A 94953-nucleotide genomic window follows, 5' to 3' on the forward strand; every position below is an offset into this window, starting at 1 on the left:
AGGTCATTCTCATCGACCGGGCTCGGCCCGCCTGCGCGACCGGTCTCGAGCGCGCTGGAGAGCTGTCCGAAGACGCGGACATGCGGCCCGAGACGGAGATCGCCGTGCAGCGTGTAGCGCTGCAGCCAGACGCCGGCCTCGTCCTGCGGGTCGGCCCCGAAGAGCGGGTTATGCGTGTATTCGTAGCGTTGGCGGATCTCGCCGCCGAGACTGAGGAAGAAGCGCTCATCCTCAGTCAACGGAATGAACTTGATATCGCCGGGAAGATGCTCCCGGTTTTCGGGGTCACGGAAGCAGTCATAATCGTCGTCGAAGCGCAGCTTCGCCGGTTCGAGCGCACAGGCCTCCTCAGCCTTCGCTTGCGCCATGGCGGCAACGAAGACGACAAGGCAGCCTATGCATCGAAGCGCAAGCATGAGTCATTTGAGGTCGAAGAGCAGGATCTCTGCCCGATGATCGGTGTCGAGCTCGATCGCCCGCTCGCCCTCGATCTTCGCGCCGTCGCCCTCGCGCAGCTCGTCTCCGTTGAGGTGCACGATCCCGCGCGCAACATGCAGCCAGCCGCGCCGACCTTGCGCGAACTCATGGGTGAACCGCTCGCCTTCGGAGAGCTCGCCGGCATGGATCGCGACGTCCTGGTGGACCGTGACCGCACCGTCGCCGCCCCTGCGGTCGGCGATGAGACGCAGGCGACCTTCCAGCTCCTCTTGGGGGAAGCGTTTCTGCTCGTAACCCGGCGCGATGCCGCGAGCTTCCGGAACGATCCAGATCTGCAGAAAGTGAACAGGCTCAGTCTTCGACGCGTTGTATTCGCTGTGCGTCACCCCGGTCCCGGCTGACATGCGCTGCACATCGCCTGGCACGATGACCGAACCGTTGCCGAGGCTGTCCTTGTGTTCGAGAGCGCCTTCGAGGACGTAGGAGATGATCTCCATGTCCGCATGGCTGTGCGCGCCGAAGCCCGCGCCCGGCGCAACGCGGTCGTCGTTGATGACGCGCAAGGGACCGAAGCCCATATGATCTGGATCGCGGTACTCGCCAAAAGAGAAACTGTGGCGGCTGTCGAGCCAGCCCATGTCGGTGTGGCCGCGCGTGTGGCGGTCGCGGATAGTGATCATGACGAATGCTCCCGAGGCTGAAGACTGAATGGGCCGGGTCCGACGGCCGCGATGGCGACGAGGCCGCCGATGATGGCGAGATGCTCGAGCGCGGTGGTGAGCTGACGGTGAAAGTCGTCGCCTTCGAAGGCCCAGAAGGGATGGCCGATCAGCGTCGCCGCCACCGTGAAGGCTGCCAGCGCCAGCGCCGCGAGGCTGCTGTGCCAGCCGAGCGACAAGGCCATGCCGGCTCCGATCTGTAGGACGACCGTCGCGGCCAGAGCCAGCGCCGGAATGGGCAGGCCGAGCGCGGCGAACTCCTCGATTCCTGCCGACCAGTAGACGAGCTTCGTCGCGCCGCTATAGAGGAATACGGTCGCGAGGCAGATCCGGGCCGCAAGGAGCGAGGCGCCGGACGCGCCGCTTGACCCCCGGTCGCCGGCGATCGGCATCATTCGTGTCATCAGCCGCTCCCCATTTGCGCGAGGGCGAGGTCGGCGCCGAGGAATCCAAGCGTCATGAAGACGACGAGCAGCGCGCCGACGACCCGGGGCGGCGCCGGGAGCGGCAGGTCGAACCAGCGGCAACCGACGCCGATGAGAAAACCGAGATTGACGCCGATGAGCGAGGCGATCATGACTGCACCTCTTCAGGCTGTCCTGACGGTCCGCCGCAGAGCGGCCTCGAATTCGCCTCCCGATGCGCAGCGAGCCGGTCGGTCACGACGTAGCCAAGGGTCATCGCCAGCACGAGGAGCGCGCCGATGAGCACCGGCGGGGCCGGCAGCGGGATGCCCGCGAGCCGGCAGGCGACGCCGATGGTCAGGGCGAGCAACAATCCAAGCGCGACCTTCATCGGGCGCCTCCTTTTGTCTTCGCGACGATCTGTGTGGAATGGAGCGGCGCCAGGAAGTGGCTCACCTCCGGCGGCTCGGCGCCGAGGTGGAACTCGCGCGCCCGGGCGTGGATATCCTGATCGTGCTTCGTCGCCCGCTCGTGCTGCCTCAGGTGCTCAGCCCAGCTCGGCAGGAAGAACCATTCGATCCATGCTCCGGGCTCAGCCGCGTCTTGATAGACGCCCCAGTCGTGCGCGCCGTCGCGGTAGCGCTCGCCCGCAATCTCATGCATGGCGGCGAGGAAGCCTTCCGTGTCGCCTTCGTCGACTTGGTAGCGGATCGTCACCAGCACCGGCCCCCGGTCGGGAGCGGCGTCGAGGCTCTCCGCTATCACCGGCTCGGGCCAACTCATCGCGGGGGTGAGATCGAGCGCCTCGCCCTGGCCAAGTTTCGCTCGCCAGGTGAGCAGGATGGCGAAGACGGCGCCCGCGGCGGCGATCAGGAGGGCGGTCGGGACCGACGTCGCCGTCGCCACCTGCCCCCAGCCGGCGGAGCCTGCCGACATACAGCCGAAGAACACCATCAGCGTGATTGCGAGGCCGCGTGCGCGCACCCAGTTGGGGAGCGCGGTCTGCGCCGAGACGTTGAGACTGGTGAGCACCGTAATCCAACCCAACCCGCCGAGCACTGAGGCGGGCAAGGCCGTGGCGGCGCTGGTCGCGAGGCCAAGGAGCGCCATCGCGGCGGCGGTGATGAGTGTGCCGGCGGCAACGAGGCGATTGGCGTCGATTCGCTTGCGAATGTAAGGCAGCACTAATGCGCCTGCTACCGCCCCGCCGCCGATCGCGGCGAGCAGCACGCCGTAAATTTCGGCGCCACCGCCTTCGAGCCTACGCGCGACGAGCGGCAACAGCGCCCAATAGGCGCTCCCGAAGGTGAAGAAGCCGAACGAGCGGACCAACGTCGCCTTGAGCGCGCTGTTGCGGCTGGCATGGCGCAGCCCGGTCGCCATCGCGCCGAACAGCGGCTCGGGCGGAAGGGTCTTCGCCGGGCCGGTCTCGGGTTTCCATAGTAGCAGCGCGGCGACGATAGCGAGATAGCTCACTGCATTGACTATGAAGGGCGCGGACAGCGCCACGGCGGAGATTAGGAACCCGGCAAGCGCGGGGCCGATAGCGCGCGCGATGTTAATGCCCATCGAGTTGAGCGCGATCGCGGGCTGGAGGCTCTCGCGCGGCACGAGGCTCGGCGCCACCGCTTGCCAGGCCGGCGCCATCAGCGCCGCTCCGGTTCCGATCGCGAAGGTGAAGGCGAGGAGCAGCGCCGGCGTCATTGCTCCGGCCGCGGTCAGCGTCGCCATCGCAACGGTGACGCCGGTTAGAACCAGATTGACGATCAGCAGGAACCGCCGCTTGTCGACCCGATCGGCGAGCGCGCCCGCAAACAGCGCGAAGAGGAAGATCGGCGCGGTCGTCGCCGCCTGCACCAGCGCGACGATCGCCGGCGACGAGTTCAGCGTCGTCATCAACCAGCCCGCGCCGACATCGTGCATCCAGGTGCCGATGTTGGAGATCAGCGTCGCCGTCCACAGCAACGCGAAAGCGCGATGACGAAACGGTGACCAGGCCGATCCCGCAGATGATGCGGGCGGGTAGCTGGCGGGGGTCGGCGAAGCGATTGTCATGAGCGCCTCACGCCGCAAAGCAGGAGCAGCCGAGCGCGCCCCAGAAGGACTTCAGGTCGCGCACGGGGAGCGGGTTGGTCCAGGCGATCCGGTGATCGTGGCCGTGGAGGCCGCAGGCGCTGGCGCAGCCGTCATGGCAGCTCCGCGCGTGTTGGACGGGCGGCTCCACAGAAGCCATCCGCATACCCGGGCTAGCGAACGCCCCAACCGGAGTCCAGGACGGGCTAGCCGGCGGCAGCGGTGGTGCGAGGTCGGCGAAGTCCTCCTCGCCATAGACCAACTTGCCGCCGACCATGGTCATGACGGCATTGATCCGCCGGATCTCTTCCGACGGGACCGACATCAGATCCGCCGAAAGGATTGCGAGATCGGCATACTGGCCGGGCGCAAGCGTGCCCTTAACCTCCTGCTCGCCGGAGAACCAGGCCGACCCCTGCGTCCACAGCCGCAGCGCCGTCTCACGGTCGAGGACGTTCTCCTCGCCGTAGAGCGGCATGCCGCCGAGCGTCTTGCCGGTGGTCAGCCAATAGAGGCTGACCCACGGGTCGTAGGACGCGACGCGGGTCGCGTCGGTTCCGGCGCCGACCGGCACCTCCATCTCGAGCATTTTGGCGATCGGCGGTGTGAGCCGCGCCGCCTCGGCGCCGTAGCGCTCGACGAAATATTCGCCCTGGAAGGCCATGCGGTGCTGGGTGGCGATACCGCCGCCGAGCGCCTTCACCCGCTCGATATTGCGTTCCGAGATCGTCTCGGCATGGTCGATGATGAAGCGGGCTTTGAACGGCTGCTTCTGGTTGACGCGCTCGAAGACGGTCAGGAAACGATCGATCGACTCGTCATAGGTCGCATGAATGCGGAACGGCCACTCGTTCGTCGCGAGCAACTCGACGATCTTCTCGAGGTCGCGCTCCATTGTCGGTGCGAGATCGGGGCGCGGCTCGAGGAAGTTCTCGAAATCCGCCGCCGACCAGGTGAGGTTCTCGCCCGCGCCGTTCATCCGGAAGAAGGCGGAGCCCGCACCGGGCTCGGTCATCTCCACCCAGCGCTCGTAGTCCGACAACTCCTCCCCCGCCTTCTGCGCGAAAAGATTGTAGGCAATCCTTACGGTGAGTTCGTCTGCGTCGTGCAGGCGCTGGATGACCTGATAGTCTTCCGGATAGTTCTGCCCGCCGCCGCCAGCGTCGATGACGCTGGTGATGCCGAGGCGGTTGAGTTCGCGCATGAAATGGCGGGTCGAGTTGATCTGGTCTTCGAGCGGCAGCTTCGGACCCTGCGTCAGCGTCGAGTAGAGGATCAGCGCCGAGGGCTTGGCGATCAGCATGCCGGTCGGATTGCCCCGTGCGTCCTTCTCAATCACGCCGCCGGGCGGGCTGGGCGTGTCCCTGGTGATCCCGAGCGCGGCGAGTGCGGCGCGATTGAGGAGCGCGCGGGCGTAGAGGTGCAGGATGAAAACCGGCGTTTCGGGGGCGGCGGCGTTGATCTCGTCCAGCGTCGGCATGCGCTGTTCGGCGAACTGGAACTCCGACCAGCCGCCGACCACGCGCACCCATTGCGGCGCCGGGGTACGTTCGGCCTGCTCCTTCAGCATGCGGAGCGCGACGGCGACCGAGGGCACGCCCTCCCACCGTAGCTCCATATTGTAGTTGAGGCCGCCACGGATGAGATGGGTATGGCTGTCATTGAGGCCCGGGATCACGCGCCGCCCGCCCGCGTCGATCACGTGGGTCTTGGCGTCGGCGAGCCGCATGATTTCGTTACGCGGCCCGACGGCCTGGACCAGCCCGTCCCTGACTGCCAGCGCCTGGCCTTCGGGATTGGCGCGGTCGAGCGTCGTCACGCGCGCATTGGTGATGATCGTGTCGGCCATGCCGTCCTCCTCGTTGGGTTGCGCGCGCGCCCAGCCAGGCGCGAAAAGGGCAAGTGCGCTAAGCGCGGCGCCAGACTTCGTCACCTGCCGGCGAGTGACGCTCGCGGCGTCTGCCAAGGAGTTCCATCGGGTCTCGCGCATGTCTCGCGTCCTCGCTGTGTTTGTCTCTCCGGTTTCAAGAAGGGGGCGGGCCTGCTGGGCGACGCAGGCCCGCCAGTTGCGCCGGACGGGGCGAGACGGCTGGGGGAGGATCGGGCCGTCAGGGCCGGCGCATTGGATGGCTACTCGGCAGCGGCGGCCGCCGATCCGGCCGCCACGGGATCGAGCCGGGCGCCGTGCTTCACGCGCTCCTCCGCCTTGTGGACCATGGTGTATGCGTAATCGACGCCCATGCCGTAGGCTCCGGAATGCTCGCGCACGATGTCCATGACGCCGTCATAGGTGTCGCGGCGCGCCCAATCGCGCTGCCATTCGAGGAGAACCTGCTGCCAAGTGACCGGCACGACTCCCGCCTGGATCATCCGCTGCATCGAGTAGTCGTGCGCTTCCTTCGTCGTTCCGCCGGAGGCGTCGGCGACCATGTAGATCTCGTAACCGCCCTCGCTCATCGCGGAAATGGCGAATGTGTTGTTGCAAACCTCGGTCCAGAGGCCGGAGACGACCACCTTCTTCTGTCCGTTCTTCTTGAGTGCGTCGCGCACCTTCTGGTCATCCCAGGAGTTCATCGAGGTGCGCTCGAGCAGCGGATGCTCGGGGAAGACAGCCAGCAGTTCTGGATAGGTGTGGCCGGAGAAACTCTCCGTCTCGACTGTGGTGATTGTCACCGGGATGCCGAACACCTTCGCGGCCTTGGCGAGACCTACGACGTTGTTCTTCAGAACCTGACGATCGATCGACTGGACGCCGAACGCCATCTGCGGCTGGTGATCGATGAAGATGATCTGGCTGTTCTGCGGGTTCAGAACTTCAAGTTTACCGGACACCTTTGCTCTCCTTTTGAGTTGGGACAGACTGGATTCGATGCTCTTCAAGCCGCATCGAATTTCTTCGCGGCGTCATCCCGGGCGGAGAACGCGAAGTAGTTTTTTGCAGGACCGACTGCACAATGTTGACGTGACCTCTCAGCCACTAAACCGCGGCTTCTCCTGTAAGCATGCCTCGGAGTCCGAGCAGTGCGATGATCGGCGGCCCGGCGAACGGACTGACACAAGGCCATAGATCATGCCGATCCGAGACCGACGAACAGCGAACGACATAGGGTTGAAGGGGCTTATTATTTGGTGTCTCGCGAAAAGTCAGGGTGAGTGAACTTTAGCGAGCGCTTTTTTGCCCTGCGGCGCTGAAGCTGCCGCGCTGGTGCCGATCTTGCGGTGATAGTACTGGGCCGGCTGGCGCGAGCGCTGACCAATCACTATGTCATCGCTGAACTCACGTAGCGAAGCCCACAGATCGTGCCGATGAGTCGCGAAGATGCGTACCCGCGTGGTTGCCCATAAAGTATTGTGGGAGCTACCGCAGGGCTAGATGAGCTGGCGCGCTCAGGTGGCCAACCGTTGGGCCGCGCCCGCAGATCGAGACGACGGCCATGTCATAGGAGTGACCGCAATTACGGTACCGGCCTATTCATCTTCCTCTGAATGGTACTGCGAAGGGCGGCAGGCGTCCTATCTGCGGGCGCGAAAATCGCCTGGCGGAGTCCTTGACCTGCTTGAGGTGGCGCGACCGGCCGGGGACATGTCCCGCCCGGGTCTGCCGGATATCGTCCTCTATCAGGACTTGCTCGGCGGAAGTCGAGTCAGCGGCGACCTTGGAGGGGGACGCTTCGATGTTACGGGTAAGCGAGGCGACTTTTGTCTCGCCGCGCCGAACTTCGCCACCACGGCGATTATGGAAACGAGCCATCGGCTTCGCAGCTTGGCTTTCCCGATGGCGCAGTGGGAAAGCGTGCTCGACGAAGCCGCCGACAGTCAGTTCTCGTTCGACAGTTCCTGTATCTACGGTCGGATGTTCGACTCGCCGGCGATCCGATCTGCATTTCGGAACCTTTGGGCTCTTTGTGAGGATCAGGGAGCGCCATCGCGTCTGCTGGCGCGGGCTGCCGGCTGCGAGATCCTCGCCGAGCTGTGCCGCTTGGGCGGGGCGCCGCTCCCGACGGCAAAGGGCGGCCTTGCCCCATGGGCAGAGCGGCGCTGTCTGGAGCTGATGCACGCGCGGCTTTCGGAAGACATCAGCCTCGACGAACTGGCGGCCGAGGCGCGGCTCTCGCCGTTCCATTTCGCCCGCATGTTCAAGCAGAGCTTGGGTGTTCCGCCACGCGTCTACCTGACGCGACTGAGGGTCGAGAAAGCCTGCGAATTCCTCGAACAGACAGACCTTCCGATTACGGAAATCGCCCTGGAGGTCGGGTACACGTCGAACCAGGTGCTTGCTCGGGTCTTCCTCAAGCATCAGCGCATGAGTCCGTCCGACTATCGTCGCGCGGTCCGCGATCCGGTGCGCAAACTCTCTTTTAACGCACAAGGAACTGTGCTTGCGGTGGCAGAGGCAGATCAATGACGCCGCGCTATTCCTCCTTCACCCAGTGGTTCCGTGAAGGCCCCTTTGCGACCTATGTACGCACGGTGAAATCCCCCGGTGGTTTCCTCAATTTGATGGAGACCGCCATGCCCGCGGTCGACATGTCAGACCCCGCGGTACCTGAGATCGTCTTGCATTACGATGTGATCGGCGGCTTTGGCATTAACGCTGACCTTGGCGCGGGACGTTTCAGTGCGACAAGCCGGCCAGGCGACTTCTTGCTGACCGCGCCGAACTTCACTAACTCGGTCAGAGTCGACAGCTATCACCAAATTCGCTCCCTAGCGTTTCCGGTCGCGTACTGGAGGCAATTTTTTGAGGACACCGCGGATCGGACGCACTCCCTCGATTTCGGTGTATTGCACCGCGGAACGTTCACTTCGCCCACAATTCGATCCGCGCAGCGCCAGCTTTGGCGCCTTTGCGACGAAGAGGGCGCGCCGTCGCGACTTTTGGCGCAAGCAGCCGGTTGCGAGATACTGGCCGAGCTTTGCCGCTTGGCCGGCTCGCCGCTCGCTTCGGCGCGCGGGGGGCTCGCGCCGTGGGCTGAACGACGCTGTCTGGAACTGATGCGGGAGCGGCTTTCGGACGACATCAGCCTCGATGAACTGGCAGCCGAGGCGCGGCTGTCGCCGTTCCATTTCGCCCGCATGTTCAAGCAGAGCCTCGGCGTTCCGCCACGTGTCTACCTGACGAGACTAAGAGTGGAAAAGGCGTGCGAACTCCTCGAACATACCGATATCCCGGTCACCGAGATTGCGCTGGAGGTTGGGTACTCGTCGAACCAAGTCCTCGCCCGGGTTTTCCTCAAGCACATGCGCTTGAGCCCGTCCGACTATCGTCGGGCAGTTCACGATCCGGTGCGCTCCATCGCACTGCAGTGACGCCCAAGGGTGCCGCTTGCCAGCGGGAAACCTTGCTCGGCACGTCTATGCCACCTCAGTGCCGGTCGCCGGATCCGATGAGAAGCTAACCCGCAAGCCGCCCCGACGCATGCCGCCAGAAAGCCAATTGCTGCTCCGACTTTGTCTAGCCGTCGGCTCGCGCGACTCTCGTGATGACCTCGGCAACGGCCTCGGTGCTTATCTGGATGGTTAGGCGCGACAGCCCGCCGAGCACTGCGCTGGCACGATGCATCTCGGCGGCGGCCGTCTCCGGATCACCAATCGGGAATGCGGGCGATGACCTTGATCTCGAAGTCGAATCCGGCGAGCCAGTTGACGCCGATCGCTGTCCAGTTCGGATAAGGCGGCTCCGAGAAGATCCGGCCCTTTACGGCCATGACTGTTTCGAACTGGTTTTCGGGATCGGTGTGGAATGTCGTGACGTCAACGATGTCGTCGAGCGTGCAGCCGCCTGCAGCCAGCGTCGCCTCGAGATTGGAGAAGGCTAGGCAAACTTGCTCGGCGAAGTCCGGTTCCGGCGAGCCATCGGAACGACTACCCACCTGGCCTGAAACGAACAACAGGTCGCCCGACGCAATAGCGGCCGAGTAACCGTGCGTCTCGTAGAGGGCATGGCGGTTGGTAGGAAATACAGCATTGCGACTGTTCATACTTTCAGCCTCTCACCTTGAAGCTCGGATAGGACATCCATTTCCAGGTCGATTGGGAAAAGATCGATAGCCATTTCTTGGTTGCTCCTTCGAGGTGGCTGAAAGCCCGGTCGAGTTCGTTGCCGACGCTCACTTTGGTGCGAAAGTAGTGGTTCGCTGTATTGCGGAGTCTCACGTGGCGGTCAGGGCTGACCAGAGCATCACCGCGCCGAAAAGCATGAAGAGGATGCCGGTCAGCATCCTTCCGCGCCTTGCATGCTCTGGCTTGTGAAGCAGTCGGACGACGTGTCGTGCTCCGAGCGCGTAGCCGCCGAGAACGACGAACTTCACGACCACGAAGGTTAAGACGAGAAAGGCGAGAACAGCCGGTCCGCTGTCCACAGGGAGGAATTGCGGGAACAGAGCGGCAAAGAACAGGACGGCCTTAGGGTTGCTGATACCCACGCCGAACGAGTGAACCCAAAGCACCAGCCCACTTTGCGAGAGTGGCGTCTCGGTAGCTATCGAACCAGCATGCTGCCGGGCGGGGCGAAGAAAGCTCCAACCGAGCCAAATGATGTAGCAAGCGCCCGCAAGGCGGAGGGCGAGGAAGGCCGCGGGGTAGGTTTCGAGCAGAGCGCCCAATCCTACGACGGAAAGTGTGGCCAGCATCGCGATGGCGACCAGATCGCCGCTCAGGGCGCCCAGTGCGCGCCGCCACCCATAGGCGATGGCGTTGTTCACGATGAACAAGGTTGATGGCCCGGGCGTTGCAGATTGGGCCGCGCTCACGATCACGAAGGTGAGATAGGCAGGGACTTCCATCGTCCACCATGGGCTAAGAGTTGATAGAGGAATTTGGCGGCTTGAACGTGGCGTATCGGCTTTCGACCATGCCCCAAGGCAAGCAGGACCACTGGTCGCCAATCGAAGGTCGGAGCGGCCCCTAATAGGTCACGGCCTATGATGCGCGACATTTGTCGGGCGGCCGCGAGAGGGGATGACGAGGGTCGATCAACAGCTTGCTTTCGGAGCGGATCGCCTGCCATCCCCACCGAGATCAGGCCGCGATGCCCGGCACCGGCGTGTTGAGCAGCTGCTGCTCCCACAGATAGGCGATGGCGCTGCCGCCGAGATGGTTCCTGAGGGCGTCGTTCAGGGTGGTCGCCGTCTCGGCGCGGGCCCAGTCACGTTGCCATTCGGACGCCAGAGCCAGCCAGGTCATCATGTTTATGCCACCCGCGATCATGCGCTGGATCGCGACCTCGTGCGCCTCGAGCGACGTGCCGCCCGAGGCATCGGTGATTACGGTCACGTCCCAGCCTTCGCCGGCGGCCTGGAGCGCCGGCATCGCGACGCAGATCTCGGTCCAGAGACCGGCGATGATCAGCTGCTTGCGGCCGGTCGCCTTGACCGCGTCCACGACCTTCGGATCCTCCCAGGTGTTGATCGTCGTGCGGTCGATAACCTCCTGGTCGGGGAACACTTCGGTGACATGCGGGAAGAGGTCGCCGCCCCGGGCGGCGATGACGGTAGTCAGGATCGTGGGCACGCCGAACACCTTGGCGCACTTGGCCAGCGCGGTCGTGTTGTTCACCACCATGTGCGGGTCATGGCTGTTCAGGTTCGCGAGCTGGTAGGGCTGATGGTCGATCAGAACGAGGACCGAATCTTCGGGACGAAGAAGCGAGTCAAGGCCGTTGCGGAAGGTCATTGTGTCATCCTTTGCATCTGAGAAAGAGTCGAGCTCTGGTGGCTGAACCTAGAGAACATGCCTGAGCAGCGCGGCGCGGAAGCTGCCGCGAAAGTGCCAGTCTTGCGGTAAAGGGACCGGGGCGGCGGTCACGCGAGCGCTGACCGTGTTATCGCTGAACCCACGTAGCGGAACGCCACCGATCGTGCCGACAGCCGCGAAATTGTGCGCCCGTCTGGTTGCCGATCAAGTATTGTGGGGCTACCACGGAGCCAGATGAGCTGGCGCGCTCGGGTGGCGGCCCCGTCGGGCCGCGCGCGCAGATCGCCATTTCAATAGGAGGCGCAGCAATGACGGTGCCTGCCTATTCGTCTTTCACCCAATGGTACAGTGAAGGCCGCCTCGCGTCCTATGTGCGCACGATGAAATCCCCTGGCGGAATCCTCAATCTGCTTGAGGCGGAGCAACCGGCCGGGGACATGTCCGACCCTGCCGTGCCGGATCTCATCCTGTATCAGGACCTGCTCGGCGGCAGCCGTGTCAGCGGCGACATGGGAGGTGGGCGTTTCGATGTGACGAGCGAAAAAGGCGGCTTCTTTCTTGCTGCGCCGAACTTCGCCAATACGGTCATGGTCGACGCCAGGCATCAGCTTCGCAGCTTGTCGTTTCCTACGGCGCAGTGGCAGAAAGTGCTCGATGAAGCCGCCGACGGCCGGTTGTCGTTGGAACGCCTGCAAGTCAACCGAGGGTTATTTCACTCACCGTCCATTCAGTCGGCGCTCCGGAACTTATGGGTTTTGTGTGAGGAGGAAGGGGCGCCGTCGCGTCTGCTGGCGCGGGCCGCAGGCTGCGAGATCATGGCCGAGTTGTGTCGGTTGAGCGGAGCACCGTTCGCGCCGGCGAGGGGCGGCCTTGCTTCTTGGGCAGAGCGGCGCTGTCTGGAGCTTATCCGGGCGCGGCTTTCGGAAGACATCGGCCTCGACGAGCTGGCAGCCGAAGCGCAACTCTCACCTTTTCATTTCGCACGCATGTTCAAGCAGAGCGTCGGCGTTCCGCCACGGGTCTACCTGACGCGACTGAGATTGGAGAAAGCCTGCGAACTTCTCGAACTGACGGACCTTCCGGTCACGGAGATCGCCCAGGAGGTCGGGTACTCGTCGAACCAGGTACTCGCCAGGGTATTCATCAAGCATCGGCACATGAGCCCGACCGACTATCGCCGGGCAGTTCGCGATCCGGTGCGCTCTATCGCGACGCAGTGACTTTCAGTGGCGCCACCTGCCGCCAAAAGCCCCGGTTCCGGATCGGGCATCCTTAAGCGGACCTGGTTTCGCCTCAGCCGGAAGGCGTGATCTGATCGTCGTCTGCCTGCGCGATGTCCAGCCCCGTCCAGTGGGCCGCGAACGCCAACATGTCGGCGTGGAGGCCAATGACCTTGTCGAGCGGCACCCCTGCGCCGTGGCCGGCGCGCGTCGGCAGCGGAATTACCGACAACCCGCAATGGGGAACGGCCATTGCGATCTGGGAGCGGAGCATCGTGCGCCCCGGAAACGTTACTGCTCGCCCGAAAGCACATTGGCCAATGCGCTGCCGATCGCAGCGATGGCCTCATTGCGCTGTTCCATCGTCGCCTCGGTCTGTGTGATGTATATTGCAGCAACTATGGGCGCTCGCTCCGGCGGCCAAATAACGGCAACGACGCCACGCGAGCCGTGACCGCCCGCACCCGTCCGGTCGCCTATGCGCCAGTCTCCGGGGATGCCCGCCCGCAGCAGCGGACCGCCGACCTCGTTGCCTACCAGCCATCCTGTCAGTTCCTCGCGCGAAGATAACGACAGTGTGTCGCCCAGGACGAGCTTTTCGAGCGAAGCTGCCATGGCTGCCGGAGACGACGTGTCACGTGGATCGCCGGGCGTTCCTTCGTTGAGAGCGGTTTCCCAGCGATCCAGCCGCGTCGTTTGATCGCCGAGGGACCGCATGAACGCGGTGAGCGCCTCTGGCCCACCGATTGCTTCCAACACCTTGTTGGCAGCCGTATTGTCGCTTGTCCGCATCGTTGCCGCGCACAGCGCGCCGAGACTGACCTCCTGTCCCACCCAACCCTCGGTGACGGGGGAGTAGGTGACAATGTCTTCCTGGGCGACGCCCACGCGCCGATCGAGGCTCTCGTCGCCCGCATCCTGGCGCGCAAGAAGCGCCGCGCAGGCCAGGACCTTGAACGTGCTGGCTATGGGGAATCGTTCATCGGCCTTGTAGAGCCAGCTTTCGCCGCTTCCGGTATCGCGGATAGCCAGGCCTACGCGCGCGTCGAGCCGAGACTCTGCCTGTCGGGCCGCATCGATAACCGGGTTATCGGCCGCCGTCGCCAATTGCGGACCGATGGCGCAGAGAAGAAAGGATAGCAACACCAGAGGTTTCTTCATCGACGTGTTTCCTTTGCCGGTTTGTGAAGATGGATTTCGCGCTCATCCGGAATGCGAACCTGTCAGCCACCGGGCAGGTGGCAGGCGCTGCTCGACCGATATCCGGTTTAGTTTTGCTGAGATCTTTGGCTCAAGCAGGCTCTCAATTGAGCGGCCGAGTTGCCTGACCCGCTCTTAAAGATACTGACCAAGGAAACTACGGATGAATCGAGCAACTTCACTTGCGTGTGTTTCAAGTGCGAAATGACCGGTATCGAGCAGATGAACCTGGGCATTGGGAAGGTCGCGCTTATAAGCCTCCGCACCTGCGGGGATGAAAGCCGGATCGTGACGCCCCCAAACCGCGAGCAGCGGTGGCTGATGATTGCGGAAGTAAGCCTGAAATTCGGGATAACGCTCCAGATTGCTGCGATAGTCCAGGATCAGGTCCAACTGAATCTCTTCTGCGCCCGGTCGAGACATCAAAGCGATGTCAAGCAAGTAACCGTCGGGGGCAAGCCGGTTCGGGTCCGTACCAGTGCGATACTGCCAGTTCTCGATCACGCCGGCCGAAAGCGATGCGCGACAGGCCTCCCGGTTTTCGGGATTGGGGTCGCGCCAGTACGCTTGCCAAGGTCCCCACTCGTCACTGAAGCCATCAAGGTAGGCGTTGCCATTCTGGCTGATCAGAGCCGTTACGCGCTCGGGATGCGTAGTCGCCAGCCGGAATCCGACTGGGGCTCCATAGTCGAAGACATAGAGGGCATAGCGGTCGAGGCGAAGAGCCTGCGTAAACCCATCGATGACCTGAGCGAGGTTGTCGAATGTGTACTCGAAAACGCCACGTTCCGGGGCCTCGGTTTGGCCGAAGTCCGGCAGATCCGGAGCAATCACGCGATATCGATCGGCGAGCAGTGGAATAAGCTCGCGAAACATGTGGCTCGATGAGGGGAAGCCGTGGAGCAGAAGGAGGACAGGAGCGTTCTTTGCGCCCGCCTCTCTGTAGAACACCTTCACATCTCCGACCTGTTGAGTTCTGTAGTTCACAGACATCGCATTCTTCCTGGATGGATTCGGATAACCTCGGGGCGGCTCGGGCACCGGGATGCCACTCATCATGAACCGCCGAAACTGGTGGTTGACGACCAGATTCTGCCTGCGGCCACGCCCCCGAATGGCCGATCCCGCGGATCCGCCGATCTTGGGCCTCTTGCCCAGTATCTTCTCGTCAGTGGCGAACGAAGGCCAGCAGGTCAGGGTTCACCACCTCGGGGTGCGTGGCGAACAAGCCGTGTGAAAGACCCGGATAGGTCTTCAGCGTTCCGTCCCGCACCAGCCTGACTGCCTTGTGTGCCGAGTTTTCGATCGGGACGATCTGGTCGTCTTCGCCGTGCAGAAAGAGGATTGGAACGGTGATCGCTTCCAGATCGTCAGTGAAATCAGTCTCGGAAAATGCCTTGATGCAGTCGTAGTGTGCCTTCGCGCCGCCGGCCATACCCTGACGCCACCAGTTGTCGATCAGGCCTTGGCTCACCTCCGTACCCTTGCGGTTAAAGCCATAGAACGGGCCATTCGGAATACTCTTGTAAAACTCCGCGCGGTTCCGGGACAGTGCCTCGCGAAATCCGTCGAAGACCTCCATCGGAATACCGTTCGGGTTCTTGTCGGACTTGACCATCACCGGGGGGACAGCGCCGATCAGCACGGCCTTGGCGACACGGCCCGGCTCGGCCTGGGCGGCATAGCGAACGACCTCGCCCCCGCCGGTCGAATGGCCGATATGGATGACATCTTGAAGATCCAGCGCCTTCACTATTGCCGCGACATCCGCGGCGTAGGTGTCCATTTCGTTGCCGGTGTCGGTCTGGTCCGATCGGCCATGGCCGCGCCTGTCAGCTGCGATTACGCGATAGCCTTGAGACAGGAAGAACAGCATCTGGCTGTCCCAGTCGTCGGCGCTCAGCGGCCAGCCATGGTGAAACATCACCGGCTGCGCGCCTTTCAGGCCCCAGTCTTTGTAAAAGAGGTTGGTGCCGTCGGATGTGGTGATTGTGGCCATGACAGATTCCCTTCCGGTTGAGCTTGAGCAAATTCCTGGAAACGGCAGCGTCAGGATGGCGCCATGGCGCCTGTCGCGAGCGGTGTCGACGGTTGGGCCGTGCCGTCCTCTTGCAAACAGGTTCCATTCCGAACGAACGCGCTCGGTGGTTCCAGTCCGATGACCGTAGCAAGCGTTTGAACAAAGCGCGGCGCGGAAGCTGCGGTCCAGTTGCCGATCTTGCGGGCTAAGCGCGGCGCGGTTCATTTCAGCGCATTCGCATGACCTGCCATTGGTGACGGCGGTACGTGACGCTCCATCTTTTCACCGAGGCTGACTGCCTCGAATTTCACGAAACATCGAACTCTCGTTCGGACCTCGGCGAGTGAGCGGCCGCAGTTTCGCCGGTAGGCGGGAAAAAGCGCAATATTGGCACCTGCGCAGCAGCCCCCGCACCGCATCGTCGCGGCGTTTCGGTAAGATCGATTCAACGCCGCGATCAACTGCCCTGCGATCCTCGGCGGCGCGAGTCTCGGAGGACCAGAGGGAGCGTAGGCGGATCACCCGCCCGCTTCGGCTCTAACGCATCGACGTATTTCGATACAACGAAAGGAAGACAGCATGTCCGACACAATGAAGGCCGTCGTCCTGACCCGGTTCGGCGGTCCCGACGCGTTCGAAATTCAGACCCTTCCCGTCCCTTCGGTCGGCTCGCGGCAGGTTCGCGTTCGCGTCCACGCCACGGCGATCAACCCGCTCGACTATCAGATCCGTCGTGGCGACTACGCCGATTACGTGCCGCTGCCGGCCGTGATCGGTCACGACGTCTCCGGCGTCGTCGAGGCCGTCGGTGCGGATGTCACCGAGTTCGCCCCCGGCGACGAGGTGTACTACACGCCGAAGATCTTCGGCGGCGCCGGGTCGTACGCCGAGGTCCATGTCGCCGACGTCGATCTCGTCGGCCGCAAGCCCCGCAACCTGTCGCATGTCGAAGCAGCGAGCCTGACGCTCGTGGGCGGGACCGTCTGGGAGGCCATCGTCAGTCGCGCTGGCCTGCGCGTCGGCGAGACGATCCTCATCCATGGCGGTGCCGGCGGCGTCGGAACGATCGCGATCCAGATCGCGAAGGCCATCGGAGCACGGGTCATCACGACTGCACGCGCCGACAATTATGATTTCGTCCATGCGCTCGGCGCGGACGATGTAGTCGACTACTCCTCTACCGACTACGTCGATGCCGTGGGCGCGCTTACCGGCGGGCGCGGAGTCGACGTCGTTTTCGACACGATCGGCGGCGATACTCTGACGAGAAGCCCGCTCGTGCTTGCGCCGTTTGGGCGCGTCGTCTCGATCGTCGATATCGCGGCGCCGCAAAACCTCATCGAGGCCTGGGGGCGGAACGCCTCCTATCACTTTGTCTTCACCCGCCAGAATCGCGGCAAGCTCGACGAACTGACGAACCTTGTCGAACGCGGGCTCGTGCGGCCGGTGATCGGCGCCGTCCTCCCCCTCGAACGCCTCGCGGAGGGGCACGAGGTTCTGGAGACAGGCGCTCGCCGCGGGCTGCGAGGGAAGGTCGCGATCGATGTCTCGGGCGAGGCAGAGACGATTGTGCCGCCGCTCGCAGCCGCAGCGTGATCTGTTCGGACGGCCCGAGGCGTGCTCGGGCCGTCCCCCCTCCAGAGAGCCAGCATGGTCATCGAACTCGCGATACTGCGCGTCCTGCCGGGCAACGGGCCCGCCCTTGAGGACGCCTTCGACGCGGTCCGTCCGCTTCTCGCCGCCGCGGACGGCCACCTTCGCCACCGTCTCGTCCAAGCGATGGACGAACGGGACACCTTTCTCCTCGAAGTGGCGTGGCGCGATCTCGAGGCGCATGTGAATGGCTTCGAGCCGAGCGAGGCGCACGCCCACTTCATGGCGGCGCTGGAGCCGCTACTTCGCGAACAGCCGGTCGTGATCCACGTCCCGCACGGAGCCGCGCCATGACCGTCAGAACGCTATTATTGGAGGTCAAATGAGTTGGAACCCAGCAATCGAACCGGGCTGTCCCGACGAGGGCGGGATCGACGCGATCGAAACCCTCATCGTCCCGCGTTCCCGCGACCTTGGCGGCTTCGAGGTCCGGCGCGCCTTGCCGGCGCCCAAGCGGCAGATGGTCGGGCCGTTCATCTTCTTCGATCAGGCCGGACCGGCCGAGTTGCTGACCGGACAGGGCATCGATGTCCGTCCGCACCCGCATATCGGTCTCGGAACTGTCACCTACCTTTATCGCGGTGACTTTCATCACCGGGACAGCACCGGCGCCGACCAGATCATCAGCCCCGGCGCGCTGAACTGGATGGTTGCAGGCCGCGGCGTCACCCATTCCGAGCGTACCTCCGAGGCCGCCCGGAAAGGTCCGAACGGCCTTTTCGGCATCCAGACGTGGCTGGCCCTGCCAGACGCGCACGAGGACGTCGCGCCGAGCTTCGAGCATCACGGCAAGGACAAGCTGCCGATGATCGAGGACGAGGGCATCTCGGTCCGGCTCATCCTAGGCACCGCTTATGGCGAGGTCGCGCCCGCCAAGATGTTCTCCGAGACCTTCTACGCCGACGTGACGCTCGAGCCCGGGCGCCGGCTGCCGATGCCAGACGATCATGAGGACCGCGGCATCTACATCGTCGAGGGCTCCATCTCGATCGCAGGCCAGACGTTCGAGGCGTCACGGATGATGGTCTTCCGCCCCGGCGACAGGATCACGGTCGCGGCCGGCGACCGGGGAGCACGGCTGATGATCCTCGGCGGCGCCACGCTCAGCGGACCGCGCTACATCTGGTGGAACTTCGTCGCCTCGTCCCGCGAGCGGATCGAGGCGGCCAAGGCCGAATGGCGCGCCGAGGACTGGGGGCAGGGTCGCTTCGATCTGCCCATCGACGACCGGGCGGAGCACATACCACTGCCGGACTGAACGGCGCCACGGAAACTGAAGGAAGGAACCGCGATGACCCGCAACTGGCCCGAACTCGACTACCTCGGCTGGCGCGAGACCTGCTCCGCCCTGCATCTCTATCTGCAGATCGCCGGCAAGTATCGCCTGGCGCACACCCCCTGGCTCAACCATTCATGGAACGCGACCTTCTACGTCACGCCGATCGGCCTCGCCTCCTCGCCCATCCCGGACGGTCCCGGCATCGAGATCCTGTTTGACCTCCGGGAGCACAGGGTCGTCGGCACCTGCGGCCACGGGAGCCGGGCGTACTTCGATCTCGGGCCGACCACCGTCGCGAAATTCCACGCGAGCTTCGTGCAGCTGATTTCGGAACTCGGCGGTACGCCGACCTTCAATGGGCAGCCGAACGAGGTACCCTATCCGATTCCGTTCGCCGAGGATGATCGCGACCGACCCTATGACCGTGAAGCCGTTCAGCGCTTCCATCAGGCATTGATGGCGGTCGACAGGGTTCTCAACCGGTTCCGCACCTCGTTTCTCGGCAAGTCCAGCCCCGTTCATCTGTTCTGGGGTGCTCTCGACCTGGCGGTCACCCGCTTCTCGGGCCGGCGCGCGCCGCTACACCCGGCGGGCATTCCCGCCTTGCCCGACGACGTGGCGCAGGAGGCCTATGACCGCGAAGTGTCCTCGGCGGGCTTCTGGCCGGGCGGCAACGGTATCGACTATCCCGCCTTCTACGCATACGCCTATCCGGCGCCGAGCGGCTACCGGGCCGCGACCGTCCGACCCGATGCCGCGTTCTGGCACGAGGGTTTGTCGGAGTTCGTCTTGCCTTACGACGCCGTCCGGTCGGCGGCCGACCCCGACGCAGACCTCATGGCGTTTCTCGTTTCGACCTATGAAGCGGCTGCCGACCTAGGCGGATGGGACCGCGCTCTTCTGGAATGTGCGCATGGACAGCCACGTCAGGTACGCCCGCCGGATGCGGCGTTGGCGAATGATGCGCCTTCAGTTGGCGGCGAAAAGGTCGAGCGGGAAGACGGCGCATCCAAAGGGCGCTACCGGATCGTCGTCGATGACGTGGAAGCCGAAATGACCTACAGCCGAGCCGGTGACGGGCTGATTATCATCGACCATACCGAAGTTCCAGCGGCCTTACGTGGCCGAAAGATTGGCGAGCAACTGGTGCGACAGGCGGTCGAAGATGCCCGGCGCGAAAGAATCGCCATCGTTCCGCTTTGCCCTTTCGCAAAAGCGCAGATCGACCGCCATCCAGAGTGGCAAGATGTGCTGCAACAGTCATCGCTTGATCCGAAGACGGTGGGCACGAGCGATACAGCCTCGACAAGCGCAACAACGTCGCCGCGTCGGCCGAGCTGATTGAACACGGCCACGCCCCGCTCAGGCCGCGCCGGATCAATAGACGAAGTAAGAACGTCGACAGTGCATCAGTCGATTTTGTACGACCTTATCGTAGCGCAATAGCGAAGGAATAGTTCGCAGATTCGACTTGCGTGGCCCACCGGATGGTAGTCGAACTGCGAGCGACTGCAGCGCGCTCCCGAGCGCTCCGTCGCGCGGCCGCGAACCATTTCGCAGGCGGCGGACCACGCGGGATTCGAACCTCTTGAGCAACTGAGGAGTCGGCAACACGCCTCGTGCCGAAACATTCCGCGCCCTGTCTTTGCACTACTACGCCCCGTTTCATCTTCCTTCGCGGACGATCCGCTGCATTCTTTGGAAGGCAGTCAGGAGATCGCGATGCCCAGCCAAAGATCAAAAGACTTGCCGCGGACCATCCGACGGCATGAACTCAAGCAGATCGTACCGCTCGCGGACACCACTATTTACGAAATGGAGCAGCGCGGTGAGTTTCCACGCCGCTTTGCTCTTGGCCCACGCTGCGTCGTTTGGGACCTCGCCGAGGTCGAAGCCTGGCTCGCCTCCCGAAGAGGCAAGCAGGTTTCTCCCACGAACCACCCTGACGTCCGGCTTCGCAAGACCCGTCCCGTCAGAGGCACGGATCGAGCAGCGGGGTCGCCATCGCCGGAGGCGTGATGACCGGAGCCCGCTGGCGGCCCTGAACCCAAGCGTCTACCAGATCAGCCCATTCCTGCATCATGTGGCGGCGCTGATGTTCGTATTCGGCCTTGTTATAGACGCCACGTGACGACCTTCCGTCCTCATGAGCTAAACACTTCTCGATCCAGTCACTGTTGAAGCCAAGCTCGTTCAGGATTGTGGACCCAGTCCGCCGCAAATCATGAACTGTGAAATGCTCCAGTGGCAGGCCTTCATTCTGCGCGCGCTCGATGACAGCTTGCGTTACGCGATTGAAAGTTGCGCGCGACATCGGCGCATCCGCGTCGTACCGAGACGGTAGGAGGTAGCGAGAATTGCCGGCACACGTCTTCAATGCGATCATTATGTCGAGCGCCTGCCGCGCCAAGTAGACGTTGTGCGGTCGCGACCGCTTCATTCGCTCCTTCGGAATCGTCCAGACCGCATTCTCGAAATCAACCTCATCCCATGTGGCGTCCTGCAGCTCGCTCTTACGCACCATCGTCAGAAGAAAAAGATGAACGCCGAGCCGGATCGTCGGCAGTGTCGCGACGTGTTCAATCTGTTTGAGCAGTATGCGGATCTCAGCTGCGGACAGTGATCGATCGCGCGGCTTGAACGTCGCAATCGATGCTGGGCCGACTTCGTCGGCTGGGTTCTTCACTTTCTCCCCGTGCAGAATCGCGAAGCCGTAGATTTGCTTCACAATGTCCCGAACGTGTATGGCCGTGGCCGGCGCACCGCGGTCGACGATCCTCCCGCAGAGATCGCGCAGATCGTCCGGCAGTATCTCAGTCAGCAGTCGCTTCTGCCAGACGGAGCGAAGCTCGCGCTCGAAGATGGAGCGACGCATCGCTCGCGTGCTGTCGGCCATCGGCGCTTTCTGAAACCAGCGCTCCCCGAACTCGCCGAAGCTCTTCGCCTCTTTCAGGCGCCGCTTCAGGCGTTGCTTCTCCTGTGCAGGAGAAAGACCCTCCCCGACCATTCGTCGGGCGTCGATGCATTTCTCGCGCGCACGGGCCAGCGAGAGATCGGCAGGTCCGTAGCGACCGAGAAGCACGGTCTCTCTTCGCCCGTTGAGGCGGTAATCGAGCCGGAACGTGATCCGGCCGGATGGAGCGACGTGGACGTACATCCCGTCGCGGTCGCTGACTTTATAGGGCTTTCCCTTGGGCTTGAGATTTTTGAGGGCAACATCGGTGAGCATGGCGGTTCCTTTCGCGAATACCGTCAGCTCAGTCCGGTGCCTCCACCTCCTCGTCTTTCTAGCTTTATCAAAGTGATAGGCCAGAAAAACTACCGTCAACTGGGCTTGTGACGATGACGGTATCCCCGAAATGCGAATATGGCAAGCCCATCGCGACCCGTCACCCAGTCCGTCGACCGACTTCTTTGCAGGATGATAGTGAGTGAATGTGTCTGAAGGTATTTCTAATTCATATCAACGGATTATAGGAAGTTTTCCGATAGCTGCCGATCGTCTCCGGCGGTTCGGAATCATTCCCATTCAATCGTCCCTGGCGGTTTTGACGTAATGTCATAGGTGACTCTATTTATCCCCTTGACCTCGTTTATGATCCGGGTCGCCACACGGCCGAGGAAGTCGTGGGGGAAGGGGTAGTAGTCGGCGGTCATGCCGTCGGTGGAGGTGACGGCGCGCAGCGCGCAGGCCCAGTCGTAGGAGCGGCTGTCGCCCATCACGCCGACGGTGCGCACGGGCAGCAGCACGGCGAAGGCCTGCCAGATGGCGTCGTAGAGGCCTGCGCGCTCGATCTCATCCAGATAAATCAGGTCGGCCTTGCGCAGGATCGTCAGCTTCTCCTCCGTGATCTCGCCGGGTACGCGCACTGCCAGGCCCGGTCCGGGGAACGGGTGGCGGCGGATGAATTTCTCCGGCAGGCCCAATTCCCGGCCGAGCGCCCTCACCTCGTCCTTGAACAGTTCGCGTAGCGGCTCCACCAGCTTCAGCTTCATCCGCGCGGGCAGGCCGCCGACATTGTGGTGGGACTTGATGGTGACGCTGGGGCCACCGGCGAACGACACGCTCTCGATCACGTCGGGATAGAGTGTTCCCTGGGCCAGGAAATCCGCGCCGCCCAGCTTGCGCGCCTCCTCGTCGAACACGTCGATGAACAGCGAACCGATGGTCTTGCGCTTGATTTCCGGGTCGGTCACGCCGGCCAGGGCCCCGAGGAACCTGTCGCCGGCGTTCACCCGGATCAGCGGCAGGTTGTAATGTTCCCGGAACATGGCGACCACCTGATCGCCCTCGCTCTCGCGCAGGAGGCCGGTATCGACGAAGATGCAGGTGAGCTGGTCGCCGATCGCCTCATGCAGCAAGACGGCGGCGACGGCGCTGTCCACACCGCCGGACAGGCCGCAGATCACCCGCCGGTCGCCCACCTGCTCCCGCACCTTGGCCGCCGCCTCCTCGCGGAAGGCCGCCATGGTCCAGTCGCCCTCGCAGCCGGCGACCCGGCGCACGAAATTCTCCAGAAGCTCCTTGCCGCTGGGGGTGTGGATCACCTCGGGATGGAACTGCACGCCGTAGAACCGGCGGCTGTCGTCGGCGATGGCCGCGAAGGGCGCGCCGTCGCTGGTTGCCACCACGCGGAAGCCGTCGGGCAGCCGGTTCACCCGGTCGCCATGGCTCATCCAGACCTGCTCCCGCTGGCCCGTCTCCCACAGCCCGTCGAAGAGGGTGCAGGGTTCCTTCACGTCAAGGAAGGCGCGCCCGAATTCCCGATGGTCGCCGGCCTCCACCGCGCCGCCGAGTTGCGCGCACATCGCCTGCTGACCGTAGCAGATGCCCAGCACCGGCACGCCGAGAGCGAACACGATCTCCGGCGCGCGGGGCGTCGTTTCCTCGGTTACGGAGGCCGGTCCGCCGGAAAGGATCACGGCCTTCGGCGCGAAGGCCCGGACCCGGTCGTCGGCCGCGTTGTTGAACGGCCAGATCTCGCAATAAACGCCACATTCCCGCACCCGGCGGGCGATGAGCTGCGTCACCTGGCTGCCGAAATCGACGATCAGAACGCGGTCATGATGCTGGGGAAGGTCGGAGATATCGGACATCGTGTCAGCGGTCCCTGCTGTCGGAAGGGCCGCAAGCTATAGCGGCCCAACCGCCGGCACAAGCGGCGGGCGGCGCAATACTGCCATCACGCGCCCGACGGCCGTCCAATCGGTGGCGAGGCCGGCCGCGCGAGGATCGAAACATCCCGCCAGCCATAGCCGATTTCACGATAGCTTTCGCCCTGTAGAGTGAAGGGCTGGTCGAAACATTCCACGCCGCCCAGCCTTTCATAGAACCGGCGGGCCGGATGGTTCTCCTTCAGCGCCAGCACGAAGGCCGAGGAAAGCTCACGCGAGACGAACCATTCGGCCATATGGGCCATCAGCCGCCGTCCCAGCCCCTGCCCCTTCGCGCGGTCCAGCAAATAGAGTGCGTAGAACTCGCCTTCGAAATCCGGCGGTCCCGAGCGGCGCGGGCCGCAGACGCCGAAGCCTACGACGCCCCGTCCCGGCTCGATCGCCACATAGGTCGCGCTGTCGTCGAGCGGCCGTCCGATGCGCTCCGCATGCTGGAGCGCCCGCCGTTCCACCGACAGCCGGTCCAGCGCCGCATCCGACACGATGCCCCGATAGCTCTCCCGCCACGCCCGGACATGGATGTCGGCCAGCGTCGGCACGTCGACAAGCAGCGCCCGGCGGACCAGATATTCGATCCGGGTGGGCGCGTCGCTCATTCCGCCTTGTCCCCTGTCGCTTTCTCCAGGACGGCGAGGAAGAAGCCGTCGGTCTGGTGGGTCGCCGGGGTCAGCCTCAGCATCGGTTCCGCCGTCGGACACGGGCCGTCAGAGATAGCGGCCCATGCCTGCGGCACGGGGATCAGCCGGAAGGACGGGTCGGCCGCAAGGAAGGCTTCCACCCGCTTCTCGTTCTCCTCCGGCAGAAGGGAGCAGGTGGCGTAGATCACGCGCCCGCCCGGCTTCGCCAGCCGCGCCGCGCTTTCAAGGATGCGCCCCTGAAGCGCCGTCAGTTCCGCCAGATCGACCTGCCGCCACCGCGCATCGGGATTGCGCCGCCAGGCCCCGACGCCGCTGCAGGGCGCATCGATCAGCACGCGGTCGAACTTGCCCTTCTGGCGCTTCACCCATTTGTCGCGTTCCGAAGCCAGAACCCTGGGCTCGACATTGTCGATCCCGGCGCGCCGGATGCGTTCCTTGGAGCGAAGAAGCCGGCCTTCGGACACGTCGCAGGCGACGATGCGCCCCTTGCCGCCCATCCGCGCGGCCATGGCCAGCGCCTTGCCGCCGGCCCCGGCGCAGAAATCAACCACCTGCATCCCCGGCCTGGCGTCGGCCAGCAGGGCGACGAGCTGCGATCCTTCATCCTGGATCTCGATCGCGCCGGACTTGAACAGCGGATGGCCGGCCAGCGGCGGCCGTCCTTCGACCCGCAGCGCCAGCGGCGACCACCGGGTGGCGCTGCCGTGGATGCCGCTCTTCTTCAGACCTGCCCGCGCCTCCTCCCGCGTACCCCGCGCCTCATTGATCCGGATGTCGACCGGCGCGGAGACCAGAAGCGCCCGCATCTCTTCCTCGAATCGGCCGTCGAAGGCGACGCGCAACGACGCCTCCGCCCAGTCCGGGCATTCCAGCCGAACGGCGTCGGGCATCTCCTCCGGCTCAAGCGGTTTCCGGCTCAGGGATTTGAGCAGCGCCCGTTCGGCCGCCGACAACTCGTCGGGTCCATAGCGCCCGCCGGTGAACAGCGGCTCGACTTCCTCGAACGGCTTCTCCTCGCCCAGCATCAGCCAGGCGATCACCCGCGCGCGGGCATCGTCGCGCTGCGCCCCGGCGCGCTCCAGCCACCAGCCCAGCCGCGCATGATGGCGCAGGATGGCGTAGACCCGCGCGGAGACGTCGCCCCGATCGCCCGACCCCATATAGCGGCGCGCCCGGAAGAAGGCGGTCGCCACGCCATCAGCCGGGCGTGGCGTGGTCAGGATCGCATCCAGGAGTTCGATGCTGGCTTTGATTCGGGAATCGGGTGTCATGGGGATGATATAAGGTGACGAAGGGTGAAGGAGAGGAGCCCCTACCCCACCCCCACCGGATTGTCATGGGAAAACGGAGCCGGTCAGGCCGGCGCCGCCTTCAGCAGAACGATTCCGCCCAGGACGAGGAGGACGCCCAGAACGCGCATGGCGTTCAGCGCCTCTCCGAACAGAACGACGCCCATCAGCACCGTCCCCGCCGCGCCGATACCGGTCCAGACCGCATAGGCCGTTCCGACCGGTAGAGTCTCCAGCGCCCGGCCCAGCAGGAAGACGAAGGCGGCCAGAAGCGCCAGCGACAGGAGGCTCCAGCCAAGGCGAGTGTAGCCGTCGGCATATTTCATCGACACGGCCCAGGCCACGTCCAATAGCCCTGCGGCGACGAGCGCCGTCCAGGCGAGAGTGGGAGACATCGGCATCTCCTCACGCCGCCAGTTTCAGGAGGTGGGCGTCGTGACGCCGCAGGAAGGCGAACAGCAAGTCGGGATAGTCCGCCCCGACAGCAGCTTTCACGCTCGGCCGCGCTGACACCGCCTGCCGCCATGCGCGCACTTTCGGCGCGCCCTCGAATACCCGGAGGTCGGCCAGCCCGTCGAACAGGTCGAAATAGCGGAAGACCGGCGCGAACGCCGCGTCGACCAGCCGGAACCAGTCGCCGGAGAAGTATGGACCCTCACCCAGCGCCGCCTCGATGCGGATGAATTTCGCTGCCAACGCCTGCCGGGCGGCCGCGAACGGCTCGGCCTCCGACGCGGTCTCCAGCCGCCAGATGTCACCCAGAGCCGCCGAGGTGAATTCCATCCATGCCCGATGTCGGGCCCGCTCCAGCGGGTCATCCGGATGCAGCGATGGCCCTGCCTGCGTCTCCTCGATGTACTCGCAGATGACGCTGCTCTCGAACAGCACGGCCTCGGTTTCGTTCTCCCGCCGGACGCGCAGCAGCGGCACTTTGCCGAGAGGCGAGATATCCTCGAACCAGCCGGGCTTGTCCGAAAGGTCGATCGTAACCCGCTCGAACGCCGCCCCCTTCTCCAGAAGCGCGATGGCCGCTCGCTGGACGTAGGGGCAAAGCGCGTGGCTGACGAGGGTGAGTTTGACGGAGGCGGTCATGCCGCCACCTTCATGCCTTCGACCCGCACCGCCTCTCGCGCAACGATATGGGCGGCGAGGGAGCATGTGCCGGTCGTGTAGTAAAGTTTCATGATGGTTCTCCTGAACAAAAAGGACCCGTACAGATTCTCCCTTTCCTGCCGGCAAGGCACGTTGCATGTTCGTCAGCGATGCTTGCGTTCACGCAAGCGCGTGCCGTGCTAGATCTATCGCCATGGACGATTGGAACGACCTTCGCCTGATCCTCGCTATCGCGCGAGCCGGCAGCCTGACAGGCGCGGCACACGCGCTCGGCATCGACCATTCCACCGTATTCCGGCGATTGCAGGCGCTGGAGGGGCGTCTGGGTGTCCGGCTATTCGAACGGCTGTCGGGCGGCCAATACGAACCCACCGACGCTGGCGGACGCGCAGCCGCGGCGGCGGAGCGGATGGAGGATGAGGCGCAGGCGCTCGACCGCGACATAGCGGGTCGGGATCACAGGCTGACGGGCCACCTCCGCGTCGCTTCGTCGGAGACGCTGGCCCATCGCCTGCTGACCGATCACCTGGCTGCCTTCCGCCGCGCCCATCCCGGGATCGTGGTCGAGCTGGCGATCGACAATCGCGTCCTCAGCCTGTCCCGGCGGGAGGCCGATGTGGCGCTTCGCCCCCTGCGGCCGAAGGAGGGCGACCTATGGGGCCGGAAGCTGTGCGATGTCGCATGGGCGGTCTACGGTTCCCGTGCGGCGATAGGGGCACTTGCGGCAGAGGGAGAAATCCCGTCTTCGAAGGAAGGGCTGGCCCATCTTCCGCTTGTCGGCTGGAGCGTCGGAATCGCCGGGATCGGCGCGGCGGACTGGCTGCGCGACGGCGTGCGGGAGGATGCGGTCGTCTACCGCTCCTCCAGCCTCGTCAACCAGATGGCCGCAACCAGGGCGGGTCTCGGGTTCTCGATTCTGCCCTGCTATCTCGGCGATCCGGAAACCGACCTGTCACGGCTGTGGCCGGACCCGATCCCCGACCTCTCCCGCGAACTCTGGATCGTCACCCATGCCGACCTGAAACGGACGGCGCGGGTCCGGGCGTTCTTCGACATCGTGGGCGACGCGCTTGTCCGCCAGCGCCCGCTGTTCGAGGGTGAGCAATCGCCGGGGCAACTCCTCCCTTAATCAGGCTCTTCTTCATGTCGCCGGCTGCCCTCCGGGATGATCACGCCCGGCAGTTTTCGGGAGGTCCAGATATGGATGGCGTCGCTGAGATCGACCGGCTCGTCCAGAGACCCTCCCTTGATGCTGATCTCCTCCGCCTGCTCCGGATCGCCATGCCACACGCGCGAGCCGCATTCGGCACAGAAGAAGCAGGCGAGCGTCCGGCCTGAGTCGGTCGGGCGCGACCAGCGACGGAGGGTCCCCTGAAGCAGCCTGAGATCGACGCTCCGCACCATGACGGAAATGCCGAAGGCCGAGGCTGACTGCTTCCGGCACTCTCGGCAGTGGCACACGTAAATTTCCTGCGGCGGCCGGTCCAGGGCGTACCGGATGGCGCCGCACTGGCACCCGCCCGTAAGAACTGATTCGGGTTCCGAACGTGTCATTTCGGCCTCCAGAAGCGACCGATCGCGCTGGTGCGGGCGGGGGGACTTGAACCCCCACTCCCTTCCGGGATGCGGATTTTAAGTCCGCTGCGTCTACCGTTTCGCCACGCCCGCCTGTCCGGATCGGACGCCGGCGACCGTATCGCCCGCCGGGGCCGAGGGCAAGAAGATGACCGAGCCACAGCCTTGCACGACGGGAAGCGGCCGGCCAGAGTGCCGCCCCATGATAGACGGCTACTCTTGGGCCACCACCTTCGCGCTGGTCACGATTCTCCTGCTGATCGCGCCGGGCATGATCCGGATGCAGCGCGGACGGAACTGGCTGCTCTCGATCGCCGTGTGGCTGGCGGTCGCTGCGGCGCTGGCGCTCGCCTACCGGCTGATCGGGCCGATGCTGGGCTAAAGGGGATTGACGATGGGCACCTGCGATATCCGCGAGTTCGCCGAGGATGACTGGCCCGCCGTCTGGGCGATCGTCAGATCCGTCTCGGCGGCCGCGGAAACCTACTGCTATCCTCCACACCTCACCGAAATGGAGGGCCGGGATATCTGGATCGAGCATCCGCCGGGGCTGACTGTCATCGCCGCCGACGCGGCCGGAAGCATCGTCGGCACCGCGAAAATGGGGCCGAACCGGCCGGGTCCCGGCAGTCATGTGGCGACCGCCAGCTTCATGGTCGCAGAGGGCGCGCGGGGATTTGGTGTCGGGCGCGCTCTCGGCCTCTACGCGCTGGATTGGGGACACCGGCTGGGATACCGGGCGATGCAGTTCAACGCGGTGGTGGAGACCAATCGTCCGGCGGTTCGCCTATGGCAAGATTTGGGGTTTGAGATCGTCGGCACCGTGCCGGAGGCTTTCTCCCATCCGACGGCCGGCTATGTCGGGCTGCATGTCATGCACCGGCGACTCTAGGAGCCGTTCGGTCGCTCAGTTGAGGTTGATCTGCCGGGAGACGCCAAGCGGCCTGGGCAATCTCTCCCGCTCATCCCTCCTCCACCGGCTCCGCATCCAGCGAGCGCATCAGGGCGCGCACCTCCGCGATGGCGGCGTCGACCTGCGCGCCGTCCGGGCCGCGCGCGACGATGGCCACGCCATATCCGGCGGCGCTGTAGCGGGGATAGCTGCCGAGGTCGATGGCGGGGTAGCGTTCCTGGATCGCCGCCAGCCCCGCCGCGATCGAACCCTCGGCCAATGCGGCGGAAACGGAGCGGGAGATCATGGTCGCGCCGCCGGCCAGAGTCGGGGCGACGCTTTCGAACATCGCCTGCATGATCGCCGGCACCCCCGCGAAGACGAACACGTTCTCCAGCCGGAAACCCGGCGCGGCAGAAATCGGATTGTCCACCAGTTCGGCCCCGACCGGGATGTGCGCCATCCGCAGCCGGGCCTCGTTCAGCTTCGACGGATCATCGTAATGCGCCTCCAGCCGCCGCCGCGCTTCGGCGTTCAGTTCCAGCGCCGTGCCGAGAGCGCTGGCGACGGCGGCGGCGGTGATGTCGTCATGGGTCGGGCCGATGCCGCCGGTGGTGAAGACATAGTCGTGCTTCGCCCTGCATTCGTTGACCGCCGCGACGATCTCGCCCTCCACATCCGGCACCACCCGCGCCTCGCGAAGCTGGATGCCGAGCGTGTTCAGCCGCCCCGCCAGGAACGACAGATTAGCGTCCTTCGTCCGGCCGGAGAGGATTTCGTTGCCGATGATGACCAAAGCCGCGCTGACCATGGGCTCGTCCCGCTCCCGCTGATGTTCGTTGTCCCCATGTTTAGGCCGATTCACCTCTCGCACGCGAGCGGATCAGGCTTTAGGGTCCCGCCGCCATGCGTTTCATCCTTCCTCTCGTCGAGACCCACCTCATCCGGCGCTACAAGCGCTTCCTCGCCGATGTCGAGATGCCGGACGGCGCGGTCGAAACTATCCATTGCCCCAATCCGGGCGCGATGATGGGTCTCGACATGCCGGGCCTGCCGACCTTCATCTCCGACAGCGCCAACCCTCGCCGGAAGCTCCGCTATACGATGGAGATGGTGCGGCTGGCCGACGGGCTGGTGGGGATCAACACCGGCCATCCCAACAGGCTGGCGGAGGAAGCGCTGGTTGCCGGCGTGGTGCCTGAGCTTCTGGGCTATTCCAACGTCAGGCGGGAGGTCCGCTATGGCGGCCGGAACAGCCGTATCGATCTCCTGCTGACCGAAGAGGGACGGCCGGACTGCTATGTGGAGGTCAAGAACGTCCATCTCCGTCGTCCGGACGGCGCATTCCCGACGGCGGCTGAATTTCCCGATTGCGTCACCGCGCGGGGCGCCAAGCATCTTCTGGAATTGGCTGACATGGTCGCGGCCGGTCATCGGGCCGTGATGCTCTATATCGTTCAGCGGGACGATTGCGACCGGTTCCGGGTGGCGGCGGATCTCGATCCCATTTATGCGAAGGGGCTGACGGTCGCGATGGCGGCGGGGGTTGAGGTTCTCTGCTACACTTGCCACCTGACGGAACGGACCATCGAAGTGGATCGTCCGCTGCCCGTGATGCTATGAGATTGTCCTATGGTGACGAGATGGAGAAAGAGAGCATTTTGGTGAACGAAGCCGTTGAGGAAGTCGTCGAGTCAGGACGCATTCCGCTGCACGGTCCGTCGGACTTCGAGGGCATGCGCCGTGCCGGAGGCCTGGCCGCCGCGGCGCTCGACTACATCACCCCCTTCGTCCAGCCGGGCGTGACGACGGCGGAGCTGGACGAAAAGTCCGAGGCCTTCATCCGCGACCATGGCGCGACGCCTGCGCCGCTGAATTATCGCGGCTATCCGAAGGCGACCTGCATCTCACTGAACCACGTCGTCTGCCACGGCATTCCGGGTGATCGGAAGCTGGCGAACGGCGACATCCTCAACATCGACATCACCGTCATCCTGGATGGCTGGCACGGCGACACCAGCCGCATGTTCTATGCCGGCGACAAGGTCAGCGTGAAGGCCCGCCGGCTGTGCGACGTGACCTATGACTCGCTGATGCTGGGAATCGCGGCGGTGAAGCCCGGCGCGACGCTGGGCGATATCGGGTATGCCATCCAGAGCCATGTGGAAGCGCAGCGTTTCTCCGTCGTCCGCGATTTCTGCGGCCACGGCCTCGGCCGCGTCTTCCATGCCGCGCCCAGCGTCCTGCATTATGGCCGGCCCGGTGAGGGGGCGGTCCTGAAGCCGGGGATGTTCTTCACGATCGAGCCGATGGTGAACGCCGGACGCTACGACGTGAAGATCCTGGCCGACGGCTGGACGGCAGTAACCCGCGACCGCAGCCTCTCCGCCCAGTTCGAACATTCGATCGGGGTGACGGAGGATGGGTGCGAGATCTTCACCCTGTCGCCGGCCGGCTACGAACGCCCGCCCTACGGCGCCAGTGGCGCCTGATTCCGCGCCGCTCCACGCCGGCCATCGGGACCGGTTGCGCGACCGCTTCCTGAGCCAGGGGGCGGACAGCCTCGCGGATTACGAGCTTCTGGAACTGCTGCTGTTCTCCGCGATCCCGCGCCGGGACACCAAGCCGCTCGCCAAGACGCTGATCGCCACCTTCGGCAGCCTGGGCGCCGTCCTGAACGCATCGGCGGAACAGTTGGCCACACGCGGCGGCCTGAAGCCGACGGCGGCGGCGCTTCTGAAGGTGGTCGGGGCGGCGGCGGTGCGGATGCTGCGGGAGGAAGCGGTTCAACGGCCCCTCCTCTCCTCCTGGGATCGGGTGATCGATTATCTCTCCGCGGCGATGAAGTACGAGGCGACGGAGCAGTTCCGCATCCTCTTCCTCGACCGCAAGAACGCGCTGATCGCCGACGAGGTGCAGCAGCGCGGCACCGTCGACCATACGCCGGTCTATCCGCGTGAGGTCGCGAAACGGGCGCTGGAGACGGCCGCCTCGGCGGTCATCCTGGTCCACAACCACCCATCCGGCGACACAACGCCCTCGCGCGCCGATATCGACATGACCGGCGAGATCGCCCGCGCCCTCTCCGCCGTCGGCGTCGCCTTGCATGACCACGTCATCGTCGGCAAACGCGGCCACGCCAGCTTCAGGACGCTGGGATTGCTGTAGCAGATCATGCCGGACAGGAGTTTACCTCAACGCCGTCGCCACGATGATGGCGGCGGCCAGAAGGGTGTCCAGGACGAAGCAAAACTCCGCCAGCGATCGTGATACGACCCTGTTCGCCCGATGGTGATGGACATCCCATGCCGCATGGGCCAGCAGGCCCGCCGCGACCAGATAGGCGCCGGCCGGCCCGTTGACGACCAGGGCGACCGCCGCCACCGCCCCGAAGCCGGCCATCGCGATCGTCTGAAGCGGCAGGCCAGCGCGCCGCCGCACCATACCGCGCCATAGCCCATAGCCGAAGAATGCAGCCGCAAGGCCGATGAGGCCCCATGTCGGGTCGAATTGGATCCACCCTATTTCAGCCGCGGTGATGACGAGCACGGATAGAAAGAACAGCGGCCACGCAGCGGAGGGCTTCCCCAAGGCGGCCGCGGCCAGATAAACGAGGCCGGATGCGGCGACGATCGGCGCAAAATCCGCGCCGTTCTGGTTATCGCGAAACAGGTCGAACGCCACGAACGCCGCGAAGCCGACGCCAGCCAGGCTTGGCCACCATTTCACGGACCTCCACCCGCTCGAAACCGTCCGAGCACCTGCGTCGTCGGAGCTTCCCAAGCAGGCATTCTCCGTAGCTGATTCCATGGGTACCCCCTCCTGCCGAGAATGATCGACATCCAGGCTAGTCACCGGCTGCTCTGGCGGAAATGACAAAGAACCTGTATTTTCCGCCAATGCCGCATACCGTCGCCTTTCTCGTCTATCCGGGATTCCAACTGCTCGACGCCTCGGGCCCGGCGTCGGTGTTCACCGAAGCGAACCATGCGCTGAAAGAGCGCCGCCGTGACGCCTTCTATGCGATCGAGATGGTTTCGTCGCTCGGAGGGCTGGTGACCAGCGGCGGTGGCATCGCGCTCCAGACGCGGGCGCTTTCCGACATGCCGGCCGCCGGAATCGGCACGCTTCTGGTCTCGGGAGGCGATGCCGAAAGCCTGCGGGCCGCGATCGCCGATCCCGCGGTGCGCCACTGGACGCCGCGTTGCGCGGAGATGGCGGAGCGGTTCGGCTCGGTCTGTTCCGGCACATTCCTGCTCGCCGCGCTCGGACTCCTGAACGGCAGGCGGGTCGCGACCCATTGGGAGGCTTGCACACAGCTCGCCAAGCTATATCCGTCCGTCACCGTCGATCCCGACACACTCTATGTGGCGGACGGCAAGGTCTGGACGTCCGCGGGCGTGACCACGGGCATCGACATGGCCCTGGCCATGGTCGGCCAGGATATCGATGCCACCATAGCCGGCAGTGTCGCGAAACGGCTGGTGCTCTATGCGCGCCGTCCTGGATACCAGTCCCAGTTCAGCGCGCTTCTCAATGCTCAGGTAAAAGCGGACAGCCCGTTTGCCGACCTGATCGGCTGGATGCAGGAGAATCTGGATCGCCCACTGGATGTGCCAAGCCTCGCGGCGCGCGCCGGTCTTAGCGAACGAAGCTTCTATCGAAGGTTCCTTGCAGAGATCGGACAGTCGCCGGCCCGGTTTGTCGAAGCCATCCGGCTGGACGCGGCCCGCATGCTGCTCTCCCGGAAACTTCCGCTGAAGACGATCGCAGCGCAGGTCGGGCTGTCCCCGGCCTCCCGCTTGACCGAGGCTTTCGAACGCCGGTTCGGCGTCACGCCAAGGCTTTTCCGGGAAATGCATTCCGGCCTGTGACGCCTCTTCCAATGCCGAGAGGCATGGTTCGATCCATATCGAAACATCCGGGTGAGCTGCGCCCTATCGTGCCTTCGGAACATCACCCGAAGGATTTATGCATGCCTCCCCAGACGCTCTCTGCCGCCGACCATGTCACCATCCAGCCGAGCGTCCTCTACTTCGGAACGCCGGTCGTCCTCCTCACCACGCTGAGCGAAGATGAGAGCGCCAACATCAGCCCACTCTCTTCCGCCTGGGCGCTAGGCGACCATGTGGTGCTGGGGCTAAGCCCGGCGGGCCAGGGCGCAGTCAATCTCCGGCGCGAAGGAGGGTGTGGAGGGTGTGTACTCAATTTCCCTTCCGCCGATCTTTGGCCGAAGGTGGAGAAGATCGCCCGTTCGACCGGCCGCCGTCCGGTCCCGGACTACAAGGCGCGGATCGGCTATGAATATGTGGCCGACAAGTTCGGGCTGGGCGGCTTCACGGAGATTCCGTCCGAAACGGTGCGGCCGCCCCGGATCGCCGAATGCCCGATCCAGTTTGAGGCCAGGGTGAACGCGATGCACGGCGACGGGACCTCCGCTCACCTGATCGTCGAGGCGCGGGTCACGCGCATCCATGCCCATCGCGAAATCGTGGTGCCCGGGACCCATCACATCGACACCGCGCGGTGGAGTCCTCTTTTCTACGTCTTCCGCCACTATTTCGGCCTCGGCCCTGATCTGGGCCGGAATTTCAGAGCTGAATGCTGACTATTCGCGCATGGCGGAGGAGCTCTCATCATAGATTCCGATGTCGCGCCGGCCGACCGCGATGCTCTTGAGCACGGCGAAGATCTGCTGCCCCGGCGCAATGTTGAGCGCGTGGAGCGAGCGGCGGGTGATCCGGGCCAGGATCAGATCCGTCCCGCAGGCGAGTTGCAGGTCGACGATCGGTGCATCCGTCGCACCGATCCTCACGACCGTCGCGGGAAGTACGTTGAGGGCGCTGATCCCCTCTGGCGGCTTGAGCGCCAGGATGACGTCACGGGCACGGATATGCACCCTCAGATGAGCGCCCGGCGGAGCATCGACTCTGGGGACGATCAGCCGGCCGCCCTGGACATCCAGATAGGTCAGCCCGTCGACCGCATCGTGGCCGGCGATGACGGCCGGCAGGACGGCGCCCGCCTCGTGGCGCCCCAGCACCGGGAACAAAGTCGGATCGGCCATGATCTCCGCGGGAGACCCCACCCTCTCGACCTTCCCCTCCGACAGGACGACAACAGTCGTCGCCAAGCGCGCCACCTCCGGGATCGAGTGGCTGACATAGATGATCGGAATCCGGATTTCGTCCCGCAGCCGTTCGATATAGGGCAGGATCTCCGCCTTCCGCGCCTCGTCCAGGGACGCCAGCGGCTCGTCCATCAACAGTGCCCCCGGATCGGCCAGCAGCGCCCGGCCTATGGCGACGCGCTGCTTCTCCCCGCCGGATAGCCGCCCCGGCCGCCGCTCCAGCAGGTTGCCGAGGCCCAGTAGCTCGACCACATGATCGAAATCCTCCCGCCCTCCCTGCTTGCGGGAGAACCAGCGACCGAACAGCAGGTTCTGCCGAACGCTCAGATGCGGGAACAGGCGGCCGTCTTGAAACACGTAGCCAACGCGCCGCCGGTGCGGCGGCACGAAAATGCCGCGCTCGGTGTCGACCAGCACCACGCCGCCCATGCTGACCCACCCGTGGCGGGGTCGGATCAGTCCGCTAATCGTGTTGACGATCGTCGTCTTGCCCGCGCCGGAGCGGCCGAACAGCGCCGTCACCCCGCCCTCGCTCTCGAAGGTCGCGTCGATGTCGAACGCGCCGAAATTGTGACGTATCGAGACGGCGACGCTCACGTGCCGCGTATCCGTCTGGCGACCCGACGGGCCAACATCTCCGAAGCCAGCAAGGCAGTCATGGAGATGACGATGGAGACGATGGTCAGCCGGATCGCGCCCGCATCGCCGCCCGGTATCTGGGTGAAGGTGTAGATCGCCGACGGCAATGTCTGGGTCTGGCCGGGGATATTGGAGACAAAGGTGATGGTCGCTCCGAACTCCCCCATCGCCCGGGCGAAACTCAGGATCGCGCCGGCGATGATCCCGGGCAGGATCAGCGGCAGAGTGACGATGGCGAAGGTCCAGGCCCGGTTGGCGCCCAGGGTGCCGGCCGCCTCCTCCAATCCTCGGTCGACCGCCTCAATCGACAGCCGGATGGCGCGAACCATCAGCGGAAAGCCCATGATGGCGCAGGCCAGCGCCGCGCCGGTCCATCGGAATGCCAGCACGATGTCGAACTGCTCTGCCAGGAACGCGCCGATCGGCCCTCGTCGCCCGAAGAGCAGCAGCAGCAGGTAGCCCGTGACTACGGGCGGCAGGATCAGGGGCAGGTGGACGATCCCGTCCAGGATCGCCTTCCCCCGAAACCGCCCGCGCGCCAGCGCCACGGCGACCAGAATCCCGAAGGGCAGGCTGCACGCCATGGCCCAGATGGATATCCGCAGCGACAGGCGGACGGCCGTCCATTCCTCCGGCGACAGGGTAAGCCAATCCGGCACTTATCGATCCGTGTCGAGCACGTCGAATCCCTCCGCCTCGAAGAAGGGCGCGGCGTCTTCCGATGTCAGAAAATCCAGCAGGTGAGCGGCTTCGCCCTCAGCGCTTTTCGTCAGGGCGATCGGATAGATTATCGGCTCGTGCGTGTCTTCCGGAAAGGTATCGACGATCCAGATGTTCGGATCGGCCGCCGCGTCGGTCCGGTAGACGACGCCCAGCGGCGCTTCTCCCCGTGAAACGAGCGTCAGCGCCGCCCGCACGTCCCGCGCCTGGGCGATCCGGCCCTGCACTGCACCCCAGACGCCGAGCGAGGTCAGCGCGGTGCGGCCGTAAATTCCGGCGGGAACGGCCTCTGTATTGGCCATGGCGAGATAGCCCCCGTTCAACGCGCCGGCAAGATCGAAGCCCGGCGCTATCTCCAGCGTCACGTCGCTTGGCGACGGGGCGATCAGGACCAGCCGGTTGCCCAGCAGGTCGGACCGCGTCGCCGGGTCGACCAGCCCGCGCTCCTGGAGGTAATCCATCCAGCCGACATTGGCGGAGATGAAGATATCGGCTGGCGCCCCCTGCTCGACCTGCCGCGCCAACGCTGAGCTGCCGGCGTAGGAGATTGTCGCCTCGCCCCCCTGCTCCTCCCACGCCGTCACTGCGGCATCCATCGCGTTTTTCAGGCTCGCCGCCGCGAACACGACGACCTCCTCTGCCCGCGCGGGCAACGCCGCGATGACGATAGCGGCGATGAAGGAGATAGCAGACAGCCTTCGCACGGTTCATTCGCTCCACATGCCAGGGGATCGACAATTCCGTCATGCCACCTCCCGCCGCGTGAGGGAAGACTGTCCGGCAAAGCCCCTTCCATCTCAGGTCGTAGCGATAGGGCTTGTTTCGTGGCTATTCTTCAAAATCGCAATTCTCATTATAGAATTCATTCCGTATACGAGATAGAAATTATAATTCCTATTTTTGCCCATTGTAATCAAAGCCACCGTCTCCATTTTTAGTAAGCCGAATATTCGGTTAATGTTTTAAAGGATTCTAAAATGGCCGACGCCCCCAAGACTTCTCCGGCTGGCACGCCCCCGGTGGAAACGCCGTCCAAGGATCCCGCCAAGCCGAACCAGGACACGCCTTCTCAAGCCTCCAAGTCCTGATTGTGGCGTGCCGGCGGCAAGGGATGTTCCTTGTCGTCGGCGCGATCTTCATTTGGGGCAATCTCCGACGATGAATGGAGCGCCTCCCTTGCCAATGCAAACCAACTATCGATTGAGACTGCTTGAATTGACTGAACCCTTGCATCTGTATGCCAACGCCCTGCAACCCGACCGCAACGCGGCGTCGTTACTGGTGCATCAAGCCTTGTCAGCGGCGTTCTCTACGCCGTTAACACCGTGTTCGGATTTATTGATGGAGAGGTCACTTCGCGACACCGTTGATCGCGAGTTCGCGCTGTATGAACCTGGGCGAGCCGCTCTGGCACAGACTGACCTTCAGTTACCCTAAAGCGCCTTCCCCGTCTCCGGGTCGAACAGGTGCATCTTGGTCATGTCGCAGGTGATCGGCGTCGGCTGGTCGGGTTCGCAGACATAATGGGCATCCACCTGCGCGGTCACCGCCGCCCCTTCCGAACGTCCGATCAGCAGCGTGTGCGGTCCCAGCGGTTCGATGGTGCGGGGCGTGAGCGTGATGACCGCCGCCCCTGTCTGCCCCCCCGCCATATGTTCCGGACGCAGCCCGAATGTGATCCGTCGGCCGGAGAGGCTGGAGAAGGTAGCCGCCCGCTCCGCCGGGATCGGCAGCATGGCGCCGTCGGCAAGACGAAGCGCCGGCTCGCCCCTCTCTTCCGTCACCGTCGCGTCCAGGAAATTCATGCTGGGGGCGCCGATGAAGGCGGCGACGAAGGTATTGGCCGGCTTCTCGTAAAGCGTGATCGGGTCGGCCATCTGTTCGATGACGCCGTTGTTCATCACCACTACCCGGTCGGCCAACGTCATCGCCTCCACCTGGTCATGGGTGACGTAGACGACCGTGTTGCGCAGCCGGCGGTGCAGCCCCTTGATCTCCGTCCGCATCTCGATCCGCAGCTTGGCGTCCAGGTTGGATAGCGGCTCGTCGAACAGGAAGACATCCGGATCGCGGACGATAGCCCGGCCGATGGCTACCCGCTGCCGCTGCCCGCCAGAAAGCTGCTTCGGCCGCCGGTCCAGATAGGGCTCCAGGTCCAGGATGCGCGCAGCTTCCTCGATCTTCCGCGCTATCTCGCCCTTCGCCTCGCCCCGCACTTTCATGCCGTAGCCGATATTCTCCCGCACCGTCATGTGTGGGTAGAGCGCGTAGTTCTGGAAGACCATGGAACAGTTGCGCAGGCCCGGCCGAAACTGCGTCACATCGCGATCGCCGATCCGCACCACGCCGTCGCTCACCCTTTCCAGCCCCGCGATCATCCGCAGCGTTGTGGTCTTCCCGCAACCCGACGGCCCGACCAGCACCACGAACTCCTTGTCCTCGATCTCGAGGTTGAGGTCCGGGATCACCGTGAGCTGGTCATACCTCTTGACGACGTTCGTGAGCGTGACGCGGGCCATCTGGTCTTCCCGTAATCTCGGCGCGTTAGGAAAGGTCGACCGGGCGGCTTCGTCTCTCGGGAAGGCGCGCCCGGTCTTGTCAGGTCGTCAGAGCGGCGGCAAGCCCATCGACGACCGGTAGGCCGCCAGTTGGTTCTCGCGGCCGAACTCGTCGGTCAGACGGTTCCATTCCTCGGCGATGGCATCCAGCGCCTCCTGGGCGGTGACCTGTCCGGCGAGCGCCTTGGAAAGCTCGATCTCCAGCACCTCGGTATAGGAGAAATAGCCCGGAAGCCGCATGTCGAGCGCGATGTTCGGCGCCTCCAGGCTGTTCCGCTGGGCGTCGAGATACATCTGCGCCTCCTCTTCGGAGAAGACGGTGAGCCACGGCTCCAGATTCTCGAAATGGCTGGTGCGATAGGGGTTCACGCCCGACCCGCCGGTGACGCAGGCCTGCATGCTGTTCTCCGGGTTGGACAGGAACTCGATGAAGTTCCAGGCCGCCTCGATGTTGGGGGAGGCCGCGGGCACCGCCGCCTGCCATCCGCCGAACGCCATGAAGGGTGATTTCACGGGCTCGTCGAATGAATCCCATTCGCCGGTCACATGGTTCCAGATCTCGGTTGCGCCGGGAGTCATGGCCGAGCCGACATTGCCGCTCACCTGGCTCTGCTCGGGGTCGGCGGCGATCACGCCGGTGTCGCCCCAGTCGAAATTCATCGCCACCTGGCCGCCGGCGAAGGCTGTGCGGATATCGCCCGACGTGAAATTGAGCGCGCCGGGCGGAGCGTACTCGACGGATTTGATGTAATCCTCCAGCGCCCTGACCCAGCCCTCATTGTTGACCTGCGCGTCCATCGTCTCCGGATCGAAGAACATCGCGCCCGGATTATCCGGATGGTTTGTGTAGCTGGCGGCGTGGGTGAAGAAGAACCAGAATTGCTGGCCGCCGCGCCGGAATGCCTCAGCCGTCCCCCACAGCCCTTCGTCGGGCCGGGTGAAGAATTCGGCGATGTCGTAGTACTGCTCCCACGTCTCCGGCGCAGCCAACGGGTAGCCATACTGCTCCTCGAACGCCGCCATCTCCTCGGGATCTTCGAACAGGTCGGTCCGATAGCTGATCGTGTGCAGGTCGCCGTCGATCGTCTGGGACATGTGGACGCCGTCCCAGACCATCAGCCGGTCGCGGTAGACCTCCGCGATGTCCGTCCAGGCGTCGGTCTGGCGGATCGCTTCGGGCATCGGCGACAGGTAGGGCGCGAAGTCCGGCGTCCAGGCCGGCGCGAAGGTGATGACATCGAAGGCCGCCTCTCCGGCGACCATGGCGGTCAGGTATTTCGGGTAAAGCTCACCGAACGGGAATTCCACGACATTGACCGCGCCGCAGGTCTTTTCCGCCCATTTCTCGCCCGCTGCCTGGACCGCGCTGGCGATGAACGGGCCGGTCTGCGCCCCGGCGGTGAGCGTGACGCCGGTAAAGTCGGGTTCGCATTGGGCGACCGCGGGACCGGTGAAGGCGACCCCGAGCACGGCGGCGCCGGCGGTTGCCATGAACAGCTTTCTCATGCGCTTCCTCCCATGTTTGGCGATCATCTAATGCCGCCCAGCATCAGGCCCGATCGCATGAGCCTGGCCAGCAGGACAGCCATCACCATCATCGGCGTGATGGCCACCATGGCAGCGACGGAGATGGCCCACCATTCGTCGCCGCGGTAGGAATTCTGACCGGAAAGGAGAATGGGCAGGGTCTGCCAGTCCGCCGTCGTCAGCATCAGCGCGAACAGGAACTCGTTCCAGACGAAGCTGAGTGTGATCATGGCGGTGGCGATCAGCCCCGGCCGCGCCATGGGCAGCACGATTTCGAAGAAGATGCGTATGCGCGGCACGTCGTCCACCAGCGCCGCCTCCTCGATCTCAACCGGCAGCGCCTGGATGAAATCGCGCATCAGCCAGACCACGATCGGCAGAGAGAAAGCGGTGTAACAGAGCGTCATGCCCCAATAGGTGTCCAGCGCCGGCAGCCCCTCCTTCCCCAGTTCCGAATAGAGCAGGTAGAGCGCGAAGGCGGTCACGATCGGCGGGAACATGCGCTGGGACAAGAACCAGAACACCACGTCGTTGTTGCCCAGAACCGGCCCCGGCAGGGGCAGTCTGTTGGCCAGGACCGACAACGTCAGCGCGACTATGAAGGACGCGCCCATCGCTTGCGCACGGCTGAGGCCCAGATGGTCGAACAGCAGGAATCCACCGATCCCGATCGCGGCGAACAGAACGCCCGCCATCAGCCGCACCCGGAACGGGAAGCGAACCAGCGCATAGGCGGCCATCGTCCCGAACAGGACGGAAAAGAAGGTCGCCGACAGACCGATCAGGGTGGAGTTCACGAACGGCCGGACATAGTCCCCCCGAATGCCCGAGATCGCGTCCAGATAGGCCTGGACCGTCGGCTGGAAGTCGATCCACGGCAGGTATGTCGGCCCGCCATTGACCGCCGTCGGTGGCTTGAAGGAGGTGATCAGCGTCCAGTAGATCGGAAACAGCGTGATCAGCAGCCAACCGAAGCAGAGTGAGAAGACGACTGCGCGCTTCATGGGCTCAGATCCGCTTTTCGATCTGCGGGCGCAGGATGGTCAGGTAGATCACGCCGAAGATCATGATGACCAGGAGGAAGAGGAAGCTGAGCGCCGACGTGTAGCCCAGGTTGAACTTCTTGAAGCCCTCCTGATAGGCGTAGAGCGTCAGTGTCTCCGTGGAGATGCCGGGGCCGCCGCCCGTGAGCACGAACACGGTGTCGATGATCTTGAAGCTCTCGATGATCCGCACGAAGACCACGGCGGCGGAGATCGGCAGCAGCATCGGGAAGGTGATGCCCCAGAACTGTCGCCAGCCGCTGGCATTCTCCAGCTCCGCCGCCTCGTAGACCTCCGGCGGCAGCGTCTGCAGCCCCGCCAACATCAGCAGGATGACGAAGGGCGTCCACTGCCATATCTCAACCGCGATGATCGACCCAAGCGCCCAGGTGGCGTCGGTCAGAAAGGGCAGGTTGGGCATCCCCAGCAGCGTGAAGAAGTCGTTGATCGGGCCGACGGTCGAATGGAACAGCATCCGCCCGACCAGTGCGACGGCGATCGGCGCCATCAGCATCGGGAACAGGAACGCCGCCCGGAACAGCCTCTCACCCGGCACCCTGGCATGCAGCGCAAGCGCGATGGCGAAGCCGATCACATACTGGATCGTGACAGAACAGAAGACGATGACGCTGGTCGTCCAGACCACGTTCCAGAACCGGGCCTGGGTCAAAAGGTCGGTATAGTTGCCCAGTCCGACGAACCGCGGCGGCGTTGGCGGCACCAGCCGCATGCTCTGGAAGCTGATCGTCAGCGAATAGATGAGAGGGAACAGGCTGACCAGCAGGACAACCAGGAATGCCGGCCAGATGAAAACGTGCTTGATCGGGTCACGCACGGATCCTGAGCCCTCCCCCTCTCCACCTGGTTCGCCCAGGTGCATGATTGGTATGACCAGTAGAACTCTATTGTAGGATGAAACACTCGGCAACCGGCCATGCGATCGAAGCTAAGCCGTTGCTGTGCCCTCCAGAAGCGCCATCACCTCCTCACGCATCGGCATTGATGGGGCGGTGCCCTGCCGTGTCACCGACAGGCCGGCGACCGCGCAGCCGAACCGGACAGCCTCGGCCACGGGCTTCCTCTCCGCCAGCGCCACCGCAAGCCCGCCATTGAACGCATCACCCGCCCCGGTCGTGTCCACCAGCCTGCCGGCCCGATAGGGCGGCACATGCACTCCCTCTCCATCGACGCTGGATTTCAGGAAAGCTCCCTTTCCGCCCAGCGTGACGATGACGGCTCCGACGCCGCGCGCCAGGAACCAGTCGGCCGCCCGTTCCGCGTCCGCGACGTTCGCGACCTCGATGCCACAAAGCGCGGCCGCTTCGGATTCATTGGGCGTCAGATAGTCGACTAGCGGATAGATATCGTCGGGGAGGGGCGCGGCCGGGGCGGGGTTGAGGATGGTCGCCACCCCTGCCTCCCGCGCCAGTTCCAGCCCTCGCCGGGCCACCTGCACGGGCAGTTCCAGATTGGTCGCCAGCACGTCTGCGGCGATAACAGCCTTCGCCGCCGCCTCGACATCGCGCGGCGTGAGTCCGGAGACGGCGCCGGGCGCCACCACGATCGCGTTCTCCCGGCTCTCCTCCTCAAGGAAAATGAAAGCCGCGCCGGTATAGGATCCAGGATCGGTGGAAAGATATGCGTCGGAAATGCCTTCCCGGCGATAGGTCTCCCGCGCCAGGGCGCCGAACGCGTCGTCACCCAGCCGGCTGATGAAGGTGACTTCCGCGCCGGCCCGCCGGGCGGCGATCGCCTGGTTGGAGCCTTTTCCGCCGGGGCCCAGTCGAAAGACCTCGGTCATCACCGTTTCGCCCATCCGGGGCAGCCGCTCGCCCCGAAAGGACAGATCCGCCACGAATACCCCCAGCACCGCGACCCGCCCCATGGCGTTCCCTCCCCGTTCGTTCTCAGTCGGCCGCCAGGATCACGCCCTTCTTGAGCAGAAAGCACCCATAGCCTCGCTGTTCGGAGGTCGCGACCACCGCATAGGCCTTCTTCGCTTCCTCATAGAAAGCGAAGCGCTCGATCGATCCCATCGGACACGCCGCGCCCTCGGCCCGGTCTATCGCCTGTTGCATCTGTTCCTGGACCGGCGGCCGGTAATCGGGGCGTCCCACCACCTCCATCCGTCGCACCGGATAGTCGACGAAGCCATCGAGAGGAAGGACCGACAGGATGGCCTCCGCCGCCCTCGGCACATCGACCCCGTCCAGCCTTATCAGCTTGCCGGTGACGGTCGCCCGCGCGATCGAATCGGCCGGGAAATTCGCGTCCGCCAGCACCAGATCGTCGCCATGGCCCATGGCGCGCAGCACCTGAAGCAGGTCGGCGTTCAGCAGCGGGTCGAGGTTCTTCAGCACCGGTCACTCCCTTGATGCGGTCCGGATTGGCGGCAAGATGATGCGGGAGCATCCGGCACGGATGCAAGCGGCCTACTCCGCCGGACCGCGCGGCCTCCGCAGCCGGGTGACCTTGCCCGACGGGCCGGACTGCTGACGCAGATAGTCCATGGCGTCCTCCGCTGGCAGCGCCCGTTTGTAGAAAAAGCCCTGGCAGTACTCGCACCCCGCCTTCCTCAACGCCTCCACGTCGCCGGCCGTCTCGGCCCCTTCCGCGACCACATCCAGTCCCAGCGCGTGCGCCAGGTCGACAATCGCCTCGACGATCACCGCACCGCGCTCCGCCAGAACGTCCATGACGAACGACCGGTCGATCTTCAGCGTATCGAAGGGCAGCCGGTGCAAATGATTCAAAGAAGAATAACCGGTGCCGAAATCGTCGATCGACAGCTTGATCCCCAGATCCTTCAGCGCGTTCAGGACGCTGGCGCCGTGGTCGGGCCGGTCCAGGAAGACGCTCTCGGTGATCTCCAGCTTCAGACTGCCGGCAGGCGCGCCGCTCTCCCTCAGCGCCTCGCGCAGCCGATCGACAAGATGCGGATCGTCCAGCTGCCGTTTGGAGACGTTGACCGATATGAAGGGCGCCGCGCCGTCCTCCATTGCCGCCCATTCGGCCAGTTGCCGGCAGGTTTCCTTCAGCGCCCAGGCCCCGATCGGCACGATCAACCCTGTCTCCTCCGCCAACGGGATGAACATGTCCGGCGGCACGAAAGTACCGTCATCCAGGCGCCAACGGGTCAGCGCCTCGAACCCGGCGACGCCGCCACTGCTCAACGACACCACCGGCTGGTAGTGCAGGCGCAGCTGCCGCCTCTCCAGCGCGCGGCGAAGGTCGCCCTCCAGCGCCAGCGTCGCCGTTCCCTGGTTTCGCATCGCATGATCGTAAAGGACGACCAGCCCCCGGCCCCGCTGCTTGGCGTCCTCCATCGCCAGAGCGGCATCGGTCAATATGTCCTCCGCCCGGCCATAGCCGGGGTCGCAGAAGGCGATGCCGACACAGGCGAAGGGGAAGACCTCCAGCCCCGCCAGCCGGATCGGCTGGGCCAGCGAATCACGGATCCATTCTCCTGTCCGGCGCGCGTCCTCGGTCTCCCGCACCTCGGGCATGAGCACGGCGAAATGATCGCTGCCGATCCGCGCGACAAGGTGGCCGCCGGCGATCCGTCTCAGCCGCCGGGCGGTCGCGACCAGCAGATCGTCGCCGGCTCCCTGCCCCAGCGTGTCGTTGACCTGCCGAAACCGGTCCAGATCGATATAGAAGATCGTCGCCCCGCGTGCGACCTCCCGCTTCACGTCGGACAGCACGATCTCCAGCCGGTCCATGAAGGCGGTCCGGTTGGGCAGTTGGGTCAGCGTGTCGACCAGCGCGTGCTCCAGCACCTTCGCCTCCGCGGCCTTCTGGTCGGTGATATCGCTGACCGAACCGACGACACGCGTCGCCCTCCCGCTCATGTCGCGGACGGCCGTCCCTCTGGCATGGACCCAGCGATAGCCGCTGGTGGCGTGGCGGACCCGGTACTGCAGATTCATGATGTCGCCGCCAGGATTCAGGAAATCCCTGAACTTCACCTCTGTCGGCGCCTTGTCCTCGGGATGGATTCGCTCCAGCCAGGCATCCAGCGTTTCGCCGAGCCCGCCCTCGGGCAGTCCCACGATCATCTCCGCGCGGGGCGAATAGTAGGTTCGCTTGGTGGCCATATCGAGGTCGAACAGCCCCTCATTGCCCCCCGTGGCCGCCAGCACATAGCGCTCCTCCCGCAGCCTCAGGGCCCGCCGCTCGGCCTCTATGCTTTCCGCCAGCCGAACAGTCTCCCGGAATGGCCCGGCCGCGGCGACGGCCGCGCCTGGTTTCTCGATCGATCTCATCGGGCCGACCAACCTCCGCCCGACCCAGGCCGCGGCTCCAACGCAGATGAGCGCCACTCCGGTGGCGAGCAGGAGTTGGAGCGGCAAGGCCGTAACGATCGGCAAGCTTTCCGACGCGACGATGATCACCGACCACGGCCAAGGGACGGCGGCGAGACCGATGACCGCGGCACGGTAGCTTTCGCCCTGGTAGTCGAATGCGACATCCAGGGGAAGTGGCTCCAGCACCGTCTCCAGCGGATGCCCGATCGCCGTCAGGACTGCATCGATAACCGGATCGTGCAGCGCCTCCTCAACATCGATATCCGGGGTTGCCTCCTCGCTGAGGATGGCGCGCGGGCGGTAGAATTGCCCGCCGCCCGGGTAGGCGAGCATCCGTCCGCGATCGTCGATCACGACCGCCTTCGCACCCACCTCCTTCGACACCCGCCGCAGCATTCGGGAGAAGGAGGCGATGTCGAAATCAATGACCAGCGCGCTTGCCGACGGCCTTGCAGTCTGGAAGACGGGCGACGCCACGGTGACGCCGGTTCCGGAAGCTTCGCCGAACCGGGGGTCCGACCACACGGTCCGACGTTCCTCCATCGCGCGGGCATAGAGCGGATCGCTTCCGAAATTGGATGGGATGTCGTCGCTGGTTTCCCGCGCGATCAATTGCCGGTCATGATCCAGCCACAGAGCTTCAGTGACCGTGTCGCCGCCGTCATCCATCCGGCGCTGGATGCGATACCCGCCGGCGCCGCGTCCGCTGACCTTGTTCACCGCGACATAGCCGCCATTGCGGGCGACGAAACGCACGGCGTCGATCGCGTCGCTCTCCTCCACGATGTCCAGAAGAAGATTCTCGTGATGGAAGGATTCCCCCCCATCCAGCGGCCCCAGATCGGCCACGCGCCTCGCCAGATCGGGAAGCGCCTCGATAACGCCCAGTTCGGCGTCGATGAGATGGGCCACCCTGTCGGCCGTCTGCTCCAGCAGCCGTTCCGTCGTCTCATGGACGGCCTTTCGGCCCAAGAGACCACCGATTCCGATAAACAGCACCGCCACCGACATCGCCAGGATGCCGACGCTGACGATCAGGAAAGGCACCAACGGGAGACGCGTTCTCATAATCCCGACCGGCCCAAAGGGCATCCGCCTGTCCCATGCTGGCGGCCGATCAGTGACGATCAGCGCCGGCATTTATTCAAATGCAACGCATTGAGTCTGACACAGATCGACATGGAAATGAAAAGTAAAAGGCCTTCCTCCACTATGGGATAGGAAGCGGGAACGATGGGGGATTCTTATGCCGGCTTCGATCGCCACGGCGACCAGCCGAGGTTCATCCCGGCGGCCGCGATCAGGATCGCCGCCGCGCCTGCCAACTGCGCCGCATGCAGCCGCTGGCCGAAAACCAGAAAGTCGACCAGGATCGCCACCACCGGGTAGATGAAGGATAACGACCCTTGCAGGTGCGTCGGCAGTTTCTGGATCGCGCTATACATCAGGATGTACATGATGCCGGTATGCACGACGCCGATTACGATCAGCGCACACCACGCGCCGGCATCGTCAGGAAGCGCCGTCAGGTCGGCGAAAGGCGCCAGCATGGCCATTCCGACGCCGACCTGGATCAGGGCGATCAGATGCGGCGGCGTACCCGCCAGCTTCTTCGTCACGATGGCGGCGACGGCCCAGAAGAAGGCAGCCCCCAGCGCCATCAGGATACCGGTGAAATAATCGGTCCCGACATAAGCAGCGTATTGGCCTGTGTCCGGCTTCTCCTGCACGATCAGAAGCATCCCGGAGAACGCGATTCCCAGCCAGATCAGCTTCGCCGCCGTCAGCCGTTCGGAGAAGAAGACCGCGCCGAAACAGACCAGCATGAAGGGCTGGGTATTGTAGACCGCCGTGGCGATGGAGATCGACGCCAGCGAATATGATTTGAACAGCAGCAGCCAGTTAACGACGATCGCCACGCCGCCCAACGCCGCGAGAGCCGCCAGCCGTAGGGTGATGGCCCTGCGCAACAATCCCATGGCGGCGCAGATGATCAGTAGAGTGACCCCGCCGAAGACGCAGCGCCAGAACACCACATCCATCGCCGGCTGCCCGGACAGCACCACGAACCATCCGATGGTGCCCAGGATTACCATTGCGGCGGTCATCTCGACCGTTCCGCGCGTCTTTTCGTCCATCATATCCCCCTGAGAACATGTCAGGGGTTCAGTATCCGATGGAGGAACTCCATCTTCTATGATGAGACAAAGGCCATATCGTCCATCTTCCTTACAATATAAACTGATAGCGCCAAATCGGTCGCTTGATGGAAAAACACATGCTAGACGATACGGACCGTCGCATCCTGGAGGTCCTGCTGAAGGATTCCCGGATTTCCCTGAAAGACCTGGCCGGCCAGATCGGCCTCTCCTCTCCCAGCATATCCGAACGGGTGCGCCGGCTGGAGGAACGGGGCGTCATCCGCGCCTTCACCGTGGAGATCGACCCCAAGGCGCTGGGCTACCAGCTTCAGGCCATCGTCCGCATTCGCCCCCTGCCGGGCAAGCTGCACATCGTCCGGAAGCTGATCGAGGAAATCCCGGAGTTCTGCGAATGCGACAAGGTTACGGGCGATGATTGCTATGTCGCTCGTCTTCATCTTCGCTCCATCGATCAGTTGGATCCCGTTCTCGACCGCATCGCCGATCACGCGGAAACGAACACCTCAATCATCAAGTCCAGACCCATCGAAAGGCGACCGCCGCCATTGCAGCGGGAATAGAGCGTCACCCGACGGTCTCGCCCGCCGTTTCCCGCTGATACCAACGATAGGTTTCCTCCACCCCCTGGCGCAGTGACCTGCCAGCGTGCCACCCCAGCGCCGTCAACCGGCTGATGTCGAGCCGTTTGATGGGCGTGCCGTCGGGTCGGCTCGTATCGAATCGGAACGCGCCGCGATAACCCACGATCTTGGCCAGGAGCAGCGCGAGATCGGCTATCGCGATATCTTCTCCGCAGCCGACATTGATCGGCGTCTCGCCGGAATAGTTTTTCATGAGATGGACCAGCGCGTCGGCCGCGTCATCGACATGAAGAAACTCGCGCCTCGGCGTGCCTGATCCCCAGATATCGACGCTGGGAAGATCGCGCCTGACCGCATCGTCCAGCCGCCCCATCAGCGCCGGCAGCACGTGGGCGGTCTCAGGATCGAAATTGTCGCCGGGCCCGTAGAGGTTGGTTGGCATCGCCGCGATGAAGTCGCAGCCATGCTGCCGCCGATAGGCCTGGCACATCGCCACGCCAGCGATCTTCGCGACGGCGTAGGCTTCATTCGTCGGTTCCAGGGGGCCGGTCATCAGCGCCGACTCCGCTATCGGCTGCCGGGCGTCGCGCGGATAGATGCAGGATGAGCCGAGGAACAGCAGCTTCTCCACCCCCTGCCGCCGGGCACATTCCATGACATTGGTCTGGATTGCCAGGTTGTCGTGCAGGAAATCCGCCGGATAAAGGCTGTTCGCCAAAATGCCGCCGACCCGCGCGGCCGCGAGCATGATCGCGTCCGGCCTGTTGTCCGCCATCCATCGCGCCACCGCCGCACCATCCCGGAGATCGAGTTGGTCGCGGCCGACCGCCAGGATTTCGCAACCCTCGCGGCCCAGCCGCCGGACCAGAGCCGATCCGACCATCCCGCGATGCCCCGCGACCCATAGGCGCTTACCGGCAAGGCCGTAGGGGACCCTCATTGGTCTCAGACCGGCAACGCCTGCGGCATCGCCATGGCAGGGCCGCGGTTTGCGGTTCGCATGTCGGCCAGCACCATCTCCTCCACGAGTTCTTCGAACCTGACCGTATGGCGCCAGTTCAGACGCTTCCGGGCCTTCGCCGGATCGCCCTCCAGAAGGTCGACTTCCGCGGGACGGAAATAGCGCGGATCGATTTGGATAAGACACGTTCCGTCGGAATCATCCACGCCGGTTTCCTCCAGCCCCTCTCCTTCCCAGACGATGGTGCGGCCGATCACCCGGAAGGCTTCCGTCACGAACTCCCGGACGGTTCGGCTTTCTCCGGTCGCCAGCACATAATCATCCGGCGCCGACTGCTGAAGGATGCGCCACATCCCGTCGGCATAGTCCCGCGCATGACCCCAATCGCGCCGCGCGTTGAGGTTGCCCAGACTGATGGGACGCATATCGCCCAGATGAATCGCGACGACGCCTCGTGTGATCTTGCGGGTGACGAAAGTCTCCCCCCTGATAGGACTGTCATGGTTGAACAGGATGCCGTTCGAGGCGTGAAAGCCATAGGCCTCGCGATAATTGACCGTCGTCCAGAAGGCGTGGAGCTTGGCGATGCCATATGGGCTTCGCGGCCTGAACGGAGTCTCTTCGTTCTGAGGGCATTCCGCCGCCTGACCGTAGAGCTCAGAGGTCGACGCCTGATAGAAGCGCACCCTGTCGCCCATCCCCAGCAGCTGGATCGCCTCCAGCAGCCGCAGCGCGCCGAGCGCGTTTATATCGGCGGTATATTCCGGAAGTTCAAAACTGACCTTCACATGGCTCTGCGCCGCCAGATTGTATATCTCGGTCGGCCGAACCCGGTCGATCAGCCGTAGCAGCCCTCCGCCATCGGCCATGTCGCCGTAATGCAGGAAGAAGCGGTCGCACCCATCGTAAAGATGGTCGATGCGGGCGGTGTTCATGGAGGATGACCGGCGCTTAAGCCCGTGGACCTCATACCCCTTGCCAAGCAGAAGGTCCGACAGGTACGCGCCGTCCTGCCCGGTGACGCCGGTTATCAGGGCGATCTTCTCCCGGCCGCGCTCGTTCTTCCTCTCCATTCGCCACCCGATTCGCGATCCTGCCGGCGCGAAGAGTGCCACATGAGGTTGTAGGGCAAAAAGATAAAATTGACGCGATCGGCCGCCCGGCCTTCACGCCCTCGGCGCGCGCCGCACACCCTCCCTCAACCGGGCGAACGGAAGGGCGAAGGTATCCGCGGTATTCGGTCCCGGCGCTTCCACGATCAGCACTTCCTCGGCGATCGGCTCGAAGTCCGCGCGGAAATGGACGGAGCTCTTCAGCGCCAGGATCTTCTGCCCCGCCGGTTCGACGCCCAGATGACGGAACATCTCCCGGTCGGCCGCCTGCTGCTTCCGCGACGACACGGCGACCCGGACGCCTCCGATCCGCAAGAGCGCCATCGGCCCGAGGTCCATCCGCGCATTGAGGTAGAAAGGGCCGGTACCCGTGAACCGGCCGTCGCCCAGCCGCTCGACCGTGAAGCGCCCCTCGAAAGGCACCGCGCCGCCATATCGGCTGCCGGCGCCGACCGCCATGTCGATTTCCGCGCCGACGCCCGCCTGATGAGCCTTCAGCGCCGCGTCGGAATCGTTCAGCAGGCCGACAACCGCACCTTCCGCCTTACGCCGGACCAGCGCCTCCAGGATCGCCACCCCGTCGCCCTCCGCGCCGCCGCCGGGATTGTCCTGCGTATCGGCGAGGATGACCGGGCGGTTCGCGGTTCGCGATCTTTCCATCGCCCTTGCCACCGCCTCGTCGGGCGACAGGAGCGATATCCGAAAGCGCGGTTCGGCCTCCTCGAACATCCGCGCAAGGCCGGAGACCGCCGTCTCCACCGCCTCGGCATCGGTTCCGTAGCCCATGATGGAGGGGCCGCAATCGGCGACGTCGGCCGCCGGGAAACCCATGGCGACGGAGAGCGAGACGATTCCCGGCCTCTCCTCCAGCCGCGCCAGCCGCTCATATATCTCCCGCGCCGGCGTCGCCAGCGTCGACTGGGCGACCAGCGAGACCAGATAGCCGCCCTGCGCGAAACCCCTGTGCAGCGGCCGTTCCAGCCACAGAAGACGATCCATCCCCTGGGCCGCCCGCGCGCCTGTCTCCGCCATGTCCACGTGAGGGTATGTGCGATAGGCGACCAGCAGGTCCGAGAGGTCGACCATCCGCCGGCTGACATTGGCATGCAGGTCCAGGCTGACGACGATCGGCAGATCCGGTTCCGTGACCTGCCGGATGCGGGAGAGAAGCTCCCCCTCCCCGTCCTCATGGGCCTCCGTCACCATCGCGCCGTGCAGATCCAGATAGAGGGCGTCGAGCGGCAGGCTCTTTCTCAAAGCGGAGCAGATCTCGCCGGCGATCGTCTCGAACGCCTCCGTCTCGACCGGGGCCGAGGGGCTTGCCGAACACCAGAGCAGCGGCACGATCTCATGATGCCGCGACGCCGCCAGGAACCCAGCCACCGGAAGGTTCATGCCGGCGACCGCGGCCGGCAGGTCCGTTCCCCGCACCATCGCCGGCCAGGCGTCCGCTTCCCGGAAATCCGCAAGCGTCGCCTTCAGGGAGGCGAACGTGTTTGTTTCATGCTGGAAACCCGCTACGGCGATCCGCGCCATCAGGAGACATCTCCGGCGACCGCCCTCCGGAATATCGCGGAGAGATCGGCGGCGGTGACGGGAACCGCGTTGGTCGGCGTTGACGGATCATTCTCCGCCAGCCGTCCGATCTCCTCCGCCCGGTCGGCCTTGATGCCGATGGCCGACAGCGTCTCGGGGATTCCCAGCCGACGCCGCAGGCCCAGCAGCCAGGCCAGTACGGCATCGAACCCCTGCCCTTCCAGCCCCAGATAGCGCGCCAACCGGTCCATCCTCCCTTCGATCGCCGGACGATTGCGGATCATGACATAGGGCATCAGGATTGCGTTCAGCAGGCCGTGATGGGCGTCGTAGAGCGCACCCAGCGGGTGGGCCAGCGAATGAACGGCACCCAGCCCCTTCTGGAAGGCCGTCGCCCCCATGCTGGCGGCCGCCATCATATGACCCCGCGCCTCGACATTCTCCGGACTCTCATAGGCGACCGGCAGCCACTCCGCGATAAGTCGCAGCCCCTCCATGGCGATGCCGTCGGCCATCGGATGATAGCCGGGGGCACAATAGGCTTCCATGCAATGGGCGAAGGCGTCCATGCCCGTCGCGGCCGTGACAGGCTTCGGCAGCCCGACCGTCAGCAGCGGGTCGGCGATCACCACCCCCGGCAGCATCTTCGGATGGAAGATGATCTTCTTCATGTGCGCCGCCTCGTCCGTGACGACGGCCGCGCGCCCGACCTCCGATCCCGTGCCCGCGGTGGTCGGAACGGCGACGATGGGTGCGATCGTGTCGGCATTGGCGCGGCTCCACCAATCCCCGATATCCTCGAAATCCCAGATCGGCCGCGTCTGCCCCGCCATGAAGGCGACCAGCTTGCCCGCGTCCAGACCGCTGCCGCCGCCGAAGGCGATCACGCCGTCATGTCCGCCGTCGCGGAAGGCCGCCACCCCCGCCTCGACATTAGCGGCGATGGGGTTCGGCTTGATGTCGGAGAAGAGCTTCGCCGGCACCCCTTCCTTCGCCAGCAGGGCCATCGTCTCCGCCACCATCGGCAGCTTCGCAAGTCCGGCATCGGTGACCAGGAGAGGTCTGGAGATGCCCGTTTCCCTACAAGCCGCCGCCAACTCTGCGATACGGCCGGCGCCGAACAGGATCTTGGTCGGGTAGTTCCACTTTGCGGCGGAGGCGCTCATCGGGGGAAGACCTCGGATGTCGGGAGATGTACGGAACGCGGGCTTAGATGATTTCGAAGTAGCGGGCCAGTTCCCAGTCGGTGACGTGCTTCCGGAACTCCCGCTCCTCCCATTCCCGCGTCGCAGCGTAATGGTCGACGAAGGCGTCGCCGAACAGGGCGCGGGCCGGCTTGGATTTCCGCAACCGCCGGGCCGCCTCGAACAGGGTGCGCGGAAGCTGCAGGCGCGGCGGGAAGGTCCGGTCGTAGGCGGACCCCTTGCATGCCGCCTCCGGCTCCACCTCGTTCTCGATGCCCCACAAGCCGGACGCCAGCGCCGCCGCCATCACCAGGTAGGGATTCCCGTCCGCCGCCGCGACGCGATACTCCACACGCTGGGATTTCGCCGATCCCGGAATCGCCCGCAGCGCCGTCGTTCGGTTCTCCACCCCCCAGCTTGCGGAGGTCGGGGCCCAGAAGCCGGGAATCAGCCGCGTATAAGCGTTGACGGACGGCGCCACCATCGCCAGCAGCTCCGGCATCAGCTTCTGCTGGCCGCCGATGAAATGACGCATCGTCCGGCTGATCGCGTGCTCTTCCCCCTTGTCGTGAAAGGCGGGTTTCCCGTCGGTCCCCTTCAGCGACAGATGCAGGTGGCCGGATTGTCCGGGCCAGTCCGGCGACCATTTCGCCATGAAGGTCGCCATGAGGTTGTTCCTCTGAGCGACGATCTTGGTGAAGCTCTTGAACAGGGTCGCCTTGTCCGCTGCCTCCAGCGCCTTGTCGACGGTTATCGCCGCCTCCAGCACGCCCGGCCCCGTCTCCGTGTGCAGGCCCTCGATGGGGAAATCCATCCGCTCCGCCACGTCCAGCAGTTCGCGATAGAACTCCGCCCATACGGAGGATCGCAGCATCGAATAGCCGAAGAATCCCGGCGTGATCGGGCGCAGGTCGCGATAGCCCTTCTCACGGATCGAATGCGGCGTCTCATCGAACAGGAAGAATTCGTATTCGAAGGCCGCGGAGGGCTCGTATCCCATGCCGCGCGCCCGCTCGATCACCCGCTTCAACAGGCCGCGCGGACAGATCGCCTCCGCCGGTCCGGCGAAGTCGCCGAGGAAGAGCAGCATGTCGCCTTCCATCGGCACGTCGCGGCAGGTTTCCACCGCCACCGTTACCGGCGCGTCGGGATAAGCCGTATGCCAGCCGGTATAGTCGACATTGTCGTAGAGCTGATCGTTGCTGTCCCAGCCCAGCACCACGTCACAGAAGCCGAAACCGCCATCCAGTGCGGAGAAGAATTTCTCGCGCGACATGTATTTGCCGCGCAATACCCCGTCGATGTCGGTGACCGCGACCTTGACGTGAGCCAGGCCCCGCTCCTCGACAAGCGCCCGCGCGTCAGCCGCCGTCGCGACCTTCCTGGCTGCCATCTTGTTCTTCCTTTCGCGGCCGACTCCCTGGACAGCGACGATAGAAAGGGCCGCGAAGGATGGTCAATCTGTAATCCGAACGGCGGTAATCCGGACGGTGGTGATCAGGAGGCGATCTGCTGCATCGGCGTGATGCCGGACCGCGTCGCCCAGATCGCCGCCTGGGTGCGGTTCGCCGCCCCGATCTTCCGCAGGACGCGGCGGACATGGACCTTCACCGTCGCCTCGGACACGCCCAGATGACGCGCGATCAGCTTGTTCTGCTTGCCCTCCGCCAGGAGGCTCAGGACCCGCCTTTCGCCGCTGGTCAGCGTCCGCTGCCCTGCGGGCTGGAACGGCGACCCTATCGCCGTCTCCTCGGCCATCGTCCGGTGGGCGAAGCGCATCGGCAGGATGCTCTGTCCCATGACCACCAGCCTGAGGGATTGCAGCAATACCTCGATGGAAGTGTCCTTGAGCAGGACGGCGTCCACACCGGCCTCGACGCTCCTGGAGAGCGCCAGTCCTTCGCCCCCGCTGCCCAACGCCACAATGCGGATCGCCGGCCACCTCTCATGCAGCCGCCGAACGTCGGCAGCATCGACGGGAAGGCTCAACATCACCGCCAGGTCGGGCTTCTGGTCGATGGAATCAGGGGCCAATGCGGCTACCGAGCCGAAATCGCCGACGATCCTGAAGTCGCCCAAGGCCAGCACGTGCCTCAGCGCCTCCCGGAAGATGTCCGCTTCGCCGATCAGTACGATATTGCTCGACAAGATACTCATGATGGTGCTCCCCACATTTCGTGGCCGCTTGCCTTGGGGGCTTTCCGAAAGACGCCGGCGCGGACATTTTTTGTCCTGCGGAGTGCGGCATGTCGTTCTTTCGGTCCCGGTTTTACGCCCTTTGCCCAAGAACTTCGGCCAGCATCCGCGTGGGGATAGATAAAATCCATTCCTCTTAGGGTGTAATTCCCTCAGAGCGGAACTATCATGTCATATATAAGATTAGCCTGCGGGATTAATGAACTGGAATCGGGAGATTAATGTACTGTTGCCCATCTGCAACAAGCGCGGCGAAAAAGTCAAAACAGGGCGGAAGACGGGTCAGGAAGCGAGGCGAAGTATGGCCTTGCGCTCCCGTGCGCGGCGCACGATGTGGATCAGCGGCGCTCCCGGCCGGATCTCCCGCGCCAACTCCTCCGCCAGCCGGTCGGCCAGCAGCCGGAACTGCTGACGCTCCGAGCGAGAGAAGAGAGCGCTTTCCGAGGCGCGGAGGCACCATTGGCGATGACGCTGGAGGATGGCCGGCATGGTCATGGGAAAGACCATAGAGCGGCTTGGTTAGCGGATCGTTAAGCCGGACGAAAAGCCGTAAGCGCCGTTGTAGGAACAGCCCATATGCCCTAATCAGAAGGCTTCCTTCGGCCTGGACAGAGATCATGACCTTCCGCCTTCTTCCGATCGTCCTCCTGCTATCGGGATGCGCCGTCGCCGACGCCTTCAACACCGGCGTCGCCGCGATCGCCGATGGCACGAAGTATGTCGTCGATCGCGTAAGCGGGGAACCGGCGCCCGCCGATGGATCACCCGGCGCGCCTCCGCCGGCCCAGGGAACGGCGACGGGCGCATCCGGCCCGACCGGAGGCCCGACCATCCAGCCGGCCCCGGCCGGAACGGTGGAAACCGCTCCGCTTAACTGAGCGCCCGCAGCCTCTCCAGCAGCGCCGACGTCGGATAGCCGTCCTCGGGCAGCCCCAACTCCTCCTGGAACCGGCGGATGCCGTCCCGCGTCATCGGCCCGATTATCCCGTCGACCCCGCCCGTGTCATATCCCCTGGCGGTCAGCAGCTGCTGAAGGTCCATCCGGTCGTCGCGGCTCAGCGGTGAATCGCCTCTCGGCCAATCGCCGACGAAGGGTTCTCCGCCCCTGAGGCGGTCCGCCAGATGCCCGATCGCCAGCGCATAGCTAGTCGCGTTGTTGTAGCGCAGGATCGCGCGAAAATTGTCCAGCACCAGAAAGGCCGGTCCGCGATGGCCGGCAGGCACGATGATCGACCCCTCGCCCGTGGCGGTCAGCGGCGCGCCGTCGGCCCGGGTGACGCCCATCGCCCGCCACCGGTCTATCGGCAGGCTTTCGGAAAGCTCGGCAAGGCCATAGTCGAAACCGGCGGGTAGCCGGACCTCCGTCCCCCAGCTCTCCCCGCGCTGCCAGCCGGATTCGGCCAGGTAGTTGGCGGTCGAGCTGAAGACGTCGGGCAGGCTGCCCCAGATGTCGCGCCGCCCGTCGCCATCGCCATCGACGGCGTGGCCCAGATAGGTCGTGGGAATGAACTGCGTCTGGCCCATCGCCCCGGCCCAGGACCCGACCATCCGGTCGGGCGCGATGTCCCCCGCCTCGATGATCCTGAGCGCCGCCATCAACTGATCCCGACCGTAGCCTTCCCGGCTGCCGTCATAGGCCAGAGTGGAGAGGGCGGAGATGACGGGGTAGTTGCCGAAATTCGCGCCATAGGCGCTCTCCAGCCCCCAGATGGCGACCAGATATTCCGGCGCCACCCCATAACGTTGCTCGACCGCATCCAGCAGGGCGGCATGTTCAGCCAGGAGCGCCCTTCCCCGAGCCACCCGCTGGTCGGAGACGGCGCTGTCCAGATAATCCCAGATCGGCCGGGCGAATTCAGGCTGGCGGCTGTCCGCCTCGATCACCGCCGGCAGCCGGCTCACCCCGGCGAAGGCCCGATCGATCGCCGCCGGCGAGATGCCCTCCTGCCGCGCCTGCCGCTTGAAAGACGCCACCCATTCCTCGAAGCTCTGCTGCGGAGCCTCGGCGGCCGCTACGGGGGCATCGGAGGTTCCGGCGCCGCCCGCGCCCTGCGCGGCCGGCGTCGACGCACAGGCCGACAAGGCCAGCGCCAGCGCGGCCGAGCCCCATATCCTGCAGTTCCCCAAGATCAGCCTCATCAATCGCCTCGTCCTCTTCGGTCCAACCGGTCCCGCTCATTAACATGTCCGGGGGGTAACGCCGCAACAGACGCGAACGCTCCTCCCTTCCGCCCGAAAAAACCCATAAATTGAAGCCTCTCTAGCCGCCGGCCACCAGCCTTTCACGACCGGAGACCATGTCCATGCCATCTGAGAGACCCGCCTCGCCACGGATCCTGCCCGTGATCCTCTCCGGCGGCATCGGCTCGCGCCTGTGGCCCCTCTCCCGGCCGGAACGGCCCAAGCAGCTCCTGAGCCTGCTGGGAGAAGAGACGCTTCTCCAGCAGACCGCGCGCAGGGTTTCCGATCCGGCACTCTTTGAACCACCCATCGTCATCTGCGCCACCGCGCACCGGTTCATGGTCGCCGAGCAGATGACCCAGACCGGCATCGCGCCCCGGCGAATCGTGCTGGAGCCGATGGGCCGCAGCACCGCCCCCGCCGCCGCGGTCGCCGCCCATCTGGCTGAGAGCCCCGACACGGTGCTGGCCATCCTGCCGTCGGACGCGGCGATCTCAGGTCTCGACATCTTCCTCGACACGATGCGCACCGCCGCCGGGGCCGCCGCCGAAGGATACATGACGACGCTCGGCATCCAGCCGGACCGGCCGGCCACCGGCTACGGCTATATCCGCTCGGGCCGCCCCCTTGGGACGCCCGGCGGAGCTTGCCATGTCGACCGGTTCGTGGAGAAGCCGGACCTGGAGACCGCCGAACGGTTCCTCTCCGAAGGCGGATACTACTGGAACAGCGGTATCTTCCTGCTGCCCGCCGGACGGTTCCTGGAAGAGCTGGAGCGTCACGAGCCGGGTATCGTCGAGCCCGCCCGGGACGCCATCGACCGCGGCCGGGCCGACGAGGACTTCCTCCGGCTGGACGAGGCCTCGTTCGCGGCCGCGACCTCTATCTCGATCGACCATGCGGTCATGGAGCGCACCGACCGGGCGGCCGTAGTGCCCGCCCTCTTCGAATGGAGCGACCTCGGCTCCTGGGCTGCCCTCTGGGCGGTCGGCGACAAGGACGATCTGGGCAACGTCGTCATCGGCGACGTCCGCGTCGAGGATTCTTCGGCCAGCTACCTTCGGGCCTCGGAAGGCCACACGCTGGGCGTCGTCGGGGTACGGGATCTGGTCATCGTCGCCACGCCCACCGCCACGCTTGTCCTGCCCCGGGACCGCGCGGAGGAGGTGAAGAAGGTGCTGGGCAAGTGAGTTCCCATCTCTCGTCATGGTGAGCCCGTCGCACAATCGGGGCGTGCATCCTTCGACTGGCTTGGGATGAGGCGGTGGTGGGACCGCGTCCGGTCCCTTCCCGCCAGTGATGCGGTTAGGGCCTATGGATTCCGGCTCGGGGGCCGGAATGACCAATTAGCGGGGGCTTACCCCTGCTCCTCATGGTGAGCCTGTCGAACCATGGGGCACAGACCCTATGACAAGCTCAGTGTGAGGGATTATTTCCTAGAACATCCCGAGAAGTCAAGCTTGGCGACCCGGCACGCCTCTGCGAAGGTGGCCGGACGTTCCGCGTTCTCGAAGCTCCCCGATGCCCAACCCCTATCTTGCCGTCGCCGCCATCATCCTGGGCGTTGCCCTGCTTCAGCTCGCCAACGGCGCGCTGCTGACCTTCCTGCCGGTCCGGCTGACGCTCGATTCCTACAGCGCCGGGTCGATCGGCCTGATCGCCACCGGCCATGCGGCAGGGTTCCTGGTCGGCTGCCTGATGACCACGCGGATCATCCGGCAGGTCGGCCATATCCGCGCCTTCGCGGTCTTCGCGGCGATGATGTCGGCAACCGCCATCGCCTTCTCGCTGTGGATCGACCCGGTCTACTGGATGGGCTTGAGGATCATCACGGGCTTCTGTTCGGCCGGCCTCTTCACCGTGGCGGAAAGCTGGCTGGCCGAACGTACGCCCGCCGCGCTGCGCGGCCGGGTCTTGAGCGTCTACATGATCTTCAACAAGGTCGGGTTCGCCGGAGGGCAGTTGATGCTGGCGGTCGGCGACGTGGCGGGGCTGGCCTTCTACATGGGCGGGGCGGCGCTCTACGCGCTGTGCCTCATTCCGGTCGCGCTCACCACCTCGACCAGCCCGTCGGTGCCGGACATCGCGCCGCTGAGGCTGAGGGAGCTCTACCGCATCGCGCCGGCCGGCGTGGTCGGCTGCTTCGCCACGGGGCTCATCAACTCCGCCGTCATAAGCCTGTCGCCGGTCTATGGCGCGCGGCTCGGCCTCTCGACCACCGCCATCGCGATCCTGATGGCGATCACCCAGGCGGGCAGCCTCGCCTTCCAGTGGCCGCTCGGCTGGCTGTCGGACCGGATCGACCGCCGGAACGTCATCGTCGGCTCGACGGCGGCGGTGGCGCTCGTCTCGCTGCTGCTGGGATTCGTTCCGGCCGACTGGCTGTGGGCGATCTACCTTCTGTTCGCGCTGTGGGGCGGCTTCGCGCTGTCGGTCTATGCCGTCTGCGTCGCCCACGCCAACGATTTCAGCGAGAGCGGCCGCACGGTTCAGCTTTCCTCCAGCCTGCTTCTCTGCTGGGCGCTGGGGTCGGCAGTCGGCCCGACGCTGGCGACGCTGATGATGGACCGGTTCGGCCCCGGCGGCCTGTTCCAGTACGCAGCCCTGGTCGCGGCCGGCCTCGCCCTCTTCGTCCTGTGGCGGACGACCAAGCGGGCGTCGATACCGGCGGCCGAGAGGGAGCCCTTCGTCAACGTCCCGGCGACCAGCCCGATCGCCATGGACATGGAGGGCGTTGACGAAGCTGTGGACAGAGGGACGCCCGCCGACGAGGTCCGCTAGTCGCTGGCCCTGCGCTTCACGATGAAGCGGTAGATCACCAGGATGATGATCGCGCCGATCACGGCGCCGATGAAGCCGGCCGCCTCCCCCTGCTCATAGAAGCCGACCGCCTGGCCCAGCCAGGTGGCGACGAAGGCGCCGGCGATGCCCAGGAGGATGGTGATGATGAACCCGCCGGGATCGCGCCCCGGCATCAGCAGTTTTGCCACCAGCCCCGCCAGCAGTCCGATGATGATTGTCCACAAGATCGACATGACGCCCCCTTACATTAGCTCGGACTCAGTAACGTCGGATCGAGGCGTCAGGTTTCACCTTGTTTCACGAAGGCGTTACGGGAGCTTGGCAGCCCCTCCCCGTCGGCCTAAGTGCTGGCCCAGGGTTGGTGATGACGGGAAATGGAGGAGGCACTCCCATGCTGAAGAAGACGATGATTTCGCTGGCGGTCGCGCTGATGGCGGTTCCGGCCGCGCTGGCGCAACAGGCACCGGCCGACGACGGAATGGAATCGGCGGTCTTCGCCGGCGGCTGCTTCTGGTGCGTGGAGGAAGCGTTCGACAAGGTCGAGGGCGTTACGGAGACGGTATCCGGGTTCTCCGGCGGCACGGTCCCCGACCCCAGCTATGAGCAGGTGACTCAGGGCGGCACCGGCCACGCCGAGGCGGTGCGGGTCACCTACGATCCGGCGGAAGTCGACTACGCCGCCCTGCTGGACGTGTTCTGGCGCAATGTCGATCCGTTCGACGGCGGCGGCCAGTTCTGCGACCGCGGGCCGTCGTACCGCAGCGTCGTCTTCGTGGAGAACCCGGAGGAGCGCCGGCTAGCGGAGGAGACCAAGCAATCCATCGCCGAGCGGTTCGACCGCCCGGTGGAGACGGAGATCACGGAGGCCAGCGAGTTCTATCCGGCGGAGGATTACCACCAGAACTACCACCAGGAAAATCCGCTCCGCTACAAATACTACAAATGGGCGTGCGGCCGCGAACAGCGGCTGGAGGAGATATGGGGTCCGCCGGAGGCGTAAGACCCCGCTCCGCCTCAGGCCGCGCGGATCCGCTCCAGGAATTCCGCGACGCCGGCCTTCAGCCGCTCGCCGGTCTGCCCCAGTTCCCGCGCGTTGGACAGGACCTGGCTGGCGGCTGTCCCGCTTTCCGCCGCGGCCTGGCTGACCTGCGAGATCGCGCCCGAGACCTCCTCGGTGCCCTGGGCGGCCTGCTGGACGTTGCGGGCGATTTCTCCCGTCGCCGCGCCCTGCTCCTCCACCGCGGCGGCGATGCTGGCGGCGATGTCCCGGCTTTCGCCGATGATCCGTCCGATCTCCCGAATGGCGTCGACCGTCTCTCCGGTGATTCCCTGGATGCCCTGGATCTGGCTCGCGATCTCCTCGGTCGCCCTGGCGGTCTGGTTGGCGAGGTTCTTGACCTCGCTCGCGACCACTGCGAAGCCCTTGCCGGCCTCCCCGGCCCGCGCGGCCTCGATCGTCGCGTTGAGCGCCAGGAGGTTGGTCTGCGCGGCGATGTCCTGGATCAGTTCCACGACCTTGCCGATCGCCTGGGCGGCGTCGGCCAGCCCCTGGACGGTCATGGTGGTCTGGCCGGCGGAATCCACGGCCCGCTCCGCCGCCTGGGTGGAGGTGGCGACCTGGCCGCCGATCTCCCGCACCGAGGCGGTCAGCTCCTCCGTCGCCGTCGCCACGGTCTGAACGTTGGCCGCGGCCTGGGTCGAGGCTGCGGAAACCATCCCCGCCTGGGCATTGGTCTCGTCGGCCGTGGAGGTCATCGTCTGCGCCGCCGCCTCAAGCTGGGCCGACGCGGCCGCGATATTCTCGACCAGCGCGCCGACCGTCTCCTCGAAGCTGTCGGCCGTGGCCCGCATCAGCCGCCGCTGTTCTTCCCGTGCCCGGCCTTCCTGGGCCTTCGCCTCCTCCTCCATCTCCCGGTTGCGGCGAAGGTTGTCCTTGAACACCGCGACCGACTGGGCCATCCGGCCGATCTCGTCCCGACGCCCGATCGCGGGAACGGCGACGTCCAGATCGCCGTCCGCCAGGCGGTCCATGGCCGCCGTCATGGCGTTGACCGGCTTCGTGATCGCGCGGGAGATCGACCAGGCGATCGCGATCCCGAGGCCGAGCGCGCCGAGCGACAGGGTGAGCGACAGCGCCTTCGACGCCTCCGCCGCCTCGGCCGCCTCGACGCCCAGCGACCGCTGCAGGCCGACCGCCGCGTTGCGGATGCCGGCCGATGCTTCCGCCAGCAGGATACCGTAGCGTTCGAGGGAGGTTGCGATCACCTCGTCGCCCTCAACGACCACTGCGGCGATTTCCTCGAAACCAGAGACATAGGTCGCGACCAAACCTTCGATTTCCACCAGCCGATCCTGCTGTCCCGGCGCGGCCGCGACGCCGGTCAGACGCTCGATATCCGCCTGGACGTTCGCCAGCGCGTCCACGACCTTGACGCGGTCCTCCTCCTTGTGGCCGGCCACGAAGCGGGACGCGATGGTCCGCGCCATGACGAAATCGCCATGGATCCTGGCGGCGATGATCTGGCCGTCCAGATTCCCCGCCTCGCCCTCAGAATCGCGGACTTCCGCGATCAGCCGGCGGGCCGCGATACCGGTATCGACCAGGATGGCCTGGTTGAGCTCGTCCTGGCGGGCGCGCAGGGCGACGTATTGCCCGAAGCCGGCGGCATATTGGTCCAGGAGTCCCATGATCTGATCGACGGCGATGCGGGTCTGCTCCAGCACCATCAGCTCTTTGGCCTCCGCGAAAAGCCGGCGCATCTCCGCCTGCTGGGCCTCGAAGCGCGCCGCCTCCTCGGGCGATCCCAGCGCGATGAAGCGGGCGACCGCCAGACGGGATTCGACCAGCGCGGTATCCGCCTGGGCGCTGAGAAGGGCGATTTCGGCCTCCCCCGAATAGGAATCCAGATTCGCCTGGGACTGCCGGCTTCCGATCCATGCCAGCCCGCCGAGCGTCAGCAGCAGCGCCAGCATCGCGCCGAACCCCGCATAGATCTTTACGCTGGTCTTCAGATTGTTGAAGAAGCCGATTCCCTTATCGATAGCTTTCGCCATTGCCGGACTGCCTGTCTTTGGGGGTTGCGCGTCTCCGAGGTGGTCTATGCGCCAATAGTTAAGAGAATGCTGATGTCGGCGGGATATCGCTCCTCCTATCCATTCTCTTTCCGGCGCCGGCCGATCCGACGGGATGAAAGCTGGGGTTTGCGACCCCATATATAGAGGCCTCTCCGGTTTCGAAGGATCGCATATTGCGCTTCATGCCCGCCCTCCCCGCCGTCGACAGAGCATTCGACGTAGTGAGCCCGATCGTCGTCTTCCAACCGGTCGGCCGCCGCCCCAGTGAGGTCTATCTGGACGAGAGCCGGCAAATCGTCCCGGCGGCCGACGGGCGGCACCGCCTGAGCGACATCGTCTACCGCGAGGCCGAGGCCCGGCCGGGCGACCAGATCCAGGATTGCTCGGGCGGCATGCTTCTGGTGACGGAAGCGGGGGCGTGCCATCCCGTCCGGCTTTCCCCGCCCCAGCCGCTGGAGGCGCAGACGGCGTTCCGTCATGCGCAGATCGCGGCGGAGGCGGACCGCGCAACGGCTCGACAATTGCTCGCGGACGGCCGGTTAGCGGAAGCGCCGAAGCCCCGCCGGCCGAAAAGCGCGGTGGCCCACCCGGACAGAAACGGCGCGGCTTTGCCGGAGGACCATCCGCTGGTGATTGCCGAGGCCGGCTGACGGCGGGGCCTTTCCTTCCCCATTCTTCCGCGCTCGCATTCGTCGGTCGTTCCCCTCACCCAACCCTCTCCCCTGAGGGGCGAGGGCTACCAATTTCACCCTCGCCCCTCTGGGGAGAGGGAGGGACCCGACCGCGAAGCGGGCGGGAGGGTGAGGGGAAAATCCTGCGGCCTCGCGCCGGCCTGACGAACAAACCAACGCCCCCTCACCCAACCCTCTCCCACGAGGGGGCGAGGGCTTTTTTCTTGTGTGGGCTTTTGTCGGCTTTTGTGGGCTTTCGGGGGTTCAGACCCATACGCTCATGCCCGGATCGTGGCGGTAGCGGCGGACGGGGGCCGGCGCCTGGTAGGCTTCGGAGCCGTCAGGATCGATGAGGTCGGCGCGGCCGGCGCGGCGGGCGGCGGCGCGCTGGCGGGCGGCGTACTGCTCCGAGACGAGCAGGAAGCTTTGATTGCCGGGCGTGATGTCGAGGAAGGCGGGGTCCTCCTCGCGAGGGTGCGGGCCGAGCCCGTCCCAGGCGACGCCGTCGGCGTAGCGCGGCGGCGCGGACAGGAGGGGGTCGCCGGGGATATCGGTCCCGATCGCCAACACCTTCTTCATCACCGGCCGGTCCTCGGGATAGCAGCCCTCGGCGTCGGGCTCGTCTGACATAAGACGGCTCTGCCCTTCCCCGCCGCCACCCTCGCCGCCTTCATCATCACCGGCGTCGTCATCCCTATTCTCGTCGTCCAGCTCGTACTCCGTCATCTCGCCGCCCTCCAGCAGCCCATCGGCGGGCTGGAGGGCGGCGTGGGCGATCTCGGGCAACTGGCGGGCGAAAAGGCCGTTCAGCTTCGCGATCAGCTCGACGGCGCGGAGCATCGCGCCGAGCTTCCCTTCCTCCCGCGCCTTGTCCAGCGTCTCCCGGGCGACGGCGACGAGCTCCGCGACCTCCCTGTTGCGCGCCGCCAGAAGCCCGTCGCGCAGTTCCTCGATCCGCCGCCGGACATAGGGCCGGGCGAGCAGCCGCGTGGCCTGGCCGCGGGCATTGTCGACCGAGTAGCCGGCCGCCCGCGCCGCTGCGGCGGCCGACGCGCCGTGGGCAACCGAGCGGCAGAACGCCTCCTGCCGGGGCGGCATGTCGGGGATGGGAGAGGCGGCGAAGGGGGAAGAAGCGGTGTGGGCCATGGTTCCTGTTCCTGTGCCGATGACGGAAATAGGAAAAATAGCCTATTGTAGGGAGAATTCAAGAGGCGGACACCGTCCAGACCCGATCTGGAATCGATGCGGCATCGAAGAAAGGCCATCCGCCGGTGATCGCCGAGGCCGGCTGACTGCGAGGCCGAGACACCGCTCCCCCTCACCCAACCCTCTCCCCGGTGGGGAGAGGGCTACCCGTTTCACCCTTGCCCCTTGTGGGAGAGGGAGGGACCCGTCCGCTTAGCGGACGGGAGGGTGAGGGGGACAATCCTGCGGGCTTGCGCCGGACCGGACGAACAAACCAACGCCCCCTCACCCAACCCTCTCCCACGAGGAGAGAGGGCTTTTTTGATGCATTCACCGGAGCCGCCGGCCGTTCAGCCGAGTCCCAGATGCGCCTTCACCGCCGGGAGGCCTTCCGCGCCGTCGATGGTGGTGACGCCCTGCAGCCAGGGTTCCAGCACCTCCGGGTGCTGTTCCAGCCAGGCCGCGGCGGCGTCCATGGGCTCCATGCCTTCGTCCAGGATCATGGCCATGATCTCGTTCTCCATCTCCACCGTGAACTGAAGCTGTTCGAGAAGCTTTCCGATGTTCGGGCATTCCTCCACATAGCCTGTGCGGGTCACGGTGTTGACGGTCGCGCTGCCGTAGTTCGGCCCGAAATATTCGTCGCCGCCGCTGAGATAGGTGATGTCGTACTTCATGTTCATCGGGTGCGGTTCCCAGGCGAGGAACACCACCCATTCGTCCCGCCGCTCCGCCCGGTCCACCTGGCTCAGCATCCCCTGCTCGCTCGATTCGACGAGCGTCCAGTCGCCGAGGCCGAAATCGCCGGTGTCGATCATCCGCTGGATGTGCCGGTTGGCCGGGGCGCCGGGTTCGATCCCGTAGATCGTGCTTTCGAACTCCTCGGCATGGTCGGCGAGGTCGGCGAAGTCCGTGACGCCCGCTTCCGAGACATGGTCGGGCACGGCCAGCGTGAACCGGATGCCCTGGAGGTTGGGGGCGATCACCTCGATGGCGCCTTCGGCCGTCAAGGGTTCGATGAAGGTGGTCTGGGAAGGCATCCAGTTGCCCAGGAAGACGTCGATGTCCCCGTTCTTGAGGGCCTGGAAGGTGATCGACACCGCGATCGATTCGACCTGCCGCTCATAGCCCAGGCCGGCCAGCAAATTGCCGAAGACCGCATTCGTGGAGGTGATGTCCGTCCAGCCGGGATCGGACATGCGGACCACGCGGCATTCCGGGTTGGCGGCAAGGGCCGGCTGGGCGAAGGCGGCGATGCCGGCGACGGGCAGAAGCGCGGCGAGAAGGCGGCGGGATCGGGTCATGGTGTCTTTCTCCCTGTTCTGTTCGGCCTGTTGTCGGCCTGTTGTCGGCTTGTTCCGGGGATTTATCCCGTGGGCGGAGTGGCGGGACGCACGCGGGGGTAACGCGCCATGGCCTCCAGATCGTCGAGATCCATGGTGTTCCGCATGTACTGCCGGCTGGCGTCCTGGAACGGCTGATAGTCCCAGGGGCTCTGCCCGCCGTCGCGCGCGATGTCCCAGATCAGGCGGCGGCGGCGCTGGCTGGACAGCACCTCCCCGTGAAGCCGCTGGAGATCCCAGCGCCGGGCCACCTCCGCCTTGAAATCGCGCACGATATCGGCCGCCGTCGGGTCGGCCGCCAGGTTGGTCAGTTCGTCCGGGTCGGCGGCCAGATCGTAGAGCTGGTCGGGATCGGCCGGGCAGTGGACGAATTTATGCCGGCCGCGCCGGATCATCACGACCGGGGCTATGGCCCCTTCGGCGAGATATTCGCCGATGGCCTCGTCATGGCCGCCACGGCGCTCCAGGTGCGGCAGCAGGCTTCGCCCGTCGATCGGTTCCTCGAAGGCGGGAGCGGCGCCGTCATGAGCAAAATCGACCAGCGTCGGCAGGAGGTCCGCCAGCGACACCGCCGCCGACACCCGATGCGCGCCGAACCGCTCCGGCATATGGACGATCAGCGGCACGCGGGCCGATCCTTCGAAGAAGGTCATCTTGAACCAGAGGCCGCGCTCCCCCAGCATCTCCCCATGGTCGGCCAGGACGATCACGATGGTGTTCCGGTCCAGGCCCGTCTCTGCCAGCGTCCGGCGGATCGCGCCCACCTGTTCGTCGACATAGGAGATCGCGCCGTAATAGGCGCGGCGCGCGTTGCGGATCTGTTGCTCGCCGATCTCCGCGTTGTCCATGTCCGAGACCTGGCGCACCCGCCGCGAATGCGGGTCCATCTCCTTCGGCGACAGGGTCACGCGCGGCAGGTCGATATCCTCGTCGCGATAGAGGTTCCAGTACTGCTCCGGGATCGCGAAGGGATCGTGCGGATGGGTCATGGAGACGGTCATGCAGAACGGCCGGTCGCCGCCGCCGCGCGCCATGTCGAACAGCTTGCGCCGGGCGGAGAAGACGACCTCGTCGTCGAAATCGAGCTGGTTGGTGCGCACGCAGGGGCCGGCCTCGATGACCGAACTCATATTGTGGTACCAGCTTGGCCGGTCCTCCGGGCGTTCCCAATCCGGCGTCCAGCCGAAATCGGCGGGGTAGATGTCGGTCGTCAGCCGCTCCTCGAACCCGTGAAGCTGGTCGGGCCCGCAGAAATGCATCTTGCCGGAGAGGATCGTCCGGTACCCGGCGCGGCGCAGATGATGCGCGAAGGTCGGGATGTCCGCCCGGAACTCCGCCGCGTTGTCATAGCCGCCGATCGCCGACGGCAGGCGCCCGGACATGAAGACGTAGCGCGACGGGGCGCAGAGCGGGCTGTTGCAATAGGCCGCGTCGAATACCACGCCCTCGGCGGCGAGCGCCTCGATGTTCGGGGCCTTCGTCAGTTTGTGGCCGTAGACCGGCAGCGCGCCCGGCGTCAACTGGTCGGCCATGATGAGAAGGATGTTGGGTCGCCTCATAGGGGCAACCGGGAGGCGGTGGGCAAGGCTGGCGCTCCGCTTCATGTCCATGGAAGTTCGCGAATGGGTGAAATGAAGGATCGCACCGGCTATCCTCGTTTGTGAACCGGAAGTCTCCTCATGCTGCCATAAGGTGACATCATGCCAGATCGAAGCGCGCGGCTGCCGCCCGTCCAGACGCTGGTGATATTCGAGGCGGCGGCGCGACGCCTGAATTTCAGCGCCGCGGCCCGCGCGCTCGGGACGACGCAGCCGGCGGTCAGCCACCGCATCGGCGCGCTGGAGGCGGAGCTGGGCGTCAATCTCTTCCGCAGGCTGCGCCGGGGCGTGGCGCTGACGCCGGAAGGCGCGCGGCTGTCGGAAGCGGTCCGCCAGGGGCTGGCCACGATCGCGTCGGCCACCGAGGATATCCGCCGGGGCCGGAGCCGCCGCCGGTTCAACATCGCGACCGATTTCGGCTTCGCCGCCTATTGGCTGATGCCCCGCCTGGCGTCGCTGCGCGCGGCCCTGCCGGGGCGGGAGGTGCGCATCATCACCCTGCAGGACGAGATCGACTGGCGGGACGAGCCGGCGGACGCGGCGATCGTGTGCGGGCCCGAACGGGTCAAGGGAATCCGGGCGACGCCGCTTTTCCCGGAGATCGTGACCCCGGTGTGCAGCCCGGCCTTCGCCGCCGACCGGCCGGCGGTCGGGCAGCCCTCCGACCTCTTGGGACTACCGCTCCTTCACCTGGAAAGCGCGCGGGCCGGCCGCTGGCTCACCTGGGCGGAATGGTTCGGGGCGCACGGGCTGGCCGGGCCGGCGGAAGATGGCGGGCCGGCCTTCAACAACTACACCATGGTCGTCCAGGCGGCGGCGGCCGGACAGGGCGTCGCGCTGGGATGGCGGCCGTTGGTCGACGAACTCGTCCGGGCGGGGCAGCTCGTCAGCCTGGGGCTGCCGGTGCGGACCGGGCGGGGGTATGTGCTGCTACAGCCGAAGACGCGGACGCCGGATGCGGCCGCTGCGGCGTTCGAGGGCTGGCTGACGCGGGGGCGGGTTGGGGATGGGGATGTGCAAGTCAGCGAGACTTGACGCTTTATGCGATACGTATTACGCATTACGTTATGATCCGGACGTTTCGAGACGCCGATACGGAGTCACTGTTCAACGATCGGCTGGTCCGGAAATGGCAGGCGATCGAGCGTCAGGCCCGCCGGAAGCTGGTGATGCTGGACGCGGCGCCCTCACTGGAGAGCCTGAGGGTTCCGCCGGGCAACCGCCTGGAGGCCCTGAAAGGCGACCGCAAGGGGCAATACAGCATCCGGATCAATGACCAGTGGCGGGTCTGTTTCCGGTGGAACGACGGCAATGCCGACGATGTCGAGATCGTCGACTATCATTGACCCACGCCCAAGGAGGGACATGATGAGGGATAGCGATCTTCTTGCGCCGATCACTCCGGGCGAAATCCTGCACGAGGAGTTCATGAAGCCGCACGGGCTGAGCGCCAATCGGCTGGCCCGCGATATCGACGTTCCGGCCAACCGGATCACCGCGATCATCGCCGGCGATCGGGCGATCTCGGCCGACACGGCGTTGCGCCTGGGCGCTTACTTCGGGATCGAGCCGGAGTTCTGGATCAATCTCCAGGGACATTACGAGTTGCGGCAAGCGGAGCATCAGGCAGGCGACGCCATCAGAAACCGGGTTCGTCCGCTACACGCTGCCTGATGTGGGTTGCGCCAAGGTTGGCGCGTAATTACCGCTACCGGACTCCGGCCTTCGGCAGACCATCGCGCCGGGAACGTAAGGAGGGGCATGCAGCGCATCATTGCCGAAACGGTCGTCAGCATCGCGGAACTGAAGAGGAATCCGATGGGCGTGATGGCCCGTTCGGAAGGTGCGCCGGTCGCCATTCTCAACCACAATCGGGTGATGGCTACATGATCCAGGCCGAGGCGTTCGAAGAGATCGTGGATCGGCTGGAAGATTTTGAGTTGAACGCCACAGCCGATGCAAGGCGGCCGGAACCGTAAGCGAAGTCGCCTGTCGATTATAAACCGCGCTCTCTGTTTGCGAACAATCATTGACTTAAGGAGAACGAACCACTAGATATATGGCGCGACCGGGAAGGCACCACGCACATGCGGCGTCTCATGACGCTTGGAGACGGTGGTCTCTTCTTCTTATTGGCGCGGCGGCGTCGTCCCTCGATATCGGGCGGCACGGCGACGAGGCCCGGTAAGGATCGCCCGCGTGAGCAGGCGATCACGGTAGCTTGGAGGTGCTTCGCCTGAGCCTGTCTCAGAGAGCGTGACGCCAGACAATCTCGTCTGGTGCTCTGAGACGAAAGGACTCAGATATGTCGAAAGACAATGATCCCCCGGTCGCCGGGCGAAGCGTTCTCGAAGAACCTGCGGTGCGCTCAACATGGAGCCGCCGTGGACGCAGGATGCGACGCATTCTGCTCCTGGTGTTGAAAGCGGTCGCGATCTTCGTCGCCACTTTCCGCACCGTCCGTGGGGTGGTCGAGAACCTTTAAGCTACCAATGTGCAGGATATAAGTATGCTGAATGAAGCACTAAGATTGGTTCGAGTTTATCACGATATGAGCAAGGCGGAACTTGCCCGTGAACTTGGGTTCTCACGCTCTTTCATTACGGAACTTGAATCTGGAAATAAGAAAGTTACGCTCCAAACCCTCGAACGCTATTCTGACTATTTCAGTATTCCAGTTTCATCGTTGATGCTTTTTGCAGAGCGGACGAGCGATGCTGATTTTTCGGAGCGCGCCCGTACGTTTGTCGCTGACAAAGCATTGAAGATGCTTGACTGGGTATCGACAATCTCACCCAAAAATGAGCGGCGGTGAGAACTAATCATGAGGCGCCATCCTCTGCATCAATCACGACTATTCAAGGTTACATCCCCGGCGGAATTGGCGAAGCGATTGGGGATCGAATTAGCGGAATTGGAAAATCTCGCTAACCGCGATAACAACTACAAAAAATTTAAGGTTGGGAAACAAAAGAAGCGGGATGTACAAGAACCAAAAGATCGACTCAAACAGGCGCATATAAAGGTAGCGCGGTGGTTAAGCCGCGTTGAAACACCAGATTATCTCCACTCAGCAATACGCGGAAGATCCTACATTACGAACGCTAAGGTTCACAGTGTTAATACTAACTTAGTAAAAGTTGATATCAGAGCTTTTTTTCAGAATGTCAGCGCACACGCAGTTTATTTGTTTTTTTCAGAAATAATGAAATGCAGAAGCGATGTAGCGATGCTTCTTGCGAAGTTGCTGACGGTCGATGGACATCTACCAACCGGAAGCTCTGTTAGTCCAATCCTGTCATACTTTGCTCACAAGCGAATGTTCGATGAGATCGCTCAACTCGCAGATTATCTGAACTTACGCTTCACCGTATACGTCGATGATATGTGTCTCAGCGGCGAGAAGGCGGTGCGTGCAACTTTGTTTCGCATTCGCGGCATCATCACGAAGCATGGACTGCATTCGCACAAGTGCCGCTATTTTCCGGCGGGTGTCCCTCGCATCGTCACTGGCACAGCGCTTACGAACGCTGGTGTCCGCCTTCCACATAGGCGGCACCTCAAGATTAAGAAAGCATTCGAGGCTTTGGAGGATATGCCGGATGGTGAAGCGCGCGATAAAGCCCTTAATGCTCTACGTAGCCGGCTCTATGAAGCCGCGCAGTTGGAGCCGGTTTGGGGCGAACGTGCGAGGTCGCTTCTTCCGCGAAAGGTCTGACGCGCTCCCGTTTCTAACTGTCAATTTTAAGCAGAAATGGCGTCCCCTAGGGGATTCGAACCCCTGTTGCCGCCGTGAGAGGGCGGTGTCCTAGGCCTCTAGACGAAGGGGACGCTGGACGTCGCGCGCGTGGCGCGAAGTGGGGGCTTTCTATAAGGGTGGGCTGGAAAGATCAAGCGGGAATTCGTCGCCCTGTCACGCCCCTTCCCCGCCCTGTCATCCGCGCCAGTCGGGAGAGGCGTCCTCGATGTGGAGCTGGCAGCGGACCTGGCCGTTCCATTCGTCGCGACGGACGATGCCGACCAGCGTCCAGGGCGTTCCCTGGGCGGTCAGCAGGCCGTGGCCGAGATCGTCGTCCATGGCGCGGAAGGCGATGGCGCGGAGGCGGGCGCCGTCGGCGCCCTGGAGAAAGCAGCTTACATGGCGTTCGCCGACGATGCGCGGCTGGATGATGCGCGCGCCCTTGATGAGGAAGCGCGGCTCCGGATTGCCGGCGCCGAAGGGGCCGAGCCGGCCGATCCAGTTCGCGAGATCCGGCGTCGCGCCGGCGACGGAGAGCGTGCCGTCCAAATCCATGTCCGGCGCGGCGATCGGACCGCCGCCGGCGGCTGTGGCGATTCGGTCGCGGAGGAAGGCGCGCAGATCGGCCAGCCTTTCTTCGGCCACGGTGAAGCCGGCCGCCATCGGGTGGCCGCCGCCGGTGAGCAGGAGGCCCGAGCGCCGCGCTTCGATCACCGCGCCGCCGAGGTCGATGCCGGGCATCGAACGGCCGGAGCCCTTGCCGATTCCGTTCTCCATCGCGACGACGCAGGCCGGGCGGTTGAACCGCTCCTTCAACCGGCCGGCGACGATGCCGATGACGCCGGGATGCCAGTTCGCGCCCGCGACCAGGAGGATTGGGTCGTCCTTCGGCGCGGCTTCGGCCTGGAGGATGGCGTCGGCGAGGACGGCGGCCTCTACCTCCTTGCGGTCCTGGTTGTGGGCGTCGAGCCGGCCCGCGATCTCCGCCGCCTCGAGCGGATCGTCGGTCGAGAGCAGGAGCGCGCCCAGATCGGCGCGGCCGATGCGGCCGCCGGCATTGATCCGGGGGCCGAGCAGGAAGGCGGCGTGGTAGGCGTCCATCTTCCGGTCGATGCGGCAGCAATCGGCCAGCGCCGCCAGCCCGGCGTTGGAGCGGCGGGCCATCATTTTCAGCCCCTGGGCGACCAGTGCGCGGTTGAGGCCGACGAGCGGCACCACGTCGCAGATCGTGCCGAGCGCGACGAGGTCGAGCAGGGCCAGAAGGTCGGGTTCCGCCCTACCCGTTCCGTCGTAGAAGCCGAGGCGGCGCAGGGCGCGGTTGAGCGCCACCAGCAACAGGAAGGTGACGCCGCAGGCGGCGAGCTGGCGGAGCGCGCCTGTCTCGTCCAGCCGGTTGGGGTTGACCAGCGCCAGAGCCGGCGGCAGGCGGGCCTCGGCCGTGTGATGGTCGATCACCACGGCGTCGAGCCCCATCGCGGCGGCGGCTTCCAGCGGCTCGTGGGCGGTGGTGCCGCAATCGACCAGCACGACGAGGCGCGCGCCCTCCTCCTTCAGCAGGCGCAGCGCGTCGGAGTTCGGGCCGTAGCCTTCGGCCAGCCGGTCGGGGATGTAGATGCGGGCGTCGCTGCCGACCGCTTTCAGGAAACGGCGGAGGAGTGCCGCCGAGGTCGCGCCGTCGACGTCATAGTCGCCGAAGATGGCGATCGGCTCCCCCTCAATCACCGCGCGAGCGATGCGATCGGCCGCCTTGTCCATGTCGCGGAGGGAGGACGGGTCCGGCATCGCCGTGCGGAGCGAAGGGTTGAGGTGGGCTTCCGCCTCCTCAAGCCCCACGCCGCGGGCGGCCAGGATGCGGGCGACCACTTCCGGCAGGCCGTGCCGCTGGCCGAGCGCACGGGAAACCCGTTCATCGGCGGGCAGGAGCCGCCAGCGCCGGCCGCGGACGGAGAGGGTCGCGGCCGGCTCGGCGGTGAGAAGGTCGTCTTCTGTCACGAGGTCGGGCACGGGACCGGTCATCGGTCCGCCGGCGTGAACCCCGTCTTGCGGTTGAAATTGTGCCGGGCCTCGATGGTCCGGACGGTGCCGGATTTCGAGCGCATGACGATCGAATGGGTGACCGCCCCGCCGGCGAAGCGCCGGACGCCGCGCAGCATCGGCCCCGTGGTGACGCCGGTGGCGGCGAACATCACGTCGCCATGGGCCATGTCGTAGAGGCCGTAGATGCGGGAGAGGTCGGTCAGGCCGTGGCGCTTGGCGCGCGCCTTCTCGTCATCGTTGCGGAAGACCAGTCGGCCCTGCATCTGGCCGCCAATGCAGCGCAGGGCCGCAGCCGCCAGAACGCCCTCAGGCGCGCCGCCGGTGCCGATATACATGTCCACGCCGGCATCCGGCTGGGAGGTGGCGATGACGCCCGACACGTCGCCGTCGGAGATCAGCATGATGCGCGCGCCGGCCTCCCGCACCCGGGCGATCAGCTCCGCATGGCGGGGGCGGTCGAGGATGCAGACCACCAGGTCGGAGATCTCCGCCTGCTTGGCCAGCGCCAGGTCCTTCAGGTTCTGGGCCGGGCTGGCGTCGATGTCGACTAGGCCATCCGGCAGGCCGGCGCCGACGGCGATCTTCTCCATATAGACGTCGGGGGCCTTCAGGAAGCCGCCCTTGTTGGCCATGGCGATGACGGCCAGCGCGTTGGGGCCGCCCTTAGCGGTGATGGTGGTGCCCTCCAGCGGGTCTAACGCGATGTCGATCTCCGTCCCGCCGGCGCCGACCTTCTCCCCGATATAGAGCATCGGGGCCTCGTCGCGCTCGCCCTCGCCGATCACGACCTCGCCATCGATCGACAGGCTGTTGAGCGCCTGACGCATGGCGTCGACCGCCGCCTGGTCGGCCTCCCGCTCGTCGCCCCTGCCCATCTGGAGGGACGCCGACAGCGCCGCGGCTTCGGTCACCCGCACAACCTCGAGCGCCAGGTTGCGGTCCATCACCTTGATGTCGCCCATTGCTTCCTCTTTTCCTTTTTCGCCGTCCGGGACGGCGGCTTCTTCTAGAACGGTTCTATGCGGATCACATGCGGCGGCTCCAGGACCGCGTCGAGCGCCGCTATGCCGTCCAGCACCCGCATCATCGCATCCTCGTCCGTCTCATGGGTCGTGATGACGACCGGCACCGCGTCGCCGGGGGACCGGCCGCGTTGCAGGAAACTCTCGACCGAGACGTTTTGATCCCGCATCGTCGCGGTGATGTCGGCGATCACCCCCGGCCGGTCGACGACCATCAGGCGCACATAATAGGCGCCGTGCCGCCGTTCGACCGGCAGCGTCGGCAGGACCGAGAGCGAGCTTGTCGAGACGCCGAAGGCCGGGGCGCGGCAGCCACGCGCGATATCCACCAGATCCGCGACGACGGCCGAGGCGGTGGGGCCCGCCCCCGCCCCGCGCCCGACCATCATCACCCGGTCGACGAAATCGCCCTCCGTCACCACGGCGTTGAACACGCCTTCGACCGACGCGATCGGCGCGGCGGCCGGCACCATGCAGGGATGGACGCGGAGATCGAGGCCCGAGGGCTGGCGGCGGGCGAGGCCCAAAAGCTTGATGCGGAAGCCCAACTCGTCGGCATAGGCGATGTCGATCGCCGAGACGTTGCGGATGCCCTCGACATGCACGGCGTCGAAATCGACCTGGGCGTTGAAGGCCAGCGCGGCGAGGATCGCCAGCTTGTGCGCGGCGTCCACGCCGTCGATGTCGAAAGAGGGATCGGCTTCGGCGTAGCCCAGCTTCTGCGCTTCGGCCAGCACCTCCGCGAACTCCCGCCCGGTGTCCCGCATCTCCGACAGGATGTAGTTGCAGGTGCCGTTGAGGATGCCGACGACGGTGGAGAATTTGTTGGCGGCCAGCCCCTCCCTGATGCCCTTCAGCACGGGGATGCCGCCGGCGACCGCCGCCTCGAAGGCGAGCGCGACACCGGCCTCGTCGGCCTTGCGCGCCAGTTCCGCCCCGTGATGGGCGATCAGGGCCTTGTTGGCGGTGACGATGTGGCGGCCATTGGCGATCGCGGCTTCGCACAGATCCTTGGCCGGGCCGTCGGAGCCGCCGATCAGTTCGACCACCACGTCCACGTCCGGGTCGGCGGCCATGGCGACGGCGTCGCGGTACCAGCGCACGGCGGAGAGGTCGACGCCGCGATCCTTCGCCTTCTCCCGCGCCGAGACGGCGGTGACGACGAAGCGCCGGCCGCTGCGCTGGGACAATGCCTCCGACTGATCGCGCAACAGCTTCAGCACGCCGGCGCCGACCGTGCCGAGGCCGGCGACGGCTACCCTGACCGGCGGGATCACGACTGAACCGCCTGGGCGGCGGCGCTCCGGTCCAGGATGTTGTCCAGCTCGTTCGGGGGATGGTTGAGGAAATGCTTGATGTTCTTCACGGCCTGCCTGATGCGGTGCTTGTTCTCAACGAGCGCGATGCGCACGAAACCTTCGCCATATTCGCCGAAGCCGACGCCCGGCGACACCGCCACGCGCGCATGCTTCAGCAGCAGCTTGGAAAACTCCAGGCTGCCCAGCGCCTCATATTCCTTCGGGATGGCGGCCCAGGCGAACATGGAGGCGTCCGGCCGGGCGATCGGCCAAGAGGTCTGGGCCAGCCCGTCGACCAGCACGTCCCGCCTTTCGCGATAGAGCGCGCGCATGCTTTCGATGCAGTCCTGCGGGCCGTTGAGCGCGGCGGTCGCGGCGACCTGGACGGGCGTGAAGGCGCCATAGTCCAGATAGGATTTCATCCGCGCCAGCGCGGCGATCAGCCTGTCGTTGCCGACCGCGAAGCCGATGCGCCAGCCGGCCATGGCGTAGGTCTTGGAGAGCGAGGTGAACTCCACCGCCACATCGCGCGCCTCCGGTATCTGGAGGATCGAGGGCGGGGGCTTTCCGTCGAAATAGATCTCCGCATAGGCCAGGTCGGAGAGGATGATGATGTCGTGCCGGCGGCAGAACTCCACGATCGGGCGGTAGAAATCGAGATCGACCACCTGCGCCGTGGGGTTGGCCGGGTAGTTCAGCACCAGCGCGGTCGGCTTCGGCACCGAATGGCGGACCGAGCGTTCGAGCTGGTCCAGGAGGTCGAAGCCCGGCCCCGTCGGCAGCGAGCGGATCGCCGCGCCGGCGATGATGAAGCCGAACATGTGGATCGGGTAGGACGGGTTGGGCGCCAGGATGATGTCGCCGGGGCTGGTGATCGCCTGGGCGAGGTTGGCCAGCCCCTCCTTCGATCCGATGGTGACGATGATTTCGCGTTCGGGGTCCAGCTCCACCCCGAAGCGCCGCGCGTAATAGGCCGCCTGCGCGCGGCGGAGGCCCGGAATGCCGCGAGAGTTGGAATAGCCGTGGGTGCGCGGGTTCTGGACCGTCTGGACCAGCTTGTCGACGATGTGCTGCGGCGTGGCTGAGTCGGGATTGCCCATGCCGAGGTCGATGATGTCCTCGCCGGCCGCGCGGGCCTTCGCCTTCATCGCGTTCACTTCCGCGAACACGTAGGGCGGCAGACGCTTTATCCGATGGAATTCCTGCTCGATCATCCCTGCCCCAACCCCGATGGCGGCCGGCCTTAACGGAGCCGGCGGCGCGCCCCGTTTCCAGGCTCCGTTTCTAGACGGGGGGCCGCTAATAATCGAGGTAAATCTGGACCCGGCGCGCCTCCGCGGGGCCGGAGGCGGGCTGCGTGTCGGCGGCCCCGGAAACCCAGATCGAGGAGCGATCGACGCCGCGCTGGACCAGCGCGTCGGCGACCGACTGAGCCCGCTGGCGCGACAGTTCGGCCGGGACCGTCTCCGTCCCCACCGCGTCGGCCGCGCCGGAGGCGGCATGGCCGACGACCCTGATCTCGCCGCCCTGGGCCGCGTGGGCTTCGGCGATCCGGTCGAGGACCGCCAGTTCCTCCACCCCCAGATCGGCCTGGCCGGATTCGAAATAGACCGTTCCGGCTTCCTCGCCGGAGGCCGAATCCGGCGTGAAGCGCGGCTCCGGCGTCGGCTGGTCGGGAACGGGCGCGGGCTCCGTCGTTTCCTCCCCCTCCCCGTCGGGAGCCGCCTGTTCGGCCGCCGCGCCGAAGGAGAGGCCTGAGGCGGCGCGGTCGGATTGCAGCTCCTCCAGCAGCCGTTCCCGCTCCTCGGGCGACGGGATGTCGGTCGGCCGCTCCGGCACGTCGGCCAGATTGGGATAGGTCTGCTCGCTGGGCGGGCGCGGCAGGCTGGGCGGCAGCGGCGCAGGAGTGGGCGCCTCGGCCGCCTCTGCGTCCGGAGCCGGTTCGGCCTCGTCCATGGGTTGCGGCGGGGGCGCGGGTTCGGCCACGGATTCGGGCGGCTCGGCCGGCTTGGGTTCAGGTTCCGGCGGGCGCGGCGGCGGCTCCGATGCGGTCGCGACCGTCGGCTGGTCGGGGAGCACCGAACCGGAATCCGGCCCCGGCCCGGTCAGCGCGGTGCGCGGCTGCGCCGGCGGCGGCAGAATGTCCTCGGCGGGGTTGTTGCCGGCGGGAGACCGTTGCGGCATGGGCGGGGCGACCTCCTGCAGCGGCACCGGCACCACGGATTCCACGGAAGTCGACATCGGCGCTTCCCGCGGTTCGGACGGAGTCTCGGGAGCCGGCGCGGATGCGCCCTCGCCTTCCTCGCCCTCCGGAGCGGGCGGCGGCTCCACCCTCGCGACGGAGGTCGGCTGGATTTCGCCGGTATAGGGGGTGCCGTCGAAGAAACCGGTCGGGCGGTCCGAGCAGCCGGCCAGGATCGGGGCGGCTATCAGCGCCGTCAGGATCCAGGAGGCGGGGGACGCGGTGAGGCGCGAGCGGCGTTCGGCGGAGCGGTTCATGGACTTCTTTTGTTTCCTCGGCTGGGAGAGGCCGCTATCCAGCAAGCCCTGGCATTCAGGCGAGATCGTGTCGCAAACGTCCGGCCGGCGCAACCATCCAGCCGGACGGTGCACAGGAAGGCCGCTTCTGGTGTATGAAGGGGGACGGCAGCGGAACGAACGAGGACATCGCCCATGGCCAGCCCCTCCGGCGCCCCTAATCCCGATCAGCCGCACCCGGATCCGGTCGAGATGGCCCGCGCCATGTCGGAGATCGCGGAGCGCAGCCGGAAGCTGGTGGGCGACTTCATGCGCCGGCAGGCCGACGAGCGGGCGTTCCGGACGGCGGACCCGTTCAATGTCGGCCAGGCCTTCATGGACATGACAGCCCGGATGATGGCCGATCCGGCGAAGCTGGCGCAGGCGCAGATGGCGCTGTGGCGGGATTATGCGGAGCTGTGGCAGCGATCGGCCCAGCGGATGATGACCGGAGAGGCGGCGGAGCCGGTGATCGAGCCTGCGCGATCCGACAAGCGGTTCAAGGATGCGGCGTGGGACGAGAACGCCGTCTTCGACTACATCAAGCAATCCTACCTGCTGTCCGCCCGCTGGATGCAGTCCACCGTGCGGGAGGTGGACGGGCTGGACGACAAGACGGCCCGCAAGCTCGATTTCTATACAAGGCAGTTCGTGGACGCGATGGCGCCCTCCAACTTCGCCATGACCAACCCGGAGGTGGTCCGCGCGACGATGGAGAGCGGCGGGGAAAATCTGGTCCGGGGGCTAGAGAACCTGCTGGACGATCTGGAGCGCGGCAAGGGCAAGCTCGCGATCCGCATGACAGACACCGACGCCTTCCGCGTCGGCGACAATATCGCGGTGACGCCGGGGAAGGTGGTCTACGAGAACGACCTGATGCAGCTCATCCAGTATGCGCCGGCGACCGAGACGGTGGCGCGGCGGCCGCTGCTCATCATCCCGCCCTGGATCAACAAATATTACATCCTCGACCTCAAGCCGAAGAACAGCTTCATCAAATGGGCGGTCGAACAGGGGCTGACGGTGTTCGTCGTCTCCTGGGTCAATCCGGGGGAGGAATTGGCCGCCAAGACCTTCGAGGATTACATGATCGAAGGGCTGCTGGCGGCGCTGGACGCGGTGGAGAAGGCGACCGGGGAGAGCGAGATCAACGTCATCGGCTACTGCCTGGGCGGCACGCTGCTTTCCGCCACGCTGGCCTGGATGACGGCCAGGGGCGACGACCGGATCAAGAGCGCCACCTATTTCACCACCATGGTCGATTTCGCGGAGGCCGGGGAGCTTGGCGTCTTTATCGACGAGGAGCAGCTCGACGCGCTGGAATCCAAAATGCGGAAGAAGGGCTATCTGGAGGGCGACGCCATGGCGACGACCTTCAACATGCTGCGCGCCAACGATCTGATCTGGTCCTTCGTCATCAACAACTATCTGCTGGGTAAGGACCCCTTCCCGTTCGACCTCCTCTACTGGAACAGCGATTCCACGCGGATGCCGGCGGCGATGCACAGCTTCTACCTGCGCAACATGTACCAAAGAAACCTGCTGGCCCGGCCGGGCGGGATCACGCTTGGCGGCGTGCCGATCGATTTGACCACGGTGAAAGTCCCGGCCTTCATCCTGTCGACCCGGGAGGACCATATCGCCCCCTGGAAATCGACCTATGCGGCGACCCAGCTTTATGCCGGACCGGTGAAGTTCTGCCTGGCGGGATCGGGCCACATCGCCGGCGTGGTCAACCCGCCGGCGGCCGGCAAATACGCCTACTGGACCAACGCCCGGAAGCCGAAGAGCCCCGACGCATGGCTGAAGGCGGCGAAGGAGGCTTCCGGCTCCTGGTGGCCGGAATGGCGGAAATGGCTGTCGAAATTCGACGGGGGGAGCGTTCCGGCGAGGGTGCCGGGGGATGGCGGGCTGAAGGTGATCGAGGATGCGCCGGGGCGGTATGTGGCGGTGCGGGGGGTGTAGCCCGTTAACCCCAACAAGAATTGTCACAACCGTCACGATATTTGTGAAACGCATCGCAGCGGTGGGACCATCGGTCATGGTTGATCTTCGCGTGACCTATATGGAGATGACGCAACCGCCTGTAGGCCCGGAAGTTGCCAGACCGGTCGCCGGGGCGCGTGTCGAGCGGGAGAGTCTGGTCCAGGAAACCTATCTCAGGCTCTATCGCGCCGTTGGCGAACCGGTGCAGTGGGACCAGCGGTTGCGGTTGACGCCGGAGGAATTGGAAAACTTCCTCTGCAGTACGACCACCAGCCTCCATGTCCTCCGGCTCCAGGGCCAACCCGTTGGTTTCTGCGAGTTCGACGGAATCGGGCGACCAGACATCGAACTCACCAACTTCGGACTGATCCCGGAGGCTCAGGGACGAAAGCTTGGCCCCTATCTCCTGGATCGGGCGCTGCGCGCGATCTGGTCGTACAACCCAGGCAGGATCTGGCTGCATACCGATACGAACGACCATCCGAAAGCACAAGCGACCTACCACCGGGCGGGTTTCCGGATATATCGAGAGCACGTCGAAAACTTCCCCGATTGAGCCGCCCTTCCACAATGAGCGGCCAGCGCAGAGCTACCCTGATCTTGCGGCCGAAAGGCCTGTGCCCGCATGGTTCGACGGGCTCACCATGAAGGATGCAAGGAAAGCCTTCCCGGAATCTACATTCCGGCTCCCGAGCCGGAAATCCATGCAGTCTCGCCGCGTCACCGGCGGCGAGAGACCGGGCGCGGCGCCATCCTTGCAATTCCGGACATGGCGCGCCGGGAATGCAAGGATGGTTGGGGTTGCATGAGGCGCGCTCCGGCGGCCGACCCGGCCTCCCGTCAGGCAGGCCAATCGAGCGGCAGCGTCTTTAGGAAGTCTTTCGCATCGAAGAGCGCGCCGGGGGCGTTCGCGCCGGTGTCCAGCGCCTTCCCTTCCAGGGCGCGCTGGGCGGCCTCGCAGACGAGGGGCGCGGAGAAGGCGTAGATGTCCTGTCCGCCGGCGGCGATGCGTCGCGTGTCGTTCCCCCGGCGCAAAGTGACCTCAACGAGAAAGCGTTGGGCGGAGCGGCCGGTTTCGTCGGACGCCTCGGGTGGGGGCGTCTTCGGGTCGCGGATGTCCTGGAGGGCGTTGACGGTGATGAAATTGTGCAGTTCGGCGGTCTTCACGTGGCGGTCGATCACCATGATTTCCGCCAGCGGCAGCTCCACGAACTTCCGCCGCCCGAACGGTTCGGGCAGGTCCGATTCCAGCTCCACCGCCGGAACCGGCAACGGCGCGAGGCGGCCGTTGGAGACGATCTGGCGGCGCGCGGTGTTCCGCTCACCGGTGATCCGGGTGCCCTGGGTGGGGCGCCAGCTATCGAGCGCGATCATGATCCTGATCTCATCGGCGGCGTCCCAGCCATCCATGGCCGCCGTAACCAGCAGATCGGAGAAACCGCCGAAGAAGCCCATCGCCGGGACCGCGACCACCCCGGCGTCCCGCGCCGGCCGGTCGAACCGCTCATAGGTCGCGCTGGCGCTGGGCTGTTCGGCCGTCACGTCGAAATAATGGGCGCCGGCCCGGATCGCCGCCGCGGCCACGATATCGGCCGTGTCGAGGAAAGGGCCGGCGCAGTTGATGACGGCCCCGGCGCGCGAGAACGCCCGGTCCAGCGTCTCTGGCGCGTCGATGGAGGCGACGCACACCGCAACGCCCGTGCCGGCGAATTCGGCCAGCTTCGCCCCGTCGCGCGCGACCGCGATGGGTTCGACGCCCCGCCGCAGCAGTTCGGCGACGACAAACCGCCCCGTGTGTCCCGTCGCCCCATAGACCGCAACGGCGCGGCCCTTTTCCGAACCATGTCCAACCCTGTTTGTCATCGCTTTCTCCTTTGCGCTACAGACCTGTTCGTTTTCTAGATACCTACAGGTCTGTAGCGCGTCAAGCCAGATCGTGCTATGACTTGCCGCCAAGGAGGTTTGCCGATGCCCAGAATCGCCAAGAGAGCCGACGCACCGGATGCCGGGGGCGGCCCCGATGTCAGGGACCGGATCCTGGAGACGGCGTCTTCGCTGTTCTACCGCCGGGGGGTGCGCGCCGTCGGCGTCGACCTTGTGGTCGAACAGGCGGGCGTCGCCAAGACGAGCCTCTATCGCCATTTCCGCACCAAGGACGACCTCATCGCGGCCTTTCTGGAGCGCGAGGACCTGGATTTCTGGGGAACGTGGGACGGTGTCGCGCAGCGGCACGGGGACGACCCGGACGCGGAGCTTGGCGCCCATCTGGGATGGATCGGCGAACGGGTCGGCCGGCCGAACTATCGTGGCTGCCCGCAGATCAATGTCGCGGCGGAGTTTCCCGAGGCCGACCACCCGGCGCGAAAGGTCGCGGCGGCCCACAAGCTGGAGTTGAGGCGGCGGCTGCGCGGGATCGCCGTGGGGCTGGGCGCGCGCCGGCCGGACGAGCTCGCGGGGCAGCTCGCGGTGCTCATCAACGGCGCCTTCGTCAGCGCGCAACTGCTGACCGCCGAGGAGGCGACGCCGCTGCTGCGCAACGCCGCCCGGGGGCTCATCGAGGCCGGCCGAAACTGAATCCGGCCGGCGCCGCCGCGAGCGCCCTACTTCGCGAAAAGCTGGTTCATGTCGCGGAAGGATTTCAGTTCGATGGCGTTGCCGGCCGGGTCGGTGAAGAACATGGTGGCCTGTTCGCCGGGCTGGTCCTTGAAGCGGACATAGGGTTCGATCACGAACTTGATGCCGGCTTCGGTCAGCCGGTCGGCGGTTCCCTGCCAATCGTCCATCGCCATCACGAGGCCGAAATGGCGCACCGGCACGCCATGCCCGTCGACGGCGCTGGTCGCGGCGCCGCCGCATTCCTGCGGGGCGAGATGGGCGACGATCTGGTGGCCGTGAAAGTCGAAATCCACCCAGTCGGGCGAGGAACGCCCTTCGCCGCAGCCGAGGACGCCTTTGTAGAAGCCGCGCGCGGCCTCCAGGTCGTCGACCGGGAAGGCGAGGTGGAAGGGGCGAATGGTCCGGTCGGTCACTGCTCAAATCTCCGCGATTGAATGGGTCGATATCCGGGACATAGCGATGGCCGAGCAGGAAGGAAAGCTATATATCCTTGGCCTTAGCTACATGAAAACTTATGAATCATGATCGCCGAACTGAAGACCCTTGTCGCCGTCGCGCGCTACGGCACCTTCGCGGCCGCCGGTGACCGCGTCGGGCTGACCCAGGCCGCCGTCAGCGGACAGATGAAGCGGCTTGAGGAAAGGCTGGGCCGGCGCCTGTTCGACCGGACAGGCCGGTCCGCCAGGCTGAACGATACGGGGCGCACGGTCCTGGCGCGGGCGGGGGAGTTGCTTGCCCTCGCCGATAGCCTTGCCGATCCCTTCGACCCGTCGCGGCAGACGGGGCTGCTGCGGATCGGGGCCATCGCCTCGGTGCAGCCGACGATCCTGCGCCGGGCGATGCCGGGATTCCACGGGGGGCTGCCGGGGGTTCAGGTGCGGGTGGTTCCCGGAACCTCGATGGAGCTTCTGGACCGGCTTGATTCCGGCGACCTGGACCTCGCGATGATCATCCGGCCGGCCTTCGAGACGCCGCAGGGCCTCGGTTGGGAGACGCTCGTCCGGGAGCCGTTCGTGCTGGCCGCACCCCGATCCTGGGAGTGCGGGGACTGGCGGACGAGCCTGAACGACCGCCCGTTCCTGCGATATAACCGCAGCTCCTTCGGCGGCCGGCAGGTGGAGAGGTTTCTCGACCGACGGGGCATTCTCGTCCGGGATTGGGCCGAACTGGACGACATCCCGACGATCCTCGCCATGGTGTCCGACGGGCTGGGCGTCGCGCTGGTCCCGAAAGCCCGCGCCTATGAGGAGGGGTTCGACCAGGTGAGCGTGGTTCCGCTGGACGATGCGGCGTTCGTCCGGGAGGTCGGGATCATCCATCCCTCCCCGGGAACCGACGCCGCCGCCCGGTTCATCGCGGAATGTAGGGCGGCGGCGGGGTGACGGGGGCGTCAGATGCCGGCGGCCTGCCGGTAGCGGCGCACGGTCTCCCGTAGGCGGTCATTCACGGGCCGTGGATTGATCAAGGCGTCGACGAAGGCCTCGCTGTCGCGCGCGATCAGGTCGAGGCGCTGGCTCTCCTCGATCGTGCGGCGGGCGGCTTCCTGAACGCTGGTCAGCACGAAATCGCTCATACTTCGCTCTTGTTGCTCATCTCATAGAGAACTGATACAACTTAAGATAGTATACATTCAACTATGAGGATTGAAATATGATGACACCATATAAAGGCTGGAAAAAGCGTCGTATGACAACAGCCTTTCTACTGCACCAAACCCTTCACCTTCCGCCACCCCCTAATTATAAAGAAAATTCTGATTGTCATCTTAAATACAAGAAGGACAAATTTGGCATAGTGGATCGTCTAATATACTATTACTCAGAAGGATTTGGTAATGGTTCGAGATCAGGACGTAAAAAATATATATACGTTCCTTTGTGGTCAGTGAAAGCGTATGAAAAATATCATGAAATGAATGCTTCCTATAAAAAATCGAAATGGCAATAGAATACTTTTATTTTAGAGCATCCGTTTGAAAGATCCACATTAAAAAAATATCTTTGCAATAATGTAGAAAAATATACTAATTGTAAAATTCTACAGAACGATCTTAATTTATATGCTAATGCCGTTGTTGTTACACGTTGTGAAGATGAAAAACTTAAAAATAAAAAAAGCATAGACATCGAACAGCCCTGGGGTCATTACGCCGAAAAAATAAAAATAGTTGGTCACAAAGAAATCCCCGTTGAAGTGCATAAGAATATACCTTCAGAAATGCTAACTCCTCTGGAATCAATCAATATTTAAAATATTGCTCAACGGGCCTTCCGGGCCTGCTCCCGATATTCCGCCGCCAGCTTAACGTATTTTTCCGCCAGCACCGGGAGGTAGGCGATTTCCTCCGCCGTCATGGCGCGCATGAAGCGGGCCGGGCTGCCGGCCCAGAGCTGGCCGGCGGGGACGCGCTTGCCCGGCGTCACCAGAGCGCCGCCGGCGACCATCGCGCCGCCTTCGACCACCGCGCCGTCCATGACGCAGGCGCGCATGCCGACGAAGGCGCCGCTTTCCAGCGTGCAGGCGTGGAGGAGCGCCAGATGGCCGACCGTCACCCCGTCGCCGATATGGGTGGCGTCGCCGCCGCCGGTGACGTGGATGATCGTGCCGTCCTGGAGGTTCGTGCCCTTCCCGATGCGGATGTGGTTGACGTCGCCGCGCGCGACCACACCGAACCACAGGCTGCTGCCCTCCCCCACCGTCACGTCGCCGGTCAGGGTCGCGGTGGGGGCGATATAGGCGGTGGCGGCGATCCGGGGCGCGGTGTCGCGATAAGGGAGGATGATGCCGGTCATGGGAAGAGCGCCACCTGTTCGAGCCCTTCGGTTTCGGGCAGGCCGAACATCACGTTCATGTTCTGGATGGCCTGGCCCGAGGAGCCCTTGACCAGATTGTCGATCACCGACAGCACGATGGCGTGGCCGGCCCGCCGGTCGGGGAAGACCGACAGGATGCAGAGGTTGGAGCCGCGAACGTGCCGGGTGGCGGGCGATCCGCCCTCCCCCAGCACGCGGACGAAGGGTTCGCCCTCATAGCGGCGGCGAAGCGCGTCGCGGAGGTCGTCCACGCCGGCCCCGTCCGCCAGTTTGACGTAGGCGGTGACGAATTCCCCCCGGTTCATCGGGACGAGATGGGGGGTGAAGGACATCTCGATCGGCTCCCCGGCCAGCCGGGAAAGCTCCTGCTCCATCTCCGGCATGTGGCGATGGCGGCCGACGCCATAGGCGTGCATCGCCTCGCTGACCTCCGTGAACAGGTTCGCCTCCTTCACCGAGCGGCCGGCCCCGCTGACGCCGGATTTGGCGTCGACGATGATCGAGGAATTGTCGATCAGCCGGCCGCCGACCAGCGGCAGCAGCGCCAGCAGGACCGCCGTGGGGTAGCAGCCGGGATTGGCGACCAACCGCGCGTCGCGCACCTGGTCCCGCGTCCATTCGGTGAGGCCGTAGACGGCTTGCCTCTGGAGGTCCGGCGCGCGGTGGGGGTGGCCGTACCATTCGGCGTAGGTTTCGGTGTCGGTCAGCCGGAAATCCGCAGAAAGGTCGACGACCCGCACGGAGGGCGGCAGGGCGGCGATGATCTCCTGCGTCGTGCCGTGGGGCAGGCCGCAGAAGGCGAGATCCACGTCCGTCCAGCCGGCATCCTCCACCTTCACCAGATCGGGCAGGCCGAAGCCGGCGAGATGGGGAAAGACCTCGCCTATCGGCTTCCCGGCGGAACGCTCGGCCGTCATGACCCGGATGTCGGCATGGGGATGGCGGAGCAGCAGGCGCACGAGATCCGCGCCCGTATAGCCGCTGGCCCCGAGGATCCCGACCCTGACTTTCCGGTCCGCCATCGCGAAACTCCTTCAGCGGCGCCCGAGGAGCGCCTTTCCGATGTAAGGCTTCTAGCTAATCGACGCACGCGGAGGGCGCAAGGAAGAGTGAGTTTCCGCGCCGTCTCCGCCCCGTCCTTGTGTCGCCGATCACAGCGGCGGCGCGGCGCGGACGGGAGAGTCGGTTTAAAGACGCCCTCCCCGACCCGATATCAGGCGGAGCCCCCGTCTGCTGGAGACCGCGCCCAATGATTCCCTTCTCCGTTCTGGACCTTTCGCCCATCGTGGAGGGATCGACGGCCGGCGACGCGTTGCGCAACTCGCTGGATCTCGCGCGACACGCCGAGAAGCTGGGCTATCACCGGTTCTGGCTGGCCGAGCACCACAACATGACGGGCATCGCCAGCGCGGCGACGGCGGTGGTCATCGGCCATGTCGCCGGGGGCACGAAGACGATCCGCGTCGGCTCCGGCGGCATCATGCTGCCCAACCATTCGCCGCTGGTGGTGGCGGAGCAGTTCGGGACGCTGGAGACGCTGCATCCCGGCCGCATCGATCTTGGGCTGGGCCGCGCGCCCGGGACCGACATGATGACGGCCCGCGCGCTGCGCCGCGATATGGCGGACAGCGCCAACCGCTTCCCGCAGGACGTGCTGGAGCTGCGCGCCTATTTCGAGGAGCCGGCGCCGGGCCAGAAGATTCGCGCCGTGCCGGGGGCCGGCCTCCGGGTGCCGCTCTGGCTGCTGGGGTCCAGCCTGTTCAGCGCGGAGCTGGCGGCCATGCTGGGCCTGCCCTTCGCCTTCGCCTCCCATTTCGCGCCGGACGCGATGATGGAGGCGCTGGAGATCTATCGCAGCCGGTTCGAACCGTCCGACAGGCTGCGCAAGCCTTATGCGATGCTGGGGGTGAACGTGATCGCCGCCGACAGCGACGAGCAGGCGCGACGGCTGTTCACCTCGCTCCAGCAATCCTTCGTCAATCTGCGGCGCGGCATGCCCGGACGCCTGCCGCCGCCAATCGACGATATCGACGGTTATTGCTCGCCAGTTGAGAAGGCCGGCGTGGACCGGGCGCTCGCCTGCTCCTTCGTCGGGACTGATCTGACCGTCCGGCATGGGCTGGAGGAGTTCGTCGCAAGGACGGGCGCGGACGAACTGATCGTCAGCGGCCACATCTTCGACCATTCCGCGAGGCTGCGGTCGTTCGAGATCGCGGCGGGCGCGCGGGAGAAGCTGGCGGCTTAACCCCTCACCCTCCCGCTTCGCGGGTCCCTCCCTCTCCCCGGAGGGGCGAGGGTAAGTTGGTAGCCCTCGCCCCGCCGGGGAGAGGGTTGGGTGAGGGGCGTTTCTAAGCCGGGAACAGCGTCTCGAACTCTCGTTGGCCGGCTTGGGTGAAGCGGACGATGCGGGAGGCGGGCTCCCTTTTTGCCCAGCCCAGCGCGTAGAGCCGGTCCAGGATGGCGGCGCCGAGGGCGCCGGCGAGGTGGCTGCGGCGGGCGCTCCAGTCCAGGCAGGTCTTGCAGAGCGGGCGGGCGCCGCCGGAGAGCGGAGCCAGTTCGACGCCGAATTCCGCGAGGAAATCCTTTCCGCCTGGCGTCAGGTCGATCTCCGCTTCTCCTTCCCGGATCAGCTTGCGCCCGACCATGCTGTCGAACATGCGGACGCCGAGATCGCCGGCCAGATGGTCGTAGCAGACCCGCGCCTGCCTTAGCGCCGGGTCCTTCGGGCCGGTGCGGACGCGCCGGAGGCCGGCGCGTTCGGCCAGTCCCATCAGCCCTTCCAGAACCAGCGCGACGTCCGGGCCGGTAAGGCGGTAGTAGCGGTGACGCCCCTGCTTCGCCACCTCCACCAGCCCGCCATCATGCAGTTTGGCGAGATGGGAGCTGGCGGTCTGGACGGTGACGCCTGCTTCCTGGGAGAGTTCGGTCGCCGTCAGCGCCTGTCCGTTCATCAGCGCCGTCAGCATGTTCGCCCGCGCCGGGTCGCCGACCAGCGACGCGACGAGGGCAATGTCGGGGCCTGTTTTCATAGTTCGATGTTAATCGAAGCATCCTGCCCGCGCAACGGGGCATGATCCTTCCCGTCATCAAGCAGGAGATTGAAAGATGTCGGTCACGGTTTTCATCCGATATGAAATCGACCCGTTCAAGAAGGCGCAGTTCGAGCGATACGCGCGGAACTGGGGGCAGGCGATCCCGCGCTGCGGGGCCGATCTGATCGGCTATTTCGCGCCCCACGAGGGGTCCAGCACCACCGCCTACGGCGTCTACACTGTCGAGAGCCTGGCGGCCTATGAGGCCTATCGCGCGCGACTGGCGGCCGACCCGCTGGGCCGGGAGAATTACGAGTTCGCGCAAGCGGAGAAGTTCCTGTTGCGGGAGGACAGGCTGTTCCTCAAGCTGGCCTCCGCACCCCATTCGGAGCTTGTCCGCCCATGATCGCCGTCATTTTCGAAGTCTGGCCGAACGGCGACCGCAAGGGCGACTATCTGGACATCGCGGCGGAGCTTCGCCCGCATCTGGAGGCCATCGACGGGTTCATCTCCGTCGAGCGGTTCGAGAGCATCAGCGAGCCCGGCAAGATGCTGTCCCTCTCCTTCTTCCGCGACGAGGAGGCGGTGAAAGCCTGGCGGACAACCGGCCTGCACCGGGCGGCGCAGGCCAGGGGGCGCAGCGAGGTCTTCGGGAACTATCGGCTGAGGCTCGCAGGCGTGATGCGGGATTACGGCATGGATGAGCGGGCCGAGGCGCCGGACGACAGCCGCAAGGCGCACGGGTAGGCCCCTCCCCTCATGCATGAAATCGAAACGCTGGCGCTGGTCGGGGCGACCTTCTTCCTGGCCGGCGCGGTCAAGGGCGTGGTCGGCCTTGGCCTGCCGACGGTCAGCCTCGCCGTGCTGACGGCGACTATCGGCCTGCCGCAGGCCATGGCGCTGCTTCTGGCGCCGTCGCTGGCGACTAATCTGTGGCAGGCGCTGGCGGGAGGCCATGGGCGCGCCGTGCTGCGGCGGACATGGCCGTTCCTGGCGCTGGCGACCGGGACGGTGTGGATCGGCGCTCTGGCGCTGACGCGTATCGATGTGGCGCTGCTGTCGGCGATGCTGGGGGCGCTGCTCATCCTCTATGCGGCCATGAGCCTGACCGGCGTTAAGATCGTGGTCCCGCCGGGGCGTGAGGTCTGGGCCGGCCCGGCGCTGGGGACGATCAACGGCCTGCTGACGGGAATGACGGGATCGTTCGTCGTGCCGGGAGTGCTCTACCTCCAGGCGATCGGGCTGGGGCGGGACATGCTGATCCAGGCGATGGGGATGCTCTTCGCCGCCTCCGCGCTGGCGCTGGCCGTCGCGCTGGGCGGCAACGGGCTGCTGACGGCGGAGCTGGGGTTGGCCTCGATCCTCGCCATCCTGCCGGCCGTCGCCGGGATGATCGCCGGCCAGCACCTGCGGAAACGGATGCCCGACGCGCTGTTCCGGCGCGTCTTCTTCCTCTCCCTGCTGGCGCTGGGGGGCTACATCGTGCTGCGGTCGATGATGTAGGGTTCGTGGACCCTGCCCCGCCGATGGAGACAGCCCGATGCCCTCCCCTTCGACAGCCCTTCTGCCAGCTCTCGGCCTGCTCGCCGCTCTCGTCGCCTGCGCGGCCCCGCCGAAGCCCTCGCCCGGCATGGCGACGGCAGCCGCCACGATGATCGAGCTTCCAGACGGCACGGCGTGCCGGGCGGATGAGGCCTGCACGCTGGACGGGCGGGCGGTACGGCGGCTGGATATCGGGGAACTGGAGGTGACGGTCGAACTGGCCGACCGGGACGGCGGGACGGAAACGCTGTCCTTCCCGATCGAGCGCGTGGAGCTGGCGGACGGCGCGCAGTGCCCTTCCGCCGGCCAAGGCGCGACCCTGGCGTTCGAGGGCAAGCGGCTGAACTACACCTGCCTCAGCGCCCCCGTCGCCGGGCTGATCGGCGGGTTCGACGTGACCGACGGCGTGGCGACGGCGGAAGGCGTGGTGCTCGGCCATTCCGACGGCGAAGGCTTCACGGCGGAGGAGATCATGATGTTTACGGTTGGGCGGGTGGTGACGGCGGCTGAGTAGGTGCAAGTCGCCGGGTCCCGGCGCGCGGGCATGCCGACCGCAAGCGTGTTATCCGCCGATAATAACCGGTCGCCTGCACAACCCTCATTGCCTATGCTGCGTCGGAGTCCCAATGCGTTCCGCAAACCGCCGCACCTGACGGCCGACAGAAGCAACCACGGCGATGATCCCTGATTATCAAACCCTCATGCGCCCCGTCCTTGAGTGTTCACGCGACGGTGAAATACGCATTGGCGATCTGATCGACGTGCTGGCCGATCAGTTCGACCTGACCGACGAAGAGCGAATCGAGCTGCTGCCAAGCGGCAAGCAGACCCGTTTCGCCAACCGGGTTCACTGGGCGAAAAGCTACCTGAAACAAGGAGGCCTCGTGAAACCAACGCGACGAGGCTTTTTCACGATCACCGACCGGGGAAAAGCGGCGCTGGCCGATGCCGGCAACCAGATCAACAAGACATTTCTTGAACAATTCGATGAGTTCAAAGCGTTCCAGAATCGCACACGAGAGACTGATCTGGAGGATATCGCGCCGACCGAGGAACTAGCCAGCGCCGCCACGCCGGATGAAGTTCTCCGCGAAGCTCATCAGCGGATAAACACAGCTTTATCCGAGGAGCTTCTGGATCGGGTCCGGGAGGCATCTCCGGCATTCTTCGAGTACCTGATCGTCCAACTCCTCCTCGCGATGGATTATGGCGGGACGTCGGAAGATGCCGGCCGCGCGTTAGGCAGGAGCGGTGATGGCGGAATAGACGGCGTTATCGACCAGGACCCGCTGGGCATTGACCAAATATATCTTCAAGCCAAGCGCTACGCCGACGGCAACGTGATCGGCGCGGGCGCGATCCGCGACTTCTTCGGGGCGTTGAGCTTGAAGAAAGCCCATAAGGGAATTTTCGTCACGACCTCCCTATTCAGCCCTTCGGCCATTCAGACGGCGAGAGATTTGGGCTCTCGCATCGTGCTGATCGACGGGCCTCAACTCAGTCGTTTGATGATCCGATACAATGTCGGGTGCCGTGACGAAGAGATTCTGCACCTCAAGAAGGTTGATGAGGATTTCTTCGGATAGCGGCAATGGCCGGTAGCTTCCGCCAACACAAACAAAAAGGGCGTCCCGCGAGGGACGCCCTTTCTCGTGTCGGCCGGAGCCGGAAGGCAGGTCAGCGCTTGGAGAACTGGAAGCTCCGGCGGGCCTTGCGCTTGCCGTACTTCTTGCGCTCCACCTGGCGGCTGTCGCGGGTCAGGAACCCGCCGGCCTTCAGCGTGGTGTGCAGCATGGGTTCGAAATTCACCAGCGCGCGGCTGATGCCGTGGCGCACCGCGCCGGCCTGGCCCGAAAGCCCGCCGCCGGTGACCGTGGCGTAGACGTCGTACTGGTTCAGCCGCTCAACGATCTCGAAGGGCTGGCTGATCATCATGCGCAGCACGGGGCGGGCGAAATAGACCTCCTGCTCCCGGCCGTTGACGACGACCTTGCCGGAGCCCGGCTTCACCCAGACGCGGGCGATGGCGTCCTTGCGGCGGCCCGTGGCGTAGGCGCGGCCCTGGGCGTCCAGCTTCTGCTCACGCGGTTCGACGGCTTCCGGCGCAATGTCGGAGGCCTGACCGAGGTCCTTGAGATCGGACAGAGTCTGCGTCTCGGCCATGATTACCTCTTGTTCTTCGGATTCATCGACGCGACGTCCAGCACCTCGGGCTTCTGGGCCTCGTGGGGGTGCGCCGAACCGGCGTAGACTTTCAGGTTGCGCATCACGTCGCGGCCGAGCGGGCCGCGCGGGACCATGCGCTCCACGGCCTTCTGGATCACCCGCTCGGGATATTTCCCGTCCAGGATCTCACCCTTCGACCGGCCCTTGATGCCGCCGGCATAGCCGGTGTGCCAGTAGAAGATGTCGTCTTCCCGCTTGCGGCCGGTCAGGTGGACCTTCTCGGCGTTGATGACGACGATGTGGTCGCCGCAATCGATGTGCGGGGTGTACATGGCCTTGTGCTTGCCGCGCAGGCGCATGGCGACCAGGCTGGCGAGGCGGCCAAGGACGACGCCTTCGGCGTCGACCACGAACCACTTCTTCTCAACCTCGGCCGGTTTGGCGGAATAGGTCTTCATCACTGCCCTCTTGGGATCACCCCTTCGGGGTCGAAAACGAAGGACCGGCCAAACCCCTACCAGGGCGCCGATCCGAGGGCGTGGGTGTACCGACGCCAGACCGCGCCGTCAAGCGGAAAAGCGCCTTAAAACCGGAGACTTAGGGTTGAGGTATTGAGATACCCCATATAACGGAACTTTCGGTCTCTCCCTCGCGGGGGAACTCCTGATCCGGCTGGGCTGTTCCGGTTCAAGGGCGCAAGGATACGGGTTCGACCCTTGATACTGCCCGACCCGTGAACTGGAGGAGCCCGATGGTCAGCCCACCCGACAGATCACGAAAGCCCAACCCGCCCGACGACGCTGTCGACGAGGCGTCGAAGGAGAGTTTTCCCGCCAGCGACCCGCCGGCCTGGATATCTTCGCGCGGAGCCAGCGATGGTAAAGGAAGGCGGAAGAAGGAAGCCGGCGAACCGCCGCCGCGGGAATCCGGGCGCGACCGGAAGGGCTGAGCGGCGCAGGCGTCGTCATACCGGCGGCGGCATGAGCGTTCGGCATGGATCGTCTCTCCTGTCTTGCGAAAATCAGGTCATTGCGCTCTGCCGGGGGACGTAGCCTGGATCGCCACCTCATCAATTGTCGTCATGCTGGACTTGGTTCAGCATCCATGGGGCGTCGAGGCTGCCCGCATCGCATCTGTTCCTTCGCCGCCGGTGAAGCGGCAAGGATCCATGGATTCCTGTGTGTTGGATGGTTGCTATGATGGGAGCGGGAAGGAGGCCGTTGGATTCGAGGTCGCCCGATCGGTAGACCGTATGCTGGCCTGGCCCCTTCCCGCTCGTCTTGCACCAACC

The 94953-nt window shown here is 65.3% G+C and carries 98 protein-coding genes, 2 tRNA genes and 2 pseudogenes (1 of these 102 cut by a window edge); 39 read left to right on the plus strand and 63 right to left on the minus strand.

All coding sequences use genetic code 11. The features are described from left to right. The 8 genes from AAFN89_RS01895 to AAFN89_RS01930 form a co-directional block, all read right to left on the minus strand. A protein-coding gene (locus AAFN89_RS01895) for an alginate export family protein (RefSeq protein WP_347535313.1) crosses the window boundary here: on the minus strand, positions 1-368 show its 5' portion. Its footprint begins 982 nt before the window's first position; 368 of the gene's 1350 nt are visible here — the first part of the coding sequence; its start codon is at positions 366-368; the stop codon falls past the left edge of the window. Positions 369-419: 51 nt separating this feature from the next. Continuing rightward, positions 420-1118, minus strand: coding sequence for a pirin family protein (locus tag AAFN89_RS01900; RefSeq protein ID WP_347535315.1), 699 nt, complete (start codon positions 1116-1118; stop codon positions 420-422). Continuing rightward, the gene (locus AAFN89_RS01905; RefSeq protein ID WP_347535317.1) at positions 1115-1561 is read right to left on the minus strand and encodes a DoxX family protein; all 447 of its coding nucleotides are present in this window, start codon (positions 1559-1561) and stop codon (positions 1115-1117) included. The genes AAFN89_RS01900 and AAFN89_RS01905 overlap by 4 nt, the downstream gene beginning before the upstream one ends. Next, complete coding sequence (locus AAFN89_RS01910; protein WP_347535319.1) at positions 1561-1734, minus strand: DUF1427 family protein; 174 nt, start codon at positions 1732-1734, stop codon at positions 1561-1563. The genes AAFN89_RS01905 and AAFN89_RS01910 overlap by 1 nt, the downstream gene beginning before the upstream one ends. Further along, positions 1731-1952, minus strand: coding sequence for a DUF1427 family protein (locus AAFN89_RS01915; RefSeq protein WP_347535321.1), 222 nt, complete (start codon positions 1950-1952; stop codon positions 1731-1733). The genes AAFN89_RS01910 and AAFN89_RS01915 overlap by 4 nt, the downstream gene beginning before the upstream one ends. After that, the gene (locus AAFN89_RS01920) at positions 1949-3616 is read right to left on the minus strand and encodes an MFS transporter (protein ID WP_347535323.1); all 1668 of its coding nucleotides are present in this window, start codon (positions 3614-3616) and stop codon (positions 1949-1951) included. Before AAFN89_RS01920 ends, AAFN89_RS01915 begins: the two co-directional genes overlap by 4 nt. Before the next feature lie 7 nt (positions 3617-3623). Beyond that, the gene (locus tag AAFN89_RS01925) at positions 3624-5483 is read right to left on the minus strand and encodes an amidohydrolase (protein WP_347535325.1); all 1860 of its coding nucleotides are present in this window, start codon (positions 5481-5483) and stop codon (positions 3624-3626) included. Between the two features lie 281 nt (positions 5484-5764). Next, positions 5765-6514 (minus strand): hydrolase, encoded by a 750-nt coding sequence (locus AAFN89_RS01930; RefSeq protein ID WP_347535327.1) that lies wholly within the window; start codon positions 6512-6514, stop codon positions 5765-5767. 493 nt (positions 6515-7007) lie between these two features. On the opposite strand from AAFN89_RS01930, the gene AAFN89_RS01935 reads away from it, so the two are divergent. Continuing rightward, positions 7008-8039, plus strand: a complete 1032-nt coding sequence (locus AAFN89_RS01935) for an AraC family transcriptional regulator (RefSeq protein WP_347535329.1) — start codon at positions 7008-7010, stop codon at positions 8037-8039. Further along, a complete protein-coding gene (locus AAFN89_RS01940; RefSeq protein ID WP_347535331.1) occupies positions 8036-8944 on the plus strand; it encodes an AraC family transcriptional regulator in 909 nt (302 codons plus the stop codon). The genes AAFN89_RS01935 and AAFN89_RS01940 overlap by 4 nt, the downstream gene beginning before the upstream one ends. 275 nt (positions 8945-9219) lie before the next feature. On the opposite strand, the gene AAFN89_RS01945 is transcribed toward AAFN89_RS01940, so the two are convergent. The 3 genes from AAFN89_RS01945 to AAFN89_RS01955 all read right to left on the minus strand — a co-directional run bounded on the left by AAFN89_RS01945 (position 9220) and on the right by AAFN89_RS01955 (position 11308). Then, positions 9220-9615, minus strand: coding sequence for a RidA family protein (locus AAFN89_RS01945; protein WP_347535333.1), 396 nt, complete (start codon positions 9613-9615; stop codon positions 9220-9222). A gap of 171 nt (positions 9616-9786) precedes the next feature. Next, positions 9787-10419 (minus strand): LysE family translocator, encoded by a 633-nt coding sequence (locus tag AAFN89_RS01950; protein WP_347535334.1) that lies wholly within the window; start codon positions 10417-10419, stop codon positions 9787-9789. Between the two features lie 235 nt (positions 10420-10654). Continuing rightward, on the minus strand, positions 10655-11308 hold the full coding sequence (locus tag AAFN89_RS01955) for a hydrolase (protein WP_347535336.1): 654 nt from the start codon (positions 11306-11308) through the stop codon (positions 10655-10657). A 329-nt stretch (positions 11309-11637) separates the two neighbouring features. Here AAFN89_RS01955 and AAFN89_RS01960 point away from each other — a divergent pair, with 329 nt between their 5' ends. Then, positions 11638-12549, plus strand: coding sequence for an AraC family transcriptional regulator (locus AAFN89_RS01960; protein ID WP_347535338.1), 912 nt, complete (start codon positions 11638-11640; stop codon positions 12547-12549). A 73-nt stretch (positions 12550-12622) separates the two neighbouring features. On the opposite strand, the gene AAFN89_RS01965 is transcribed toward AAFN89_RS01960, so the two are convergent. The 4 genes and pseudogenes from AAFN89_RS01965 to AAFN89_RS01980 form a co-directional block, all read right to left on the minus strand. Continuing rightward, positions 12623-12823 carry a hypothetical protein gene (locus AAFN89_RS01965; RefSeq protein ID WP_347535340.1) on the minus strand — a complete coding sequence of 67 codons (201 nt, stop codon included), beginning with the start codon at positions 12821-12823 and terminating at the stop codon, positions 12623-12625. A 17-nt stretch (positions 12824-12840) separates the two neighbouring features. After that, positions 12841-13617, minus strand: a pseudogene (bla, locus tag AAFN89_RS01970) (class A beta-lactamase); the annotation flags it as partial. Positions 13618-13884: 267 nt separating this feature from the next. After that, the gene (locus tag AAFN89_RS01975) at positions 13885-14742 is read right to left on the minus strand and encodes an alpha/beta hydrolase (RefSeq protein WP_347535342.1); all 858 of its coding nucleotides are present in this window, start codon (positions 14740-14742) and stop codon (positions 13885-13887) included. Between the two features lie 175 nt (positions 14743-14917). Then, positions 14918-15748, minus strand: coding sequence for an alpha/beta hydrolase (locus AAFN89_RS01980; RefSeq protein WP_347535344.1), 831 nt, complete (start codon positions 15746-15748; stop codon positions 14918-14920). Positions 15749-16348: 600 nt separating this feature from the next. Between AAFN89_RS01980 and AAFN89_RS01985 the strand changes: the two genes are divergently transcribed. The 5 genes from AAFN89_RS01985 to AAFN89_RS02005 all read left to right on the plus strand — a co-directional run bounded on the left by AAFN89_RS01985 (position 16349) and on the right by AAFN89_RS02005 (position 20720). Then, entirely contained in the window at positions 16349-17365 is a 1017-nt protein-coding gene (locus AAFN89_RS01985) for a zinc-dependent alcohol dehydrogenase family protein (protein ID WP_347535346.1), read from the plus strand. Positions 17366-17419: 54 nt separating this feature from the next. After that, on the plus strand, positions 17420-17716 hold the full coding sequence (locus tag AAFN89_RS01990; protein WP_347535348.1) for an antibiotic biosynthesis monooxygenase: 297 nt from the start codon (positions 17420-17422) through the stop codon (positions 17714-17716). A 28-nt stretch (positions 17717-17744) separates the two neighbouring features. Further along, positions 17745-18680 carry a pirin family protein gene (locus AAFN89_RS01995; RefSeq protein ID WP_347535350.1) on the plus strand — a complete coding sequence of 312 codons (936 nt, stop codon included), beginning with the start codon at positions 17745-17747 and terminating at the stop codon, positions 18678-18680. Positions 18681-18713: 33 nt separating this feature from the next. Beyond that, positions 18714-20042, plus strand: coding sequence for a DUF5996 family protein (locus AAFN89_RS02000; RefSeq protein WP_347535352.1), 1329 nt, complete (start codon positions 18714-18716; stop codon positions 20040-20042). Between the two features lie 381 nt (positions 20043-20423). Then, positions 20424-20720, plus strand: coding sequence for an AlpA family phage regulatory protein (locus AAFN89_RS02005; protein ID WP_347535354.1), 297 nt, complete (start codon positions 20424-20426; stop codon positions 20718-20720). Here AAFN89_RS02005 and AAFN89_RS02010 read toward each other — a convergent pair. The 6 genes from AAFN89_RS02010 to AAFN89_RS02035 form a co-directional block, all read right to left on the minus strand. Next, positions 20674-21930: a tyrosine-type recombinase/integrase gene (locus AAFN89_RS02010; RefSeq protein WP_347535356.1), complete on the minus strand. Its 1257-nt coding sequence runs from the start codon at positions 21928-21930 to the stop codon at positions 20674-20676. The two genes, AAFN89_RS02005 and AAFN89_RS02010, sit on opposite strands and share 47 nt — an antisense overlap. Before the next feature lie 290 nt (positions 21931-22220). Further along, on the minus strand, positions 22221-23798 hold the full coding sequence (gene guaA, locus AAFN89_RS02015; protein ID WP_347535358.1) for a glutamine-hydrolyzing GMP synthase: 1578 nt from the start codon (positions 23796-23798) through the stop codon (positions 22221-22223). Positions 23799-23884: 86 nt separating this feature from the next. Beyond that, the gene (locus AAFN89_RS02020) at positions 23885-24472 is read right to left on the minus strand and encodes a GNAT family N-acetyltransferase (protein ID WP_347535360.1); all 588 of its coding nucleotides are present in this window, start codon (positions 24470-24472) and stop codon (positions 23885-23887) included. Beyond that, positions 24469-25785 (minus strand): RsmB/NOP family class I SAM-dependent RNA methyltransferase, encoded by a 1317-nt coding sequence (locus AAFN89_RS02025; RefSeq protein ID WP_347535362.1) that lies wholly within the window; start codon positions 25783-25785, stop codon positions 24469-24471. The genes AAFN89_RS02020 and AAFN89_RS02025 overlap by 4 nt, the downstream gene beginning before the upstream one ends. 83 nt (positions 25786-25868) lie before the next feature. Then, the gene (locus AAFN89_RS02030; protein ID WP_347535364.1) at positions 25869-26198 is read right to left on the minus strand and encodes a multidrug efflux SMR transporter; all 330 of its coding nucleotides are present in this window, start codon (positions 26196-26198) and stop codon (positions 25869-25871) included. A 10-nt stretch (positions 26199-26208) separates the two neighbouring features. Further along, positions 26209-26895: a glutathione S-transferase family protein gene (locus AAFN89_RS02035; RefSeq protein WP_347535366.1), complete on the minus strand. Its 687-nt coding sequence runs from the start codon at positions 26893-26895 to the stop codon at positions 26209-26211. A gap of 214 nt (positions 26896-27109) precedes the next feature. Between AAFN89_RS02035 and AAFN89_RS02040 the strand changes: the two genes are divergently transcribed. Beyond that, positions 27110-28045, plus strand: coding sequence for a LysR family transcriptional regulator (locus AAFN89_RS02040; RefSeq protein WP_347535368.1), 936 nt, complete (start codon positions 27110-27112; stop codon positions 28043-28045). Here AAFN89_RS02040 and AAFN89_RS02045 read toward each other — a convergent pair. Together AAFN89_RS02045 and AAFN89_RS02050 are read right to left on the minus strand one after the other, a co-directional pair. Beyond that, complete coding sequence (locus AAFN89_RS02045) at positions 28042-28470, minus strand: GFA family protein (protein ID WP_347535370.1); 429 nt, start codon at positions 28468-28470, stop codon at positions 28042-28044. The genes AAFN89_RS02040 and AAFN89_RS02045 overlap by 4 nt on opposite strands. Positions 28471-28498: 28 nt before the next feature. Further along, a tRNA-Leu gene (locus AAFN89_RS02050) sits at positions 28499-28584 on the minus strand. A gap of 109 nt (positions 28585-28693) precedes the next feature. On the opposite strand from AAFN89_RS02050, the gene AAFN89_RS02055 reads away from it, so the two are divergent. Together AAFN89_RS02055 and AAFN89_RS02060 are read left to right on the plus strand one after the other, a co-directional pair. After that, the gene (locus AAFN89_RS02055) at positions 28694-28873 is read left to right on the plus strand and encodes a hypothetical protein (protein WP_347535372.1); all 180 of its coding nucleotides are present in this window, start codon (positions 28694-28696) and stop codon (positions 28871-28873) included. Between the two features lie 12 nt (positions 28874-28885). Beyond that, positions 28886-29383 (plus strand): GNAT family N-acetyltransferase, encoded by a 498-nt coding sequence (locus AAFN89_RS02060; protein ID WP_347535374.1) that lies wholly within the window; start codon positions 28886-28888, stop codon positions 29381-29383. Between the two features lie 70 nt (positions 29384-29453). Here the strand turns inward: AAFN89_RS02060 and AAFN89_RS02065 are convergent, their stop codons facing one another. Further along, the gene (locus tag AAFN89_RS02065) at positions 29454-30194 is read right to left on the minus strand and encodes a molybdopterin-binding protein (RefSeq protein WP_347535376.1); all 741 of its coding nucleotides are present in this window, start codon (positions 30192-30194) and stop codon (positions 29454-29456) included. A gap of 95 nt (positions 30195-30289) precedes the next feature. Between AAFN89_RS02065 and sfsA the strand changes: the two genes are divergently transcribed. The 3 genes from sfsA (at position 30290) to radC (ending at position 32551) form a co-directional block, all read left to right on the plus strand. Further along, positions 30290-31006: a DNA/RNA nuclease SfsA gene (gene sfsA / locus AAFN89_RS02070; protein ID WP_347535378.1), complete on the plus strand. Its 717-nt coding sequence runs from the start codon at positions 30290-30292 to the stop codon at positions 31004-31006. Between the two features lie 113 nt (positions 31007-31119). Continuing rightward, the gene (gene map, locus AAFN89_RS02075; protein ID WP_347535380.1) at positions 31120-31875 is read left to right on the plus strand and encodes a type I methionyl aminopeptidase; all 756 of its coding nucleotides are present in this window, start codon (positions 31120-31122) and stop codon (positions 31873-31875) included. Continuing rightward, complete coding sequence (gene radC, locus AAFN89_RS02080; protein ID WP_347535382.1) at positions 31865-32551, plus strand: DNA repair protein RadC; 687 nt, start codon at positions 31865-31867, stop codon at positions 32549-32551. The genes map and radC overlap by 11 nt, the downstream gene beginning before the upstream one ends. 21 nt (positions 32552-32572) lie before the next feature. On the opposite strand, the gene AAFN89_RS02085 is transcribed toward radC, so the two are convergent. Continuing rightward, positions 32573-33112 carry a hypothetical protein gene (locus AAFN89_RS02085; RefSeq protein ID WP_347535384.1) on the minus strand — a complete coding sequence of 180 codons (540 nt, stop codon included), beginning with the start codon at positions 33110-33112 and terminating at the stop codon, positions 32573-32575. Between the two features lie 170 nt (positions 33113-33282). Between AAFN89_RS02085 and AAFN89_RS02090 the strand changes: the two genes are divergently transcribed. Then, a complete protein-coding gene (locus AAFN89_RS02090; protein WP_347535386.1) occupies positions 33283-34257 on the plus strand; it encodes a helix-turn-helix domain-containing protein in 975 nt (324 codons plus the stop codon). A gap of 101 nt (positions 34258-34358) precedes the next feature. Then, positions 34359-34991, plus strand: coding sequence for a flavin reductase family protein (locus AAFN89_RS02095; RefSeq protein WP_347535388.1), 633 nt, complete (start codon positions 34359-34361; stop codon positions 34989-34991). Here the strand turns inward: AAFN89_RS02095 and modC are convergent, their stop codons facing one another. From modC to AAFN89_RS02150, 11 genes are all read right to left on the minus strand, one after another. Next, positions 34992-36110, minus strand: coding sequence for a molybdenum ABC transporter ATP-binding protein (gene modC / locus AAFN89_RS02100; RefSeq protein ID WP_347535390.1), 1119 nt, complete (start codon positions 36108-36110; stop codon positions 34992-34994). Further along, the gene (modB, locus tag AAFN89_RS02105) at positions 36107-36811 is read right to left on the minus strand and encodes a molybdate ABC transporter permease subunit (RefSeq protein ID WP_347535392.1); all 705 of its coding nucleotides are present in this window, start codon (positions 36809-36811) and stop codon (positions 36107-36109) included. The genes modC and modB overlap by 4 nt, the downstream gene beginning before the upstream one ends. Further along, on the minus strand, positions 36812-37576 hold the full coding sequence (modA, locus tag AAFN89_RS02110; RefSeq protein ID WP_347535394.1) for a molybdate ABC transporter substrate-binding protein: 765 nt from the start codon (positions 37574-37576) through the stop codon (positions 36812-36814). Between the two features lie 729 nt (positions 37577-38305). Continuing rightward, a complete protein-coding gene (gene ugpC, locus AAFN89_RS02115; protein WP_347535396.1) occupies positions 38306-39391 on the minus strand; it encodes a sn-glycerol-3-phosphate ABC transporter ATP-binding protein UgpC in 1086 nt (361 codons plus the stop codon). Positions 39392-39478: 87 nt separating this feature from the next. After that, positions 39479-40936, minus strand: coding sequence for an extracellular solute-binding protein (locus tag AAFN89_RS02120; RefSeq protein WP_347535399.1), 1458 nt, complete (start codon positions 40934-40936; stop codon positions 39479-39481). Between the two features lie 23 nt (positions 40937-40959). Then, the gene (locus AAFN89_RS02125) at positions 40960-41961 is read right to left on the minus strand and encodes a carbohydrate ABC transporter permease (RefSeq protein ID WP_347535401.1); all 1002 of its coding nucleotides are present in this window, start codon (positions 41959-41961) and stop codon (positions 40960-40962) included. 4 nt (positions 41962-41965) lie between these two features. Next, positions 41966-42835 carry a sugar ABC transporter permease gene (locus AAFN89_RS02130; RefSeq protein WP_347535403.1) on the minus strand — a complete coding sequence of 290 codons (870 nt, stop codon included), beginning with the start codon at positions 42833-42835 and terminating at the stop codon, positions 41966-41968. Positions 42836-42946: 111 nt separating this feature from the next. Further along, positions 42947-43885, minus strand: a complete 939-nt coding sequence (rbsK, locus tag AAFN89_RS02135) for a ribokinase (RefSeq protein ID WP_347535405.1) — start codon at positions 43883-43885, stop codon at positions 42947-42949. Positions 43886-43907: 22 nt separating this feature from the next. Further along, positions 43908-44360 (minus strand): RbsD/FucU family protein, encoded by a 453-nt coding sequence (locus tag AAFN89_RS02140; protein WP_347535407.1) that lies wholly within the window; start codon positions 44358-44360, stop codon positions 43908-43910. A 72-nt stretch (positions 44361-44432) separates the two neighbouring features. Then, a complete protein-coding gene (locus AAFN89_RS02145) occupies positions 44433-47375 on the minus strand; it encodes an EAL domain-containing protein (protein ID WP_347535408.1) in 2943 nt (980 codons plus the stop codon). 176 nt (positions 47376-47551) lie between these two features. After that, positions 47552-48415 (minus strand): DMT family transporter, encoded by an 864-nt coding sequence (locus AAFN89_RS02150; RefSeq protein ID WP_347535410.1) that lies wholly within the window; start codon positions 48413-48415, stop codon positions 47552-47554. 170 nt (positions 48416-48585) lie between these two features. On the opposite strand from AAFN89_RS02150, the gene AAFN89_RS02155 reads away from it, so the two are divergent. Further along, positions 48586-49029 (plus strand): Lrp/AsnC family transcriptional regulator, encoded by a 444-nt coding sequence (locus AAFN89_RS02155; protein ID WP_347535412.1) that lies wholly within the window; start codon positions 48586-48588, stop codon positions 49027-49029. A gap of 4 nt (positions 49030-49033) precedes the next feature. Here the strand turns inward: AAFN89_RS02155 and AAFN89_RS02160 are convergent, their stop codons facing one another. The 7 genes from AAFN89_RS02160 to AAFN89_RS02190 form a co-directional block, all read right to left on the minus strand. Beyond that, positions 49034-49990, minus strand: coding sequence for a GDP-L-fucose synthase (locus AAFN89_RS02160; protein WP_347535414.1), 957 nt, complete (start codon positions 49988-49990; stop codon positions 49034-49036). Between the two features lie 5 nt (positions 49991-49995). Continuing rightward, entirely contained in the window at positions 49996-51084 is a 1089-nt protein-coding gene (gene gmd / locus AAFN89_RS02165; RefSeq protein WP_347535416.1) for a GDP-mannose 4,6-dehydratase, read from the minus strand. Positions 51085-51177: 93 nt separating this feature from the next. Further along, the gene (locus AAFN89_RS02170; RefSeq protein WP_347535418.1) at positions 51178-52659 is read right to left on the minus strand and encodes a M81 family metallopeptidase; all 1482 of its coding nucleotides are present in this window, start codon (positions 52657-52659) and stop codon (positions 51178-51180) included. Next, positions 52659-53825: an iron-containing alcohol dehydrogenase gene (locus AAFN89_RS02175; protein WP_347535420.1), complete on the minus strand. Its 1167-nt coding sequence runs from the start codon at positions 53823-53825 to the stop codon at positions 52659-52661. The genes AAFN89_RS02170 and AAFN89_RS02175 overlap by 1 nt, the downstream gene beginning before the upstream one ends. Positions 53826-53868: 43 nt before the next feature. Then, positions 53869-55236, minus strand: coding sequence for a glutamine synthetase (locus AAFN89_RS02180; protein ID WP_347535422.1), 1368 nt, complete (start codon positions 55234-55236; stop codon positions 53869-53871). Between the two features lie 104 nt (positions 55237-55340). Then, positions 55341-56000, minus strand: a complete 660-nt coding sequence (locus AAFN89_RS02185; RefSeq protein ID WP_347535424.1) for a response regulator transcription factor — start codon at positions 55998-56000, stop codon at positions 55341-55343. 321 nt (positions 56001-56321) lie between these two features. Next, entirely contained in the window at positions 56322-56534 is a 213-nt protein-coding gene (locus AAFN89_RS02190) for a hypothetical protein (RefSeq protein WP_347535426.1), read from the minus strand. 122 nt (positions 56535-56656) lie between these two features. Between AAFN89_RS02190 and AAFN89_RS02195 the strand changes: the two genes are divergently transcribed. Continuing rightward, positions 56657-56917, plus strand: coding sequence for a hypothetical protein (locus tag AAFN89_RS02195; protein ID WP_347535428.1), 261 nt, complete (start codon positions 56657-56659; stop codon positions 56915-56917). On the opposite strand, the gene AAFN89_RS02200 is transcribed toward AAFN89_RS02195, so the two are convergent. Next, on the minus strand, positions 56910-58178 hold the full coding sequence (locus AAFN89_RS02200; RefSeq protein WP_347535430.1) for a lytic murein transglycosylase: 1269 nt from the start codon (positions 58176-58178) through the stop codon (positions 56910-56912). The genes AAFN89_RS02195 and AAFN89_RS02200 overlap by 8 nt on opposite strands. A gap of 164 nt (positions 58179-58342) precedes the next feature. Between AAFN89_RS02200 and AAFN89_RS02205 the strand changes: the two genes are divergently transcribed. Together AAFN89_RS02205 and AAFN89_RS02210 are read left to right on the plus strand one after the other, a co-directional pair. Next, entirely contained in the window at positions 58343-59410 is a 1068-nt protein-coding gene (locus tag AAFN89_RS02205; protein WP_347535432.1) for a mannose-1-phosphate guanylyltransferase/mannose-6-phosphate isomerase, read from the plus strand. Between the two features lie 331 nt (positions 59411-59741). After that, on the plus strand, positions 59742-61001 hold the full coding sequence (locus tag AAFN89_RS02210) for an MFS transporter (protein ID WP_347535434.1): 1260 nt from the start codon (positions 59742-59744) through the stop codon (positions 60999-61001). Here the strand turns inward: AAFN89_RS02210 and AAFN89_RS02215 are convergent. Next, positions 60998-61255, minus strand: coding sequence for a GlsB/YeaQ/YmgE family stress response membrane protein (locus tag AAFN89_RS02215; RefSeq protein ID WP_347535436.1), 258 nt, complete (start codon positions 61253-61255; stop codon positions 60998-61000). The two genes, AAFN89_RS02210 and AAFN89_RS02215, sit on opposite strands and share 4 nt — an antisense overlap. A 158-nt stretch (positions 61256-61413) precedes the next feature. Here AAFN89_RS02215 and msrA point away from each other — a divergent pair, with 158 nt between their 5' ends. Then, on the plus strand, positions 61414-62022 hold the full coding sequence (msrA, locus tag AAFN89_RS02220) for a peptide-methionine (S)-S-oxide reductase MsrA (protein WP_347535438.1): 609 nt from the start codon (positions 61414-61416) through the stop codon (positions 62020-62022). A 14-nt stretch (positions 62023-62036) separates the two neighbouring features. On the opposite strand, the gene AAFN89_RS02225 is transcribed toward msrA, so the two are convergent. Continuing rightward, positions 62037-64076 carry a HAMP domain-containing methyl-accepting chemotaxis protein gene (locus tag AAFN89_RS02225; RefSeq protein WP_347535440.1) on the minus strand — a complete coding sequence of 680 codons (2040 nt, stop codon included), beginning with the start codon at positions 64074-64076 and terminating at the stop codon, positions 62037-62039. Between the two features lie 203 nt (positions 64077-64279). Between AAFN89_RS02225 and AAFN89_RS02230 the strand changes: the two genes are divergently transcribed. Then, positions 64280-64747 carry a hypothetical protein gene (locus tag AAFN89_RS02230; protein ID WP_347535442.1) on the plus strand — a complete coding sequence of 156 codons (468 nt, stop codon included), beginning with the start codon at positions 64280-64282 and terminating at the stop codon, positions 64745-64747. 285 nt (positions 64748-65032) lie between these two features. On the opposite strand, the gene AAFN89_RS02235 is transcribed toward AAFN89_RS02230, so the two are convergent. From AAFN89_RS02235 to betC, 3 genes are all read right to left on the minus strand, one after another. Then, the gene (locus tag AAFN89_RS02235) at positions 65033-65914 is read right to left on the minus strand and encodes a terminase small subunit (protein WP_347535444.1); all 882 of its coding nucleotides are present in this window, start codon (positions 65912-65914) and stop codon (positions 65033-65035) included. A gap of 389 nt (positions 65915-66303) precedes the next feature. Then, on the minus strand, positions 66304-67257 hold the full coding sequence (locus tag AAFN89_RS02240; protein WP_347535446.1) for a choline ABC transporter substrate-binding protein: 954 nt from the start codon (positions 67255-67257) through the stop codon (positions 66304-66306). 62 nt (positions 67258-67319) lie between these two features. Then, positions 67320-68855, minus strand: a complete 1536-nt coding sequence (gene betC, locus AAFN89_RS02245) for a choline-sulfatase (protein WP_347535448.1) — start codon at positions 68853-68855, stop codon at positions 67320-67322. 141 nt (positions 68856-68996) lie between these two features. On the opposite strand from betC, the gene AAFN89_RS02250 reads away from it, so the two are divergent. From AAFN89_RS02250 to AAFN89_RS02275, 6 genes and pseudogenes are all read left to right on the plus strand, one after another. Continuing rightward, complete coding sequence (locus tag AAFN89_RS02250; protein ID WP_347535450.1) at positions 68997-69929, plus strand: LysR substrate-binding domain-containing protein; 933 nt, start codon at positions 68997-68999, stop codon at positions 69927-69929. Positions 69930-69961: 32 nt separating this feature from the next. Beyond that, complete coding sequence (locus AAFN89_RS02255) at positions 69962-70240, plus strand: type II toxin-antitoxin system RelE/ParE family toxin (RefSeq protein WP_347535452.1); 279 nt, start codon at positions 69962-69964, stop codon at positions 70238-70240. A gap of 19 nt (positions 70241-70259) precedes the next feature. Further along, entirely contained in the window at positions 70260-70568 is a 309-nt protein-coding gene (locus tag AAFN89_RS02260; protein WP_347535454.1) for a HigA family addiction module antitoxin, read from the plus strand. 87 nt (positions 70569-70655) lie between these two features. After that, positions 70656-70873: pseudogene (locus tag AAFN89_RS02265) on the plus strand (antitoxin). 530 nt (positions 70874-71403) lie between these two features. Further along, the gene (locus AAFN89_RS02270) at positions 71404-71709 is read left to right on the plus strand and encodes a helix-turn-helix transcriptional regulator (protein ID WP_347535456.1); all 306 of its coding nucleotides are present in this window, start codon (positions 71404-71406) and stop codon (positions 71707-71709) included. 9 nt (positions 71710-71718) lie between these two features. Next, positions 71719-72612: a reverse transcriptase family protein gene (locus AAFN89_RS02275; RefSeq protein WP_347535458.1), complete on the plus strand. Its 894-nt coding sequence runs from the start codon at positions 71719-71721 to the stop codon at positions 72610-72612. 37 nt (positions 72613-72649) lie between these two features. Here AAFN89_RS02275 and AAFN89_RS02280 read toward each other — a convergent pair. From AAFN89_RS02280 to AAFN89_RS02305, 6 genes are all read right to left on the minus strand, one after another. Further along, positions 72650-72725 (minus strand) — tRNA-Glu (locus tag AAFN89_RS02280). A 103-nt stretch (positions 72726-72828) separates the two neighbouring features. Continuing rightward, complete coding sequence (gene recJ / locus AAFN89_RS02285) at positions 72829-74649, minus strand: single-stranded-DNA-specific exonuclease RecJ (RefSeq protein WP_347535460.1); 1821 nt, start codon at positions 74647-74649, stop codon at positions 72829-72831. Then, entirely contained in the window at positions 74646-75614 is a 969-nt protein-coding gene (gene glpX / locus AAFN89_RS02290; protein WP_347535519.1) for a class II fructose-bisphosphatase, read from the minus strand. Before glpX ends, recJ begins: the two co-directional genes overlap by 4 nt. A gap of 62 nt (positions 75615-75676) precedes the next feature. After that, positions 75677-76969: a homoserine dehydrogenase gene (locus AAFN89_RS02295; RefSeq protein WP_347535462.1), complete on the minus strand. Its 1293-nt coding sequence runs from the start codon at positions 76967-76969 to the stop codon at positions 75677-75679. Next, complete coding sequence (locus AAFN89_RS02300; protein WP_347535464.1) at positions 76966-78204, minus strand: LL-diaminopimelate aminotransferase; 1239 nt, start codon at positions 78202-78204, stop codon at positions 76966-76968. Before AAFN89_RS02300 ends, AAFN89_RS02295 begins: the two co-directional genes overlap by 4 nt. Before the next feature lie 85 nt (positions 78205-78289). Next, complete coding sequence (locus tag AAFN89_RS02305) at positions 78290-79489, minus strand: OmpA family protein (protein WP_347535465.1); 1200 nt, start codon at positions 79487-79489, stop codon at positions 78290-78292. 174 nt (positions 79490-79663) lie between these two features. Between AAFN89_RS02305 and phaC the strand changes: the two genes are divergently transcribed. Both phaC and AAFN89_RS02315 read left to right on the plus strand, forming a co-directional pair. Beyond that, positions 79664-81472, plus strand: a complete 1809-nt coding sequence (gene phaC / locus AAFN89_RS02310) for a class I poly(R)-hydroxyalkanoic acid synthase (protein WP_347535467.1) — start codon at positions 79664-79666, stop codon at positions 81470-81472. Positions 81473-81548: 76 nt separating this feature from the next. Then, entirely contained in the window at positions 81549-82049 is a 501-nt protein-coding gene (locus tag AAFN89_RS02315; RefSeq protein ID WP_347535469.1) for a GNAT family N-acetyltransferase, read from the plus strand. A 284-nt stretch (positions 82050-82333) separates the two neighbouring features. On the opposite strand, the gene AAFN89_RS02320 is transcribed toward AAFN89_RS02315, so the two are convergent. Continuing rightward, positions 82334-83356 carry an NAD(P)H-binding protein gene (locus tag AAFN89_RS02320; protein ID WP_347535471.1) on the minus strand — a complete coding sequence of 341 codons (1023 nt, stop codon included), beginning with the start codon at positions 83354-83356 and terminating at the stop codon, positions 82334-82336. A 105-nt stretch (positions 83357-83461) separates the two neighbouring features. Between AAFN89_RS02320 and AAFN89_RS02325 the strand changes: the two genes are divergently transcribed. Continuing rightward, positions 83462-84067, plus strand: a complete 606-nt coding sequence (locus AAFN89_RS02325) for a helix-turn-helix domain-containing protein (RefSeq protein WP_347535473.1) — start codon at positions 83462-83464, stop codon at positions 84065-84067. Between the two features lie 26 nt (positions 84068-84093). Here AAFN89_RS02325 and AAFN89_RS02330 read toward each other — a convergent pair whose 3' ends face one another. Next, complete coding sequence (locus AAFN89_RS02330; RefSeq protein WP_347535475.1) at positions 84094-84522, minus strand: VOC family protein; 429 nt, start codon at positions 84520-84522, stop codon at positions 84094-84096. Positions 84523-84630: 108 nt separating this feature from the next. Between AAFN89_RS02330 and AAFN89_RS02335 the strand changes: the two genes are divergently transcribed. Further along, on the plus strand, positions 84631-85491 hold the full coding sequence (locus AAFN89_RS02335) for a LysR family transcriptional regulator (protein WP_347535477.1): 861 nt from the start codon (positions 84631-84633) through the stop codon (positions 85489-85491). A gap of 8 nt (positions 85492-85499) precedes the next feature. Here AAFN89_RS02335 and AAFN89_RS02340 read toward each other — a convergent pair whose 3' ends face one another. Next, positions 85500-85682 (minus strand): DUF1778 domain-containing protein, encoded by a 183-nt coding sequence (locus AAFN89_RS02340; RefSeq protein WP_347535479.1) that lies wholly within the window; start codon positions 85680-85682, stop codon positions 85500-85502. Positions 85683-85759: 77 nt separating this feature from the next. Between AAFN89_RS02340 and AAFN89_RS02345 the strand changes: the two genes are divergently transcribed. After that, positions 85760-86056: a hypothetical protein gene (locus AAFN89_RS02345; protein ID WP_347535481.1), complete on the plus strand. Its 297-nt coding sequence runs from the start codon at positions 85760-85762 to the stop codon at positions 86054-86056. Between the two features lie 311 nt (positions 86057-86367). On the opposite strand, the gene AAFN89_RS02350 is transcribed toward AAFN89_RS02345, so the two are convergent. Further along, complete coding sequence (locus tag AAFN89_RS02350; RefSeq protein WP_347535483.1) at positions 86368-86901, minus strand: gamma carbonic anhydrase family protein; 534 nt, start codon at positions 86899-86901, stop codon at positions 86368-86370. Then, the gene (argC, locus tag AAFN89_RS02355) at positions 86898-87944 is read right to left on the minus strand and encodes an N-acetyl-gamma-glutamyl-phosphate reductase (protein WP_347535485.1); all 1047 of its coding nucleotides are present in this window, start codon (positions 87942-87944) and stop codon (positions 86898-86900) included. The genes AAFN89_RS02350 and argC overlap by 4 nt, the downstream gene beginning before the upstream one ends. Before the next feature lie 227 nt (positions 87945-88171). Here argC and AAFN89_RS02360 point away from each other — a divergent pair, with 227 nt between their 5' ends. Further along, positions 88172-89167 carry an LLM class flavin-dependent oxidoreductase gene (locus AAFN89_RS02360; protein ID WP_347535487.1) on the plus strand — a complete coding sequence of 332 codons (996 nt, stop codon included), beginning with the start codon at positions 88172-88174 and terminating at the stop codon, positions 89165-89167. Between the two features lie 103 nt (positions 89168-89270). Here AAFN89_RS02360 and AAFN89_RS02365 read toward each other — a convergent pair whose 3' ends face one another. After that, positions 89271-89951 carry a winged helix-turn-helix domain-containing protein gene (locus AAFN89_RS02365; RefSeq protein WP_347535489.1) on the minus strand — a complete coding sequence of 227 codons (681 nt, stop codon included), beginning with the start codon at positions 89949-89951 and terminating at the stop codon, positions 89271-89273. A 76-nt stretch (positions 89952-90027) separates the two neighbouring features. Here AAFN89_RS02365 and AAFN89_RS02370 point away from each other — a divergent pair, with 76 nt between their 5' ends. The 5 genes from AAFN89_RS02370 (at position 90028) to AAFN89_RS02390 (ending at position 93082) form a co-directional block, all read left to right on the plus strand. After that, the gene (locus AAFN89_RS02370) at positions 90028-90360 is read left to right on the plus strand and encodes an NIPSNAP family protein (protein WP_347535491.1); all 333 of its coding nucleotides are present in this window, start codon (positions 90028-90030) and stop codon (positions 90358-90360) included. Further along, on the plus strand, positions 90357-90701 hold the full coding sequence (locus AAFN89_RS02375) for an antibiotic biosynthesis monooxygenase (RefSeq protein WP_347535493.1): 345 nt from the start codon (positions 90357-90359) through the stop codon (positions 90699-90701). The genes AAFN89_RS02370 and AAFN89_RS02375 overlap by 4 nt, the downstream gene beginning before the upstream one ends. A gap of 12 nt (positions 90702-90713) precedes the next feature. Beyond that, positions 90714-91457, plus strand: a complete 744-nt coding sequence (locus AAFN89_RS02380) for a sulfite exporter TauE/SafE family protein (protein ID WP_347535495.1) — start codon at positions 90714-90716, stop codon at positions 91455-91457. Between the two features lie 37 nt (positions 91458-91494). Next, entirely contained in the window at positions 91495-92010 is a 516-nt protein-coding gene (locus AAFN89_RS02385) for a hypothetical protein (protein WP_347535497.1), read from the plus strand. 163 nt (positions 92011-92173) lie between these two features. Further along, positions 92174-93082 (plus strand): winged helix-turn-helix domain-containing protein, encoded by a 909-nt coding sequence (locus tag AAFN89_RS02390; RefSeq protein WP_347535499.1) that lies wholly within the window; start codon positions 92174-92176, stop codon positions 93080-93082. 91 nt (positions 93083-93173) lie between these two features. On the opposite strand, the gene rpsI is transcribed toward AAFN89_RS02390, so the two are convergent. Together rpsI and rplM are read right to left on the minus strand one after the other, a co-directional pair. Beyond that, positions 93174-93659, minus strand: coding sequence for a 30S ribosomal protein S9 (gene rpsI, locus AAFN89_RS02395; protein WP_347535501.1), 486 nt, complete (start codon positions 93657-93659; stop codon positions 93174-93176). Between the two features lie 2 nt (positions 93660-93661). After that, complete coding sequence (gene rplM / locus AAFN89_RS02400) at positions 93662-94120, minus strand: 50S ribosomal protein L13 (protein ID WP_347535503.1); 459 nt, start codon at positions 94118-94120, stop codon at positions 93662-93664. Positions 94121-94953 lie beyond the last annotated feature (833 nt).

Origin of the sequence: Inquilinus sp. CAU 1745, from assembly GCF_039839375.1 — a bacterium.
Lineage (GTDB): Bacteria > Pseudomonadota > Alphaproteobacteria > DSM-16000 > Inquilinaceae > JBDOQU01.

Coding starts and splice junctions, on each gene's coding strand:
- AAFN89_RS02090 (WP_347535386.1), top strand. CDS start 33,283: ATGCCGCATACCGTCGCCTTTCTCGTCTATCCGGGATTCCAACTGCTC.
- AAFN89_RS01960 (WP_347535338.1), top strand. CDS start 11,638: ATGACGGTGCCTGCCTATTCGTCTTTCACCCAATGGTACAGTGAAGGC.
- AAFN89_RS02360 (WP_347535487.1), top strand. CDS start 88,172: ATGATTCCCTTCTCCGTTCTGGACCTTTCGCCCATCGTGGAGGGATCG.
- AAFN89_RS02210 (WP_347535434.1), top strand. CDS start 59,742: ATGCCCAACCCCTATCTTGCCGTCGCCGCCATCATCCTGGGCGTTGCC.
- AAFN89_RS02010 (WP_347535356.1), bottom strand. CDS start 21,930: ATGCTCACCGATGTTGCCCTCAAAAATCTCAAGCCCAAGGGAAAGCCC.
- AAFN89_RS02350 (WP_347535483.1), bottom strand. CDS start 86,901: ATGACCGGCATCATCCTCCCTTATCGCGACACCGCGCCCCGGATCGCC.
- AAFN89_RS02000 (WP_347535352.1), top strand. CDS start 18,714: ATGACCCGCAACTGGCCCGAACTCGACTACCTCGGCTGGCGCGAGACC.
- AAFN89_RS02225 (WP_347535440.1), bottom strand. CDS start 64,076: ATGGCGAAAGCTATCGATAAGGGAATCGGCTTCTTCAACAATCTGAAG.
- AAFN89_RS02025 (WP_347535362.1), bottom strand. CDS start 25,785: ATGACACCCGATTCCCGAATCAAAGCCAGCATCGAACTCCTGGATGCG.
- AAFN89_RS02155 (WP_347535412.1), top strand. CDS start 48,586: ATGCTAGACGATACGGACCGTCGCATCCTGGAGGTCCTGCTGAAGGAT.
- AAFN89_RS01920 (WP_347535323.1), bottom strand. CDS start 3,616: ATGACAATCGCTTCGCCGACCCCCGCCAGCTACCCGCCCGCATCATCT.
- AAFN89_RS01945 (WP_347535333.1), bottom strand. CDS start 9,615: ATGAACAGTCGCAATGCTGTATTTCCTACCAACCGCCATGCCCTCTAC.
- AAFN89_RS02235 (WP_347535444.1), bottom strand. CDS start 65,914: ATGGCCCACACCGCTTCTTCCCCCTTCGCCGCCTCTCCCATCCCCGAC.
- AAFN89_RS02160 (WP_347535414.1), bottom strand. CDS start 49,990: ATGAGGGTCCCCTACGGCCTTGCCGGTAAGCGCCTATGGGTCGCGGGG.
- AAFN89_RS01940 (WP_347535331.1), top strand. CDS start 8,036: ATGACGCCGCGCTATTCCTCCTTCACCCAGTGGTTCCGTGAAGGCCCC.
- AAFN89_RS02095 (WP_347535388.1), top strand. CDS start 34,359: ATGCCTCCCCAGACGCTCTCTGCCGCCGACCATGTCACCATCCAGCCG.
- AAFN89_RS02270 (WP_347535456.1), top strand. CDS start 71,404: ATGCTGAATGAAGCACTAAGATTGGTTCGAGTTTATCACGATATGAGC.
- AAFN89_RS01915 (WP_347535321.1), bottom strand. CDS start 1,952: ATGAAGGTCGCGCTTGGATTGTTGCTCGCCCTGACCATCGGCGTCGCC.
- AAFN89_RS02370 (WP_347535491.1), top strand. CDS start 90,028: ATGTCGGTCACGGTTTTCATCCGATATGAAATCGACCCGTTCAAGAAG.
- AAFN89_RS02145 (WP_347535408.1), bottom strand. CDS start 47,375: ATGAGAACGCGTCTCCCGTTGGTGCCTTTCCTGATCGTCAGCGTCGGC.
- AAFN89_RS02375 (WP_347535493.1), top strand. CDS start 90,357: ATGATCGCCGTCATTTTCGAAGTCTGGCCGAACGGCGACCGCAAGGGC.
- AAFN89_RS02040 (WP_347535368.1), top strand. CDS start 27,110: ATGGACGATTGGAACGACCTTCGCCTGATCCTCGCTATCGCGCGAGCC.
- AAFN89_RS02120 (WP_347535399.1), bottom strand. CDS start 40,936: ATGAGAAAGCTGTTCATGGCAACCGCCGGCGCCGCCGTGCTCGGGGTC.
- sfsA (WP_347535378.1), top strand. CDS start 30,290: ATGCGTTTCATCCTTCCTCTCGTCGAGACCCACCTCATCCGGCGCTAC.
- AAFN89_RS02255 (WP_347535452.1), top strand. CDS start 69,962: ATGATCCGGACGTTTCGAGACGCCGATACGGAGTCACTGTTCAACGAT.
- AAFN89_RS02385 (WP_347535497.1), top strand. CDS start 91,495: ATGCCCTCCCCTTCGACAGCCCTTCTGCCAGCTCTCGGCCTGCTCGCC.
- AAFN89_RS02215 (WP_347535436.1), bottom strand. CDS start 61,255: ATGTCGATCTTGTGGACAATCATCATCGGACTGCTGGCGGGGCTGGTG.
- AAFN89_RS02340 (WP_347535479.1), bottom strand. CDS start 85,682: ATGAGCGATTTCGTGCTGACCAGCGTTCAGGAAGCCGCCCGCCGCACG.
- AAFN89_RS01980 (WP_347535344.1), bottom strand. CDS start 15,748: ATGGCCACAATCACCACATCCGACGGCACCAACCTCTTTTACAAAGAC.
- AAFN89_RS02305 (WP_347535465.1), bottom strand. CDS start 79,489: ATGAACCGCTCCGCCGAACGCCGCTCGCGCCTCACCGCGTCCCCCGCC.
- rbsK (WP_347535405.1), bottom strand. CDS start 43,885: ATGGGGCGGGTCGCGGTGCTGGGGGTATTCGTGGCGGATCTGTCCTTT.
- AAFN89_RS02275 (WP_347535458.1), top strand. CDS start 71,719: ATGAGGCGCCATCCTCTGCATCAATCACGACTATTCAAGGTTACATCC.
- guaA (WP_347535358.1), bottom strand. CDS start 23,798: ATGTCCGATATCTCCGACCTTCCCCAGCATCATGACCGCGTTCTGATC.
- AAFN89_RS02365 (WP_347535489.1), bottom strand. CDS start 89,951: ATGAAAACAGGCCCCGACATTGCCCTCGTCGCGTCGCTGGTCGGCGAC.
- AAFN89_RS01995 (WP_347535350.1), top strand. CDS start 17,745: ATGAGTTGGAACCCAGCAATCGAACCGGGCTGTCCCGACGAGGGCGGG.
- AAFN89_RS01985 (WP_347535346.1), top strand. CDS start 16,349: ATGTCCGACACAATGAAGGCCGTCGTCCTGACCCGGTTCGGCGGTCCC.
- AAFN89_RS02190 (WP_347535426.1), bottom strand. CDS start 56,534: ATGACCATGCCGGCCATCCTCCAGCGTCATCGCCAATGGTGCCTCCGC.
- AAFN89_RS02230 (WP_347535442.1), top strand. CDS start 64,280: ATGCCCGCCCTCCCCGCCGTCGACAGAGCATTCGACGTAGTGAGCCCG.
- gmd (WP_347535416.1), bottom strand. CDS start 51,084: ATGGAGAGGAAGAACGAGCGCGGCCGGGAGAAGATCGCCCTGATAACC.
- AAFN89_RS02260 (WP_347535454.1), top strand. CDS start 70,260: ATGATGAGGGATAGCGATCTTCTTGCGCCGATCACTCCGGGCGAAATC.
- AAFN89_RS02185 (WP_347535424.1), bottom strand. CDS start 56,000: ATGAGTATCTTGTCGAGCAATATCGTACTGATCGGCGAAGCGGACATC.
- AAFN89_RS02325 (WP_347535473.1), top strand. CDS start 83,462: ATGCCCAGAATCGCCAAGAGAGCCGACGCACCGGATGCCGGGGGCGGC.
- AAFN89_RS01910 (WP_347535319.1), bottom strand. CDS start 1,734: ATGATCGCCTCGCTCATCGGCGTCAATCTCGGTTTTCTCATCGGCGTC.
- AAFN89_RS02150 (WP_347535410.1), bottom strand. CDS start 48,415: ATGACCGCCGCAATGGTAATCCTGGGCACCATCGGATGGTTCGTGGTG.
- AAFN89_RS02200 (WP_347535430.1), bottom strand. CDS start 58,178: ATGAGGCTGATCTTGGGGAACTGCAGGATATGGGGCTCGGCCGCGCTG.
- ugpC (WP_347535396.1), bottom strand. CDS start 39,391: ATGGCCCGCGTCACGCTCACGAACGTCGTCAAGAGGTATGACCAGCTC.
- AAFN89_RS01965 (WP_347535340.1), bottom strand. CDS start 12,823: ATGCTCCGCTCCCAGATCGCAATGGCCGTTCCCCATTGCGGGTTGTCG.
- AAFN89_RS02390 (WP_347535499.1), top strand. CDS start 92,174: ATGATCCCTGATTATCAAACCCTCATGCGCCCCGTCCTTGAGTGTTCA.
- AAFN89_RS02320 (WP_347535471.1), bottom strand. CDS start 83,356: ATGACAAACAGGGTTGGACATGGTTCGGAAAAGGGCCGCGCCGTTGCG.
- AAFN89_RS02240 (WP_347535446.1), bottom strand. CDS start 67,257: ATGACCCGATCCCGCCGCCTTCTCGCCGCGCTTCTGCCCGTCGCCGGC.
- phaC (WP_347535467.1), top strand. CDS start 79,664: ATGGCCAGCCCCTCCGGCGCCCCTAATCCCGATCAGCCGCACCCGGAT.
- glpX (WP_347535519.1), bottom strand. CDS start 75,614: ATGGACCGCAACCTGGCGCTCGAGGTTGTGCGGGTGACCGAAGCCGCG.
- AAFN89_RS02335 (WP_347535477.1), top strand. CDS start 84,631: ATGATCGCCGAACTGAAGACCCTTGTCGCCGTCGCGCGCTACGGCACC.
- AAFN89_RS02170 (WP_347535418.1), bottom strand. CDS start 52,659: ATGGCGCGGATCGCCGTAGCGGGTTTCCAGCATGAAACAAACACGTTC.
- AAFN89_RS02315 (WP_347535469.1), top strand. CDS start 81,549: ATGGTTGATCTTCGCGTGACCTATATGGAGATGACGCAACCGCCTGTA.
- rpsI (WP_347535501.1), bottom strand. CDS start 93,659: ATGGCCGAGACGCAGACTCTGTCCGATCTCAAGGACCTCGGTCAGGCC.
- AAFN89_RS02380 (WP_347535495.1), top strand. CDS start 90,714: ATGCATGAAATCGAAACGCTGGCGCTGGTCGGGGCGACCTTCTTCCTG.
- msrA (WP_347535438.1), top strand. CDS start 61,414: ATGCTGAAGAAGACGATGATTTCGCTGGCGGTCGCGCTGATGGCGGTT.
- argC (WP_347535485.1), bottom strand. CDS start 87,944: ATGGCGGACCGGAAAGTCAGGGTCGGGATCCTCGGGGCCAGCGGCTAT.
- AAFN89_RS01935 (WP_347535329.1), top strand. CDS start 7,008: ATGAGCTGGCGCGCTCAGGTGGCCAACCGTTGGGCCGCGCCCGCAGAT.
- AAFN89_RS02060 (WP_347535374.1), top strand. CDS start 28,886: ATGGGCACCTGCGATATCCGCGAGTTCGCCGAGGATGACTGGCCCGCC.
- map (WP_347535380.1), top strand. CDS start 31,120: ATGCGCCGTGCCGGAGGCCTGGCCGCCGCGGCGCTCGACTACATCACC.
- AAFN89_RS01950 (WP_347535334.1), bottom strand. CDS start 10,419: ATGGAAGTCCCTGCCTATCTCACCTTCGTGATCGTGAGCGCGGCCCAA.
- betC (WP_347535448.1), bottom strand. CDS start 68,855: ATGAGGCGACCCAACATCCTTCTCATCATGGCCGACCAGTTGACGCCG.
- AAFN89_RS02035 (WP_347535366.1), bottom strand. CDS start 26,895: ATGACCGCCTCCGTCAAACTCACCCTCGTCAGCCACGCGCTTTGCCCC.
- AAFN89_RS02005 (WP_347535354.1), top strand. CDS start 20,424: ATGCCCAGCCAAAGATCAAAAGACTTGCCGCGGACCATCCGACGGCAT.
- AAFN89_RS02055 (WP_347535372.1), top strand. CDS start 28,694: ATGATAGACGGCTACTCTTGGGCCACCACCTTCGCGCTGGTCACGATT.
- AAFN89_RS02205 (WP_347535432.1), top strand. CDS start 58,343: ATGCCATCTGAGAGACCCGCCTCGCCACGGATCCTGCCCGTGATCCTC.
- AAFN89_RS02030 (WP_347535364.1), bottom strand. CDS start 26,198: ATGTCTCCCACTCTCGCCTGGACGGCGCTCGTCGCCGCAGGGCTATTG.
- AAFN89_RS02300 (WP_347535464.1), bottom strand. CDS start 78,204: ATGATCGAGCAGGAATTCCATCGGATAAAGCGTCTGCCGCCCTACGTG.
- AAFN89_RS02045 (WP_347535370.1), bottom strand. CDS start 28,470: ATGACACGTTCGGAACCCGAATCAGTTCTTACGGGCGGGTGCCAGTGC.
- AAFN89_RS01925 (WP_347535325.1), bottom strand. CDS start 5,483: ATGGCCGACACGATCATCACCAATGCGCGCGTGACGACGCTCGACCGC.
- AAFN89_RS02020 (WP_347535360.1), bottom strand. CDS start 24,472: ATGAGCGACGCGCCCACCCGGATCGAATATCTGGTCCGCCGGGCGCTG.
- AAFN89_RS01990 (WP_347535348.1), top strand. CDS start 17,420: ATGGTCATCGAACTCGCGATACTGCGCGTCCTGCCGGGCAACGGGCCC.
- AAFN89_RS02065 (WP_347535376.1), bottom strand. CDS start 30,194: ATGGTCAGCGCGGCTTTGGTCATCATCGGCAACGAAATCCTCTCCGGC.
- AAFN89_RS02345 (WP_347535481.1), top strand. CDS start 85,760: ATGATGACACCATATAAAGGCTGGAAAAAGCGTCGTATGACAACAGCC.
- AAFN89_RS02195 (WP_347535428.1), top strand. CDS start 56,657: ATGACCTTCCGCCTTCTTCCGATCGTCCTCCTGCTATCGGGATGCGCC.
- AAFN89_RS01975 (WP_347535342.1), bottom strand. CDS start 14,742: ATGTCTGTGAACTACAGAACTCAACAGGTCGGAGATGTGAAGGTGTTC.
- AAFN89_RS01900 (WP_347535315.1), bottom strand. CDS start 1,118: ATGATCACTATCCGCGACCGCCACACGCGCGGCCACACCGACATGGGC.
- recJ (WP_347535460.1), bottom strand. CDS start 74,649: ATGACCGGTCCCGTGCCCGACCTCGTGACAGAAGACGACCTTCTCACC.
- AAFN89_RS02180 (WP_347535422.1), bottom strand. CDS start 55,236: ATGGCAGCCAGGAAGGTCGCGACGGCGGCTGACGCGCGGGCGCTTGTC.
- AAFN89_RS01955 (WP_347535336.1), bottom strand. CDS start 11,308: ATGACCTTCCGCAACGGCCTTGACTCGCTTCTTCGTCCCGAAGATTCG.
- AAFN89_RS02250 (WP_347535450.1), top strand. CDS start 68,997: ATGCCAGATCGAAGCGCGCGGCTGCCGCCCGTCCAGACGCTGGTGATA.
- rplM (WP_347535503.1), bottom strand. CDS start 94,120: ATGAAGACCTATTCCGCCAAACCGGCCGAGGTTGAGAAGAAGTGGTTC.
- AAFN89_RS02175 (WP_347535420.1), bottom strand. CDS start 53,825: ATGAGCGCCTCCGCCGCAAAGTGGAACTACCCGACCAAGATCCTGTTC.
- AAFN89_RS01905 (WP_347535317.1), bottom strand. CDS start 1,561: ATGACACGAATGATGCCGATCGCCGGCGACCGGGGGTCAAGCGGCGCG.
- AAFN89_RS02125 (WP_347535401.1), bottom strand. CDS start 41,961: ATGAAGCGCGCAGTCGTCTTCTCACTCTGCTTCGGTTGGCTGCTGATC.